At 35.8% G+C, this 115,343-nt stretch carries 102 protein-coding genes (2 of these 102 cut by a window edge); 44 read left to right on the plus strand and 58 right to left on the minus strand.

Annotated features, from left to right (window positions below):
* The 20 genes from IPI31_05305 to IPI31_05400 form a co-directional block, all read right to left on the minus strand.
* Positions 1 to 1,674, minus strand: partial view of an FG-GAP repeat protein gene (locus IPI31_05305; protein ID MBK7567225.1) — the 5' end (the start) only. 2,712 nt of this gene lie to the left of the window's left edge; only the first 1,674 of its 4,386 coding nucleotides appear in the window; its start codon is at positions 1,672 to 1,674; its stop codon lies off the left edge, out of view.
* Between the two features lie 55 nt (positions 1,675 to 1,729).
* Positions 1,730 to 2,383, minus strand: coding sequence for a hypothetical protein (locus tag IPI31_05310; protein ID MBK7567226.1), 654 nt, complete (start codon positions 2,381 to 2,383; stop codon positions 1,730 to 1,732).
* Between the two features lie 73 nt (positions 2,384 to 2,456).
* A complete protein-coding gene (locus tag IPI31_05315) occupies positions 2,457 to 3,014 on the minus strand; it encodes a YdeI/OmpD-associated family protein (protein ID MBK7567227.1) in 558 nt (185 codons plus the stop codon).
* 147 nt (positions 3,015 to 3,161) lie between these two features.
* A complete protein-coding gene (locus tag IPI31_05320; protein MBK7567228.1) occupies positions 3,162 to 3,956 on the minus strand; it encodes a hypothetical protein in 795 nt (264 codons plus the stop codon).
* A 288-nt stretch (positions 3,957 to 4,244) separates the two neighbouring features.
* Positions 4,245 to 4,697, minus strand: a complete 453-nt coding sequence (locus IPI31_05325) for a hypothetical protein (protein ID MBK7567229.1) — start codon at positions 4,695 to 4,697, stop codon at positions 4,245 to 4,247.
* A gap of 35 nt (positions 4,698 to 4,732) precedes the next feature.
* Complete coding sequence (locus IPI31_05330; protein ID MBK7567230.1) at positions 4,733 to 5,377, minus strand: metallophosphatase domain-containing protein; 645 nt, start codon at positions 5,375 to 5,377, stop codon at positions 4,733 to 4,735.
* Between the two features lie 68 nt (positions 5,378 to 5,445).
* Complete coding sequence (locus tag IPI31_05335; GenBank protein MBK7567231.1) at positions 5,446 to 5,721, minus strand: MerR family transcriptional regulator; 276 nt, start codon at positions 5,719 to 5,721, stop codon at positions 5,446 to 5,448.
* Positions 5,708 to 6,604, minus strand: a complete 897-nt coding sequence (locus IPI31_05340) for a J domain-containing protein (GenBank protein ID MBK7567232.1) — start codon at positions 6,602 to 6,604, stop codon at positions 5,708 to 5,710. Before IPI31_05340 ends, IPI31_05335 begins: the two co-directional genes overlap by 14 nt.
* A gap of 191 nt (positions 6,605 to 6,795) precedes the next feature.
* On the minus strand, positions 6,796 to 7,386 hold the full coding sequence (locus IPI31_05345; GenBank protein MBK7567233.1) for a hypothetical protein: 591 nt from the start codon (positions 7,384 to 7,386) through the stop codon (positions 6,796 to 6,798).
* Between the two features lie 699 nt (positions 7,387 to 8,085).
* Complete coding sequence (locus tag IPI31_05350; protein ID MBK7567234.1) at positions 8,086 to 8,832, minus strand: NADAR family protein; 747 nt, start codon at positions 8,830 to 8,832, stop codon at positions 8,086 to 8,088.
* Between the two features lie 211 nt (positions 8,833 to 9,043).
* The gene (locus IPI31_05355) at positions 9,044 to 9,739 is read right to left on the minus strand and encodes a hypothetical protein (GenBank protein MBK7567235.1); all 696 of its coding nucleotides are present in this window, start codon (positions 9,737 to 9,739) and stop codon (positions 9,044 to 9,046) included.
* 196 nt (positions 9,740 to 9,935) lie between these two features.
* A complete protein-coding gene (locus tag IPI31_05360) occupies positions 9,936 to 10,826 on the minus strand; it encodes a T9SS type A sorting domain-containing protein (protein ID MBK7567236.1) in 891 nt (296 codons plus the stop codon).
* Positions 10,827 to 10,828: 2 nt separating this feature from the next.
* Positions 10,829 to 13,426 (minus strand): T9SS type A sorting domain-containing protein, encoded by a 2,598-nt coding sequence (locus tag IPI31_05365; GenBank protein ID MBK7567237.1) that lies wholly within the window; start codon positions 13,424 to 13,426, stop codon positions 10,829 to 10,831.
* A gap of 269 nt (positions 13,427 to 13,695) precedes the next feature.
* Positions 13,696 to 16,128, minus strand: a complete 2,433-nt coding sequence (locus IPI31_05370; GenBank protein MBK7567238.1) for a thioredoxin family protein — start codon at positions 16,126 to 16,128, stop codon at positions 13,696 to 13,698.
* Positions 16,129 to 16,222: 94 nt separating this feature from the next.
* On the minus strand, positions 16,223 to 16,936 hold the full coding sequence (gene purQ, locus IPI31_05375) for a phosphoribosylformylglycinamidine synthase subunit PurQ (protein ID MBK7567239.1): 714 nt from the start codon (positions 16,934 to 16,936) through the stop codon (positions 16,223 to 16,225).
* Positions 16,937 to 16,947: 11 nt separating this feature from the next.
* On the minus strand, positions 16,948 to 17,943 hold the full coding sequence (locus IPI31_05380) for a hypothetical protein (GenBank protein MBK7567240.1): 996 nt from the start codon (positions 17,941 to 17,943) through the stop codon (positions 16,948 to 16,950).
* 9 nt (positions 17,944 to 17,952) lie between these two features.
* The gene (locus IPI31_05385; protein MBK7567241.1) at positions 17,953 to 19,425 is read right to left on the minus strand and encodes a hypothetical protein; all 1,473 of its coding nucleotides are present in this window, start codon (positions 19,423 to 19,425) and stop codon (positions 17,953 to 17,955) included.
* 127 nt (positions 19,426 to 19,552) lie between these two features.
* Positions 19,553 to 20,881, minus strand: a complete 1,329-nt coding sequence (locus IPI31_05390; protein ID MBK7567242.1) for an ABC transporter permease — start codon at positions 20,879 to 20,881, stop codon at positions 19,553 to 19,555.
* Positions 20,878 to 22,380 carry an ABC transporter permease gene (locus IPI31_05395; protein MBK7567243.1) on the minus strand — a complete coding sequence of 501 codons (1,503 nt, stop codon included), beginning with the start codon at positions 22,378 to 22,380 and terminating at the stop codon, positions 20,878 to 20,880. Before IPI31_05395 ends, IPI31_05390 begins: the two co-directional genes overlap by 4 nt.
* Positions 22,381 to 22,448: 68 nt before the next feature.
* Entirely contained in the window at positions 22,449 to 24,329 is a 1,881-nt protein-coding gene (locus tag IPI31_05400; GenBank protein ID MBK7567244.1) for a hypothetical protein, read from the minus strand.
* A 105-nt stretch (positions 24,330 to 24,434) separates the two neighbouring features.
* Between IPI31_05400 and IPI31_05405 the strand changes: the two genes are divergently transcribed.
* Positions 24,435 to 25,331, plus strand: a complete 897-nt coding sequence (locus tag IPI31_05405; protein MBK7567245.1) for a TIGR01777 family protein — start codon at positions 24,435 to 24,437, stop codon at positions 25,329 to 25,331.
* A 226-nt stretch (positions 25,332 to 25,557) separates the two neighbouring features.
* On the opposite strand, the gene IPI31_05410 is transcribed toward IPI31_05405, so the two are convergent.
* The 4 genes from IPI31_05410 to IPI31_05425 form a co-directional block, all read right to left on the minus strand.
* Positions 25,558 to 27,525, minus strand: coding sequence for a von Willebrand factor type A domain-containing protein (locus IPI31_05410; GenBank protein ID MBK7567246.1), 1,968 nt, complete (start codon positions 27,523 to 27,525; stop codon positions 25,558 to 25,560).
* 335 nt (positions 27,526 to 27,860) lie between these two features.
* The gene (locus IPI31_05415; protein ID MBK7567247.1) at positions 27,861 to 28,199 is read right to left on the minus strand and encodes a hypothetical protein; all 339 of its coding nucleotides are present in this window, start codon (positions 28,197 to 28,199) and stop codon (positions 27,861 to 27,863) included.
* A gap of 129 nt (positions 28,200 to 28,328) precedes the next feature.
* Positions 28,329 to 29,273 (minus strand): nitronate monooxygenase, encoded by a 945-nt coding sequence (locus IPI31_05420; GenBank protein MBK7567248.1) that lies wholly within the window; start codon positions 29,271 to 29,273, stop codon positions 28,329 to 28,331.
* Positions 29,274 to 29,558: 285 nt separating this feature from the next.
* Entirely contained in the window at positions 29,559 to 30,566 is a 1,008-nt protein-coding gene (locus tag IPI31_05425; protein ID MBK7567249.1) for an NTP transferase domain-containing protein, read from the minus strand.
* A 201-nt stretch (positions 30,567 to 30,767) separates the two neighbouring features.
* Between IPI31_05425 and IPI31_05430 the strand changes: the two genes are divergently transcribed.
* The 4 genes from IPI31_05430 (at position 30,768) to IPI31_05445 (ending at position 35,919) form a co-directional block, all read left to right on the plus strand.
* Positions 30,768 to 33,536, plus strand: a complete 2,769-nt coding sequence (locus IPI31_05430) for a CotH kinase family protein (GenBank protein MBK7567250.1) — start codon at positions 30,768 to 30,770, stop codon at positions 33,534 to 33,536.
* Between the two features lie 601 nt (positions 33,537 to 34,137).
* A complete protein-coding gene (locus IPI31_05435) occupies positions 34,138 to 34,761 on the plus strand; it encodes a hypothetical protein (GenBank protein MBK7567251.1) in 624 nt (207 codons plus the stop codon).
* A 125-nt stretch (positions 34,762 to 34,886) separates the two neighbouring features.
* Positions 34,887 to 35,255 carry a hypothetical protein gene (locus IPI31_05440; GenBank protein ID MBK7567252.1) on the plus strand — a complete coding sequence of 123 codons (369 nt, stop codon included), beginning with the start codon at positions 34,887 to 34,889 and terminating at the stop codon, positions 35,253 to 35,255.
* A gap of 121 nt (positions 35,256 to 35,376) precedes the next feature.
* Positions 35,377 to 35,919, plus strand: coding sequence for a hypothetical protein (locus IPI31_05445; protein ID MBK7567253.1), 543 nt, complete (start codon positions 35,377 to 35,379; stop codon positions 35,917 to 35,919).
* A gap of 15 nt (positions 35,920 to 35,934) precedes the next feature.
* Here IPI31_05445 and IPI31_05450 read toward each other — a convergent pair whose 3' ends face one another.
* On the minus strand, positions 35,935 to 36,753 hold the full coding sequence (locus IPI31_05450; protein MBK7567254.1) for an ion transporter: 819 nt from the start codon (positions 36,751 to 36,753) through the stop codon (positions 35,935 to 35,937).
* Positions 36,754 to 36,833: 80 nt separating this feature from the next.
* On the opposite strand from IPI31_05450, the gene IPI31_05455 reads away from it, so the two are divergent.
* The 8 genes from IPI31_05455 to IPI31_05490 all read left to right on the plus strand — a co-directional run bounded on the left by IPI31_05455 (position 36,834) and on the right by IPI31_05490 (position 43,489).
* Positions 36,834 to 37,736: a hypothetical protein gene (locus IPI31_05455; GenBank protein MBK7567255.1), complete on the plus strand. Its 903-nt coding sequence runs from the start codon at positions 36,834 to 36,836 to the stop codon at positions 37,734 to 37,736.
* Positions 37,737 to 37,767: 31 nt separating this feature from the next.
* Positions 37,768 to 38,235: a hypothetical protein gene (locus IPI31_05460; GenBank protein ID MBK7567256.1), complete on the plus strand. Its 468-nt coding sequence runs from the start codon at positions 37,768 to 37,770 to the stop codon at positions 38,233 to 38,235.
* A 12-nt stretch (positions 38,236 to 38,247) separates the two neighbouring features.
* Positions 38,248 to 38,802 (plus strand): RNA 2'-phosphotransferase, encoded by a 555-nt coding sequence (locus IPI31_05465; GenBank protein ID MBK7567257.1) that lies wholly within the window; start codon positions 38,248 to 38,250, stop codon positions 38,800 to 38,802.
* Positions 38,803 to 38,832: 30 nt separating this feature from the next.
* Positions 38,833 to 39,366, plus strand: a complete 534-nt coding sequence (locus IPI31_05470; GenBank protein ID MBK7567258.1) for a hypothetical protein — start codon at positions 38,833 to 38,835, stop codon at positions 39,364 to 39,366.
* 90 nt (positions 39,367 to 39,456) lie between these two features.
* On the plus strand, positions 39,457 to 40,929 hold the full coding sequence (locus tag IPI31_05475) for a hypothetical protein (protein ID MBK7567259.1): 1,473 nt from the start codon (positions 39,457 to 39,459) through the stop codon (positions 40,927 to 40,929).
* A 23-nt stretch (positions 40,930 to 40,952) separates the two neighbouring features.
* Complete coding sequence (locus tag IPI31_05480) at positions 40,953 to 41,243, plus strand: hypothetical protein (protein ID MBK7567260.1); 291 nt, start codon at positions 40,953 to 40,955, stop codon at positions 41,241 to 41,243.
* Positions 41,244 to 41,312: 69 nt separating this feature from the next.
* Entirely contained in the window at positions 41,313 to 42,587 is a 1,275-nt protein-coding gene (locus IPI31_05485; protein MBK7567261.1) for a serine hydroxymethyltransferase, read from the plus strand.
* A gap of 35 nt (positions 42,588 to 42,622) precedes the next feature.
* A complete protein-coding gene (locus IPI31_05490) occupies positions 42,623 to 43,489 on the plus strand; it encodes a phosphatidylinositol-4-phosphate 5-kinase (GenBank protein MBK7567262.1) in 867 nt (288 codons plus the stop codon).
* Positions 43,490 to 44,068: 579 nt separating this feature from the next.
* Here the strand turns inward: IPI31_05490 and hflX are convergent.
* Positions 44,069 to 45,253 (minus strand): GTPase HflX, encoded by a 1,185-nt coding sequence (gene hflX, locus IPI31_05495; protein MBK7567263.1) that lies wholly within the window; start codon positions 45,251 to 45,253, stop codon positions 44,069 to 44,071.
* 94 nt (positions 45,254 to 45,347) lie between these two features.
* Here hflX and IPI31_05500 point away from each other — a divergent pair, with 94 nt between their 5' ends.
* Positions 45,348 to 46,232: a hypothetical protein gene (locus IPI31_05500; GenBank protein MBK7567264.1), complete on the plus strand. Its 885-nt coding sequence runs from the start codon at positions 45,348 to 45,350 to the stop codon at positions 46,230 to 46,232.
* A 120-nt stretch (positions 46,233 to 46,352) separates the two neighbouring features.
* A complete protein-coding gene (locus tag IPI31_05505; protein ID MBK7567265.1) occupies positions 46,353 to 48,209 on the plus strand; it encodes a peptidase M61 in 1,857 nt (618 codons plus the stop codon).
* 424 nt (positions 48,210 to 48,633) lie between these two features.
* Here the strand turns inward: IPI31_05505 and mce are convergent, their stop codons facing one another.
* Positions 48,634 to 49,059 carry a methylmalonyl-CoA epimerase gene (gene mce / locus IPI31_05510; GenBank protein ID MBK7567266.1) on the minus strand — a complete coding sequence of 142 codons (426 nt, stop codon included), beginning with the start codon at positions 49,057 to 49,059 and terminating at the stop codon, positions 48,634 to 48,636.
* A gap of 113 nt (positions 49,060 to 49,172) precedes the next feature.
* Between mce and IPI31_05515 the strand changes: the two genes are divergently transcribed.
* From IPI31_05515 to IPI31_05535, 5 genes are all read left to right on the plus strand, one after another.
* Positions 49,173 to 50,390: an IscS subfamily cysteine desulfurase gene (locus IPI31_05515; protein ID MBK7567267.1), complete on the plus strand. Its 1,218-nt coding sequence runs from the start codon at positions 49,173 to 49,175 to the stop codon at positions 50,388 to 50,390.
* Positions 50,391 to 50,598: 208 nt separating this feature from the next.
* The gene (gene iscU, locus IPI31_05520; GenBank protein ID MBK7567268.1) at positions 50,599 to 51,018 is read left to right on the plus strand and encodes a Fe-S cluster assembly scaffold IscU; all 420 of its coding nucleotides are present in this window, start codon (positions 50,599 to 50,601) and stop codon (positions 51,016 to 51,018) included.
* Between the two features lie 107 nt (positions 51,019 to 51,125).
* Positions 51,126 to 51,452, plus strand: coding sequence for an iron-sulfur cluster assembly accessory protein (locus tag IPI31_05525; protein ID MBK7567269.1), 327 nt, complete (start codon positions 51,126 to 51,128; stop codon positions 51,450 to 51,452).
* 308 nt (positions 51,453 to 51,760) lie between these two features.
* Positions 51,761 to 54,916 (plus strand): SBBP repeat-containing protein, encoded by a 3,156-nt coding sequence (locus tag IPI31_05530; GenBank protein MBK7567270.1) that lies wholly within the window; start codon positions 51,761 to 51,763, stop codon positions 54,914 to 54,916.
* 36 nt (positions 54,917 to 54,952) lie between these two features.
* Positions 54,953 to 57,079: a gliding motility-associated C-terminal domain-containing protein gene (locus IPI31_05535; GenBank protein ID MBK7567271.1), complete on the plus strand. Its 2,127-nt coding sequence runs from the start codon at positions 54,953 to 54,955 to the stop codon at positions 57,077 to 57,079.
* Between the two features lie 63 nt (positions 57,080 to 57,142).
* Here the strand turns inward: IPI31_05535 and IPI31_05540 are convergent, their stop codons facing one another.
* From IPI31_05540 to IPI31_05590, 11 genes are all read right to left on the minus strand, one after another.
* Positions 57,143 to 58,039, minus strand: a complete 897-nt coding sequence (locus IPI31_05540; GenBank protein ID MBK7567272.1) for a hypothetical protein — start codon at positions 58,037 to 58,039, stop codon at positions 57,143 to 57,145.
* Positions 58,032 to 59,102 carry an isoaspartyl peptidase/L-asparaginase gene (locus IPI31_05545; protein ID MBK7567273.1) on the minus strand — a complete coding sequence of 357 codons (1,071 nt, stop codon included), beginning with the start codon at positions 59,100 to 59,102 and terminating at the stop codon, positions 58,032 to 58,034. The genes IPI31_05540 and IPI31_05545 overlap by 8 nt, the downstream gene beginning before the upstream one ends.
* 9 nt (positions 59,103 to 59,111) lie before the next feature.
* Complete coding sequence (locus tag IPI31_05550; GenBank protein ID MBK7567274.1) at positions 59,112 to 59,777, minus strand: DUF2490 domain-containing protein; 666 nt, start codon at positions 59,775 to 59,777, stop codon at positions 59,112 to 59,114.
* Between the two features lie 6 nt (positions 59,778 to 59,783).
* Positions 59,784 to 60,338 (minus strand): hypothetical protein, encoded by a 555-nt coding sequence (locus IPI31_05555; protein MBK7567275.1) that lies wholly within the window; start codon positions 60,336 to 60,338, stop codon positions 59,784 to 59,786.
* A gap of 9 nt (positions 60,339 to 60,347) precedes the next feature.
* A complete protein-coding gene (locus IPI31_05560) occupies positions 60,348 to 60,758 on the minus strand; it encodes a hypothetical protein (protein ID MBK7567276.1) in 411 nt (136 codons plus the stop codon).
* The gene (locus IPI31_05565) at positions 60,751 to 62,424 is read right to left on the minus strand and encodes an ABC transporter ATP-binding protein (GenBank protein ID MBK7567277.1); all 1,674 of its coding nucleotides are present in this window, start codon (positions 62,422 to 62,424) and stop codon (positions 60,751 to 60,753) included. The genes IPI31_05560 and IPI31_05565 overlap by 8 nt, the downstream gene beginning before the upstream one ends.
* Positions 62,417 to 63,463 carry a hypothetical protein gene (locus IPI31_05570; GenBank protein MBK7567278.1) on the minus strand — a complete coding sequence of 349 codons (1,047 nt, stop codon included), beginning with the start codon at positions 63,461 to 63,463 and terminating at the stop codon, positions 62,417 to 62,419. The genes IPI31_05565 and IPI31_05570 overlap by 8 nt, the downstream gene beginning before the upstream one ends.
* Before the next feature lie 27 nt (positions 63,464 to 63,490).
* Positions 63,491 to 66,517, minus strand: a complete 3,027-nt coding sequence (locus IPI31_05575) for a T9SS type A sorting domain-containing protein (protein ID MBK7567279.1) — start codon at positions 66,515 to 66,517, stop codon at positions 63,491 to 63,493.
* 253 nt (positions 66,518 to 66,770) lie between these two features.
* Positions 66,771 to 69,434 carry an AAA family ATPase gene (locus IPI31_05580; protein MBK7567280.1) on the minus strand — a complete coding sequence of 888 codons (2,664 nt, stop codon included), beginning with the start codon at positions 69,432 to 69,434 and terminating at the stop codon, positions 66,771 to 66,773.
* 185 nt (positions 69,435 to 69,619) lie between these two features.
* Positions 69,620 to 70,093 (minus strand): hypothetical protein, encoded by a 474-nt coding sequence (locus tag IPI31_05585; GenBank protein MBK7567281.1) that lies wholly within the window; start codon positions 70,091 to 70,093, stop codon positions 69,620 to 69,622.
* Between the two features lie 1,056 nt (positions 70,094 to 71,149).
* Positions 71,150 to 72,211, minus strand: coding sequence for a hypothetical protein (locus IPI31_05590; protein MBK7567282.1), 1,062 nt, complete (start codon positions 72,209 to 72,211; stop codon positions 71,150 to 71,152).
* A 51-nt stretch (positions 72,212 to 72,262) separates the two neighbouring features.
* Here IPI31_05590 and IPI31_05595 point away from each other — a divergent pair, with 51 nt between their 5' ends.
* The gene (locus IPI31_05595) at positions 72,263 to 73,342 is read left to right on the plus strand and encodes a molybdopterin-dependent oxidoreductase (protein ID MBK7567283.1); all 1,080 of its coding nucleotides are present in this window, start codon (positions 72,263 to 72,265) and stop codon (positions 73,340 to 73,342) included.
* Between the two features lie 424 nt (positions 73,343 to 73,766).
* On the opposite strand, the gene IPI31_05600 is transcribed toward IPI31_05595, so the two are convergent.
* Positions 73,767 to 74,309 carry a hypothetical protein gene (locus IPI31_05600; GenBank protein ID MBK7567284.1) on the minus strand — a complete coding sequence of 181 codons (543 nt, stop codon included), beginning with the start codon at positions 74,307 to 74,309 and terminating at the stop codon, positions 73,767 to 73,769.
* A gap of 160 nt (positions 74,310 to 74,469) precedes the next feature.
* On the opposite strand from IPI31_05600, the gene IPI31_05605 reads away from it, so the two are divergent.
* From IPI31_05605 to IPI31_05665, 13 genes are all read left to right on the plus strand, one after another.
* Complete coding sequence (locus tag IPI31_05605; GenBank protein ID MBK7567285.1) at positions 74,470 to 75,228, plus strand: polyphosphate kinase; 759 nt, start codon at positions 74,470 to 74,472, stop codon at positions 75,226 to 75,228.
* 256 nt (positions 75,229 to 75,484) lie between these two features.
* The gene (locus IPI31_05610) at positions 75,485 to 76,609 is read left to right on the plus strand and encodes a T9SS type A sorting domain-containing protein (protein ID MBK7567286.1); all 1,125 of its coding nucleotides are present in this window, start codon (positions 75,485 to 75,487) and stop codon (positions 76,607 to 76,609) included.
* 75 nt (positions 76,610 to 76,684) lie between these two features.
* Positions 76,685 to 77,233: a sigma-70 family RNA polymerase sigma factor gene (locus tag IPI31_05615; protein MBK7567287.1), complete on the plus strand. Its 549-nt coding sequence runs from the start codon at positions 76,685 to 76,687 to the stop codon at positions 77,231 to 77,233.
* A 12-nt stretch (positions 77,234 to 77,245) separates the two neighbouring features.
* Positions 77,246 to 78,049, plus strand: a complete 804-nt coding sequence (locus IPI31_05620; protein ID MBK7567288.1) for an anti-sigma factor — start codon at positions 77,246 to 77,248, stop codon at positions 78,047 to 78,049.
* Between the two features lie 146 nt (positions 78,050 to 78,195).
* Complete coding sequence (gene ndhC, locus IPI31_05625) at positions 78,196 to 78,576, plus strand: NADH-quinone oxidoreductase subunit A (GenBank protein ID MBK7567289.1); 381 nt, start codon at positions 78,196 to 78,198, stop codon at positions 78,574 to 78,576.
* A gap of 41 nt (positions 78,577 to 78,617) precedes the next feature.
* Positions 78,618 to 79,157, plus strand: a complete 540-nt coding sequence (locus IPI31_05630) for an NADH-quinone oxidoreductase subunit B (protein MBK7567290.1) — start codon at positions 78,618 to 78,620, stop codon at positions 79,155 to 79,157.
* A gap of 89 nt (positions 79,158 to 79,246) precedes the next feature.
* The gene (locus IPI31_05635; GenBank protein ID MBK7567291.1) at positions 79,247 to 79,756 is read left to right on the plus strand and encodes an NADH-quinone oxidoreductase subunit C; all 510 of its coding nucleotides are present in this window, start codon (positions 79,247 to 79,249) and stop codon (positions 79,754 to 79,756) included.
* Between the two features lie 46 nt (positions 79,757 to 79,802).
* Positions 79,803 to 81,029: an NADH-quinone oxidoreductase subunit D gene (locus IPI31_05640; GenBank protein ID MBK7567292.1), complete on the plus strand. Its 1,227-nt coding sequence runs from the start codon at positions 79,803 to 79,805 to the stop codon at positions 81,027 to 81,029.
* A gap of 75 nt (positions 81,030 to 81,104) precedes the next feature.
* Positions 81,105 to 82,862, plus strand: a complete 1,758-nt coding sequence (locus IPI31_05645; GenBank protein ID MBK7567293.1) for a DUF885 domain-containing protein — start codon at positions 81,105 to 81,107, stop codon at positions 82,860 to 82,862.
* A gap of 123 nt (positions 82,863 to 82,985) precedes the next feature.
* Positions 82,986 to 83,507 (plus strand): NADH-quinone oxidoreductase subunit NuoE, encoded by a 522-nt coding sequence (gene nuoE / locus IPI31_05650; GenBank protein ID MBK7567294.1) that lies wholly within the window; start codon positions 82,986 to 82,988, stop codon positions 83,505 to 83,507.
* 34 nt (positions 83,508 to 83,541) lie between these two features.
* Positions 83,542 to 84,888 (plus strand): NADH-quinone oxidoreductase subunit NuoF, encoded by a 1,347-nt coding sequence (nuoF, locus tag IPI31_05655; GenBank protein MBK7567295.1) that lies wholly within the window; start codon positions 83,542 to 83,544, stop codon positions 84,886 to 84,888.
* Positions 84,889 to 84,933: 45 nt separating this feature from the next.
* Positions 84,934 to 85,227, plus strand: coding sequence for a type II toxin-antitoxin system HigB family toxin (locus IPI31_05660; protein MBK7567296.1), 294 nt, complete (start codon positions 84,934 to 84,936; stop codon positions 85,225 to 85,227).
* Between the two features lie 5 nt (positions 85,228 to 85,232).
* A complete protein-coding gene (locus IPI31_05665) occupies positions 85,233 to 85,601 on the plus strand; it encodes a helix-turn-helix domain-containing protein (protein ID MBK7567297.1) in 369 nt (122 codons plus the stop codon).
* Between the two features lie 46 nt (positions 85,602 to 85,647).
* Here the strand turns inward: IPI31_05665 and IPI31_05670 are convergent, their stop codons facing one another.
* On the minus strand, positions 85,648 to 86,193 hold the full coding sequence (locus tag IPI31_05670; GenBank protein ID MBK7567298.1) for a DUF1415 domain-containing protein: 546 nt from the start codon (positions 86,191 to 86,193) through the stop codon (positions 85,648 to 85,650).
* 187 nt (positions 86,194 to 86,380) lie between these two features.
* Here IPI31_05670 and IPI31_05675 point away from each other — a divergent pair, with 187 nt between their 5' ends.
* From IPI31_05675 to IPI31_05685, 3 genes are all read left to right on the plus strand, one after another.
* Positions 86,381 to 87,046: an ABC transporter permease subunit gene (locus tag IPI31_05675; protein MBK7567299.1), complete on the plus strand. Its 666-nt coding sequence runs from the start codon at positions 86,381 to 86,383 to the stop codon at positions 87,044 to 87,046.
* A gap of 15 nt (positions 87,047 to 87,061) precedes the next feature.
* Positions 87,062 to 87,940: an ABC transporter ATP-binding protein gene (locus tag IPI31_05680; GenBank protein ID MBK7567300.1), complete on the plus strand. Its 879-nt coding sequence runs from the start codon at positions 87,062 to 87,064 to the stop codon at positions 87,938 to 87,940.
* A gap of 282 nt (positions 87,941 to 88,222) precedes the next feature.
* On the plus strand, positions 88,223 to 88,921 hold the full coding sequence (locus IPI31_05685; GenBank protein MBK7567301.1) for a ComF family protein: 699 nt from the start codon (positions 88,223 to 88,225) through the stop codon (positions 88,919 to 88,921).
* 18 nt (positions 88,922 to 88,939) lie between these two features.
* On the opposite strand, the gene IPI31_05690 is transcribed toward IPI31_05685, so the two are convergent.
* Positions 88,940 to 89,335: a hypothetical protein gene (locus tag IPI31_05690; protein ID MBK7567302.1), complete on the minus strand. Its 396-nt coding sequence runs from the start codon at positions 89,333 to 89,335 to the stop codon at positions 88,940 to 88,942.
* Between the two features lie 52 nt (positions 89,336 to 89,387).
* Positions 89,388 to 91,043 (minus strand): AMP-binding protein, encoded by a 1,656-nt coding sequence (locus IPI31_05695; protein MBK7567303.1) that lies wholly within the window; start codon positions 91,041 to 91,043, stop codon positions 89,388 to 89,390.
* Between the two features lie 128 nt (positions 91,044 to 91,171).
* On the opposite strand from IPI31_05695, the gene thiL reads away from it, so the two are divergent.
* On the plus strand, positions 91,172 to 92,209 hold the full coding sequence (gene thiL / locus IPI31_05700) for a thiamine-phosphate kinase (protein MBK7567304.1): 1,038 nt from the start codon (positions 91,172 to 91,174) through the stop codon (positions 92,207 to 92,209).
* 404 nt (positions 92,210 to 92,613) lie between these two features.
* Here thiL and IPI31_05705 read toward each other — a convergent pair whose 3' ends face one another.
* From IPI31_05705 to IPI31_05715, 3 genes are all read right to left on the minus strand, one after another.
* The gene (locus IPI31_05705; protein MBK7567305.1) at positions 92,614 to 93,954 is read right to left on the minus strand and encodes a T9SS type A sorting domain-containing protein; all 1,341 of its coding nucleotides are present in this window, start codon (positions 93,952 to 93,954) and stop codon (positions 92,614 to 92,616) included.
* Between the two features lies 1 nt (position 93,955).
* A complete protein-coding gene (locus tag IPI31_05710; protein ID MBK7567306.1) occupies positions 93,956 to 95,284 on the minus strand; it encodes a T9SS type A sorting domain-containing protein in 1,329 nt (442 codons plus the stop codon).
* Positions 95,285 to 95,374: 90 nt separating this feature from the next.
* Positions 95,375 to 96,691 (minus strand): T9SS type A sorting domain-containing protein, encoded by a 1,317-nt coding sequence (locus IPI31_05715; protein MBK7567307.1) that lies wholly within the window; start codon positions 96,689 to 96,691, stop codon positions 95,375 to 95,377.
* A gap of 184 nt (positions 96,692 to 96,875) precedes the next feature.
* On the opposite strand from IPI31_05715, the gene IPI31_05720 reads away from it, so the two are divergent.
* From IPI31_05720 to IPI31_05740, 5 genes are read left to right on the plus strand one after another with little or no spacing between them, the layout of a single operon-like run.
* Positions 96,876 to 97,511 (plus strand): hypothetical protein, encoded by a 636-nt coding sequence (locus tag IPI31_05720; GenBank protein ID MBK7567308.1) that lies wholly within the window; start codon positions 96,876 to 96,878, stop codon positions 97,509 to 97,511.
* On the plus strand, positions 97,508 to 97,807 hold the full coding sequence (locus IPI31_05725; GenBank protein ID MBK7567309.1) for a transcriptional regulator: 300 nt from the start codon (positions 97,508 to 97,510) through the stop codon (positions 97,805 to 97,807). Before IPI31_05720 ends, IPI31_05725 begins: the two co-directional genes overlap by 4 nt.
* Positions 97,808 to 97,861: 54 nt before the next feature.
* Positions 97,862 to 98,902, plus strand: coding sequence for an endonuclease/exonuclease/phosphatase family protein (locus IPI31_05730; protein MBK7567310.1), 1,041 nt, complete (start codon positions 97,862 to 97,864; stop codon positions 98,900 to 98,902).
* Entirely contained in the window at positions 98,899 to 99,249 is a 351-nt protein-coding gene (locus IPI31_05735) for a diacylglycerol kinase family protein (protein MBK7567311.1), read from the plus strand. Before IPI31_05730 ends, IPI31_05735 begins: the two co-directional genes overlap by 4 nt.
* Before the next feature lie 2 nt (positions 99,250 to 99,251).
* Complete coding sequence (locus IPI31_05740; protein ID MBK7567312.1) at positions 99,252 to 99,929, plus strand: DUF1361 domain-containing protein; 678 nt, start codon at positions 99,252 to 99,254, stop codon at positions 99,927 to 99,929.
* A gap of 868 nt (positions 99,930 to 100,797) precedes the next feature.
* Here the strand turns inward: IPI31_05740 and IPI31_05745 are convergent.
* The 5 genes from IPI31_05745 to IPI31_05765 form a co-directional block, all read right to left on the minus strand.
* A complete protein-coding gene (locus IPI31_05745; GenBank protein MBK7567313.1) occupies positions 100,798 to 101,940 on the minus strand; it encodes a PLP-dependent transferase in 1,143 nt (380 codons plus the stop codon).
* Positions 101,941 to 102,055: 115 nt separating this feature from the next.
* Positions 102,056 to 102,289, minus strand: a complete 234-nt coding sequence (locus tag IPI31_05750; GenBank protein ID MBK7567314.1) for a hypothetical protein — start codon at positions 102,287 to 102,289, stop codon at positions 102,056 to 102,058.
* Between the two features lie 602 nt (positions 102,290 to 102,891).
* On the minus strand, positions 102,892 to 103,887 hold the full coding sequence (gene meaB, locus IPI31_05755) for a methylmalonyl Co-A mutase-associated GTPase MeaB (protein ID MBK7567315.1): 996 nt from the start codon (positions 103,885 to 103,887) through the stop codon (positions 102,892 to 102,894).
* A gap of 76 nt (positions 103,888 to 103,963) precedes the next feature.
* Positions 103,964 to 104,677, minus strand: coding sequence for a PorT family protein (locus tag IPI31_05760; protein MBK7567316.1), 714 nt, complete (start codon positions 104,675 to 104,677; stop codon positions 103,964 to 103,966).
* A 138-nt stretch (positions 104,678 to 104,815) separates the two neighbouring features.
* The gene (locus tag IPI31_05765; protein MBK7567317.1) at positions 104,816 to 105,400 is read right to left on the minus strand and encodes a nitroreductase; all 585 of its coding nucleotides are present in this window, start codon (positions 105,398 to 105,400) and stop codon (positions 104,816 to 104,818) included.
* Between the two features lie 32 nt (positions 105,401 to 105,432).
* Between IPI31_05765 and IPI31_05770 the strand changes: the two genes are divergently transcribed.
* On the plus strand, positions 105,433 to 106,524 hold the full coding sequence (locus IPI31_05770) for a DUF3179 domain-containing protein (protein MBK7567318.1): 1,092 nt from the start codon (positions 105,433 to 105,435) through the stop codon (positions 106,522 to 106,524).
* A 208-nt stretch (positions 106,525 to 106,732) separates the two neighbouring features.
* On the opposite strand, the gene IPI31_05775 is transcribed toward IPI31_05770, so the two are convergent.
* From IPI31_05775 to IPI31_05810, 8 genes are all read right to left on the minus strand, one after another.
* Positions 106,733 to 107,266 (minus strand): hypothetical protein, encoded by a 534-nt coding sequence (locus IPI31_05775; protein MBK7567319.1) that lies wholly within the window; start codon positions 107,264 to 107,266, stop codon positions 106,733 to 106,735.
* 764 nt (positions 107,267 to 108,030) lie between these two features.
* Positions 108,031 to 109,617 (minus strand): FAD-dependent oxidoreductase, encoded by a 1,587-nt coding sequence (locus IPI31_05780; GenBank protein ID MBK7567320.1) that lies wholly within the window; start codon positions 109,615 to 109,617, stop codon positions 108,031 to 108,033.
* A gap of 36 nt (positions 109,618 to 109,653) precedes the next feature.
* Positions 109,654 to 111,111, minus strand: coding sequence for a TPM domain-containing protein (locus tag IPI31_05785; protein ID MBK7567321.1), 1,458 nt, complete (start codon positions 111,109 to 111,111; stop codon positions 109,654 to 109,656).
* Positions 111,112 to 111,146: 35 nt separating this feature from the next.
* Positions 111,147 to 112,718: a M28 family peptidase gene (locus IPI31_05790; GenBank protein ID MBK7567322.1), complete on the minus strand. Its 1,572-nt coding sequence runs from the start codon at positions 112,716 to 112,718 to the stop codon at positions 111,147 to 111,149.
* A gap of 11 nt (positions 112,719 to 112,729) precedes the next feature.
* Complete coding sequence (gene rpiB / locus IPI31_05795) at positions 112,730 to 113,170, minus strand: ribose 5-phosphate isomerase B (protein MBK7567323.1); 441 nt, start codon at positions 113,168 to 113,170, stop codon at positions 112,730 to 112,732.
* Positions 113,171 to 113,258: 88 nt separating this feature from the next.
* On the minus strand, positions 113,259 to 114,086 hold the full coding sequence (tatC, locus tag IPI31_05800) for a twin-arginine translocase subunit TatC (GenBank protein MBK7567324.1): 828 nt from the start codon (positions 114,084 to 114,086) through the stop codon (positions 113,259 to 113,261).
* A 40-nt stretch (positions 114,087 to 114,126) separates the two neighbouring features.
* Positions 114,127 to 115,128 (minus strand): OmpA family protein, encoded by a 1,002-nt coding sequence (locus IPI31_05805; GenBank protein MBK7567325.1) that lies wholly within the window; start codon positions 115,126 to 115,128, stop codon positions 114,127 to 114,129.
* Between the two features lie 60 nt (positions 115,129 to 115,188).
* A protein-coding gene (locus tag IPI31_05810; GenBank protein ID MBK7567326.1) for a DUF853 family protein crosses the window boundary here: on the minus strand, positions 115,189 to 115,343 show its end. 1,390 nt of this gene lie beyond the right edge of the window; 155 of the gene's 1,545 nt are visible here — the last part of the coding sequence; the start codon falls outside the window, past its right edge; it ends in the stop codon at positions 115,189 to 115,191.

A 115,343-nucleotide genomic window follows, 5' to 3' on the forward strand; every position in this document is an offset into this window, starting at 1 on the left:
ACTTAGTCCTGAAGAATACAGAAGATCCGAATATCCGTCACCATTAAAATCACCAGCATTAATAACGGTGGTGCCACTATGATTAAATAACCCTGTTTTGTTCCATGAAAGTACAGGGCCAGTAGGTCCTCCTAAATAATTTTTTACCATGCCCTTACACGAATTTGCCTCACCACCTTCACCGGGATTTCCTATTGTGAAGTCGGCAAACCCATCATTATTTACATCCATATCGCCAGCTATTGACCAACCCATACCTGCATGTTCGGTTTCGCCATAAAATGTATAGGAAGGAATGGTATCCGGAATTGTTGCCGTACCATAAAATAAATAGGCCGCTCCCTGATAATGCAATAAAGTATCTTCGTAATTATAATAAGGTGCACCAATAAAAAAGTCGTTAAACCCATCACCATTTATATCACCACCTTTACCAACTGATCGACCAGTACCACTGTATAAAATTCCGGTATATTTCCAAACCGGAATTGGATTTAAACCTGTTTCACTTCCATAATATAAATAACACCTACCTCGAGCTCCATCATATATTCCCGGATAATAATAAGAAGTGATAATTACATCTCCGTATCCATCACCATTTATATCGCCTAATCCATTTACATAAGATCCAAAATTTCCATTAAGATCATCTAGTGGTGGTAGTATTTCCAAAATGTTGTTGGAATCAATACCATAACTGCAACCATACATAATATAAGCGGCACCAGTTGCATTATAACCATACACTCCATCAGTATAATATTGATAAGGTGCTCCAGCAATTATATCTTCATATCCATCATCATTGATATCACCTGCGTTTGCAACTTTAGAACCAAGTCTTGAATCATTAATGCTTGATAATAATTTAAAATTTGGTTTTTCAGAAATCCCATATAGGTTTGTTAAATGAACAAATACTCCACCATCTCCCGTAATTCCTTTGTCGTAAAAAGGAGCACCTCCAATAACATCATCATATCCATCATCATTTACATCAGCTAAGGCAACGCTACTTCCAAACTGTGCGGATGCGTCATCTGAGTTAATAACGTTTAAAACCAGACTGCGAAACAATGGATCAATTATTAATGGGTAAACTGCATCGATATCCTCGATAATAAATTCAATTTTAATGTCATTGTTTTCGATATCAGAAATAATATTCGTTGAAAAACCAATTAAATTATTATTTGCATCCCAAACTTTGAAACCTGAATATTCAAAAACCTGATAATCATTTTTATCCGGCATAAAAAAATTAACTTGCTCGTTTGTGTTTTGAATTTCGAGATTAGTTTTTATGTTGATATGAAAAATAAGGGGTGAATTACCTTCAGGTTTTTTATTCAAAATATAATTAGTTCTTAATCCCTCCGGCTTTTTAAAATATTCTATTTCCAATAAATTTTCAAAATCGTATTTCACATATCCTTCATTTTTTATTGTAGGATATGAATGGTATTGGTTGATCAAATTCAGATTTCCTGTGCGGCCAAACTCGATCGCTTCAAGATTGAGATAGAGTTTTTCATCCTTTTGAAATTTTAGGTTAAATGCAGCCGGTTGAATTGAAACATCATACTTCGACTGTGCAATTAAGTCAGCAGAAAAAAATAGTGTTGAAATGGCAAAAAACACAAGCCCGGAAATGGTTAAGAATGGTCTCATAAGGTTTTTTTTGCAAATCTAGTGCATTTCACCCATTCTAGGATAGAATGGCTCCTCATTTAAGATAAACAAAGTCAGAATATTTGAACTTCTGAAACCCCTTAGGAATGGTATTGGTTGCGAATGTTTGATTTTTTATCCATAACTCAATTTCCGCTTTTAATTCCATATTGCACTTAAAATCAAAATCCATGTGAATATCAGTTCTTACGGTTGGAGACACCGAAACATCTTCACATTTACCCTCCTTATTGATCAATAATGTGTGAACGTATATTTGAATAACAGCACTATCCTCTTTATAATCACTTAGTTTTTTATTGAGGAGTTCAGCAAGACCCTGTGCTAAAGTTTTTCCGATTTGTAAATCGGGTAAAAGGTAACTTTCCGGATACTCAACCTTTTGATATTTCCGTTCGAGTGATTTTGGATTCCAAAATAATTTTTGATTTAATGTTTCAAATGCGTTTTGGTGATTTATAATTTCACCTGAAACAATATCAATTGTGATCAATTGATTGTCAGTGGTGATTAAATAAAGATTGGATCTCTCTTGAAAAATAGAATGCTGCGACATTTTTTTCATTAGTCTGTTTTTTATAGTTTCATTTGCGCTGTAATTCCAGGTGAAAGTACCTCTAAATTCGTTTACGATGTATGTAGAAGGATCAATTTGATGCGTCTTAAGGAATCCGATAAGCACCGTCAATTTCTTGCTATTTTTTATTTGTGAGTTCCATTTTATTTAATTTGACAGTCAAATAAATTTGTTGTTCCTCAAATTAAAGCATCCGTTTTTGTTCTCCACTTAATTTAATTGTTTTTTCAAGCCTTGATATTCTGGTCTTTTCCTGTTTCGCATTCATGATCCAATGAGTCATTACCTTTTTATATGATGGAGCTTGTTTATTAAAAAATTCCCAGGCAGTCTTATTCTTTTTGAATTGGTTTTCAAATTTTGAATCTAGAGTTCCCGGTATATTTTCGTATGAATAAATTCCGGATCTGTTTTCCAGCCTCCACTCAAAAGCCTTTTGTCCTTCCGGCATCATCAATCCGGCTTTAGTGAGTTCCTCAACTTTTTTGATATTGATCTCACTCCAGTTGCTATTCTTCCTTCGCGGGGTAAATCGGTTGCAGTAACTTTCTTTATCAACGGATCTTCTTACTCCATCTATCCAACCAAAGCACAGCGCCTGATCAACTGCTTCCGGCCAGGTTATAGAAGGTTTCCCCGTTCCAACTTTATAGAAACCAACGAATAACTCTGTTTCTTTTTTGTGATTTTTTTTTAACCACTTTCTGAAATCGGCAGGTGTTGGGAAAAATATTGGAGTCATTTTTATTTATTAATTTAAATTCCAATTTTGATTATAGGATTTTGTTTTTTGCAATTTTGATTACAAATATTTTGAAAAGTTACATTAGTAATAATATAAATTTGGATAACTTTCAAAATTCATGGAAATAAGAATGATTCAAAAAAATTAATTTTTCTTTGCATGTACCCAGTAATAACCACTATTGTTATGAAATACTGAACTCTTGTAATTTTTTGCATCAATAATGATGCGATCAAAATAAGTCCGATAATACCATACAAAAAATACTGCACCAAGTGTAGGTTCATCTACAAATGAATAATCAAGCCAAATTTCAGCTTTACGATCTGGTTTAAATCCTTTATACCCATAAGATTTTTCTGATTTCGACAATACATGATTCCCGCTTGCATCAAACAAATAATAGAATTCACCACCATAAACCGCCGTTCCGTTTTGAGTAAAAGCAGGCATATACCAAACAGAAATAGTAGAATCTTTGTTCCTTTGTATATAAGGGTTAAAATTCACATTTGCGCCATCTAGGTATTGTGAAAGAAGATCGCTGCCCTTAATTAACGATCTGCAAAACGAATTTGTAGTGAATGTATCTATTTCAATATGAATGCGTTTTATCCGGGCACTTGAATCAACTGTATAATGAAAAACTAAATCATATTGCCCATCTGTAAATTTTCCATATGCAGCATGCCATAAATCGTCTTGTTTAAAACAGAACCATTGAGGCCCCAGTTTTGCTTGCTCAGCTTCTGAAGAGGCAGAAACCTTGTCAGATGTCCACCATGCAATATTATCATATTCACATAACCAAAATACGGTATCCATTTTGCTGTTAAATCGGTTGATAAATTTATCAATTTCCAATTTACTCGTATCTTCTTGTGCTTGAAGATTACTGATTATTAAAAATAATAAAACTGCAATTATCGGATGTTTCATAATATGCTGATTAGCGTTTAACAGATTTCCGGATAGACAGCATAAAACTGTAAATCCATAATAAAATTACAAAAATTTATCTAATGGCAAATTATTTTGCGAATATCAATATCCGGTTATAATAACTGTCCTATTAAAGTTTATTTTGTACTGGTTTTTTTTGTCGGATATTGGAAGTATTTACTATTCAAATTATTATGATAGTAGGAGGTAAAAAGTTATTTTTAAATAGAAATACAAAATATATTAACCTTGAAATTATTTGTAAGGGCAGTTATCGTATTACAGTCATTCAATCTCCTCTTCTGTATTATCATTTGTTACTGCCTTGAAATTGTCAACAACCCATTGTTTCAATTCTGCATTTTTAAAGTCGAACCATTTTTGCCGGTAGTCCCCTGAGTTATCAATTACCCACTTAAATTCTCTGAAAGGTTTTCTTTTATTTAATGCCTTAAATAACTCAGATTTAAGTTCGTCGTTGCCTTCTAATTGATACGCGAAGTTTTCCATAATTTTAAAACTGTCGTTCGAATCCGGTTTGTCAATTTCGAAATAATCGTCAGGATTGTTATTTAATTTTTCGAGGTCTTCATCCTTTAGATCTTCATCAAAATCTGTATAGTCCTCATTATTAAGAATGAAAAGAAGTTCACCGGTATGTTTGTGCCAATAACTCCGAAATCCGCAGTCAAGCATTTCTGCTATTTCTTTAATTTGTTCTTCTGTTAGGGACGCCATACTAGGTATAATTAGTCTGAAGGCTAAATTATACATTATTTTTGGATTTCGCTTTTCATATCAAAAGTTATGGGTAAATTTTTGAGTCTATAATGTTCATCCAAAACGGATGCATTAATAAAATTCGTTTTTGACTCCGTAACTTGTCCATAAGCCTCATGTATATGCCCGCAAATATGAAACTTTGGGTTTATTTCCTGTACCTTTACTAATAGATCTTTGCAACCAACATTCTGCCCATCATTTGTTTTATCAAGTTTTCCAAAAACAGGTCCATGTGTGATCAATATGTCAATGTCTGCGGGAATTAAATCCCAATGTCTTTTAATTTGGTTACCCCGGGTTCGGTTAAAAGCCCAATCATAAAACCAGGGAGTAACGGGTGAACCCCAAATTTTTATATTTTCTATCGTTATACCGCTGTCGCACAAATAAATAATATTGTCGGGAATTATTTTCTTAAACTCTTCTTCGGATTTCCGCTCAAAATAAAAATCGTGATTGCCTGCAATGAATATTTTATATTTAAAGTCAAGGTTTGTAAACCATTCTAAAAATTCAATTACAGCACTTTCCTCACCGCGCCCACTTATATCTCCGGCATGGATAATTACGTCTCCTTGCGGGAGTTGTAATTTTTTATGCTGCCCGTGGGTGTCGGCGATTGTTATGAATTTCATTGTTGTTTGTATAGTAATGATTCTAAAGGTTTGGGCATTTATTATTTAAAATCATTAATATTGAAACTTCATTTATTTTTAACAACTGCTAATTCATTTTGCAGATTTTCAATTTTTTTCAATAAGTGAGCTATGGCATCTATTCCCTCAAGATTTATTTGAAGTTCAGTATGAAAATATATTAAACTTTCTAATGATTTTAAATGGTCTTCAATAATGTAAAAATCATTGCTTTCATCTATCAATTCTATGTGACCAAGCTCGTGAAGGGATTGAATGAAAGATACCTCCACATTAAAATGAGTACAAACCTGTTCGATATGAATTAACTTACTTTTTTTCATTGGTTCTTATTGTTTTTAATTTCGAAAACAATTCTTTTTCTTCTGTAGAAAGTTGGGTAGGTAGTTTAGTCTGATAAGTAATAAATAGATCTCCATAGGTATTTTCCTTTTTATATAGAGGGAAACCTTTTCCTTTTAACTTTACAGTTGTTCCTGGTTGGGTTTCCGGAGCCACTTTCAGTTTCACTTTTCCATCAAAAGTATTCACAACAATATCTCCTCCTAACAAAGCAGTATATAGATCTATTCCCTCATTTTTGTAAAGATTATTGCCTTCTCGTTTAAATTGCGAATCATTTTCAATTTTAAAGGTAATATACAAATCGCCATTTGGTCCCCCGTTAAAACCTGGTGAACCATGTCCTGAAATTTTTATAGTCTGTCCATTTTCAATGCCAGCAGGAATTGTAATTCGAATCTTTTTATTGTTTATGGTTAGTTCTTGTTTTTGGGTTTTATATACATCGGATAACTTGAAATGCAGTTCTGCATTTAAATCTTGGCCCCTGAATTTTGTTTGATTATATTGACTTTCTTGTCCCCCGAACATCGACTCAAAAAAGTCGGAAAAATTACCGGTATCATCATTTCGAAATTGCTGACCAGTATTCCGCCGGGATTGTTTCTGTTGTTTTTTTTCTGTCTCGAAAGCATCGGCGTGCTTCCAATCTTTACCATATTGATCATATTTCTTCCGATTTTCTGCATTACTTAAAACTTCATTGGCCTCATTTATTTCCTTAAATTTCTTTTCTGCCTCTTTGTTGTTTGGATTTAGGTCGGGGTGATACTTACGCGCGAGTTTTCGATACGCCTTTTTAATATCCTCCTGTGTGGCATTTTTATTTAGTTCTAATATTTTGTAATAATCTTTAAATTCCATTATTTATTTAATTAATTTATTATTCCCGACTAGTGTTTGATCTGTTTTTTAAAACACTAAGTTACTGCAAATGTTAGTATGTTGTTCCTATTTATTTTATTGTACAAGCATCTAAATATAAATGCCTTCCAATATTCCGAAACGTCCTGCAGTTGTCTTTTGTCAGGTCGTTACCGCATTTTAGTTTGTCATTAGTAAATGGGGTCAAAACGCACACTTTGATGTGATATTACTTTCCCAGTTTTTGCATCTATATTGACAATTTCACTTTCGCCATAATCATCATTAAGTTCATTCTTTTTAATCCATAGAGTTTGACTTACCTCCAAAGAAAATGTTTTTGTTTTTTTGTCATAATTTATTGTCGCTTTAAGCGTGTCAATAGCTGGCTTTAAGTTTTGTCGTTTAGCAATTGTTAACGCCTCGTCTCTGTTGGTTAGTTGGCAACTATCGTTAGTCCAATAAAAGTCAGGGATAAAGTCAAAGTTGGCCTTTAGTGTCGGTCGTAATAAACTATCAAGGACGAATGATGTATTGCCCTTTATAGAGTCATAAGCTGAACAAGTTGGATAAGGAATAATTACATTCCAACGTACATCTACTTTTACAAATTTGCCTTTTGTCTTTTTAAATCTATTTAATGTCTCCCAATGCGGTTTTCCAAAAATGTCTCTGTATTCATAATATGTGTTAGCATCATAAAAGCAATTATTTGAAAAAACAATGTCGCCAATGTAAGTAATTAAAATGCTATCTGATTTAGCTCTAATCTCCGCAGTCAAATATTTTTGTCCTCAGACTGTTGTCACTGTATAAAACGTCAAAAGAAAAAAAGTCAGTTGTTTCATAGTTGTTTGCAATTGCTTGTAACGTTCGTGTAGCAGATTTGCGATAGCGGGGAAGGTAATCGAAAATCTTTAATAAAAATACAAAATTTTAATTATTGAAAACTATTTTAAGGAGTGGTGGTATTTTCAGAACAATCGGACTTGTTGTATCAGCTATCGCCCTTCGTTCTCGCTACTATTTTTCTTCGTTTTATCAACTTATAAATTGGCACAAATACAAAAGCCTGTATGATAGTCATTAATGCAGCATACTCTAGCCATTCCACTAAAAGTTTCTGTTTGCCATGATTAGTATAGTGATGTATTGAGCCGACCTCACTAAAAAATTGGAAAATACCCCATCCAATAAGAAATACAGGGAATCCAACAATTAATGAGTTTACTACTTTAACGTCTACACCAATAATCCTCTTGTAGGTTTTGATAAAAAAATGGAATATGAAAAATAGCAAAATGAAATAAGTGAATATAGCCAAATAGCTAATGAGGTTTGCCAACAATATATTAAATGAAAGAGCAAGGCCACAAATGAGACCATATAGAATTATGAACTTTAGTGTTTTGTTGGTTTTAATTTTATTTTCGGTTGGCATAAATTTGAGCTAACATTGTGTCTTTTTCACCTGCAGATTACTAATCGTAAAAATTTTCCCAGTTATTAGGCGTAGGATCTGTTAGCTTAAAAATAGTTTTTTCTCTAGCGGTAAGTCCGCTATAATATTTATTAAACTGCAATAAATAATCAGCTCCTATCCTGGTTCGCCAAAACAAATCGTGTTTGTTATTGTGCGGGAACTTGTTCCAAGGTGTTTGATGTGTGTATTCAAGTGGTTTGAAATGTCCAAAATATTTTAGGAAATCTCGAACTTCCATAAGAACAAAACCGAGTAAATTAAGCCCGGGCCAAGCATAAATATTGTCAATATCCTTAATGTACTGAGAAAGTCCAATGCCCCATATATTGTCAACGGGACTTGCTTCAATTAATACTCTGTCACCTGTTTTTATTAAATAGTCAGCAAGTTTTGGATTTTGATTGAACTTGTGAATATTTCCAATCTTTACAATTTCAAATCGTTTGTTATTCCAGGTTTGTTCGTCAAAACCTAAAACTTGTCTGCCCAATTCTTTTGCTTCTCCGGGACTTTCAGCCGCCAAAATTTTTTCAAAGTTGGCCTTGTCGTCAAAGAGAAGTGCTTTTTGCGACATCATCCAATGCTCAGTAGTTTTATAAGTTCTGTTGTCAACTGTGAAGGGACTCTCAAACCATTGACTAAAACAAAATTTGCCGACATCAACATTCAATTTATTGGTATGTCCCCAAAAGTAAATATACTTCAAAGTGTCTCCTCTTTCAAAGCTGTCAATCAACCATTTTATGTTGTAGTGTTTTGTCAAGTTATAGATTTAATTTTGGATTGGGAGTGATGTAAAATAAAAGCCAATAATGCGCTACAGATTTGCAATTGAGGGGAAGGCAATCGAAAATCATTAATAAAAATACGAAGTTTTGGGTTACCGAAAATTATTCGGAGGTGGTCGTCGCCCCGATGGCGCAAATGTGCTGTTAGCAGTAGGCTGTTCAGATGGTTTAAAAATCATCCTTATTAAATGTCAAGTCGTTAATTGTTCTATTTTGTTCTGTTGAAAAGTAGCAATTTTTTCCGTTTTTATAAATTCCAAAGCATGAATTGTCGAGCCATTTACAATTCTTGGCATAATGATAATTGCTGTCAAACCAATACCAATTATTTTTTTCGAGAAGTACTTTTGTAATTGTCGAATCTCTTGTCTTTATTACTACAGATAATTTAGATTTTTCTTCGGTTTTTGCTAAAATTATTTGTCCTACGTGTTTTCTGTCTTTTGATTTTTTTTCGGGATAATGTTTTTCAAACTTAAAGTCGCTTTCGATAATATGTTTGTAGGCGGTATTAAAAGCAGATTTGTCCCAACTATAAATGTCTGCAATTTCTATAACTGTTGTATGTAAAATTTCTAGAATGTATTTATATTTTTCTTTTTTAGAAAGACTTAAATATTTATTTTCATCAATAACACTGCCGTAACTGCAAATTGAACCAAAGTAATTTGGTTTGGCCCAGTTGTTTGTAGCGCCAAGGTGAAAGCATATTCTTCCAGTCTTTGTAGGTTTAAAACCGTTTAAGCTATCGTGATAAAAGTCAGCGATGTAATTTACTTTTCGTCTAAAGTCCCAGTCTTGTGGGGCGTCCTTAATAACGGTTCCGTGGTAATAAATTGTTATGTCGTTAAGGGGTGCTCCCATGTCACGATTTGTTTTTTAAACTTACTGCTAACGTTTCGGGCTTTGCGAAGTGGCGGCATTCGAAGCGAAATCATTCATGATCACTAAAATCATCAAATGAAAATAAAAGTTTCAGGTTTACGATTCACCAAGCCATTTTGCAAAGCTTTTGTTAGCGGATGTGCTGACATGAGGTCGAATGTCCCAACCATCAGGTTCAATTTATAAATATTTTTTTTGTAAATTGTTTTTTGCCACCCATAATTTTCACAATATAATAGCCGAGTGAATAGTCCTCCAATGATACTTTATTTGTGGTTTCTATTAAAATATTGGTATAAATAATTTTACCATTTAAATCAGTGATGAACATTTCGTAATTATGCTTTAAAGTTTCTATATTAACAAACACGTCATTATTGAAACTATAAATATTTACACCTGCCAATGTATTCTCCATAATGTCAACCGTAATGGTATCACCGATTGTGTCACCTGCTAAAATTGCTACATCACATTTAGTTTCATACGCAAAATCCTTTATGATTAAAGTATCACCTTTACTTTTTACATCACAGCGAATCCATCCATAATGATTGCATCCTTTATCGTCGATAAATCGCACACCTATATAATGATCTATTTTTTGAGGATACCAAAAGCCTCTATCAATAATAGCTACACCATCTTCATTTAAGACCCTAGCTGCAAGCACCTGATAAAAATCATTTTGAAAATTTAATTCTTCATATACTAAATCATTAACTAAAAGAGCATAAGGGTAATATAAAGTAAATCCACCATATGAAGGATCAATTACTACACTTAATCCTGCAATGGCATTATTGGAAATTTGAGGGGATGCATGCATGTAAAAGAAGTACAAATACTCTTCACTCCAATAAGTATATCCGGTACCGGTAAATTTTAAGAATGCAAAATCATACGTTCCATTGTTATCCATGTCTAATCTAAAAACTTCAAGGTTGTCATTTACGACAGTATCCGGATCGATATTGGTGTAAACGGCTGCGGCATCAGCTTCCTTGAAAAAAAGGAAGCTGATTGCCATAGCTGAATATTGAACTAATTTATTCTCGGTTGCCATTTCTATTGTTTTACAAATTGTTTGTTCAAAATAAGGCCATTCGATAGCTCAATTGTGAGGGAATAAAACCCTGCACTCATTGCGGAAATATCAATTGCATCATTATTTTGCATACTGTTATTATAACATACCGAACCCATCATATTTATAATTTTCACGTTAAAGTTACTCATTTCCGTGAAATCTTTTCCATTTACAGTAATATGCAAGAAGGCGCTTGCTGGGTTTGGATACACATTTACACTAAATGCAGGTTTCTTTATTTTTTCATAGGGAGGGTAGTCGGCTTTGATAGGTACTTTTATATAACCGAAAGAATAGGGTGGAACCTCAATATGATACAATACATTATCTGTGCAACAATTTTGAATGGTGTCAATCGTTGTTATTTCAATCGGGTAGGGCACATCATTAACATTATTGTAACATTCATTTAGTGTGAAGAGCGTATTTTTACCTTTTCCGGCAGTGGAATAGGGTTTTAGTGCAGTTACACAATAAATAGTTGCAGTGTCTGAAACATATAACAAACCGTCCGGTGGGTAAATACCTGTTGTACCTGCAATATTCAAATTATGTTTTTGAGCGTCTTCTGTTACATTGGTAAAATAGATATAAAAATTTTCTTTTTCCGGGTCTATGAATACAGTTGGTTGCACATTCGGATTGTTTTTTGCAATTACAAAATTGCTCTGCAGATATTTTAAATCCTTTTTTGTTATTTCGCTTAGCAGTTGCATTACATAAAATGTTGAACGCTTCATATAATAATTACGAAAAGCTGCAGAATCCGGATCATTAATGCTATAAGGTGAAATATATTTCCCGAGCCAAACCAGTTCAGGGTCCGATGCAGGGCTCATGATTGGGTTACTGCCCCCACCGGCAAAATTGTGCAAATGCGCGTATTTGAAAAAATTGCTTCGGTAATTTCCATTAAAATTAATTTTTAAGTTTTTCAACCACCATTCTTGCAACATTGTACAATGGATAAAGGATTGTGCAAATACACCAATTTGATTTACTTTTGTTGAATTGTAATTTCCTTGATCTTTTAAATTATATTCAGAGGTAATTACATCCTTACCACCTTCAGCTAACGAAAGATTTAAACCTAAATGTGTTTTATGCTCATCCCACGATTCCAAATACCGGGATTTAATAAAATCTTTAAAGTTACGGGTGATACCGTCAAAGGTTGCTTCTAATCTTTCATCATAAATATCGTATCGCCAACCATCATTAGTTGAAATTGTATCACCTAAGTTGCAGGAGTAAGTTGTTTCTAAATGATCAAATGGTATGGAGTCATAATTATGTCCATCATAATACGGGTGAATTGCATAAGCATCGAAAGATTTCCGAAAATGGCCCGGCCATCCGGTAATTTCCACTTTTTCCATTCGTTTTGTAAATAAGCTGTCGTTCCAATCGGAATAATTTACAACACCTGCAATTTTACCGGCAGCTTGCAATGCAAAGGTTGTGTCATGAATATTTTCAGCAGGTAGTGCTATTTTACAGGAACCTGTCAATGGTTTTTTGAAAGCTGAAATATAATCATGGTCCAACCAAACATCGGTGCCAATTAAAACACTGTCGAGGCTATCGGTAATACCTCCGTTTATATAGATCCAATAATCTTCCAACGAATAAATACCGAGCATAGTTTCGGAAAACTCATAATACATTTCATTACCGAGTTCAACATAGGTCACATTTACATCGTGTATTGAATTTCCGTTTGCGAGTGGTGTACCTTTTAAATAATCAACGATCCGTTTGCATTCAGTTGCAGTTTCATTCATAATATTCAGGTCAACTACCACCTCTACACTTTGTCCTGAATTTTCTGTTTCAATCTTTTTTATCATTTCGATAAAATCATCAATATATCGGTGTGTGCTGTCCAGTAATTGTTGCTCAAGATAGCTGTTACCAAAACTTTTAAAGTCATCAATTTCTGTTGAATCCATCCATGCTTTATAGAAGTTTGCTGAAGCGTCAGCTTCCAAACTATCTATTATTACAATAAATTCAGGTGCATTATCACTGTAATCAGTCCTGTCATAAAATCGTATTATTTCTTCTAACACATATCCATAACCGGGGCCTTGCAATAAATGCATAAATTTACTGTCGGCGCCACCGGGAAAACGCAAACTTTTTGGTGCGAAATTGCTCATCCAATTCCATTGATCAAGTGCAGAGCTGTCGTTTGGAATTTGTTTTCTGCCAAAAATACCGGCAACATGAAAACCATTCAAACCTTGATTAACTGTTTTCTGAACGCTTCCAAAATTGATATAAATTGTAGAATCCCCTTTGATTTTTGCATATTGATTATTATTGTTTGAATAAGCATTATTATTAATTCCCGATATAGTTCTTAAATTAATTTCCGGTTCTGTTTCGGTGATACCATCCTCCCAGTACCAAACTGTATCCAATCCGTCGGCTAAAGTTTCTTCGATAATTCCAGTGGTGTCAAAAATTTCTTCATCAGGAAAATATTGTGCTTTCGTTTGAAGATGGGAAGTAAGGATTGCTATAAGTATAACAGCTGTCCGAACATTTTTTGGAGTAGTAATATTTTTCATTTTAACTAATTTGTGGTTAATTTATTCAATAGTAATGATGTAAGAAATGAGCGCATAGGTTTTTACACCTACGAACTATCAAAGAAGTCTATGGATAAGATATTTTTATGGTTGAAGTGTTCCGTAGGCATATACGCTAACTAGTTTATTGGAGAAGTTTCCTCCCAATAAACTTCTCCAACCCTTCCAAAATGGCAGGATAGGAGAATAACCAATATTCAAATCTACCTATTATTTCTAACTTTAAAATTAATGAAATCTTTCACTCATCACTTCTCCGCCACCACTCCAATACTATTAAAAGTCTCAATCCCGCACTCCAAAAATCCCTGATATTCATCTTCGTCCGGTGTATAACCGCGTGGTTGATTTAATACCTTGCCATCCGGGGCAATTAATACGTAGTAGGGTTGAGAGTTGGTATTAAATTCACGTGCCTGAAAGTCGCTCCATTTGTTTCCTATGCTGCGTACTTTATTTCCGGTATGTGCAGATATATATTGATCTTCTAAACGCAGCGCTTCTTTATCGTCAACGTATAAACTTACCAATACATATTCTTCGTTGATTAATTTATAAACTTCCTCATTTGGCCAAACATGTTCTTCCATTTTTCTGCAATTTACACACGCCCAGCCAGTGAAGTCAATCATGATAGGTTTGTTCACTTCCTTAGCATATGCAACTGCTTCGTCCATGTCGTGAAAACAATTTAATGCGAGTGGGCATTCGCTGTCGTAATGATAAATACTGTAAAACATCGGAGGTGTAAATCCGCTTATTAATGCTAAATTTTTTCCTTTTTGTATCCCACTGGCAAAATAAATGGTAAGCGCTAAAAAGGTTAATGAAAAAATTCCTCGTGCGATTCCGAATTTCACTTTTTTATCATCGTGCGGGAAACGGATAACACCTATAAGATATAAGAATGTGAGCAACGAAAATAAAGCCCATAATCCTAAAAATATTTCGCGTTTTAAAAATCCCCAGTGATAAGCAAGGTCTACATTCGATAAAAATTTGATGGCAAATGCGAGTTCGATAAATGCAAAAACAATTTTTACTTCGTTTAACCATCCACCGCTTTTTGGTAATTTATTTAAGAGTTGTGGAAATAACGCCAATAAAGTAAATGCCAAAGCAAACGCTGTCCCGAAACCAACCATACCGGCGCTTAATGCAGCTCCACCACCTTTTAAACTATTTGCAAGTAAGGACCCTAAAATTGGACCGGTGCAGGAAAAAGAAACAATACATAAAGTAACGGCCATGAAAAAAATACCGAGTAATCCACCTACATCTGATGCGCTGTCGGTTTTATTTGCCCATTTGGAGGGTAATTTAATTTCGAATAATCCGAATAATGAAAGAGCAAATAAAATGAACACAAAAAAGAAAACCATGTTCACCACATTATTTGTAGAGAAGGAGTTTAATGCATCGCCGGATAAACCAAATAATAAAAAGGGAAGTGAGACAAGAAAATAAACTAAAATAATACTGAAACCATAAAAAGATGCTTCAAAAATTCCCTTTTTTCTGTTGGTTGATCTTTTAGTAAAAAAGGAAATTGTAAAGGGTATCATCGGGAAAGTACAAGGCATTAATAATCCTATTAATCCTCCGATAAAACCTAAAATAAATGTGCTGAATAATCCTTTATTATTTGCATTGGTAATTTCCTGATCAATTTTGGGATCGCATTGTGCCTGCCGGGCATATCCTGTATCCACAGCAAATGTTCCGAATATATTTGCAGGAGCTGCAGAGGCACCAGTGTCCGTTTTAATGATCTCAATGATATCACCTCCACTCAATTTAAAGGTAAAATCTTTAATTCCAAATTTACATTGTATGGCATCACAAGTTTGAAAATCAATATATCCGCTGATGATTGCATTGGCAGAATCAACCTTAATTTTTTGACGAATTTCTAACTTATCGTGATAGAATTTTGTTATCTTATTTTGAAATAAAGGTTCCGGTTTATTTTCTGCATGCCCAAATTCGTCTGCCTTTCCAATTAGCTGATAATTTTTCCCGGCATTTTCAAAAACAACCTTCATAGGTTGAGCGCCGTCTTCCGGTGAGTCCTGAGAATATAATTTCCAGGTTGGCGCTACAGTAGCATTAAATTTTAACCAATATTCGGTATCGTTGATTTTTTCGCTGCTAATTTCCCAGGTTACAGGATATTTTATTTTAGAATAATCAGTGGTAAAATTACCGTTATAGGTATTTGCAATTGCAGTAAGATCAAAACTAAAGTCGTGTGAAAATGCCATGCATTGTTTATCATCACAACTCATAAAATCGATATACCCTTTAACCGTTACATTTTTGCTAACCTTAACCGTTTGTTTGAGTACGAGTTTTTTATGATAAAATTTTATCACCTGATTTTGGAAAAGTGGTTCTACTTCCTCCTCTTTTCTTCCCAGTTCCGTCATTTCACCGATCAATTCAACTCCTTCAGGTAAATCCTCAAAAATCAGAGATGTTGGTATTGGTCCGTCCTCCGGAACATCATGCGAATACAACTTCCAACCTTCATCAATAGCAGCTACAAAAATGAGAATGTATTCATTTGGCACACCACTGGCAGTTACCGATGTTTCCCATTTAACGGGTTTTAGTAGTTGGGCATGGGTTTGATTGATAAACAGGATCGCCAATAAAAACTGAAAAAACTTTTTTCCCATCAGGTCGGATTTTTTGCTGTGCAAATTTAACGAATTAGGCCTCACAGAGGTTCGTTAAAAGGTTGTGTGACATTATTTTTACTGTTAAAAGATCTTAAACCGATGCAGAGGAAACCACTTTGGCTAAAAATGACTCGAAGATCATCCTGCCATCGGTATTTCCTAAAATTTCCTCACTGGCTCTTTCCGGATGGGGCATCATACCGAAAACATTACGTTCCTTATTACAAATACCGGCAATATTAAACAACGAACCATTTGGATTTGACCCTTCCGTTACTTCTCCATGTTCATCACAATAACGAAAAATCACCTGATCGTTTGCAATAATTTCTTTCAAAACCTTGTCTTCCGCATAAAACCTTCCTTCGCCATGGGCAATAGGTATCTTGAGCGCATGATGCTGAGGCACATACCGGTTGATCCTGCTGGCAGTATTTTCTGCCGTGAGAAAAATATTTTTACAGATGAATTGCTGATTGTTGTTTTCCAATAAAACCCCGGGAAGTAGTCCAGCCTCACATAATATTTGAAAACCATTACAGATACCCCAGGCAAAACCTCCTGCCTCGCAATGTTTGATCACTGCCTGCATAATTGGGGAAAACCGTGCTATAGAACCCGTTCTGAGGGCATCTCCATAAGAAAAACCACCCGGTAGCATAACACAATCCTTTGTGGTGAGTCCACCCAGATCTTTTTGTTTGTGAAACAATTCTATTACTTCACAACCCATAACATTGCGTAAAACATGGATCAGATCCTGATCGCAATTGGAACCCGGAAAAGTAACAACGCCAAATCTCATTTTTTGTAGAGTTAAGCTGTAAAGTTAATATATTGAAACAGGATTGTGGCACCCAAAAGTGTAATATGTATTATTTCAGGTGTCATGCGGTTTTTGGAGTGGAAGAAATAGTAACTTATAAAAAACGAAGTTCCCATCATCAAAAAATAAAGTCCGCCAACATCGGCATTGGAATTGAACAAAAATGCCAATATCCCGAAAAGAAAAAAGGAAACAAATGAACCCAGATATTTTCTTACTTGAATGAGGTTGCTGGTAAATTTATTACTGTAAAAAATGAGTGAAATTATCAGCGCAATTCCGATTAATACCAATTTTACAATGACGATAGTGCTGAAAAAATTGGAAAGTTTTGTTAGATCCGGAACAAAGTGAAATTGTTTTTCCCAAAATTCAGGAAGCAGATCAAACCAGAAAAATGCGGTAGCTGCGAGAAAATAGATCACCATAAATCCGGAGAGAAATAAAACGAATTCCCGAAAAGTTATGCTTCTCATTCTTATGATGGCCAATAAACTGTAAAGGCTGAAGACCAAAGCGGGAAAAAATAAAAGTGAAACAAATCCATTCAGCAATCCTGTGTCAAAATAAATGGTATCTGCTTTTGGTTTATTATATGCGCTGAATATTTTAAACAATATCCAAATTAAAAAGAATCCGCTGAGTACTGCAGGAGTATTAAGCAACATATCCGGAAAAAAACTGCATAACAATATAAATACAAGTGCGGGTAGGAGAGAAGGTTTCGTATTTACTTTACTTCCCTGCATAAGCATACTAATAAGTACCGCTTGAGTTACAATACATGCCAGGTTAAAAAAAGGAACAACTGTTTGGGGTAATTTATTTAGCGGTATCCATTGATTAAATAATAAGTCGCCAATAAAATAATACGATGTTTCAGTAGTTGGTATTCCTCCTAAAAAAAATTTAAGATTTACCAATGCTGCATAAATTATGAGCAAAATAAGAGATACCGGATTAGAGGATTGGAAAAGCCGCAGCACTGAAATTAATTAAAGTTGTAATTTGACAAATGATAATGTTTTTTTATAAATACTGGGGATAATAATTTCATTAAAGGAGATCTGTTCTGCGGAAGAAGGTCGTAATTGCACTTCCTGCTGATTGGCATTAAAAATACTTTTTCTGTCCAATGCGCCGTCAGCCTCCATTTCGTATTGCAGCACATTGGAATTTTGTTCCACATCTTCATTAAAAATAAAGGTGATCTGTTGTTTGCTGTTAATTATTGCATACGACGAATTTACACCTCTGTCTTCGCGACTTATTTGTTTTTTTCTGATCACATTATTCCAAGAGGGAGTTCCATCAGGTTTAATGGAAAATAATAAAATATCATCATACTCATAAAATTCAACTTGTCGCGTGGAGGTTCTATAACCGTAATAGGGATCGTAATTTGTATACTCATAACTCTCCACAGTTTTATCGTAGTATTCTGCAACCAACAAAGCACCGCCATCCGCACGTGGTACAATATTCCCGATCTGATATACCGGTAAGTTTTTAATTGCTTTTTCCGTTGCAAGGCCTGCAATCTCATCTAACGTCTCTTGGGGAAAAATATAATTGTGTTTTAAATTTATGGAGGAAGAAGATGGATCAATTACCTGATAATTATATCCAACCATATATTCTTTACTATCTTCTTTTAAAAAACTAATCGCAATAATATTTCCGGAAGAATTATCAATTGCAAAATTCATTTCGTCCAGACAGAAATCGTTGCTGGTGATATCCGTATATAAAACAGCAGATCCTTGTTTCGGAAGTACAAAAGAATATTGAACTGCAGTTTTATCTTTTTTGCAATTAAACTCATCGTTCTCAAAAAGAAAAACAGGAATGCCCGAATCGGTTATTAATTCTTTTATCAGGATGGGACTATAATTGATATCAGGCAAATTAATATCGTTTTTTTGTAACAATGCAGCTTCACTGTTAATTACCAATGAAAACATTTTATCAATACGACCTGCACTGAATTCATATTTGTAAATAAGAAAATATGCATTATTCTTCGACTTGACTATTTTAAATTCCGAAAAATTTTCACCTATTTTCAAGGATGTTGAATCCAGAAGTATGGGCTCACCCTTTTTTTCCACGTCCTCATTAAATAACTGGACTGCGAGGTAATTATTCTTATTTTCTTTATATGTGTAAAAATGATAAATTTTTTCTCCGCTTTTATACACTTCCACCGATTCGTAATCCATGGTTTTTATGGTAATTTCTTTTTTGCGTTTAAAGGTCATTTGTTTGTCATAAATATCGATCTCGTCTTCAAAACGATATTTTTTATAGACTAAAACATCACCATTTTTATTTTTGCCTAATATATTATAGCCTACCAGTTCTGTGCTGATTTTCTGCGGATCAGAAATAAATATTTTTTGAGCCTGCATAATGGCAGGAAGGAACACAAACATAAAACAACAATACCATACCCTCGATTTATTCACAATGTCATATTTTTTTTGCCATATTTAGGGCAATTATTAATGTATCAAAATTACATAAAAAACGTTTAGGGTGCTGTTTTGTTGTGTGGGTTGTCCCATATGTAAATAATAAAGTTAAGTATCTATGCTACTTTTTTTGTTTGGGGTCCAATGCATCGCGCAGTCCTTCGCCAATGAGATTGTATACAGTCACCGTTATAAAAATTGCCATACCGGGAAAGAGCACAAGCCACCAGGCACTGAATTTTTCCCTCCCATCGCTTACGAGAGAACCCCAGGTAACCAGATCGGATGGTACGCCAATTCCGAGAAAAGATAAACTTGATTCTATCAAAATGGCAGAAGCTATTCCAAATGCAATGGATACCAATGCCGGAGCAATTCCATTTGGAAGGGCGTGTTTTACTATGATATTTAATTCTGAAAACCCAAGTGAACGCGCAGCTTGAATATATTCTAAATTCCGTATTCTCAAAAATTCCGCTCTGGTTAATCGGGCAATACCTGTCCATGAGGTTAAACCAATTATAACCATGAGATTTGTAATGGAAGGTCTCGCAATGGCAGCAATGGTAAGAATTAATATAAAAGTTGGCATTGCATAAAATATTTCAATGGTTCTTGAAATAAGTGTATCTGCAGGAATAAACATTCGTTTATTTAGATAAGGTAATTTACCCACCAGTTTTCCTACCAACATAAAAATAAAAATTATCCCTGCAAAAATGAATATACTCAGAATTAATTGCAGCAACATATTTAATCCTGAACTGTTTATTGCATCCTGTAAAATGAAATTTCTGGTTTGAAATGCATAGAACCAGGCAACAAAAACACCAATTACCACAGTCCAGAATTTACCTCTGGTGGTAACCAATCTATTATCGCCAAAATATCCCGCGATAGCACCTAATAATAATCCAATAATTGCAGCAATGGTCATGGAAATAAATCCAATTGTGAGGGAGATTCGCGCTCCGTGGATGAGACCTGCCATCAGATCGTCGCCCAGACTTCCCGTACCTAAAATATGTCTGAAACGTCTCGGCATCTCTACGATCTGACCATTTTTATCCTTAAATAATTGGGCATCTCCCGGACCTTTATATCCTGTATTCAACATGTCGGTTTTACCCGGAGAATACGGTACTGGTGCCCAAATCACCTTTTCCATATCCATTTGTTTCCAGTCGGCAATATCCAACTGAATATTTTCAATACTCCCATCACTTTTTGTGACGATATAATTATTTTTCCATGAAAATGCCGGGAAATAATTATTCCCTTCATATTTAACGAACAGTGGTTTCTGATTTGCAAGAATAGGTGCTAAAATTGCAATTATTGCAAGAAATAATAATATATACAATGAAATATACGCAGGTTTATTGTGCCTGAATTGTTTTCGCGCATGTGCACGGAAACTGAATTCGTTTTGCGTTTTATTTTTTTTCATTGATTGTTTGAATAAGAGATTCTTGGGTCAGCAATTGCATATAAAATATCAGCTATTAAATAGCCTACTAAAGTTAGAACTCCCGTTAATGTAAAAACATCAATTATAACCGGATAATCGTTTGTTTGTATTGCGTGAAATATTTGTTGCCCCATTCCCGGAATGGTAAAAATGGTTTCCAAAATAACAGAGCCACTGATTGCCAACGGAAATACATTGGAAAAAACCGTAATGATCGGTAAAAGTGTGTTTCTGAAAACATGTTTATATAAAACCTTCCCATCACTCAATCCTTTTGCTCTGGCAGTACGGATATAATCCTGCGAAATAACTTCTAATGCGGAAACTCTTGTTATCCTGCTTAAAAATGCAAGTTGTGAATAGGTATAAGCAATGGTTGGTAAAATCAAATAAGGCAAACGCAAACGTATCACTTCTAAAAAATTTGATCCTTCCGGAATTCCGGTTACGGGTTGAATTCCTGATGCAGGGAAAACAGAAAGTGCTTCTGTGTTGGCAAAACCCATCAACAATAATGTTGCAACCCAAAAAGTGGGCATAGAATATAAAACAAAAAGTATTACAGAAGATGTTCTGTCAAATAAGGAATTTTTATTGGCCGCAGCTTTTAATCCAATTGGAAGGCTGATCAAATATGCCAATAATATGGAGATCATGGTAAAAAACAACGACCATTTCATGCGTTCTGAAATGATATCGGATACTTTTAATTTGGTTTCATACGAATATCCGAAATCGCCCCGTATCAATCCTGCGCAATTAACATTTCCTTTGCCTGTTAGCCAGTTGCCATCCCCGAATATCCAGCGATGGTATTGATTGCTTTTATAAAAATTAATGGAGGGGATGTAATTTTTATATTTTGTGGAATGGGATTCCATCGCCAGATAATTGTCATTTGCCGATTTTATTTCATTCTGTATTGTATGGAGATAGGAAAGTTGTTCTGCATTTTGTTTTAAATAATTTAATTTCAATTGAATGAGTTTATCATTATAACTCACTTTCAAATTACTCACCTCTATTTTAAAGTTTGTGATACTGTCCTGAATGGCATTTTTTCCAAATTTATTTATATCAACGGAGTCAGGTGAAATTTTATTTATAGCCAGTTCCAGATCTTTTACCGATCGATACCATGCAGCAATTTGAGGCCAGTTTCCATAGGTATTCAAAAGGCGCTTCAAAGCATCGCGTTCATTTTCATCGTATATTTTATACAAAGTATCGGGTGTTGCAAGGGTGGTAATACTAAAATAAAACACCGGCAGATCAAGACCTAATTTTTTGCGCCATCTATCTTCTTCCTTTTGGGTGTTGTTTTGTTGAACTCCCATCTCTCCACCCGATTCCCTGGCTGAAACCATACGATCCAACGGGTCGCCAGGCGCATTAATACTAATTACAAATGCCAGTAATGAAATTATAATAAGTGTGGGAATAAAAAACAAAATTCGTTTGAGAATATATTTACCCATCACTAAGTTGGTTGAAACTGCAGTAAAAATACATTAACTGTTGCACATAAAATGGAACTGCAGTGAGATTACATGTCAGTATTATTTTTAACTACTCCCGTTTTCATTCCGTATAATGACAATAATCTCATATTATTTAAAATAACACCCGGTCTGTCGAAAACCATGTATTGATTTCCAAATCTTTTATGTAAAATATTTTTTTTGGATGTAGAATATAAAATTACATACGGTTGCTCTTCATAAATTATTCTTTGCAATTCCTTTTCCATCGGAATACGTTTTGAATCGTCCAGAGTATATTTAATAGAATCAATCAGAGCATCCGTTTCTGCGTTTCCAAATCCCACATAATTAGATCCGCCTGAAATATAAGAGGAGGTATGCCATATCTGAGTATAATCTTCCGGAAATGAACCCGAAGCCCAGGCACTTGCATACATATCAAAATCATGTTTTCTTAATTGTTCTTTCAATGTATTTGCTTCCACTCCTATAGGAATTAATACAACTCCGGCCTTATAAGCAGCTTCCACAACCATATTTATCATATCCACAACAAATTTTTGTCCCGATTGATATTTAAATTCAATTTCCATTTGAATTTTTTCTCCGTCCACTTCCTTGTCCCGGATATTATTGCCATCGGTGTCTTTCCAACCGGCCTCATCCAATAATTTTTTAGCTGCTTCCACATCAAACGGAATTAAAGGCAAGTCATTATTGTATTCTTTTTTTAATGGCGAAATAGTTCCATTTTGTCGTTTGGCATATCCGTAAGAAACTACACGAATTATTTCTTCAACCGGAACTAAATAAGCCATTGCTCTTCGCACCTTAGCATCTGTGAAATATTTTTTATGTGTGGTTCCATCCGGTTTCAAATTCATCCCGATATAATTAAAACTGAAATTATCGGTAAACTGAATATTATAATTTTTATTAAAATCAGGTTCCTGCATTAATTCCAGAACCGATGCAGTTGGGAGCCAGGTAGTCGCGTCAAAGGTTTGTGCTCTTATTTCAAGTTTTTGAGAATTTGGATCCTTGTCCAGTTTAAATATTATTTTTTCCGGGAAGGATGTTTCATATGCTGTTGGATCAGTGAGTTTTTGTGTCCAGTGATTTTTTTTGCGTTCCAGCGTTAATGTTTGTCCGGGAGTCCACTCCACAACTTTATATGGTCCTGAACCATTTAAAAAATTAACGTCACTTCCGTATTTCGGATCATTAAAGTTATTTGCCCAGGCAGCTAATTTTTGTTCGCCATCAGCATTAAATGTACTGTCGTTAAACTGTTCAAAACTATATTGCGCAAGAATATTTTGGGGATCATAATAACTGCGTTGAATTATCGGAAAATCAGTTAGAAATGCAACATTCAGAATATATTCTTTTTTCATTACAATGGTGAAAGAGAATTTATCGTTAGGATCAGCAACCACATTTTTGATATTTTCAAAATAGGATTTTAAGGAGGGATTATTTGTGAGCGGACACTTATTTGCTTTAAGCATAAATATGGCATCTTCTGCAGTTATTTGCTCACCGTTGTCCCAGGTAGCATCTTTTCTAAGAGTGTAGGAATAACTCAAATTATCTGCGGAAATTTTCGGCATGGAAACAGCAAGATCAGGACAAATTCCAAGATTTATTATATCATTTCTCAAAATAAAGTTACTGGTATATTGTAATACCCAACTGCGGGATGCTGTTCCTCCATTGGTTGGATGCAGGTTATCCGGATCGCCAACCCAGTGATTCACCACTACATTTTCTTTGCTCCATTCCGGCAAAATGCTGTCGGCATCAGGAAGTAAAATATATTTAACATTTTCGGTGATGCCCACAGTTTCAGTATCTCCGCCATTTTTGTTGTTACCACAGGAGTTAAAGACCGCAACTGTGAAAATTATAAAACTGATCCGGGAAAGGGTAACTATTTTCATGATATAATTTTTACTTGAACCACCAAAGTAAATGAATTTGGTTCATTTTTTAAACCTTAACACTATTAAATTGTATTATTACTTTTACTTGACAATAGATTTAACATGCAAAAGATTCTGATAACAGGTGGTTCGGGTTTGATAGGACGGCGTTTGACCGAAATTTTAGTGGCGGGAGGTTACCACATAAATTGGTTGAGCAGAAGTAAAAAAACGATACCCGGTGTTACTGTTTTTTTGTGGGATATTGATAAGGGATTTTTGGAAGAAAGTGCTTTTAGTGGGGTGGATGTTATTATTCATTTGGCCGGAGAGGGAATTGCCGACGAAAGATGGACAACATCCCGAAAAAAAATGATCATTGAAAGCAGAACAAAAAGTACGGATCTCCTGATAAAAAAACTACGTGAAATTCCCAATCAGATAAAAACCGTTATTTGCGCATCTGCGATCGGGTTTTATGAAACTAATGCCAATTCCATAATAAATGAAGAAAATAAGTCGGGAACAGGGTTTCTCAGCGAATCGGTTTCTATATGGGAAAGCAGCACTAAAAATTTTGAAACTCTACCAATAAAACTCGCCACTATTCGAATTGGAATTGTTTTATCAAAAAAAGGTGGCGCCTATAAAGAATTGATCCAAACAAAGCCCATGGGAATATTACCCCTTATGGGAAATGGCAAACAAATTTATTCGTGGATTCATATTGACGATGTTTGTGGTATTTTTTTATTCGTTTTGGAAAATAAACTTCATGGAATATTTAATGCAGTTGCCCCTAATCAGGTCTCCCAAAAAACAATAATGCAAACAGTAAAAAAGTATTCCAAAGGATTTCAAATAATTGTTCCGGTTCCTGCTTTTGGATTAAAATTGATTTTAGGCGAAATGAGCAATGCAGTTTTAAATTCTCAAAAAATAAGCGGCGATAAAATAATTAACGCAGGTTATAAATTTAAATTCCCGAACATCGAAGATGCGATCAATGATCTGGAATGAGTAATGAGTTATGCCCGCCCGAAAGACCCGGTCGGACGGGAGTATTGAGTTTGTTCCTACTCGGATTAAAACCCAGAACCCAGAACCCAGAACCCAGAACTCAGAACCCAGAACCCAGAACTCAGAACCCAGAACTCAGAACCCAGAACCCAGAACCCAGAACCCAGAACTCAGAACCCAGAACCCAGAACCCAGAACTCAGAACTCAGAACTCAGAACCCCGAACTCATTTATTCGCCGCAAGCCCTGTGCAAGTTTTCAGCATATTGATAAAATCTTCGCGATAACCGTAGGTATCTAAACCTCTGGCTGAATTTGCCAATTTAATTGCCTCTTCATAGGTAGCATCTCCTTTATATTCGCTGTCTCTTAATATCATTCCAAATTCAATTACTGCACTCGCAAAACGGAAATTATCACTTGTGGATGCCAATGGAATAGCTTTAGAGGAAAGTGATTTTTCTATTAATTTACTTGTTTCACTATTAGGTGCCTTGAATCTCAATTTTAATGTCATGATCTCATCGGTGTTGTATGCATTTTTGTTTACTTCGGTGGTTTGATATTTTAAAGTTTCACCAGATGGTTTTTCATTGGAACCACTTGGTTGATATTGATTTGCACGTAATTTAATTTCATACATTGCGGTAACGCGATGTCCTGCACCGAGTTCACCGGCATCTTTTGCATCGTTATCAAAATCTTCATTATTTAAAGTTCTGTTCTCATAACCGATCAAACGATATTCTTCAACCAAAGCAGGATTAAATTCGATCTGAATTTTTACATCTTTTGCAATGGTAAATAGGGTTCCGCGCATATCGGTAGTAAATACTTTTTTTGCTTCTTTTTCATCGTCGATATAATAGTAGGCGCCATTTCCATTATCAGCAATGGATTCCATTTTACTGTCTTTATAATTTCCTAAACCGAATCCACATATCGTTAAAAATACCCCGGTTTTTCTTTTTTCTTCTACAAGGCGTGTCATTTCCGCATCGCTGCTTGTGCCAACATTAAAATCGCCATCTGAACATAAAATAACTCTGTTATTTCCTTCCGGTATTAAATTTTTTACTGCTATATCATAAGCGAGTTTTATACCTGCACCACCTGCGGTACTTCCACCGGCTTCGAGATTATTTATTGCGTCTTTTATTTTCTGTTTATTTGAGCAAGTTGTGGATGGTAAAACTTCTCCTGCGGCACCTGCATATACTACAATTGCAACTCTGTCTTTTTCATTTAAATTATCTATCAATGAAATTAAAGAATGTTTAACGAGTGGTAATTTATTGGGATCCTGCATACTGCCACTTACATCAATTAAAAAAACAAGATTGGATGCATCGGCTTCAGAATAATCAATTTCCTTTCCCTGTAATCCAACCATAATTAATTTTGTTGATTTATTCCAGGGACATTCACTCATTTCATAATTAATGGAAAATGGATCATTGCCTTTTGGTTTGTTATAGGTGTAATCAAAATAATTCACCATTTCTTCAATACGCACAGCATCTTTTGGAGGAACTTGTCCGTTATTAATAAATCTGCGGATATTAGAATAGGATGCATTGTCAACATCAATGGAAAATGTAGATAAGGGATTGCCGATCACCTTTTTAAAAATATTTTCATTTATGGCATTATAGGATTCTGTATTAAAATCGGGCCCATAATCGGCTTCAATTCCCTCATAAGTGGCATCAGCCATATAGATTTGGCCAGAATAACTTTGATTTGCTTCTACTTTTTTGTAGCTTTTATCTTCTCTTTTTTGCGGTGAAATTCCTGTTTCCGAATCCTCTTTTTCCCTGATTACCATTTCCTCTATTATGATCTCCGTTTGTAATTTAACATCCAATTTTAATTGATCATTATTTTTTAATTCTATTTTTTTCTCTACCAAAACATAATTTTCTTTAAAGAATGTTATTTGATATTTATCCGCTTCCAGATTTGAGAAAATATAATTTCCCAAAGAATCGCTTGTAGTTTCCGTTTTTCCCTTTTCGGATTTTATTTCAATAGTTGCATTGGCGATAGGATTGCCAAAATCAACATCCGTAATTACACCACTAATGGTTGCAGTACCCGTCAATGGCAATGAATTGTTTTTTTTGCCTCCGGCGATAATTATTCCGGTGAGCAATAAAATTGTAACTCCCGAAAAAAGAATGATCCTTTTCATAATTAAATATTTTATGGTTATTAAATTGTTTCGGGAGGGAGATGCGAGAGAAATAAAAATTCCATAAGATCGGGAATTGTGAGGCGTGAATCCCTTTCATGGAGGCAGAATATTTTTAATCCAGGCTAGTGACTTGTGACCTTGGGTGAATAGTGAATAGAAGTGAGTATGATCCTCTAAGCATTGAAGCTATGGATATAGGCTCTAAACTTTTTTTCCGAGTCGAAGTATACTCACCACTCACTACTCACCACTTACCACTCCCCACCTCACGATTTCGGTGCTCAAAAAAAAAGACCCTTTCGGGCCTTTCTAAAATATTATTCTTTAATTAATCAATCCAAAAGCATATCAATAAATACCAGATCGCCACCAACGTCTTTGGCTTTGCGAACGGTGTCCCCTTCGTGGGAAACAACAATTCTGATTACAATATCGTCGCTACCTCTTGCCATTAAATACATAGGCTCGCCTATCGTAGCAAAAACATCTTGTTTCCAAGAGCCTTTTTGGGCATAAACGGTCTCTGGAGTTCCGTCAGCTCTTAAAAAAGTTACATCAAATTCATCACCGGTTACACGGTAAGTGATCTTTTTTGTGTCTGGTAATACTTCTTCATTACAAGCCTGGAATAGAAAAAAACTAGCTATCAAACACAGAATTAAATTCTTCATACCTTCTTAGTTTTAATTGGAGGACTAAGATACCACAATCAGAATGTGAATTGTATTAGCAATGGGACAGTGAATGTGACATGGTATTTGGGGAGTATTTTGCACACTTTAAAACTAAAAATGTCCGTTTTATGGCGTTTTTGACATTTTTTCAAAGGTAGAATCATATTCTTTCATCAAATTTTGTATGATTTCTGACGCGGGTAAAATCTCTTTAATTGTTGCACTTATCTGTCCTATCTCCAATTCTCCTTCCTCTAATTCTCCCAGAAACATGCCCTTCTTAGCGCGACCTCTTCCTAATAACATTTTCAGTTCCTCCACAGTGGCTTTATTTATATACGCTTTTTCCACTTGGGCATAAAACTCATTTTTTATCATCCGAACCGGTGTTATCTCCTTTAAGGTAAGCACCGTAGAACCCTCATCGGTATTGATTATCCTTTGTTTAAAATTTTCGTGGGCTGAACTTTCCAGACTTGCCGCAAATCTGCTTCCTACCTGAACTCCCTCGGCACCAAGTGCCATACATGCAAACATTGCCCGTCCATCTGCAATTCCTCCTGCTGCAATAACCGGAATATCCAAAGCATCGCTCACCATGGGAATCAGACATAAGGTAGTGGTCTCCTCACGTCCATTGTGACCTCCCGCTTCAAATCCCTCGGCAACAACGGCATCACATCCGGCCTCCTGACTTTTCAAGGCGAATTTTTTACTGCTCACCACATGAACCACAGTAATTCCGTTATCTTTTAACTTTTGGGTCCATGTTTTAGGATTTCCTGCGCTGGTAAAAACAATTTTTACTTCCTCCTCTATAATAATATTTATATGTTTATCAATATCAGGATATAATAATGGAACATTCACACCAAATGGTTTTTTTGTTGCAGCCTTACATTTTTGAATATGTTCTCTCAAAACCTCCGGATACATACTTCCACTTCCTATCAACCCCAATCCCCCCGCTTCACTCACCGCACTCGCCAATCTCCACCCACTACACCAGATCATGCCCGCCTGCACAATGGGATATTTGATATTAAATAATTCTGTTATTCTGGTTTTCATTTGTAATTGTTAGGACGTAGGACATAGGACGTAGGACGTAGGACATAGGACATAGGACATAGGACATAGGACATAGGACATAGGACTATTTTAATTTAAGAGGTAAAATTAATTCCAATTCCAGATTTCAAATAGGAAATAAATTCTTTAATTAATAATGAAGCCCCCTTTTTTTAACCTTACACACCTTCCTTCCTTTTTTATTCCTTAGATCCTTAACCTTCGATTCTTCGAATCTTCTCCCTTCGAATCTTCAAAGGCTTCTCCCTTCGAATCTTCAATTCTTCAATCGTAACTCTGACTCAAATCAATCTCCGTATTATCACCAATATTTAAACTCTGACTTAAACCTTTAATAAAAGTATCGCTTCCAATTACAGAATCGTGTAAAACCACATCATCAATTGTTGCATCATTTCCAATAATTGAATTGCGTACTATCGAATAATTTACGATCGTATTTTCACCTAAAGTTACATTAGGTCCTATGATAGAATTTTTAATATCACAATTTGCTGCAATGCTTACCGGCTCAATGATAATGGTGTTTTGGTAAGGCCAGATAATGTTTTGCGGGGGATGTAATTTCTTTAATAAAATGGCATTTGTTTCTAATAAAATATCTTTTTTTCCGCAATCGTACCAATTCTGAATTTTAAATCCTTTGAAAATAATTCCCTGCTGAATCATTAACATTAATGCATCTGTTAAATGATATTCTCCTTGTGTTTTAAATGCGTGTTTTATTATTTGTTCCAGTGCAATAAATAATTGTTCACTTTCTTTTATTTTGTATAATCCTACCAAAGCTAAATTAGATTTTGGTATGGATGGTTTTTCAATTACGCGTAAAATATTAAAATCTTCATCCACTTCCGCAACTCCAAATTCTCTGGGATCATCCACCTTTTTTAATCCGAGTGCAGAAGTTGATAATTGCATTACCGATTCTATATCTGCTTCGAAAATAGTATCTCCTAAAACAATAAATAATTCCTCTTCCGGTTTAATAAATTCCCGTGTTAAATAAATTGCATGTCCTAACCCTTCACGTTTATTTTGAATTACAAAATGTGTAGATAAGTGAGGATAATTTTCCTTAACAAAAGACTCAATTTTTTCTCCTAAATACCCAATAACAAATATGAATTCCGTAAATCCAGCCTTCACCATACGGTCGATAATAAAACCAAGTATCGGTTTCCCGGCCACAGGTATCAATGGTTTTGGTTGTGAGTATGTGTGCGGTCTTAGTCGGGTTCCAACACCGGCAACGGGTATAATGGCCTTCATTTTTTTAATTGAGCGGCTAAGTTAGCCGTTACTTTTTAATAGTAAAACGAATTTATGTGACAGTTTTTGCCTATTTGTGATGAAATTTTTACATTAATATTAAATTTGTGGTGCGAAAATCAAGCCGATAATAAAAAACTATCGTAAATTTATCAGTTCAAATCTTTTGCCCCTAAAACACCTAAACTAACAGCTAGGATCATGAAGAAAAAATTACTCCTCCTTACCCCCCTATTTTTATTAACTATTATCACAGTTTCCAGCCAGGTTGTGATCAATGAATATTCCGCTGCAAACTACACCGATGTTGTAGATAATTATGGCGAATATGAAGACTGGATTGAATTATACAATGCAGGTGTCGCATCCGTCGATCTTTCGGGTTACTACCTGAGCGATCGGGAAGATGAACCTACAAAATACAGCATTCCTGCCGGTGTAACCATTACTGCCGGGGGTTTTGTGCGTTTTTGGTGTTCTTCCAGAAATCTTTTTGCAGGAACAAATTACCATACCAATTTCAAATTAACGCAAACCACCGGTGCCGAAGCAGTTGTTTTTGCAGATGCCACCGGTACTATAATTGATATTCAGCAACTCGACAATCCGAATCAGACGGATCACAGTTGGGGGAGAATGCCTAATGGCGGTGCAGATTGGAGAATTTATACAAGTCCAACACCAAATGCATCCAATACCGGAACAGTTAAAATTGCCTATGCCGATAAACCGGATATGGAGCCAAATGCCGGTAATTATGCAGGTTCTGTTACGGTTTCCATAGCTGTTTCGGAGCCGAATATGACTATCAGATATTCTTTGGATGGCAGTTTTCCCACAGCCGCAGCAGCTGTTTACACCGGCGCTATCACCATTGATGAAACAACTGTTTTAAGAACCGTTGCTTATCCAACCTCATCTGATACCTTTCCAAGTCTCTGTTCAACTAATACCTATTTTATTGATGAAACAACTCAAGTTCCAATTATTTCACTCGCAGGAGAACAAATCGACGACCTTTTAAATGGCGGCGGATGGGGATCTGTTCCGGTTGGATCTTTCGAATTATTTGATAAAGATTTTAATCTAATTGATGAGGCAGTTGGTGAATTTAACGAACATGGCAACGACTCCTGGGCATACGATCAAAGAGGATATGATTATATAGTAAGAGATCAGTTCGGATATGACAATGATATTGACCATGAATTTTTTGGGGATGTTACCGACAGAACGGCTTATCAGCGATTAATATCCAAGGCAGGTGCAAACGATAATTATCCCTCTTCCGATGGTGGAGCTCACGTTCGTGATGCCTTTGTGCATCATATCGCAGAATTGGATCATTTAGAATTGGATGAACGTTCTTCCTTCTTTAACATCATGTTTCTCAACGGCGAATATTGGGGAGTTTACGATACCCGTCAAAAGGCAGATGATGCCGATTACACGGATTATTATTACGATCAGAGCGAATATGAAATGGATTATATCAAATGCTGGGGCGGTACCTGGGCCGAATATGGAACCATGGCTCCCTGGGGTCCCTTTGTGACATTTGTGACCACTAATGATATGACCATTGCGGCAAACTACGATTATGTGACTGATAATTTTAATACACTAAGTCTTATTGATTATATACTGGTGAATACATTTTCAGTTTGTACCGACTGGTTGAACTGGAATACAGCCTGGTGGCGTGGATACGACCCTACCGGCGGTGCAAAAACATGGAGATATGTTTTGTGGGATGAGGATGCCACTTTCGGACATTATATTAATTATACCGGAGTACCTGATGATTCGCCAACAGCTGATCCTTGCGACCCGCTTAGCTTAGGTGGTGTTGACCCTAACGGACATATTGATATTGCAAATGCATTAATGGATAATGAAGATTTTCTTTCTGATTATATCAATCGTTTTGCAGATATGATCAACACTACTTTCGATTGTGAAATTATTTTGGGAAGATTGGATAGTATGCGTGCAGTTATTGATCCTGAAATGGAACGCCATACCGATCAGTGGGGTGGTTCATATGCCGGATGGAGTTCAAATTTTGATGAACTCCGCGCATTTATTGAAGAGCGCTGTGCGTTTTTACCAAGTGGGGTGGAAGATTGTTTTGATGTAACTGCATATCCGCTTGTAGTGCAAATTGAACCAGTAGGAAGTCCTAACGATGTGCAGGTAAATACCTTGGTTCCAACTTATTATCCATATCCCGCAACTTATTTCAGCGGAACTACATTAGGATTTAAAGCTATTACCGATCCGGGATATACTTTCGATCACTGGGAATTTTTAAATCATACACCAACTCCAGGAATTACGGAAGATTCGGTAACCGTTTCTTTAACATCTACAGATACAATTACTGCATGGTTTATTACTACGGAATTACCCATGTATAATTTCACTTTAAATGTGGAACCTGCGGGTGCAGGAACAGCAGTAGTGGAAGGTTTGGTACCGGGTGGATATCCATATTCAACTACATTTATAAGTGGAACAATGGTTGATGTGGAAGCAACTGCAAATGCAGGTTACGCATTCGATTATTGGGAATTGGAAAATCACACTGCAAATCCTGACCCCTTCACTTTAGATATTTATTTTGCCTTGGCCGATTTCGAAAATGCAACTGCTCATTTCCGTTTTATGAATGGAATTGAAGAAGAAGAAGCCAGTATTGCATTAAATGTTGTGCCATCTGTAACTAACGGTGCAATTACCGTTAATTATCAATTAAGCGAACCACAAAATGAAATTCTTCTCGAAATATTTTCTGTAACCGGACAACTCATTGCACAAATAAATAAAGAGCAAGTAATTTCCGGAGCACAAGGTCAACATTCTGTAGAAATAGATCTTAACAGTTATCAAATTGCCAATGGCATGTATTTCATCAAAATGACAAGCGGAAGCCAGTCGATGAATGAGAGAGTTGTTTACAATAAATAAAATTTAATTAAGGGAAAATAAAAAGGGCTGCCGGTGGCAGCCTTTTTTTATGTACCGATGAACAGCAGGAAAAAATGTACCAATGAACAGCCGGCGTTAACCAATTATAAAATGAACTAGCCTTCGACCTACAAGGTTTTTTTTTAACCTGGTAGGTCTGAAGGAGGGGGAAGAATAAATATCAATAATGAATCAGCCTTCGACCTACCAGGTTTTTTTTTAACCTGTGAGGTCTGAAGGAAGGGGAAGAATAAATATCAATAATGAATCAGCCTTCGACCTACCAGGTTTTTTTTTAACCTGTGAGGTCTGAAGGAGGGGAAGAATAAATATCAATAATGAATCAACCTTCGACCTACCAGGTTTTTTTTTAACCTGTGAGGTCTGAAGGAGGGGAAGAATAAATATCAATAATGAATCAGCCTTCGACCTACCAGGTTTTTTTTAACCTGTGAGGTCCGAAGGAGGGGAAAGAAAATGATCCCATTATCCAATAAAAACGGATTTATAAAATATATTCTCGAATTTATTTGATATCGAATTTCAACCCAAATTATTTTCAAAAAAAAATATGTAAATTCGTAGAGAATTAATTAATTACATGCCTAAATTTTTTATCTCCCTTATTTTTATAGTTCAATTTTACTCAATTTCCTATTCTTGTACATGCGGATCAAAACCCAACATAAAGGATAGCTGGGAAACTGCCAGTCAGGTTTTTGTTGGGGAAGTAATTAGTATGGACACTTCCGACAATATATATTCTTCTTATGGATCAAAGGTTCAACTATACACCGTACGAGTATTAGAAAGTTATAAATATGGTTTCAATACGGAAAATAATATAAGAACTTTTACTAATACCGGTGGAGGTTCCTGTGATAGGAATTTTGAGGTGGGAAAAACATATTTGATCTATGCTGATACCAGGCATTTCGCAACCTTTCTTTCGGCATCAGAATGTTCTCGTACAGATTTACTTCAAAACATTAGTGAAAAAGAAATAGAGAAATTGGAAGAATTACACGAAGAATGGAAAGATAGTAAAAACAAATCATCTCATTTATTGTCAAAACAGGAAATTGATCGCGATAATGGTTTATTAATTGCCACAAACGATAGATTAAACAAGGAAAACAGAATCATCATAATTATATCTTCTATCGTTATTGTCATCTTATTAACCTCACTTATCATTTTATGGCGGAAAAAATTTGTTAAATAATCCATTTAACCCTAATTTGGCATACAAAATTTGTAGAAATTGGTCAATTGTTTGCAAAATTTGCAATTATTAGTCCCTTACAAGAACCAATTCTGAAAAAAATGAATATCGATAAAATTTATGTTATGAAAACTTTTACTTCCGCCTTTTTAGCAATTCTTACGGTTGTTTTACTCACATCTTCATTTACCAACGAGCAATATCCGGATAAAATGGTTCCCGGCATTTATGGCATTTGCAATATGGAAAATGGTGCAGGTGCTAAGATCGAACTGTCTGTAAATGATGATCATACTTTTCATTACTACAATAGTTTTGATAAGACCAAAATTATTGATGTAAAAGGTAAATGGACTTTAAACGGAAATACAATTCTGTTAAGTGACTTCGAATCTGAATTTGCCATTCACGATAAATGGTCCATCGACACAAAATATCAATGTATTAAATCCCGAAAAGGATTAGAGTGGACCAGACTTTGTCATTTGAATTGATACGGTACTCTGCAACTATTTTAAGCAGGTCATTATTTTTATTTATATCATTATAAGGGTATTAAGTTCATACACAAATTATTATTTTAAAATAGAAAAAATATAATTTAGTTTATTCGGAATGCCAGGAAAAAAGTTTAAAAACATATTTTATCTCCTTTTGGTAATTTGTTTAATAACAATCGTTTCTTCATTTTATGCATTTGACTTTATTGAATTAGATCCTGCGGTAAACTGGACCATGAAATATTTCGCATTGCCCATTTTAATTCTTATGATACCTTTAAGTTATATCATTTACCAAAAATTTATTCGACAAAACGAGAAAAAAAGATACTTATCAGGCATATTCGTATTTTTCAGAGTTTTTATTTTAACAATTGGTCTATCTATAGTTTTAATAGGTACTACACTTAGTTTAATAATATTAAGTAATGGGTATTTAGGTGCATCCCAATCTATAACAATAAATACTACTGTAATTGAATATGAAATTACCGGAGAAGGAATTAGAAAGGGACCTACAAAACACTATATTAAAATAAATGTTCCGCAGGTGGATAGATTAGTGGAATTAAAAGTGGACAGAGCATATAAAATAGGTGAACCTTTTATTAAAACAATGAATATCGGGAAATGGGGATTACTTTATTCTAATGATTAAATATATTGTGACAATTTAAATCAACTCCCCACACCTCTTACAATATTTTGCATCCTTATCATGTCCTTCCTTTCCACATCTCGGACAAACCTCATTTTTTTGTTCATTTTTTCTTGCTGCCAGAGCCATTTCTGTTGTAACAATACCTGTGGGAACAGCGATAATAGCATAACCCATAAGCATGATAATACTTGCTACAAATTTGCCCAATGGTGTTACAGGTGAAATATCGCCATAACCTACCGTAGTAATGGTAACTATAGCCCAATAAATACAATCAGGAATGCTTGCAAATCCATTTTCTCCGTTTTCAACAAGGTACATTATAGAACCAAGAATTACCACAAGCATTAAAACGATGAGCATGAAAATACTGATCTTCCTCAAGCTTCCTTTTATGGCTTCTCCCAGAAATTGCATCTCCGTTAGAAAATGAGTTAATTTAAAAATGCGGAATATTCGCAGTAATCGCAATGCACGTAACACAAGCAACGATTGCGCACCAATAAAAAATATACTTAAATAACTGGGAATAATTGCAAGGAGATCAATAACTCCTAAAAAACTAAATACATAACTCAAAGGCCTTTTTATACTAACCAGACGCAAAATATATTCGATTGTAAAAATAATGGTGAATATCCATTCCAGTATAAAAAATAATCGCCCAAATGATGCATGCCAACTCTCCACACTATCGAAGATCACAATTAAAATACTCCATATGATCAAAATCAACAGCGAAACATCAAAAGCTTTTCCGGCAGGAGTGTTCGATTCGTAAATTATTTCCTGTAACCTATTGCGTATTTTATCCTTTTTTTGTTTCAACATACACAGATCCCTGAATTTTAAAAATCGATTAAAGATAATAAGGAATTAATCAGTAAATTTACTTTTAAAACTTTGTTTTTATGAAATACGTTTTTTGTTTCGCCTTTATAACATGCTCATTTATTGCCCAAGCACAGAATGTTGTTACTTCAGGTAATCTGGTGATAGCAGATCCACTCAAAAAGACCTATACTGTAGAAGCCTCTTGTGGGCAATGCAATTTCTCTCTGCCTGGAAAGGGCTGCGATCTTGCAATTAGAATGGATGGTAAAGCATATTATGTAAGCGGAACTGACATAGATTCGCATGGTGATTCACATGCCCGTGATGGTTTTTGTGAAACGATCAGAACCGCAGAAGTTCAGGGTGAAGTGGTGAACGATAAATTTGAAGTTTCTTATTTTAAGTTGAATGAAGAACCAATGGAAAATGTTTTTGATGCGATTGAAAATACAGAAAAGGAAATCAGCACAGTTACAATAAATGGAAATATTTTGCAATATGGTGAATCAGAACTCTTACTTTCCAGAGGCGAAATTTCAATAGAGTTTGATATTTTTCCATATAATTCTGACAATTTGCAATGGCACGCTGCTAAAATTGCAGCAACAATAGACAAATCGGATTTAAAGTACTTTGAGGAAGGAATAATTACCAATTCTAATCCTTTTTATTCCTATACAGGGACTGGAATTGCAGCAGAGCAGAATAAACCCTATGAATGTATGTATGTGGACAGTACAGGACATCACTTTATTTATTATGAATCGGATACTGATAAAAGAGCTGATGTGATTGCTAAAATGAGTGATGGTAAAGTAAGGTTGAGGTGGAAGACTGATTGTTTTACTATATATAAAAATGAGGTTAAAATTAAAAATTCTGAAATAAAGGAACTTTATTTAATGATATTCATCGACGAAAACCTGAATAAGACCATCGAAGAAAATGAGTACAACAGAGTAACAATTAAATTTGAGTGAATTCACAATACTTAAAAAAATAGTAATTTACATGAAGTTAAGATTGGTTATGGCGCTGTTTTTTTTCGCAACCAATTTTGTCATTGGATTTTGCCAGAATCAAGACACGCTATTAAAGTATCAAGATTATGTTTCTCTGGTTGACAAGAGTAAATTTGAAATAATTATTAAATGTGATTCCGCAAATCTAATAGGCTGGACATTTAAGGAAATTGATGATACAATTTGTGTCAACTACTCAATTAACCCGGAAACGAAAGAAATTAGTAAAATAGAAATGATAGGGCATGGAACGGCACAGAGTTACTCCACCTACTATTTTAGAGGTCATAAATTGATCATGATCAGAGAACTCATGTATAGTTGTGGCATTAAGAATTGGGATAGTTATATTTACTATTATAATGATGAGGAATTTCATCAGGATTATTTTGGAAGCGAATTAAATGGAAAAGCATTTGTTAAAGATGCTTACGAATTACTTAACTTTTACAAATAGAAATTCCCCCTAATGCCTAACCAAAAAGAAATTACACAGATCAGCAAATTTTTAAGCTTGGTATTGCGCCATAAACCTGAAACAATTGGAATAGATCTAGATGTGAATGGTTGGACAGATACTGACATACTACTGACAAAATTAAATCAAAATGGTTGGAGCATTGATTTCAAAACTTTAAAATCTGTTGTTGAAACCAACGCTAAACAAAGGTTTGCTTTTAATTCCACCCTTACCAAAATAAGGGCAAATCAAGGACATTCCATTGAAGTTGACTTAAACATTAAATCGCAAAAACCGCCGGAAATTTTATTTCATGGTACTGGTTCAAATTCTGTTTTGTTCATCTTGGAAACAGGCCTTGAAAAAAAAGGAAGAAACCATGTTCATCTCAGTAGTGATATTGAAACTGCCATCAAGGTGGGTCAGCGTCATGGAAAACCATTTGTTTTCGAAATATTGGCGCAGGAAATGCACAACGATAATTTTGAATTTTATTTATCGGAAAATGGCGTATGGCTTACAGATCATGTTCCTGTTAAATATTTGAGAGACCATGCACTTTAAACAAATTACTTTTATTAAATAGTTATATTAATGTTCTTTATTACTTTACTTTTTATTTTTATATTAGCTCCAATTTCCATTCTTCTTGCCTTGATTTGGCTTTTCTCTGGCAAAAAATTATTTGGAAAGATATTGGGAGGATTTTGGCTGCTTATTTTTTTGTTGATTGTAACCGGTAGAATAATTGATTATTTTACAACACCAATAAACCTTGAACGTGAAGATATTTACGGCGAATATGTAATTGATAGAAACAAATATCCCGGTTTTCAGGCTGACTGGCAGTACGACCATTTTCGGTTTGAGATCACAAAAAATGACAGCATCTATTTTTATGTTACAGAGGGAAAGGCCATTGTTAAAACATATAGCGGTACCATAAGTTTTCATCATGCCTATAAACGACCTAGATTAATAATTAATATCAATGCACCTCGCCATCATATCATAGAAGATAACCCTACATTATTCAGAGTTCCCCGCGATTTTTATTATGTGTTTAATTCATCGAAATTCGGTAATGTATTTTTTACAAAAGGTAGGTGGAAAGAAATTACCAATTGATTTATTGCGATTAAGTTGTGCTTTAATTTTATATTTGGTACACTTTACGCCGAAGCCACTCTTAAATGAAGGCGCACAAGTGATACATGCATGAAAATAACAAAATTAATTGGTGACATACGATATCAATGGATTCTGGTTCTTGTTTTTATATCAGGAATCGGATTTTTTTCAGTTTACACTGCCTCTCCAGGACATGTTTGGGGAGATGATTTTGCCATGTATTTATCACATGCAAGAAACATTTCAGAGGGCAGGGCATATGATGATACCGGATTAATTTTACACGAGTTTGCACCAACCTATTCACCTCAAAATTATCCGCCCGGTTTTCCATTGGTTCTGGCACCTGTATACAGTATTACAGGACTCGACTTTTATAAATTAAAAATATTTATTATATGTTGGTTCTTATTGTTATTATGGTTGATATGGGTATATTTTAAAGATAAGATCCCATTTTCATGGTTAATTGTTATTTTGTTGATCGTGGGGTTGAGCCCTTTTTTTAGAGATCAAAAGGAGAATATTTTGGCAGATTTTCCCGCTGCATGTTTTATTTTACTTGTTTTTATAATGGATGAAAAACGACGACTTACTCCGGGAAGATATTTTCGTCTGTTATTATTTGCGTTGGTTATTTGGTTTGGCTCAGCTATCAGGGTAACGGGGTTTTTGGTATTACCTGCAATTCTGCTTTTTGAATTGATACAATTTAAAAGGATATCCCGAGATACTATACTTGTTACTTGTATGGTTGTTGGATTAATGATAATTCAAAATCTGATAATGCCTTCAAGTAATTATCTGAATATTCTTTTTTCTGAACTTGGAAAACATAGTCCGAATGTAATTGCCGATAATGCTTTTGGCAGAGCTAATAATTATATTCGTTCTTTTACGAATGTTACCCATTTAACCTTTATAACCCGATTGAACACAAATTTAAACGAACTTGTCTTTTGGATATTTCATGTAACAGCAGCGGCAGGATTTTATAAGAAAGTAAGCAATAAATTTTCCCCTGTGGATTTATTTGTTGTATTTTATATGCTGCTTATTTTTGTATTTCCCGGTTACCAGGGAACACGCTATTTAATTCCAATAATTCCTTTATTTTTTTATTATAGCATGTATTGTTTGCAAGGTATGAAAGTAAAATGGGTTTCCAGGTCATTAATTGGGGTTTCACTCATTTGTTTAACTTTTATTTATATTGATGATCATAATCGAATGTCAAGGCAGGAAATACCTTTTGGAGTGCAGTCGAATGAGGCAAATGAAACTTTTCAATTTATACGGGAAAATTCGCCGAAAGATGCAGTGGTGATGTGCACAAAACCAAGGGCTTTTTGTTTATTTACAGATAGAAATGGTGTCGTTTTTCCTGATGCGGAATTTAAGGATCAAATGTTAAATTTAATAAAGAGGGAAAACGTATTTTATGTAGTAACTGGACGGTTCGATTATTATGGATATATTAAGGAAGAAATCAATGCTAATCCTGAAATGTTTCAACAAATGTTAAGTAACGATCTTTATACCATTTACCAGGTAAAATAATTTCTGAAAGTATTACATCAGGTATGGAAACAAAAACAACATCTTCTTTTAAAATAATTCTTTTTGGTCAATTGATGGTTAATTTACCTGTTTCAGTTATCATAGCTTTGGTTATTATCGTGAGTCTGAATTTGGGATTGGGTTTAACAATATCCATGGTTATCGGTTCCGGAGTTGGTTGGTTTGTTTGGGGAAGATTTTTAACTCAATGGAAAAATTGGGTATTGGCTAAGGGAGTTGACAGAGAAAGATTATTTAAATTATCTAAATACGGCTTGATAAATTTTTACCGATACAGAATTTTTGATGAATAATTAAAAGTGCTGATTTTTACTGCTCCATACTGACAATTTTTCCCATATATTTGCCTTGAATTCCAACTTATGCAAAGAGATAATCAGATATTCGATATTATTCAAAAAGAACTCCATCGCCAGACAGAAGGCATTGAATTGATCGCCAGCGAAAATTTTGTCAGCACTCAGGTGATGGAAGCTATGGGAAGCTGCCTTACAAACAAATATGCCGAAGGTTACCCGGGAAAAAGATATTACGGTGGATGTGAATTTGTGGATGAGGCAGAACAACTTGCCATCGACAGAGCCAAACAATTGTTTGGTGCCGATTATGCAAATGTGCAACCTCACAGCGGAGCTCAGGCTAATGCTGCTGTTATGCTCGGATGTATTAATGCCGGAGATACCTTGCTTGGATTTAATTTATCGCACGGTGGACATTTAACACACGGAAGTCCGGTTAATTTTTCCGGTAAATTATACAAACCTGTTTTTTATTCCGTAGAAGAGGAAACAGGTTTAATTGATATGAATAAAGTGGAGGAGATCGCACACCGCGAAAAACCAAAACTCATAATTGCAGGCGCAAGTGCTTATGCCCGCGATTGGGATTATGCAAGGTTTCGCGCCATTGCAGATAGTGTCGGCGCAATTTTAATGGCAGATATTTCTCATCCCGCAGGTCTCATCGCAACAAAATTGTTGAATGATCCGATGCCGCATTGTCATATTGTTACTACAACAACACATAAAACATTGCGTGGCCCCCGCGGAGGAATGATCATGATAGGTAAAGATTTTGAAAATCCATGGGGACAAAAAACTCCAAAAGGTGAAACAAAAATGATGAGCACAATAATGGATAGTGCAGTTTTTCCGGGAACACAGGGAGGACCTTTGGAACATGTAATCGCAGCAAAGGCAATTGCCTTTGGGGAAGACCTTACCGCGGATTATAAAAATTATTGTAAACAGGTAATTGCAAATGCTCAGGCAATGGCGAATGCATTTGTTGGTCGCGGATACAAAATTATTTCCGGTGGAACAGATAACCATTTAATGTTGATTGACCTTCGCAGCAAAAATATTTCCGGAAAAAAAGCGGAAGCTGTTTTAGGAGAGGCAAATATCACTGTAAATAAGAACATGGTTCCATTTGATGATAAATCACCCTTTGTTACTTCGGGAATTCGTATTGGAACACCCGCGGTAACCACTCGTGGGATGAAAGAAAAGGATATGGAACAATTTGTTGACTGGATTGATCAGATAATTATGAATTCCGATGATATGGATTTAAAATTGCGCATTAAAAAAGAGATCAATACTTTTGCATCTGCATTTTCTTTATTCGCTTATTAACTAATTAAAAAATTTATAAAATAAAAATACACTATATGAAAAATCTTAAAAACATTGTAACCGCAGTATTATTTCTTCTAACCGCATTTACCTTAAATGCTCAAACAGGTTGTATTTCCGGCGATTGTCAAAAAGGTACCGGCACATATAAATGGGAAGACGGAAGTACCTATTCAGGTAAATATAAAAAAGGATTGCGCACGGGCAGTGGAGTTTACACTTTTGCAAGCGGCGAAAAATATACCGGTAAATTTAAAAATGATTATTATGAAGGAAAGGGAACCTTGGTTTATGCCGATGGTGCATCTTATGTTGGCGAATTCAGCGCTGGTAAATTGGAAGGAAAAGGAGTTTATAAAGATGCAAATGGTGATTCTTATACAGGAGCTTTCGTAAATAATAACAAAGAAGGAAAAGGTGTTTACACTTTTGCAAATGGAAGTAAATACACCGGCGAATTTAAAAATGATAAATACAATGGCAAAGGAGTTTTAATTTATAATACAGGAGAAAAATATACCGGCGAATTTGTTGATAATAGTTTCCATGGTTCCGGTGTTTATACAATGCCTTCAGGTGATAATTATACCGGTGATTTTAAAAATGGAATGTATGAAGGCAGAGGAACTTATATTTATAAAACAGGAGATAAATATGTTGGTGATTATATTGCCAATAATATGAATGGAAAAGGAGTATTCACTTTTGCCAACGGTACAACCTACACCGGCGATTTTAAAGATGGCGCCTACAATGGATATGGAATAATGATCACTGCCGCCGGCGATAAATACGAAGGAGAATACAAAAACAATAAAAGAGAAGGCCAAGGTACCTATTATTTCAGCAATGGAACAATCCAGAAGGGTAAGTGGAAGAATGATAATTATTTGGGAGAGTGAGGAAGATTCGAAAGGAAGGATCTAAGGGTTAAAGGAAGGAAGGGTGTGGAAAGTGAAAAAAAGGGGGCGTCGGTTTAGGATTGAAAATATTTTGACCAACTGATAACTTCTATTATGGAATAAGATATTTCGATTTAAATCTAAGTCCTGTGTTTTGTGTCCTGACTCCTGCGTCCATATTTGTTCGGTTTTCGAGGATTAAAATTTTTGCTCCTTTTTTTATCCTTTTTTTTCCGCCCGATCCGCGTCATCCGCGTTCCCTTTTTCACGATTCACGATTTTCCTTCGCCCTTCAGTGGTTGGTGAAAAACACACAACCACGGCATACATGACGGACTCACGATTCACGTTTGACGATTCACGAAATTTGTCAAGAGTCATTAGTCAGGTGTAAAATCATTCGGCTAACGAGGATCAATCTCACTACTCCCTACTCACCACTCACCCAAAGTCAGGTGTAAAATCATTCGGCTAACGAGGATCAATCTCACTACTCCCTACTCACCACTCACCCAAAGTCAGGAGTAAAATCATTCGGCTAACGAGGATCACCCTCATTACTCATCACTCATTTCTCATTCAAAAGAACTCCGTCTTATACGGATACCTAATCTGATACTGCTCCTTCACCAAATCAGTTAACAACACCCTCAGTTCTCCGACATTATTTTTTTCGGTAGCAGAAATAAACACACAATGATAATTCGATTTACTCATCCACGATTTTTTAAGGTCGTTTAGGATGTCTAGTTTAATATCGCTTTGCAAATATTTATCGAAATTATTTTTTTCGTAAAGATCCATTTTGTTAAAAATTAAAATACTCGGTTTTTCAGAGGCATTTAATTCTTTCAGTGTTTCATTTACTACTTTTATTTGATCTTCAAAAGCCGGATGCGAAATATCAACTACATGTAATAAAATATCACTCTCACGCACTTCATCTAAAGTTGATTTAAAACTTTCAATTAAATGATGGGGAAGTTTCCTTATAAACCCAACAGTATCACTTAATAAAAAAGGAGTTCTATCGAGCACAATTTTTCTTACTGTGGTATCCAATGTTGCAAATAATTTATTTTCTGCGAACACTTCACTTTTACTCAGTAAATTCATGATGGTGGATTTACCAACGTTGGTATATCCCACCAAAGCAACACGGATTAAGTCACCGCGATTTTTTCTTTGCGTTTCGTTTTGTAATCCTATTTTTAAAAGTTTCTCTTTAAGTAATGCGATCTTTTGTTGGGCAACACGTCTGTCGGTCTCAATTTCTTTTTCCCCCGAACCACGCATTCCGATACCACCTTTTATTCTGTCCAAATGCGACCATAATCCTTTTAATCGCGGTAACATATATTGCGTTTGTGCGAGTTCAACCTGAGTTTTTGCCTGAACCGTTTGTGCGCGTGTGGCAAAAATGTCGAGAATGAGCATACTGCGATCCACAACTTTAATTTTTACCTCCGCTTCTATATTGCGCAATTGGGACGGTGAAATTTCATCATCCAAAATCACAAGATCAATTTCATTTGCCGTTACAAAATCCACAATTTCCTGAAGCTTACCCTTACCAACATAGGTTTTCATGTCGGGATGTGGCAATTTTTGATAAAACTTTTCAATCGTTTCTGCGCCGGCGGTTTCGGCAAGAAATTCCAATTCGTCAAAATACTCATTCAGTTGTTCCAAAGTTTGATTTTGGGTAACAAGACCAATAAGTATCGCCCTTTCTTTTTTATTGTTTTCTATAATATGCAGCATCTGATTGCAAATTTAACACCGTTATTCGATGAAATTGACATTGTAATGAATTACAGATGCTGTTAAAGACCATATATTTGCCAAAACAACCGCATTGATACACTATATACGCCATAAGGATTTGGATCAAATAAAATGGGACAGGTGTATCGAAAACTCGCTGAATGGCTTGCCTTATGCCTATTTTCGGTATTTAAATATTGCTTCGGATGAAAATTGGGATGCATTGATACTAGATGACTATGAAGCTGTTTTTCCGCTCCCTTTTAAAAATCGTGTAGTATTTAAACAAATTTATCAGCCATTTTTTGTGCAACAATTGGGTTTGTTTTTTGCAAAACCGGACCAGGAAAATCAACTACATTATTTTATCAATGCGATACCATCTCATTTTCGAAAAATAAATTTACACCTCAATACTAAAAATCCTGCGCTGGAATCGTTTTTAAAGGTAAAACACAAAGTAACTCATCATATCAATCTGAATAAAACCTATACCGAATTATCGCAGAAATACTCAACAAATACAAAACGAAATTTAAAAAAAGCTTTAAGCAGTAATTTGAAAATTGTACAGAATATTATGCCTGCCGAATTAATATCCTATAGAAAGAAATATTTAGGCAAAGAATTAAGAGGCACACAAAGTGATAGTGATCAAAATCGTTTGCAAAAATTAATGGAAATGCTTTTGAGTATCAATAAAGGATATATCACAGGTGTTTCAGATGAAAATAACGAATTGCTTTCACTTGCATTTTTTATCAAAAGCAACGGGCATCTTATATTTTTATCTGCTGTTTCGAGCGATATCGGTAAAGAAAAACAGGCCATGACATTTCTCCTAGACCATAATTTAAAAACCAATGCCGGAACAGATATTACCTTCGATTTTGAAGGATCCATGATTCCGGGTTTGGCGAGATACTACAAAGGGTTTGGGGGGATTGAAAAGGAGTTTCCGATAGTTTATAAGTGATAGCTCTAATACCTCATCAAGACAAAGTTAAATTTTCAATTACGATGTTAATCTCTCTTAACTTTAACATCTGTTAAGTAACATTCCCACTTATTTTGCGATATACCTAAAAATGTAGATATGAAAAATATGTTTGTTGCCATACTAATGGCTTTAACAAGTTCTGTATTTGCGGAAGAAATACCCCAAAATAACACTAATTATATAGCCACCATCGACCTTACCAAGGTGGAAAATGATCGTGTAAAAGTAACTATTGATGTGCCGGAGGTTTCGTCTGAAACAATTGTGTATTGTCTCCCGAAAATAGTTCCCGGAACCTATTCCATTTACGATTTCGGTAGATTTATATTTGAATTTAATGCATTTGATAAAAAAGGCAATAAATTAAAATTTGAACCTGTTGATGTTAATCAATATAAAATATTTAATGCCACGCAATTGGATAAAATTGAATATTGGGTAGACGATTCCTACGACATGACGATGGAAAATGTTGTTTTTGAACCTGCAGGAACTAATATTTACGACAATAATTTTATGATCAATACTTTCGGATTCATCGGATATATGGAAGGCATGAAAGAAAATGATTATGAACTCATCATTAAAAAACCGGAATCATTTTATGGTGCAACTCCTTTAAAAACGGAAAAAAATGATCAATGGTCGGATACTTATCATTTAAACAATTATGATCATCTCGCAGATTCGCCAATTTTATATGCAGTTGCAGATACTGCGATGAAAATGGTTGGGGGTGCGGAAGTTTTAATTGGTGTTTATTCTCCCAATAAAATAATTACTGCACAACAAATCATGGATAATGTTAGTGAAATACTGGAAGCGCAAGGAAAATATCTGGGAGGGAAATTACCGGTAGATAAATACGCATTTTTATTTTATTTTACCGATACTGCTAGTGTGAGCGGTAGTATGGGCGCCCTGGAACACAAAAATTCCAGTGTTTATTTTTTGCCTGAAATGCCCATTCAAGATATTGCAGAAACATTGAGAGATGTTTGTGCTCATGAATTTTTTCATATTGTAACTCCATTAAATATTCATTCCGGAGAAATTGCTGATTTCAATTTTATTGAACCGAATATGAGTAAACATTTGTGGTTGTATGAAGGGCAAACGGAATACGCTGCACATCATGCACAGGTTCAGGCCGGGCTGATCTCCAAGGAAGAATTTTTATTGAGAATGCAAGGTAAAATTGAAAATTCTAGTGCTTATTATAACGATACACTTGCCTTTACAACTATGAGTAAAAATTGCCTTGAACAATATAAAGAGGAATACGGCAACGTATATCAAAAAGGTGCCCTGATAAATATGTGCCTCGATATAGAATTGCGTCGTTTGAGCAACGGCAAATATGGCACACAGGAACTCATGCGTGATCTTGGAAAAGAATATGGAATTAATAAAGCATTTGTAGATGATGAATTATTTGATAAAATTACGGCAATGACCTACCCGGAGATTGGAAAATTTTTCACAAATTATGTGGAAGGAAATAAATCAATTCCCTATGATAAGTATTTTGCCTATGCAGGAATAATTACTTCACCTGTAGAATATATGAAAATTATAACATTGGGAAATGTTTCCTTGAATTATGATATCACCGATGAAGAAAGTACAATAGTTATTAACGACCTCGAAGGGTCTAATGCTTTTGCGAAAGACATGGGTTATCAGGTTGGCGATCGTTTATTAAGTATAAATGGTATGTCGTTAACAGCAGGAAATGGCAACAACACGATCGACCTCTGGAAATCGCAAACAAAACCCGGAGATAAAGTAATAATAATTGCCCAACGCAAAATGAAAAACGGCAAACTCAAAAAAGTAAAATTAAAAGGAAATGCAATGGAGGTAGAAGTTGAAAAACCACGCGTATTAATGATAAATGAAAATGCAACACCTGAACAAATTAATTTGAGAAATGCATGGTTAAACGGTTAATAGGGACACGGGACACAGGACACGGGACACAGGACACAGGACACGGGACACGGGATTTGACAAAGGACAAGGTAAGGTGGATAAAGGACTTAGTTCGATTTAAATTGTAAATTTTATTTTCTCTTTCAAAATCGAAGTAATTTGATAGTAATTATACTTTTGGAGGAAAACAAACGATTTTATATACTGAAAATTCGAAAGAAATTGTGAGGCTCTCACTCTTCGCGAGGGTCTCACTTACAGTAAACCAAAAAATTTCGCAAGAAATTTAAACTCCTTTATATGGTATCAAGAATCAGGTATCAAGTATCAGGAAAACAAATGGGTGCGATTTACCTTAAATTCGGAGGAGGTGAGGCTTTCGCTCTTCGCGAAGGTCTCACTAATGTTAAACCTAAAAAATTTCGCAAGAAATTTAAACTCCTCACTCCTCTCTCCTTTCTCCTTTCTCCTCCCTCTCCATGCACAACTCCACCAAAATCCCCCCGGTACTTTTCGGATGCAAAAAACAAATCAATTTATTATCCGCACCCGGTAAAGGTTCTTTGTTTAATAAAATAAATCCTTCCGCTTCCATGCGTTTCATTTCTGCATAAATATCGTCAACGGCAAATGCGATGTGGTGAATTCCTTCGCCGCGTTTTTCAATAAATTTTTCTATTGCTGATTCATCATTTGTTGCTTGCAATAATTCTACTTTTGTTTCGCCCATCATAAAAAAAGAGGTTTGCACACCTTCTCTTTCTACACCCTCAATTTTATAATGTTGTTTGCCAAATAATTTTGCGAATAAAATATTGGCAGCTTCCAGATTTTTAACTGCAATTCCGATGTGTTCTATCTTTTTCATATCTCAAAAGTAGGAGGTACCATGCACTCAATATGCATTTCTGCCTAAAAAATTTACCAAAACCCGAACTTTTGATATAGCTTTGTGTTTTAGAATTAGTCTAAATAACAATTATGCTCAAACTACCTATATATCTGGATAATAGCGCCACCACGCCTGCCGACCCTCGTGTTGTTGATACCATGGTGCCTTACTTTTACGAACATTTTGGCAATGCGGCAAGCAGAAACCATCCTTTTGGCTGGGAAGCCGAAGGTGCGGTAGACAAAGCCCGTGAACAAATTGCAAAACTTATAAATGCTTCCGATAAGGAGATCATCCTTACTTCCGGTGCTACAGAGGCTGATAATCTCGCTATTAAAGGGGTTTTCGATATGTATTCCAGGAAGGGTAACCATATAGTTACAGTTACCACGGAGCATAAAGCAGTTTTGGATACTTGCAAACACCTCGAAAAACAAGGAGCTGAAGTTACTTATCTCAAAACCGACAACGAAGGAAATATCGATCTTAACGAACTGGAAAGTGTAATTACCGATAAAACCATTTTGGTGGCTGTAATGTATGCCAACAATGAGATCGGCACCATCCACCCCATTAAAAAAATTGCTGAAATTGCCCATAAAAAGGGTGCTTTATTGTTTACGGATGCAACACAGGCTGCAGGTAAAATTTCTATAGATGTGGAGCGCGACGGTATCGACCTTATGGCCTTTACCGCTCACAAAATGTATGGTCCGAAGGGTGTTGGAGCCTTGTACGTGCGCAGAAAGAACCCTAGGGTAAAAGTTACTGCCCAAATGGACGGCGGAGGTCACGAACGCGGAATGCGCAGCGGTACATTAAATGTACCCGGTATTGTTGGTTTTGGCAAAGCTGCCGAACTTGCTATGCTCGAAATGGACGCAGATGCTGCAAGACTAAGCAAAATGCGCGATCGTCTGGAAACAGAACTTATGAAAATTGAAGAGTCGTATGTGAATGGAAACCGCGAAAGCCGTTTGCCACATATTTCCAATATTTCCTTCAAATATGTTGAAGGAGAGGGATTAATGATGGCATTCAACCAAAATATTGCCGTAAGCAGTGGATCTGCCTGCACAAGTGCTTCATTAGAACCAAGTTATGTGTTAAAAGCACTCGGTTTAGGTGATGACCTTGCACATTCCAGTATTCGTTTTTCACTCGGCAGATTTACAACCGACGAACAAATTGATTATACCATAGAACACGTTAGAACAGCAGTGCTAAAATTGAGAGAAATGAGTCCACTTTGGGAAATGTTTAAAGATGGAATTGATCTCAGCACGATCGAATGGGCAGCGCATTGATCAGCCGCGGCTGATTAGCAAATGTGAAGGTTTTATGAATTATTGAACGAAAAATTTGTTAAGATGATAAATGAGTAATGAATTTTAACCCAAGTAGGATTAAACTCACGAATCACGCCTCATGATTCACGAAAAAACGAAAAGTAAAAACATAAATCCGAGTAGTTTGGTAAATTAATATTCCCTCACTACTCACTAAATTAAAGTTATGGCATATTCAAAAAAAGTATTGGATCACTACGAGAATCCTCAAAATGTGGGAACGCTCGACAATAAGAAAAAAGAAGTGGGCACCGGATTAGTTGGAGCTCCTGAGTGTGGTGATGTTATGCGTTTACAGATCGAGGTTGATCCTGAAACACAAAAGATCGTTGACGCTAAATTTAAAACCTTTGGTTGCGGAAGTGCAATTGCTTCTTCCTCATTAGCTACAGAATGGCTAAAAGGAAAAACAATTGATGAGGCTTTAACAATTGATAATATGGATATAGTGGAAGAGCTGGCTTTGCCTCCGGTTAAAATTCACTGTTCCGTATTAGCCGAAGACGCTATCAAAGCAGCAATTCAGGACTACCGTATTAAGAACGGTCTTGAGGCGTTGGTTTTGGAAGATAAAATTGTTCATTAATACAATAATATTTATTGGTGATTTTTATTCTCAAGAATGATTTTATCGCATTGCGATAATTTTCTTGCGAAGGATATCTAACTACTAAATACTAACTACTAAATACTATGATATTCATCAGCGAACTTGCAAAAGAAAAAGTAGAAGACCTAAAATCCCAGGCGGGATTAGGACAAGACTTCTTTATTCGCATTAGCGTTGTAGGAGGTGGTTGCAGTGGATTGAGTTATAAAATGGATTTTGATAACGAAGAAAAACCGGGCGATCAGTTATTTGAGGACAGAGGCGAAAAATTAGTTACCGACCTCAAAAGTTTCCTCTATTTATGTGATACAACTTTAGATTATTCCGACGGACTAAATGGAAAAGGCTTTCAATTTATCAACCCAAATGCAGGAAGAACTTGCGGATGTGGAGAAAGTTTTGCAGTTTAGTATCTCTTTTCTATTCATACTTGAACTTTAACCTCTTTGGCAGGCAGCCTGAGAGGTTTTTTATGTTATAATTGTTGAAAAAGGAGTTATAATGTCCTCCATATTATGACCTGAAATGCTTGCTGCTACTGCTTTTTGGTAATAAAATCCAACCCAGATCCTCTTATCGGCCAACTTTTTGACCCATTTTACATCGGAAATTATCAAAAACTGTGTTTTCACAGCCTTTGGGCGCGATGCATCTTTACGTTGGATGTATAAACATATATCCGTTTAAACCAATGTTAAAATTCAATTAATAACTATTTATGCGCGCAAACTTCTTACTCAACAAGGTAAAAACACCCATTTTCCTGTTAGTGATCTTAACCCTGACCACTTTAGAAACATCTGCTCAAACAGCTTTATGGAAAAACCGTTTAAATGGTGCCGGTGATAATTCTGACCGCTATAATAACGCGATTACCGATGCCCTCGGCAATTTTTACCTTACTGGTTACACAGTAAATCCGGGAACAGGAAAAGATTTTTTAACCGCGAAACTTAATGCTTCCGGAGATACATTATGGACCAGAAAATATAATTATTTATCCAACTTGGACGATGAAGCTAATTTCATTGCAATTGATGCTGCCGGAAATATTACGGTTACCGGATATTCCGATGGTGGTTCTACCTCCACAAAAAATGATATTCTAACAATTCAATATAATTCGTCAGGAACACTTTTGTGGTCAGCCCGATATAATTATGCAACTGCAAATGAAGATGAATTTCCTGCTGCTATGTCGATTGATGCTTCCAATAATATTTTTATTTCCGGAAGAAGTGATCACGATGCCGCAAATATTGATGATATCATTACATTAAAATATAATTCGGCCGGTGTGCAGCAATGGGCTGTTCGTTATGATGCAGGTCTAACCGACAGAGCTGCAGGAACTGTTGCTGATAATAGTGGTGGATGTATCATAACCGGAAGAACGGATAATGGATTAAATGAAGATATTATTACAATAAGTTATTCAACTTTAGGAACAATAAACTGGACTAAGGTTTATTCGGGTCCCGGTGGTGACGATAGAGGTCAGGCAATTGTAAGAGATGCATCAGGAAATATTTATGTTGGTGGAATTCGATTTAATGGAAGTGATGATGATTATGTAACACTAAAATATAATAGCACCGGAGTTCAACAATGGGCAAAAATATTTGATGGCGGGGATAATGATAGAATCTCTACAATTAAAGCAGATGCCTCCGCGAATATTTATGTAACAGGCCAAAGCGATATTATTGGCGGAGGTTCTACTGATTATAATTTCAGAACAATAAAATATAATTCCGCTGGTGTTCAACAATGGAATACTGTAACAGGTAATCCTGTGTTACAGGAAGATGTTCCATCTGATATTTTTATCGACGCTTCCGCAAATGTTTATGTAACTGGAAAAAGTGACGCAGCTGCAGGTGGAACTCTAAATTATGAATTTATGACCGTTAAATATAATTCGTTGGGTGCGCAGCAATGGATAAAATATTATGACGGAACAATTGCAAATTCTGAGGATATCCCATCCAATATTTTAGTTGATGCAACAGGAAATGTATGGATAAGCGGAGGGGTTAATTTTACTGCTACTCAAAAAGATGCAACCTTAATTAAATATAATAGTACAGGAGTATTTCAGTTTGCAAAAACATTTAATGGAAAAGGTGATTTTACCGATAAAGCAAATGCTATAGCAACAGATGCTTCCAATAATTTATATATTACAGGATATACCATTTCAGCCGGAGCACAACGAGATATTTTAGTACAAAAAGTAAGTCCGGCAGGAGTAACACTATGGTCGCGCACATTTAATGGTACCGACGAAAACGACGAGGGACTCGCAATTACAACCGATATTTCAGGAAATGTTTATGTAGCAGGTTATAGTAATGGCGCCGGTACATTTGACGATTGTATCGTTTTAAAATATAATACTTCCGGTGTATTACAGTGGTCGGCAATTTATAATTATGCGGCAAATCAATTGGATAAACTTGTTTCAATTGGAGTTTCCGCAATAGGTGATATTTATGTTACCGGTTATAGTGATGGAGATCCTTCTCCTTTAATTACAAATTACGATTATATCACAATGAAATATAATGCACTGGGTTTACAACAATGGGTTAGCAGATTTAATGGAGTTGGAAATGCCAACGATAAACCAAATAAATTGGTATTATCCGGAAATAAAATATTTATTACCGGCGAAAGTTTTAACGGCACGAATAATGACATCGTAACAATAAAATACGACAATTTCGGAGCCTCGGTTGCTCAGGCGACATTCGCAGGAACAAGTGGTGGAAATGATGCAGGAGAAAGCATGTTCGCAATTGGTTCCTCCATTTATGTAACAGGATCTGAATTTGTAAGCGGGAATTTTGATGATTATGTTACTTTGAAATATGATACTATGCTTACGCAGTTGTGGAAAAAAACATACAACGGAACAGGAGATGCAATTGATATCGCGTTTGGAATTTCTGCAACAGCAACAGATGTTTATGTAACGGGCAGCAGTGCAGGAACCACATCATTAAATGATATTGCTTTAATCAGATACAATGCTGCAACAGGAACGCAAAACTGGGCAAAAAGATATACCAGTGGCGGCGCATTTAACGATGAAGGATACAGTGTTGTAACGGATGCTTCCGGAAATATTTATACGGCAGGTAAAACCGGAAATGCAACAAATATTTCAGATTATTTAGCAATGAATTATAATACAATTGGAACAAAATTGTTAACATTAAAATATAACGGAACAGGTTTAGGTGAAGATGTTGGAAAACAAGCTATTTTGGATAATAATGGTTATCTATATATAACCGGATATAGTAAAGGAACAGGAAATACAAATTTTGATTTTACAACAGTTAAATATTGTACTCCTCTACCTGAAGCTGTTGTTGTTGCCGGTGGAGCGACAACTATTTGTACTGGCGACAGTGTAGCATTAAATGCAAATACAGGCGCTGGACTTACTTACCAATGGAAAAAAGGAAAACCGAATATTGTAGGTGCAACATCAGCAACATATTATGCAAAATCTTCAGGCGCATATAAAGTTGTAGTTACAAATGCAAACGGTTGTACAAAAACTTCCAATGTTATTAACGTTACCGCAATCACTTGTAAACAAGATGGAAGCCCGGAAATTGGAATGAATCTGGAAGCAATGCCAAATCCATTTTCCGAAACTACAATGTTGAATTTTGTAAATATTACTGAAGAAGCCATTTTAAATATTTATGATATTACCGGAAAACATATATTATCACAAAATATTTTGCCTGGAACGGAATCTATTTCAATAGGAGAAGAATTAATTCCCGGAATATATACAGCTCATCTATCAAATAATTCATTTTCAAAAACACTTCAATTAATTAAAGTGGAGTGATAAATAGTATACTTGAACATCATTTAATTAAATAATATGGAACGCAAACTTTTAATATTCCCTTTTTTACTATTCGCTTATTCTTTTTTAATTGCCCAGGCACCTACAGAAAAAGAATTCGACTATAGGTATGGAGGTGATGAGTATGAAGAGCTGCATAAAATGTATCAATATCCTTCTGGTGAGATAATATTATTTGGTGAATCGAGTTCGGATGCGGAAGGAGATAAATCTCAAGACGCGTATGAAGCATTTCCCGGTATAAATTCCGGTGATTTCTGGATCATGAAGCTGGATGAATTTGGTGTAAAAATTTGGGATTACAGATACGGCGGTGCACAGCAAGAAATTGGAATAGATATGATTCCACTTGCAGATGGCAGCATAATTCTGGCAGGTGTTTCCAGTTCCGGAATTTCAGGTGAGCGCTCTCAGGCATGTTGGGGATATCTTGATTATTGGATGATTAAAATTGATGCTGCAGGTAATAAATTATGGGATAAAAGGTTTGGAACTAATTCGGCCGATTATTTTACAGAAATAATTCAAACACAAGATGGAGGATTTGTTTTAGGAGGTTATACGGAAGGTGGAATTAGTGGTGATAAAACAGAAACGGCATGGGATATTGGTGCATATGAATATGATTATTGGATCGTAAAAACAGATGCTTCCGGAAATAAATTATGGGATAAAAGATATGGCGGAACGGAATTGGATCAAATGGATGGACTTGTAGAATTAAACGATGGCTCCCTTATGCTTGGCGGACATTCCGGATCAGGAATTAGCGGAGATAAAACAGCTCCTCAAATAGGACTTGGTGACTATTGGGTGGTTAAAACTGATGCAAACGGAAATTATATCTGGGATAAAAAATACGGTGGAAACCTGGAGGAAAAATTTTATGATATGATCGTGGATTCTGATAATAATGTTTTACTTGGAGGATATTCCAGATCAGATGATGGTGGTGATAAAACAGATGATGCATATAACGATGTTACTTATGGAAATACCTCCGATTTCTGGATAGTAAAAATTAATGCCGATGGAAATATATTGTGGGATAATGTTTATGGTGGGATAAATTTTGAAGATGAATTCGGAAATATTCTCCAAACTTCTGATGGCGGATATTTATTTACCGGTAATTCCTATTCACCAATCAGCGGAGAAAAATCGGAAAATAATTTAGGGGAAGAACAAATGTGGACTATAAAAACAGATATCAATGGTGTAGTGTTGTGGGATAAAACTTTATTAAATGGAGGACATGATGAGATCGGTTTAGGATTGGAGCTCAACGACGGTTGTTATTTATTTGGTACACAAACATATTCTCCGGCGGTAGGATATAAATCACAGCCTGCCTACGAATTTTTAACCGATGATCTTTGGATAGTAAAATTTTGTGATACCACCGCATTGGGACCAATTGCGGAATTTACTATAGAAGAGGATACTATTTGTGCTGAAACTTGTATCCCGTTTGTGTATGCAGGCACCGGAGCAACAAGTTATAGCTGGAGTTTTGATGGAGGAACACCAAGTACTTCCACCGATGCAGAACCAATAATTTGTTATAATGCAGAAGGAAGTTTTAATGTGACATTAATTGTTACAAACGATGTTGGATCTGATACAATAAGTATGGATGATCTTATCACAGTTTTACCATCGGCACAACAGGTTAATTTGCCTCCAACAGCAATTTTATGTTCAGGAGAGGAATTATTTCTTGATTCAGGCAATGAAAATGCGATATGGAATGATGGAACAATTGGAAACACATTGATTGTTACTATACCGGGAGCTTATTGGGCTATTGACAGTAATAGTTGCGGGATTTTTTCAGATACTACCTTTGTAACTGAACAACAATGTAATTGTAATATAATTGCTCCCAATGCTTTTTCGCCAAATGAAGATGGAATAAATGATAAATTCCGGTTAATTGCTACTTGTGATATTGAATTAACACTGTTTCAAATTTATAATCGCTGGGGACAATTAGTTTACGAAACCAATGATATTGATGCACCCTGGGATGGTACTTTTGGCAATAAAATGCAACCTGTTGGAACTTACGTTTATACAGTAAAATATGGTAATATGAACGGTGATCAATTTGAAGATGGAAATATTACGCTGATCCGATGACTTTATATTTATAAATGTATAGAAAGGTGTAATTTTTATTTAACAAATTTTTGCAAAAAATGATCATTTATATTCATATCTATAGCTTAATCCATCACTATTTTGCTCTTCAATTAACCTGTTTTTCTTATCATATACATACAATGTGATAAAAGTTGAATTTTGATTTGATCTGTTTCTATCTAAAAAATAGGATTTTTTAGATAGCACGAATCCTTTTTCCTTATATTCATATTGTATGCTGTCAGGATCATCCTTATTTGAATTAAAGGAATAATTTTGGGTGATCAAATTTCCTAAACTATCATACTTGAAAGATGTGATATAAAGCGTATCCGTTATTTCATAATAACCAAATAATTTTGTTGCAACTACCTTTACCAAACGATTAGAACTTGTGTCATAAGTATTTATATAGGATGTCATTTCGTAGCGCCCAATAACGATCATTGTACTATCTTCATAGATCTGATCATATGTGGTTTCGGGATTGCCTTTGATGTCATAATTTCTGATATTGATAACAGGTGTAATTGTTTCTTGCGGATATAATGTTATTTCCCGTTTAATATTTCCATTGTCGTAATAGGAATAATTTTGTATTAACATGGTGTCTTCATGTCTTATTACAATTTTTTGACTTAGGTTAGTATTATCATAATGGTGAATAGTTGTTTGTTGAATTTCACCGTTACGATTTTTTTCTATACTTTGAAGCAACAATGTAACCGCATAGGAGTTCTCCACTATGCTTACGGTATCGCCGGAGTTGCTGCCATAATAAATTTCTTTAATGCAATTTCCGAGCGAATCAAAATATTCTTCCTTGTGTTTTATTTCGTTATCTGATCTTACTATATAAGTTGTTTTTATTTCTGCAACTAAAATTGGATCTTCCGTTTTAGTTTTACAAGAATTCAAAACAAATAGTAGAATAACTATTAAAGGTACTTTATTCATTATAAATATATGTTTCTATTTTGCCTTCATTATCTACCCTCGCTCTGAACATTCCATCAGTATTATATTGAAAAGAAGTATTGCCATTTTTATCAATAGCGATCATTCCGCCATCTCCGGTAATTTCTTTAAATCTCACATGTATCATTTCATTTGTTGCCTCATCAAGTGTCAAACCTTTGAACTCCATCATATCTGCAACCGTTTTTGCTGCAACTGTTTTAATAAAATCTTCACCGGTGCCAGTACAGCTTATTGCACAGGTTCTGTTATCAGCATAAGTGCCGGCTCCTACAACAGGAGAATCGCCAATACGGTTGTATTTTTTATTCATCAATCCGCCAGTGGAAGTTCCTGCAGCGAGATTACCGTATTTATCTTTAACCACACAACCTACAGTTCCATATTTTTCTTCAATATTATTTAATACAACGGGAATTTTTTGTAGTGCCATTACCGAATCAACATATTTGATATATTTCGTTTCGGTACTGTCTTTCATTCCTTTCCATCTTGTATATTGATGTTGCGTATAGAAATAAGAAACATCCACTAATTCAAGACCATGAACCTCGGCAAAACGCTCGGCACCCGCACTGCTGAACATAATATATTTCGATGAATCCATTATCATGCGCGCTGCTTTTATAGGATTTTTTATATGCTGAACATTATTTACCGAACCTGCATCCAAAGTTCGTCCATTCATAACACAGGCATCCATTTTTATTTTACCATTATTGGTAAATACTGAGCCCTGTCCCGAATTAAATAATGGCGAATCCTCCAAAATACAAATTACTGCTTCTACAACATCCATCGCACTATCACCTCTGGCAAGCATATCGTATCCGGTTTGTGCTGCCTCTTTTAATTTTGCATTAAAAGCTGCTTCCTGCTCAGGAGTATAACTTCCTTTTGGCATAGGCCCGGCTCCACCATGAATAGCGAGTGCAAATTCTTTCACCTTGGTTTCGTGTTGTATGGAGCTATTTTTATCCTTACAGCTTACCATAAATAACAATCCTAACGCAATGAATGCGGTAAATAATTTCTGTTTCATAACACAAATTTAGAATTTATAATAATAAGTGAGGCCTGTGGTGTAATTTCTGTCAGGAGACTTTTTGTTTACTTGCTGAGATATAGAGTAACTGAGTTGCAACCTGTTACGGGTATTGATGCGATAATTTAATCCTCCTGCATATCGCCATTGTTCAGTTTTGTAAAGATGGTCGAGTCTGTAAATTTGTTCAGTGGAAACAAAAACCGAATACGTGTAATTCAATTCGTATTTTAATAAAACTTTGTTACGTAAGTAATGTTTATTTACCCTGAAATTTTCATTTTCCATAAAATGTGTTCCATAATATTTTGTAAGATATCTGCTTCGGATATTGAGGCTAAAATCACCCTTGTTTTTTGACCAGGCTATGTCGCCATATAAAAACTGGCGCTGATCGTAATTATTTTCCAGATTCCGCAATGATAGGATCCTATAATTTATACCTACAGTGAAATTTGAATTCAAACGATAATTTAAGCCCAGATCAAAAAGAGCATATCCGACTTCAGAATAATTTTCATTAAATGCATATTGATTATAAAATGAAGCAGAAAAAGAAGGAGTGATCTTTTTTTCCAATTGAATTGCCAATGAACCTACAGCGTCGTTCTGCTGTGCTGAAACAGTAGTTAGAAATAAAGAAAATAATAAATAAAAGGAAATTGTTTTCATTTCAGCTCAATAGGTATAAACATATTTTTTGATCGCGATAATGGTATTTGATTCATTGTAAGTAGAGCGCTCAGTTAAGGATCCTTTTTTGTCGTAAACGTAGGTGATCCTTCTAACTTGTGATCCAGTTGCATTTGTAGTTCTCTCTTCTGTTTTTCGTCCAAAAAGATCATAGGTGAATAATGTCTTTTCCATTAAGGTGTTTTCAGAGCCGAATACCACTATTTCCTTTTTATCATTAAATTTATTGTAATCTGTAATGGATCTTGATATCAATGTGCCGGAGCCATCATACTTGCTGTTTTCCACCACTTCACCCTTTTTGTTGTAGGTAAATGTTTCTTTTGATTTTATTGTACTATCCGAATTCAATAGAATTTCCATCAGCAAGTTTCCTTTTTTATCAAATTCCTGATAAATACGTTTTGTTGTTTGAAGTGTATCGTTTTTAAGTTCATACACTTCCTGGTATTGCGTACGCGCACCTCTGTCGACACCTGTTTGTGCATTACACAAATTACCTAAACTAACAACATATAATAGGAGAATGAAAGTTTTCATGTTCTTTTATTATTGGTAAATGAGAAGATCTCCTAATTCTGTTTCGCTCTTTTTCTCTTCAATAAAAACCTGCTGTATAACTGCCATATTGGGAGGATCTACCGCAAAATTTACTATTGCCGCAGAATCGATCGAATAGGTGTAAATGGTATAGTCTCCGGGATAGAGATAATTAAATTCAAATTCACCATTATAATTTGTTTTGATCCTTGTTCCATAATTGATATCATCACCATAAACGAGATAAACATATGTATCCGGCACGTAATATTCACTTAATAATACTGTAAATGTTGAATTGTAATGCCGCGCAAATACTTTTCCATAAATGGTTGCTTCACCGCCTATTCCGGGATCTTTGCTGCATGCGGAAAACATCAGCAAAATGGATGAAATAATGGCAGCACCTTTTTTAAACATGCTGGGGATGTAAAATAATTTGCTGGTCATAATCGCTAAATGTTTTATTTTGTTCTATTATCACAATAGTGTGATCCTTTCTCAATTTATAAATAAGTGATTTTACTTTCTCCTTGTACTCCGGATCTAAATCATTAAATGGTTCATCAAGCAGTAGTATTTTTTTGTTGGTTAAAAATGCCCTTGCCAACATAAGCAGTTTGCGCTGCCCCGCAGATAGATTTTTTCCTCCTTCTTTAACGGAATGATCCAATATTTCTGATCCTCCATTCTTAATAAATCCAAGGTCAGACAAAATTTCAAAAGCAACTTTTCTTTTTTTCTCTTTTCTGCTATAGGAAACTACTTCAAAAATTGTAGAGCCCAATAAAGGAATAGAATCAGAAACTATGGTTATGTTTTTTCTTAAATGTTGGTGGGGGATGTTTTTGATATTTGTATCATCTACATATATGGATCCACTTTCAATATCATATAACCCTGTAATTAATTTAAAGATGGTTGATTTGCCACTTCCTTGCGGACCTGTAATACAAGTGGTGGAATTACCTTTTATTTCGAACGAAAGATCTTCAAAAATTTGTTTGCCATTAAATCCGAAATTTACCTTACTAAAGCGAATTTCACCGGAAGATATAGTAGTTTCATCCCCTGTAACATTATTAATCTCTTCTTTTGCATTTAAGATCACTAGAATTTTGTTAAAGGATACATTTCCTGATATCCAGATCATGTTTACTTTTAATATGCGTTTGTATACCGGAATTATACTTAACACCAACATAATAAAAGTAATAAGCGCGGGCCCATCTAAAGAACCCTGTGTGCTATTGAATTGAAAGTAAACAAACCACAACATCATAACAAGTGTCGCATATAACAATAATGGATATAAGGCCTGCATTAATGCGGATAAAAAATGATATTTTTTTCCAATTTGATATAATCTTTCTGATCTGTTGTTAAATTTATCAGCCTCAATAGATTCTCTGTTAAACAATTTTACTGTAGTAATTGCCTTTAGCCTTGTGGTTACAAAAGCGAGGTTTCTTGATCTTAAATTTCTTCTTTTTTGGGTTATCGAACGCATATTGTTATTAAGGATGAAATTTATGAGGAATAACATTGGTAATGCACCAACTAAAAACATTGTTAGTTGCCATTCAAGCATCATCAATAATGTTATTGCTGCAATCATAAAAATGCAATCGTATAAAAATTGAATAACGCCTTTGGTCAGGTAATCCTGCGCCGCTTTCATATCGCCACTATATCTTAATAAATATGATCCGGAATCACGTGCTTCGAATATTTGAAGATCTGTGCGAATTTGTTTATTAAATAATTTTTTTCTCAGATAATTGGAAAACGCCTCTCCTGACACTCCTACATAATATTTTTCTAATAAATTGAAAACAAAACGAAGAATTAAAAGGCCGGAAAAAAGTATAAAGAAATAGTTTATTGAATTGATATGGCCAAAAATGCTTTCGAACAAATGTCCTCTTGCTGAATTAGTTTGCAGAACCAATTGATAGAATTCACCGATAAAAAGAGGGATTAAAACTGTACACCCAATACTCAGCAAACCGAATAAAAACGCGACAGTAATAATCCTCTTATTTTCAACCGCAAACACCTTCAATATGCCATACTTTTTAAGCATGGTGTACAAATACTTTTTGTTTGTCGAATAAATGAACAAATTCGCCACCCGCAAGTTGATCAATATCAAGAGTTGGAATGGATATTTTGGCTTTTACTTCTCTGATAAGTAGCGGACTCATTGTAAAACGACCACATATTACAGCGGGTGTAACGCCAAATTGTTCCAATAACTGTAACCCGTAAAATACGCCAAGACTATCTCCGCAGGAAAATATCATACTATGTATCGTTTGCATAAATGCAGTATCGCGTAGTAAAAAATCAGTTTCGCGCTCTAACAAACCATCTGCAATTTCCATTACAATATAATCGGGGTTTTCAAGTTCCAACATATTTAATAATGTTTGATACAGGTCAAGAATTTCTTCTTTACTACACATATAAGTGGATGGATATCCGCCATCGGTAAAATCTAAAGTAATATCTGCTCCACAATCAAAAACAAAATCTTTATCTTTTGTATAACAAGTACCGGTTAATTTAATAAAAGCAACTTTTTTACCAGTAGTTTTTAATCCGCGCGCAAGATATGCCGCGGAGGTTGTTTTGCCGCTATCCATGGACGAACCCACAGATAGGATCACCTTTGCATTATTAGGAACATAGCCTCTGAAAGGGATGCGATTTGTGTGATAAAATTTTGTATTAATTACTTTTCCATCTGCAGCAGTTAAATAACCAACCAATCGTACTTTTGTTGGTTCGATATATTCAAAAGAAGCATTTTTTGATTTTACGATGCCTATCGCTCCTCCGGCACCTAATATATCAAGAATTTCTGTTGGTTGTTCCGGAATGTAACCTTCAAATTGGGAAGTTGCATAACGGTTTGCAAATGCAGCCATAATAATATCACCTTCAAATATTGCCGCTATCCGTTTTGTTTCCGATTGTATGGAAGTGTGTTTACCAATTATCAACACTTCAAATAAGGCAACATCACCATCGGTTGGTACATAAGAATTATTAATGGTGTTATCTACATTGTAATTCGTGATTTCCTTGCAGATGATGGATTTTTTAATGCGATTGTTCATACGTTTAAATTTTTATGGTTTAAAAAATTAATTGAATATTATGGTAGCATGTGCTATTACAGAATCTGCAGATGTAATATTTATTAAATATGCCCCGGCAGGTATTGTTCCACGGTTTAATAAAATATTTTGGTTGTATTGCGAAGTAACAGTCCTTACCAGCCTTCCGCTCAGATCCGTAATTAATATGTTTATAGCAGACCCAGTTAAAAAATCATTTTGGGGAAACTGTAATGTAAAGTTTGTTTGTACTGGATTTGGAAATACTGTAATGTTTGAGTTTTCATTATCAAAAAAATGAATATCCTGAGGAGTGGTTCCGTAAAGTATTGTTACAATGTCTCTTTGGCTTGTTTCGCCATAACTTCCCCCTGCAACATAAAATCCATTTTCTTTTGCCAGTAAGGTATTTGGCACATCTGATGCGTGGCCCGTTCCATCGTAAACTTGTTCATCGGTTAAAATGCCATCGGGAGAATAACTAAGTGTTACGTAATTATAATCAATATTTCCACCTGAACCATTGTCGGTCTGTCCGGTAATAAATATATTGTTTTCAGAATCAACAACTGCTTCACTGGCGTCATCATTTAATTCATTTATATAAGTCTCTTCCCATATAAGTGATCCATCTCCTGAAAATTTCAAGAGTGTTATATCTCCATTCAATGTTGCACTTGCTGTATCCGGTGAGGTGGTTGCGGCTATAATAATATTTCCATTCGAATCGAGGCAAATACTTTTTGCTTCATCGTTTCCATTTTCAATGCCATCATATTGTTGCGACCAAAGTAATGAGCCTGCAGAAGAATAATGAAGTAATATAATATCTTTATTTGCATCTGAATTAAATGATTCTCCTACAACAAAAATATTTTCTTCTGAATCAATTGTCATTGCAATTCCTTCATCATCGCCAAAGGAACCATTAAAAGTTTTTACCCATTGTTGAACGCCACTGGCATTGTATTTAATTAATACTATATCCAAGTCTGAACCGGAAAAACTTTTTCCTACAACATAAATATTACCTGCAGAGGAAACTTTTATTGATTTTACATTGTCAATGCCATTCCCAATTCCATTAAAGCGGTTTGTCCATTCCATAATACCGGCATATGAATATTTTATTGTAACAATATCATCATTGGAAATTATTCCGGCATCCTGATCACTTCTACCGGTAATGTAAATTTTATTATCGTTGCTGATTGCAATTCCTATTGCTTTATCTGTTTCGTTTGCAATGCCATAGTTATACTGTTGTGCCCAAATGGAATCGCCTGTTGCACTATACTTCACCAACATCATATCATAACCTGTCCCACTGTTTTTTACATATCCCGTTGCGTAAATATTCCCGCTATTATCTGTAGCCATAGCAAGTGCATCATCCGTGCTTTGTGTATTGCTGCTGCCATTTATTTCATTTTTCCATAATATATTTCCGGTGGCACCTAACTTCATCACCATAAAATTGCGATCACTTTCATAACCGAATGTATATCCTGCCAAATACATGCTATTGGAAACATCGTATAAAATTGCATGTACATTGTCGGCATTATCTCCAATTCCATTATAGGAATTATCCCATTCAACATTCCCCGTATTATTTATTTTGATGGTTAATGCATTTTTATCAGGAACTACTTCAGAATAACCACTTATGAATATGTTACCGGTTCCATCACTTCCAATAGATCTTGCGATATTATTATTTAATGCTCCTGCAGAAAAATTTGTTGACCATTGAAGTGTTCCTGTATTATTATAACGCAAAACAACAAGATCATTTTTAATTTGAGTTGAAGGATCTGTATCCGTTGATCCTGCTATAGAAATATTGCCTGCATTATCAACTATCATTGCAGATGGAATATCATCGTTCGCGGCATCGCCACTAAAAGTTTGTGCGAATTGTTGAATACCTGAACTGTTATATTTAACTGTAAGTATATCATAATCAACCGCAATAGCAGCAGCATTTACATCACTTTGTCCGGTAACATAAATATTTCCCGAAGCGTCAATTCCAATATTGGTGGCGCGATCATCATTTACATAATCAAAAATTGCCTGCCAGAGTTCGGTGCCGTCAGTATCGTAACATATTGTTGCATAATCATAATTATCACCATTATTACTCCTGCCGGTAATATAAATTTTACCGTTTACATTATTGCATACCATACTTGTGGCGCGATCGTGATGGGTGCGATCAAAATATTTTCTCCATAATTCATTTCCCGTTGAAACATCGTATTTAATTGTCATATAATCATCGTCGTCACCATTGGAAGATCTTCCGGTTACCACTAAATCGCCATCAGAAGTAATTACCATTGCTGTTGGACGATCAGTTGCATTACCAAAACCATTACTTCGTTTTGTCCATTGCTGAATTCCGGCACTATTATATTTAATGATCAAAAAATCATCGTTATTATTTAAAGACGCATCCTTATCACTTTGTCCCGCAACATAAATATTACCTGATGCATCTGTAGTAATTGCATTGCCCTGGTCGAATTCGTTGGAGGTGTAATTATAAATTGATGTCCAGAGTATATTTCCGTTGGCATCAAATTTAATTGTTGCAATATCGTATCCGGTACCACTTCCTTTTAAATAACCTGTTATAAGAATATTACCAGCATTATCTAATGCAATAGCGGTTGCTTCATCTGGGCCGTTACCGGCACCATTTATTATCCTTGTCCAAATGGTATCACCGGAAGAATTTAGTTTAGCCAAAAGTATATCCTTGCTTGTTTCCGGATTTATGGTATATCCCGCCTGATAACTAATACCTGATGTATTTGTAATTATGGCGTTGTACACATCACTAAAATCGCCCTGACCATTAAATCTGCTGGTCCATTGTGCATTTATATTACTTAAGAGAAAGAAAATGCTGAAGATTGAAATACTTAATTTTTTCATGACTTGTTTGCGGTTATTGTTTGTTTGCAAGTCAAAAGTATTCTGTGTATTTACATATAAAAAAGACAAAAACACAATGCTTCCATTATCCAATGTGATGATTATCACATAGTTTAACTATGGGTATTGAAATAATGGAGTGGAATTTCGCTCTGCCGTAGGGGCCCGGGCGCAAAAAATGTAGACATAAATTACCTAAATTCAGAAAAATGTCTGTTTTATTTAGACAAAAATCTGCTTAATTACAGAAATATTCGATGGGAATATAGAAAATACCACCCTTGTTAGTGAGGTTGAGTAAAATGAATAGAAATCCAGATCACATAGGAAATGTTAAAATGGTGTTCAGCAACAGATATATTTATCTGTTTTGTTCATTCGCTTCTCCCTTGTTTGCATTTCCGCTGTTGAACTTGAATCCGATCTGCTCACGGAGGTTGGTTTTTCCTTCTATATCCAGACTGAAATTTTTCACATCGTCTAAAGCAATGGATTTAATCATTTCTGGGGTTCGTTGAGCAGCAGGAATTCCCGCCATACGTAAATTTTGATGGTGAACAATGTCCGCCACAATTTTTCGCATTGTTCTCGCATTGCCGAAAAACTTATTGCGGTTGGCAGTTAATTGGGTAATATATCCTTTTAAATGTGATGCGGCTTCTTCTGTTAAGAATAAATATTCTTTTTTAAGCATATTTTCCCCGATCACAAATAATTCTTCTTCCGTGTAATCCTCAAAATGAATAAATTTATCAAAACGCGATTTAAGTCCCGGATTGGATTCGAGAAATATTGCCATATTATCAGTGTATCCCGCAACAATAACTATAAATTCGCCGCGGTGATCTTCCATGCGCTTTAATAATGTTTCAATTGCCTCACGTCCGAAATCATTTTCGCCACCCTGACTTAAAGAATATGCTTCATCAATAAATAAACCACCACCCATTGCAGCTTCAATCATGCCATCGGCCTTAATTGCAGTTTGTCCAACATAACCCGCAACCATTCCCTCGCGATCTGTTTCCACTAAATGTCCGCGCTCTAAAATTCCCAGTGCTTTAAATATTTTCACCAAAATTCTGGCAACAGTTGTTTTTCCTGTCCCGGGATTTCCGGTAAATACGGTATGTAGTGAAAATGATTTTTTTACATCGCGACCAATTTCTTTATAATATCGAACAAGTTTTACAGTCTCTTCAATTTCATTTTTCACCTTCGCCATACCGGTTAATTCTTTTAACTCATTCATGGCATCCTGTAATAAAACTTCATCAACCGGAAGCTCTACTTTTTTTGAACTTCCAAATCCGAAAATAATTTCTACATCCTGTAAGATAATGGTACTTAGATCTTCGTTTGTAAGTTCTTCCGGCTTTTCCTGTTTCATTAATCGAAGAGCCATATTTTGTTTCGCTTCCTCTATAATGGAATTTACATAACGTGCATTACCGAATTTATTGTCGCGGTTGCGATAGGCTTCCACCACTTTCATGTAAATTAAATTCTTAGCTTCTTCACTTATGGTAACTCCGCGTTTTTTGGAGTCGTATTCCGATATTGCCATTAATTCATCGGGATTATAATCAGGAAAATTAATTACCTGAGAAACACGGGAACTTAAACCCGGATTTGAATTTAAAAAGTCGCGCATTTCTTTCGGATATCCTGCATAAATAATTGCAGTATCTCCGGGTCCATCACTCATCTCTTTAATTAAAACTTCTATTACTTCTTTTCCAAAATCTTTTCCGTCGTCGCCTCTGTCGCTTAATGCATACGCTTCATCGATAAATAAAATTCCCCCGCGCGCGCGATCAATTGCTGCTTTTGTTTTAGGTGCGGTTTGACCAATATATTCTGCAACGAGATCCACTCTTCCAACTTCAGTTACATCGGCACGTTTCAATAATCCCATGGCTTTGTAAATTTTACCAAGCATACGCGCAACAGTGGTTTTTCCGGTGCCTGGATTTCCGGTGAATACCATGTTGAGGTTCATCTTATTTTTTTCCTCAAATCCTTTATCCTGACGAATTTTTAGAAATTTTAAATAAGTGGTTAATTCGTTAATTTCTTTTTTAACAGTTTCTAAACCTATAAGATCATCCAGTTCTTTTTTTGCTGTTTCATATGTTTCTGCATCGGTTACAATCGTGGCAGTTTTTAATGTCGCAGTTGCACCTTCAACACCGGTAAGCCAAACTGGATCGCCTGTGAGTTCAACATCTGCAGTGCCCACTTCAAATGGAACAACAGCAATTATATTATCCATAAAAACCACTTCGCAAGTATATTTATCGGGATACCAAAATCCCGCTGCATCACTTCCATAACCAACATCCATTACAATATTTTTCCGGCTGTCGTTCACATGCTCAAACCAATAGGATGCTCCTTTTAATTGATGCACATCATTGTAGAAATAAAAATTAAATTCCAGAGGAAAATATTTTTCATGTGATATTTTATTCGTAAGATCCAATTCAATGGAAATATATTGCGCAGTATCCTTATTAAATGTAGTTAGATATTTTCTGTTCTCACGCGCAACATTTGCCTTGGGAGCATTAAATAATTTTATAGAGTTAAAATCGAAATAGGGATTATTTCCTGCAGAAACTAAACCGTTGTTGGTGATATAAAAGTAATTAGTTCCTACTAAAACCTCATCAATCCAAATTTCCCATTTGTAGGTGCCCTTTTTCCACCAACCCGGAGTAGCGGTTCCCCAACCTTCACGAACGAAAATGATATTCTGGTCGGTGGTAACCACGATATCTTTTTCTAGTTTACACATCTCCTTGTTCTCGTAATATTCTGTTGCTTTTATCACAACCTTTGCCTTCCACTCCTCCTCGTCGAACAGGAGATTGAACAATTGTAACTCCACATTTACGTAACAAACTTCCGTTTCATCAAAAACGATCCTGTAGTTCTTGGTGTTGCCGAAAAAATTCTCCAGCGAACCATAAACCTTCATTTCCTTGAACTTATACCGTTTTTTCTCTTCTTTCTTGGCCATAACTGTCTTTAAATACTTTTGTAAAAGGGTGGTAAAAATAGGGAATTCCTGATTTTGTTTGGTTTTTTGTTTGCGGCAAAACTATTAACATAAAAAGATAAAAAACATTATAATACATTGATTATCAGCGAAATACAAAATATTATAAATTTGGGAACTTTTTATCGTAAAATTTTGTTACTACGTCATTCACCCGGAAAAGTGAACATTTCGAAATTAGTCGCTATTCCAAAATAACTGACCACTTCCTCCACCAAACTTTCCCGAACCACAATAATCACCTTAAAGGAATCATCTTTTGAATTAAGCAACTCTTTGAGTTCCACTTCAAAACCTTCCCCTTTCAATTCCAATGGTCCAACTTCATCAATAATTATCCAGCCATTTTTTCTATTCGTAGCATTCTTCAGGATATTTTTTGCGCGAACAAAACCAGAAACACTAAAAATGTATTTTCCTATACTTAAAACGTTTTCCTCATGTTCTAAAGCTTCCATTTCAAATTGATCTCCGGTAGCAACATCTACAAAAACTCTTTTTCCATTTATTTTAGGCGTAAGAATTCCGTAAACGTCGTTTCTGTTTTTGCACCATTCTGTTAGCCGGGTGGTTTTGCCTGAATTAATCGGTCCGGTTACGATGAGAGCTTTTTTGGGCATTTTTGGTTTATTTTAAAATTAATTCTTTTCCCGGTTAACTAGTCAACAGTCAACAGTGGGCAGTGGGCAGTTTGTAACATTGATGGTTGTCGCTTCGAATTAAAATTTTACTACGATTAAATACTTCACGATTAATCAATATGAAATTAATTTTTTAATTTAAAGTCAATCCAATCCCGTGTCTCCTTTCCGGTACCGATAGTGAGACCCTCGCTAAGAGCGAGAGCCTCACTTGCTCCGAATTAATGCAAATCCCACCCTTTGTTTTCCTGTGTCCCATTTACAATGTCCCATGTCAAGTCCCGTGTCCCGTGTCCTGTGTCCTTTTTTCGATTGCCGATAGTGAGACCCTCGCTAAGAGCGAGAGCCTCACTCGCTCCGACAAGATGGTTGATCTCTGCATGATTAGAAAATACCTTAATCACGTTATTATTTAAATCTATATTATCTAATTTTTTTATCTATTTTCATCCGCCAAATCCGCGTCATCCGTGTTCCCATTTTTTTTCACCCTTTGTACCGGCTTCCAAATCCATAACTCGCTCCGAATTAATGCAAATCCCACCCTTTGTTTTCCTGTGTCCCATTTACCTTGTCCCATGTCAAGTCCCGTGTCCCGTGTCCTGTGTCCTGTGTCCTTTTTTCGATTGCCGATAGTGAGACCCTCGCTACAAGCGAGAGCCTCACTCGCTCTGACAAGATGGTTCAACTTTGCATGATTAGAAAATACCTTAATCACATTATTATTTAAATCTATATAATCTAATTTTTTTTTATCCTTTTTTCATCCGCCAAATCCGCGTCATCCGCGTTCCCCTTTTTTTCCACCCTTTGTTTTCCTGTGTCCCATTTACAATGTCCCATGTCAAGTCCCGTGTCCCGTGTCCTGTGTCCCGTGTCCTTTTTTCGATTGCCGATAGTGAGACCCTCGCTAAGAGCGAGAGCCTCACTCGCTCCGAATTAATGCAAATCCCACCCTTTGTTTTCCTGATACATGATACCTGATTCCCAACACGCGCGCAGCGCTGTCCTATGTCCACTTTCCCTTGTCCCATGTCAAGTCCCGTGTCCTGTGTCCTGTGTCCCGTGTCCCCCCAAGGGTAGCAACGCATTCACCATCACCACTTTAAAAAAAATATTAAGTCTTCGAATTCCTTTCCTACCGGAAGTGTAATTCCAACTCTGTTCTACAAGTCCATTCGTGGATGGAATTAATAAAAGAATTTCACTGATGCTATTTTGATATTTTGATTGTTGTTTTTCAAGCCACCTTTTTAATAATTTTAATAATAGTGGTCCCACCAAAAAATACCAGGTTAAAATAATTAAGAAGGATCGCATTAAAATATGCCCTACTTCATCCGGAATTAATAGTGGTTCTCCTATATGCAAAATTCCCTGTAACCATAATAAACTGAGTATAATCCAAATAATAAATAAACCGGATCTGAATAAACGTTTTTTGTGCCCTGTTTTGATGGGTAATTCTGTGTTATTTGATGATGAGTTTGTATTTTTTATTGATGTATCATTTAATGTAAAATCATTTTTCCATTTCGGCACTGAAGTCGGAATGCGCGAGGCAATAATACCGATGCAAACTCCTACTACAATATGTAAAAACAAATATCCCACTCCGATATACAAACTGTAATTGGTTACATTTTCCTGATTGGTGAGATTGGAAATAAATTTATTTACCGCCTTCCAAAAATCAATTCCATAAATTAATGTTGGGACGATTATTCCCTGCGCTCCTGATTCGGCAAGTGCGAGGGTTGCGAAAATGATACAGGAAGTTTTGTAATATTTTTTATTGTAGAAAAAAAGTTCGCCTAAAACACCTTGAAATAATACTGCATAATATGCTCCAATTGGGCTGTGCGGACTCAACATCAATTTAAAAATACACACAAGGATAGTTGCTCTTAAGATAGCTCCTTTTTCAGGGACATAAAATCCGATCAGACAAATAATAATAACGGCACTGCTTCCTACAATTAATCCGGTGATGGGCAATTGAAATCCGTGGATAATGCCGCCTAGAGTACCTTCACAAACGGCCCATAATGCGATCAGCCGATAATAAAATTGTGTGTTTGCTATTTGTAACGCCATAAAATTGAAAGATAAAATATTATTTTAAATTTGTGTTACAATATTTTCAAAATGGATAAAGATCCTAAGCTGATAGTGCATACCACCGAACCTTTTAATGCCGAACCACCGGTAGAAGAATTGCGGGAAAATTTTATCACACCGCAACCTTTATATTATGTGCGTAATCACGGCGAGGTGCCCGTTATTGATGAAAATACTTTTCGCCTTACTGTAAATGGCTTGGTAAATAAAGTGCTTTCTTTAAGCATGCAGGAATTAAAAAATAATTTTTCTAAACGCACTGTAATGGCAACCTTGCAATGTGCCGGTAACAGAAGAAATCAATTAATTGAATTTGCGGAAGTGCCGGGTGAAGTTCCCTGGCAAGAAGGAGCGATAAGCAACGCAACTTGGACAGGCGCTCCGCTAAAAGAAATATTAGAACTTGCAGGTGTAAATACAGCATGTTTATTTGTTGAATTTATGGGTGCCGATGATGTTTTTCGTCACGGTGAAAATGTTGGGTTCGGCGCATCTATTCCGATAGATAAAGCAATTACTGAAGATGTACTTTTAGCATACGAAATGAATGATCTTCCTTTGGAACCAACACATGGTTTTCCATTGCGCGTTGTTGTTCCGGGATATATTGGCGCAAGAAGTGTAAAATGGGTAACACATATCACTTTACTTGATCATCCCTCCAAAAATTATTTTCAGGATCACGCATATCGATTATTTCCCCCTCAGGCAAAACCGGATACTATTGTCTGGGATACCGGATTGCAATTGAGTGAACTTGCAGTAAATTGTGCTATTACTTTTCCAAAAACAAATACCATTATTGATGCAGGAAAAATAACCGTAAAGGGATATGCAATGAGTGGGGGAGGAAGAATAATTACCCGCGTTGATATTTCCACCGATGGAGGAGAAACATGGATTACCGCAAAAATTACAGAAGGAAATCATAAATGGGCCTGGGTATTTTGGGAACTGGAATTAGAATTCACAAAAGGAAAACACGAAATTATTACACGCGCCTTCGACTCCGCTGCAAACACACAACCGGAAGAAGCTAAACATGTTTGGAATTTTAAGGGGTATATGAATAATGCGTGGCATAGGGTTTATGTCCAGGTAAAATGAAGGAGTGAAGAAATGAAGGAGTGAAGGAATGAAGGAATGAACAGCCGGGCTACGATCAATTATCAAATTACCAGATTACCCAATTAATAAATGCTACGGCCGGGCTACGATCAATTATCAAATTACCAGATTACCCAATTAATAAATGCTACGGCCGGGCTACGATCAATTATCAAATTACCAGATTACCCAATTAATAAATGCTGCGGCCGGGCATCGATTAATTAGCAAATTAGCAAATGAAACAGCCGGCTTCGATTTAGGATCAAATTTTGAGACTATCAAATTAGTAAATGAATCATCAGGCCTATATTCAATCCGCCGCGGCGGATCAAATTACTAGACTTATTAATTAGTAAATGAACCATCCGGCCTGGATTAAATTAACAAATTAACAAATTAACAAACTAATAAATTACCAGGTCTACTTTTCCGGAAATCTGAATCCGTTTAAATATAAACTTTGAAAATTATAATTCATTTCTTCCATAGAGGATACATATAGAACTGCAATAAAATTTTCATCCACCCAACCTTTTATTGCATATTGTTTTTTATCTGCATCTTCGCCATACATTAAAATGCCTCGGGCAGCCGGATGCGATTCTAAGGTATGTCCGTAACCGGGTTCCATAACATTGGTTAGCATAAATGCAGAGCTGCTTAAAAATTCCATGTAACTCAATAATAATTCTTCCCATGCAATAGTGTCACTTCCAAGTGCTTCTTTAATTTTTACAATAATAGCTCCATATTGAGCATTTCCAAAATCCACCTGACAAGTATAAACTTCACTGCTGTCTTCAGAATAACTTTTATCAAATGTGGGTTCCGAAGGCATATATATTAAAGTTCCTGATTCCATTACCGGATATTTTACAAAACGTGGAGTTTGTGCTTTGGTCGCAGAATTAAATCCCGCAATGATCAAACAAAAAATTAAAATTTTGAGACGGAAATTTCGCATAAGAACTTAACTATTTTAATTCAAAATTAATAAAGTATGTCAGGATTGAAAATTTTATTAAAGGAAATATCTTTCCTTTAATATAAACTATTTGTTTACGCTCTGAAATGAATTGCAATTAATTTTAAATGTTCCCTTAATTTTGCTTAAAAACAAGATTATGGCAAACATTATATTATCCGCAATAGATACCGCACCAACTAAAAAATTTGAAAAAGAGCCAATTAAGGCAAAAACCAAAGATTATATCGACCAATTAAGTGAATTACAAAATCTGCTTTTCGCACAATCCAAACATAGTCTGCTCATTATTTTACAGGGAATGGATGCAAGTGGTAAGGATGGTGTAATTAAGGAAGTGTTTTCAGGAACAAATCCGATGGGTTGCAGGGTAAATGGTTTTAAGAAGCCATCAGAAGAAGAAATGGGACACGAATTTTTATGGCGTATTCATAAAAATGTCCCGCCAAAAGGGATGATCCATATTTTTAATCGCTCTCATTATGAAGACGTGGTGATACAAAGAGTGCATAAATGGGTGGATATGCCTACTATAAAACGCAGATATGAACATATCAATGCATTTGAACAACTGATTCAGGAAAATAATACCATCATCCTCAAATTTTATCTCCACGTTTCACAAAAAGAACAAATGGAAAGGTTGAAGGAAAGACTCTCTGACCCTAGAAAAATGTGGAAATATAATCCTAACGACCTCGCAGAAAGCAAACGTTGGAATGAATATATGTCAGCATATGAAGATGCCTTCAACGCTTGCGGACCAAAAATCCCCTGGATAATTGTTCCCTCCGATAAAAACTGGTATAAGGAATATATTGTTGCAAAAACCATAGTGGAGGTACTGTCAAACCTAAAGATGGAATATCCGGGATTACCGGGAGTTAAGGGTAGCTGATTATGACATTACTCGAGCATAAACTGTCAAAAATTGATTTCTTGTTAAACCAGCTTTTGTAGTGATTTCTGATCAAAAACAGATTGACGATGCCCTTTATCACTTGGTTGCACCCCAAAAATAAAGCTGTTTTGACTTGCAAATAATTTAAAAGTGATGTAATCTTGTAATTGACAAAGTGGGAGTCCCTTAAATCAATGTTTCTTTAGTCACATCTATGACAGGCTATTTTCGATATTTTTGTGTTATTACAATTATGCTGTTCACATTAACAGTTAAACCACTTTTTGCTCAAGTAGTGAGTGATTTTTCAGTGGATGTGGAGGATTGGAACACCTATGGCGATTTTGGAGGTTCGGGTCCAGGTGAGCCAGAATATCAATCTACTGGAGGTAATCCAGGTGGCTGTATCAAACAAACTGATGGCTCTACAGGTGTGTGGTATTGGTATGGTCCAGCTAAGTTCAGAGGAGATCTTTCAGATTACTACGATTGCGAACTCAAATTTGATTTAAAACAAAACCAAATTGTATTTCCAGTGACTGAATATGATGTAATGTTCTTTAATAATAGTGGTGATACAATGGTTTTTAATATTGTGGACCCTGACTCATTAAATACGTGGGAGTCCTATGCTGTGCCTTTAAAGGTTGGGGTGGGTTGGAAATATGGATCATCTATTGGTGGTGGTGCTCCTGTAATTACTGCTGCGCAGCTTTCCGCCATTTTGAGCGATGTTAAGAGAATTCGTATACGCGCTGAATATACAGGGTTGGGATACGAAACTGATTATTTGGACAATGTTATATTAACCTGCACTGATTTAGCTCTTCCAGTAGAATTAAGTCAGTTTTCTGCCACTGAAGTTGGTATTCATACCGCTAAATTAAGTTGGTCTACACATTCAGAACTCAATAATGCTGGTTTTCAGGTTGAAAAAAGTATTAATGGCTCCGATTTTGATTCAATTGGGTTTGTGGAAGGAAACGGGACATCCACATTTTCGCACGATTACCTATTCTATGATGAAAATTTTGTTTATACGAGTTATTACAGGCTTAAACAATTGGATTTTACCGGAAAGACCGGATACTCCAATATAGTTTCGCTCGAAAATAAACATCCAAACCAATCAGTCATATCTTTATTCCCAAATCCTGCAATAAATACAATAACGCTCTCCTCTATCGGCAGCGATCCACTTATCTCCTTTGAAATAAAAGATATTACAGGTAGAATTTTGTTCCGCAAAGAGGCGGAAACCAATGCAGGCGTTTATAATACCACCATTCCTATTCAATTTTTAGATGCGGGAATTTACTTTCTAACCTGCTATAAATTGGGTGGCAGGGAAACTCATAAGTTCGAGAAGGTCCGATAATTACAAAATATTTTCAGAGATTTAAAACTGTGTAAACAATTATACCGTAAGTTTGTTAATTCGTTTAAAATAAGGGTGCAGAACACTTCAGACATACAAGCAAACGAAGATTTACTCGTTAATGGTTTACAGGCAAGGAACACAACTGTACTGAAAACCGTTTATGAAAAGTATTCTTCAGCACTATTTGGTGTTATCACACGTATTGTGAACGACGACCATCTGGCAGAGGATATTTTACAGGAGGCGTTCTTAAAAATTTGGAATAACGCAGAGAGTTATGAAGCTTCAAAAGGAAGACTTTTTACCTGGATGATGAATATATGCCGCAATGCCGCTATCGATAAGATGCGCAGTAAGGGATATAAAACCGGAAAAAAAACCACCAGCGATGAAACTGTTCTCTACGAAAATCCAACAAAAATTTACGACGATATTAAACCCGATACAATAGGAATTAAGGATATTGTAAATAAATTGAAACCGGAATGGAAAGAATTGGTAGATCTCATTTATTTTAAGGGATATACACATCAGGAGGTTGCGGATGAGTTAAATATGCCACTTGGGACCGTTAAAACCAGGTTGAGAAGTGCGATCACATTGTTAAGACAAAAAATATAAATTACCGATCAATTGAATGTTAAAGATTACATAGAATCAGGATCATTGGAACTTTATGCTTCCGGCGCCCTCAACGAAGAGGAGCGGAAAGAAGCAGAAGTAATGATAGCGCAGTATCCGGAGGTTAAGGCGGAACTCGAAGCCATTGAAAAGGCGCTTGAAGACTATGCTTTTGCCCATGCCGTAAATACTCCTCCGGCAGTTCTGACCAATATTCTGACCAAAATTAAAGCGGAAGCTCCTGTAGTAAATCCCGGGAAAGTGATAAACATGAAACCGTCACAATCCTCACAAAATAATTGGGTTCGATACCTCGCATATGCTGCTTCTATTCTTTTATTTATCAGCGTAGCTACAAACGTTTATTATTATAACAGCTTTAAAAAGGCTGAAGACCAATTGGCTGAGCTAGAGGATGCAAATACCTTCCTCACCGAACGTGTGGATGTAGTGAAGGCTCAAAATCTGGCAATGGAATCAGAGATCAATGTGATGAAAAACCCTGCAGCCATCGCAATTACCATGAAGGGGCAGGTAATCAGTCCAAACTCAACTTCCGTCGTTTTTTGGGATAAGTCATCAGGCAATGTTTACCTCAGCGCGTTAAATCTTCCTATTCCCGAAGCAGGGAAACAATATCAGCTTTGGGCTTTAAAAGACGGTAAACCTATTGATGCCGGAGTTTTTGATATCAATGGTAAACTTCAAAAAATGAACAATATCGAAGGTGCCGATGCCTTTGCTGTAACCCTGGAACCTGCAGGTGGAAGTGTAGGGCCTACCATGGACCAACTTTATCTGGTTGGAGTTATATAACAGATTGTTTTTCATAACTGGAAAGCAAATTTCACCAGCTTATATTGCAGCTAAATTGTAATGCCTGAAACGTGCATTTTTACAATTCGAATTCCTACCTTTGTGGTGTAAAAAAATCGTCTCATCACAATTTTTAAAAAGGGAAGATGGATCAACTGATAACGGACAATCAATTATTAGATTATACTGCAATATTTATTCAGTTCATAGTAGCAGCCGGGTTCGTGCTAACTACCATTTTTGCATCACAACGCTTTGGTCCAAAACGCAACTCCGGTAAAAAACTGGAAAGTTTTGAGTGTGGTATCGAAAACATTGGAAATGCGCGTTTGCCTTTTTCTGTAAAATATTTTTTAATTGCTATCCTATTCGTATTGTTTGATGTGGAAGTGATATTTTTTTACCCCTGGGCGGTTAATTTTAGAGAGTTAGGCCAATTGGGATTCCTTAAAATGTTAGTATTCATTGCACCTCTTCTTTTAGGATATTTTTATATCATTAAAAAAGGGGCACTAAAATGGGATTAAACCTGTTATTTAAAATTATTGATCGATAAGTAAATACGTAAATTTTGCTCACAAAAACAGAAGCACCCGAAAGTTATACCGGTGAAGGATTTGCCCTCACAAGGCTCGAAAAAGTGGTGGGACTAGCACGCGCAAATTCAATTTGGCCTTTGCCTTTTGCTACCTCTTGTTGCGGAATTGAATTTATGGCAACCATGGCCTCCACCTACGATCTTGGAAGATTTGGAGCCGAACGTTTAAGTTTTTCACCCCGTCAGGCCGACCTTTTAATGGTAATGGGTACCATAGCAAAAAAAATGGGTCCGGTTTTAAAACAAGTTTATATCCAAATGGCGGAACCTAAATGGGTAATTGCTGTAGGAGCCTGCGCTTCCAGCGGCGGAATTTTCGACACTTATTCTGTTTTACAGGGAATAGATAAAATTATTCCGGTAGATGTTTACGTTCCGGGTTGTCCCCCACCACCCGAAGCAATTTTAGACGGAATTTTAAAAATTCAGGAATTAATTAAACACGAAGGATTCAGAAGAAGAGAATCGCAGGAATATAAAATGCTTTTAAGTGGTTATGGCATAGAATGAAAGAATTAACACCCTCGACCTACCAGGTTTTTTTTAACCTGTGATGTCTGAGGGACGGAAATATTAAATATTAATCAAGTAAAAAATAAATGGAAACTCAAGTTGATAACGGTACGGTTGAAAGTCTCTTAAGGGAACAATTTCCTGAGGAGATAAGAAGTGTGGAAGAATCGTACGGAACTTTAGATATTGTTGTAAAAAGGGAAAAAATAATTGAAATATTAGGTTGGCTGAGGGATAGTAATTTATTACAATTTAATTTTCTTACCAGTATGTGTGGAGTGCATTTTCCACATAACAAGGGAGAAGAATTGAGTATGGTTTATCACTTGCACAGCTTTACAAATAATATCAGAATACGTTTACATATATTTTTTGGGGAAAAAGATGCAATTGTTCCCACTGCAACAAATTTATTTAAATGCGCTAACTGGATGGAACGCGAAACTTTCGATTTTTACGGAATTCGTTTTACAGGGCATCCCGATTTGCGCAGAATATTAAATATGGATGATATGCAATATTTCCCATTATTAAAGCAATATCCATTAGAAGACGGAACAAGAACTGATAAGGATGATAAATATTTTGGAAGATAATTAAAATTAAAGACCTTCATTTTTAAACAGGATTAATAATAATACATTGGCAGAAAATAAAACCATAAATACAGTAATAAACGGAGTGGTTCAAACGGACGAGGAATTAAAACAATTTAATTATCTCAATCTTGGTCCTACCCATCCCGCAACACATGGAATATTCCAGAATGTATTAAAAATGGATGGCGAAATTATTGTTGATGCTCAGCCAACAATAGGATATATTCACCGCGCTTTTGAAAAATTGGCGGAACACCGACCATATTATCAGGTAACACCAATTACCGACAGATTAAATTATTGTTCTTCCCCGATTAATAATATCGGATGGTATCTCACCGTGGAAAAATTATTAAAGGTGGAAATGCCAAAACGCGTTGATTATATGCGTGTTGTTATTATGGAACTTGCGCGTATTGCCGATCATATTGTTTGTAATTCTGTTATTGCAGTTGATACCGGAGCACTTACAGGATTTTTATATGTATTTCAATGGAGAGAAAAAATATATGAAATATATGAACAGATCTGCGGCGCACGATTAACTACAAATATTGGAAGAATTGGCGGATTTGAACGCGATTTTACCGATGATGTGAACAGAAGAATAAATGAATTTATAGAAGAATTTCCGGCTGCATTAAAAGAGTTTGAAAAAATGGTATTGCGCAATCGCATTTTCATGGACAGAACAATTAATGTTGGAAGTATCAGTGCAGAAAAAGCGTTGGACTATGGATTTACAGGTCCAAATTTACGTGCTGCCGGTGTTGATTATGATGTGCGTGTAATGTCTCCTTATTGCAGTTATAACGATTTTGATTTTGTGATCCCTGTTGGAACTCAGGGTGATACTTACGATAGATTTTGTGTGCGTCAGGAAGAAATGTGGCAGAGTTTGAGTATAATTAAACAAGCCATGCAAAAAATGCCGAAAGGAAATTATTTTGCTGATGTTCCCGAATTTTATTTGCCTCCGAAAGATGCGGTGTATAATACGATGGAAGGATTAATTTGGCATTTTAAAATTGTGATGGGAGAGGTAGATGTTCCTAAAGGTCAAGTGTATCATAGTGTAGAAGGTGGAAACGGTGAACTAGGATTTTATCTTGTAAGCGACGGTGGACGTCAGCCTTACCGTTTACATTTCCGCAGGCCATGTTTTATTTATTATCAGGCATATACCGAAATGATAAAAGGTGCAATGTTGAGTGATGCTATTATTACGCTGAGTAGTTTAAATGTGATAGCAGGTGAGCTCGATGCTTAATAATTGATAATTGACAATTGATAATTGACAATTGAGCCCAATTTTAATTTGTCGATTAATATTAATTTTATAAGTATGAAATGCAAATTCATATTTCTTTATTTCTCCATAATCATTATAAATATTTCCTGTACCCCGTCAGGATCCAAGCCGCGTCAAGATCAGAATTTACTGTTTGATGCATTTACCGAAAGATTTATGGATGCATTTATGAAGCAGCATCCGGGGTATGCCATATTTGAGGCCTATCCTTTATATAACGATACATTAATAATTCCTACCGAAAAATCTTTTAATTCAGAAATAATCTGGCTGAACAATTATCTCGATTCACTTGATACCTATTCATTCGATCAACTGAATATGCAGAATAAGATTTCCTATCGAGTGCTGGAAAATGAATTAAAAAAACAGAAATGGCAAATCGATACTTTTAAAGATTACGAATGGGATCCGTCACAATATAATATTGGATGGGATGTTTATGATCTGCTGACAAGAACATCACTTACCTTAGATGCAAGATTAAAAATATTGTCAAAATACCTGGTAAATGCTGCGGAATTTTATGATGCAACCATTAATGTATTACATAATCCTGTAAAGGAGCATACTTTGATAGGATTGCAACAAAATGAAGGTAGTATTGAAATATTTGAATTCATGTTAAATGATTCCATTCAGAAAAGCACTTTGCCATCTGCGGAAAAAGAGGTGCTATTAAAAAGGTCGGGGGAATCGGTGGCAGCTATAAAAAAGTATATCAGTTATTTGCATTCAATGCTTGATGATAGCAGTTTTGTTTTTCGAAGTTATAGAATTGGAGAAGAATTATTTGATCAAAAATTTTCCTATGAGGTAAATTCTGAATTATCTGCAAAAGAAATTTATAATAAAGCTGAAGCGGCAAGATTAAGTTATTACGAAAAAATGTATTCCCTTACCCAAAAACTTTGGCCAAAATATTTTAACAATAATTTAATTCCTTCAGATACTTTAATGGCGATAAAACAAATGATAGATGCGGTATCTCTGCAACATGCAAAACCGGAAGATCTTATTGATACCTTGCATCAACATATTAAAAACCTTAAAGCTTTTATAGTTAATAAAAATTTATTTGATTTTGATATTAATGCACAAGTGAATGTACGGGTAATGCCTGCTTTTGCTTCCGGAGTAACCATTGCATCTGCAAGTTTTCCGCCTGTGTTTGAAAAAGATGGCATTGCGTATTATAATATTTCTGATATCTCAAAATTACCGAAGGAGGAAACCGAAAGTATATTAAAAGAATATAATAACTATTCTCTGCAGATACTTTCCATTCATGAAGGAATTCCGGGGCATTGTCTTCAGGGTATTTATAATAAAAAACATTCCTCTGAAATATTAATTTCTGTTTTTGGAAACGGAGCCATGATAGAAGGTTGGGCAAATTATTGTCACCGCATGATGCTCGAAAACGGATGGGGAAATAATTCGGATGAGATGTGGCTTATGTTCTATAAATCCGCTTTACGTGAATGTTCCAATGTGTTAATTGATTATGGTATTCACTGCCTTCAGTTTTCAGAAGAAGATGTATACGACCTGCTTGTGCATAAAGCCTTTCAGGAAGAAGCGCAGGTGAAGGAAAAATACAATAGAGCCAAAGTAACGCAGGTGCAACTTTATACCTATTTTACCGGTGTAACTGAGATAGAGTCGCTGCTTGCTGAATATAAACATCAGGAGGGCGATAATTTTCAGTTAAAAAATTTTCATGAGCAATTTCTAAGTTACGGAAGTGCTCCGGTAAAATTTATCAGGGAAATAATGTTGAATGAATAAGTATTGCAGTTTGACTCATTCTGTATTCCTTCATTCTTTCATTCTTTAATTCCTTCATTCATTTATCTCACTGGTTTTGCTTAATTTTGTGCTACATTTTATGACTTTTTTACCGCAATCGTTATGACCGATTTACAGCACCCTGAGTTCTCCATTACATCCATGCAGGAAGTTTCCCGCATTCTGAGTCATTATCCGGAGGATAAACAAAAATCCGCTTTGCTTCCAATTTTACATATTGCCCAAAAAGAATTTGGCGGATGGCTGAGCTCTGAAACGATGGATTACGTTGCGCGTTTATTGCATATTCAACCGATAGAAGTGTATGAAGTAGCAACTTTTTACAGCATGTATAATATGCAACCTGTTGGAAAGATCTTAATTGAAGTTTGCCAAACAGGACCATGTTGTTTGAATGGTGCAGAAAAAATGATTTCCTACCTGGAAAAGAAATTAAGGATCAAAGTTGGAGAAACAACTCCCGATAAAATGTTTACCATTAAAACAGTGGAATGTTTAGGTGCCTGCGGATATGCACCGATGTTTCAAATAGGCGAAACCTATTATGAACATTTAACAGAAGAAAAGATCGATACGATTTTAGAGCGTTTAAAAAATGAAAAAAACGCGGAGACGCAAAATTGAAAAATTAAATATCTCAATCGGTAATAAATAAACCATGAGCAGAAAATTATTATTAGAACATCTCGACAAACCGAATATTAATACCATCGATGGTTATATTCAGCATGGTGGATACAGGTCATTGGAAAAAGCAATAAAAAAAATGACTCCGGATGAAGTTACCGAGGAAGTAAAAAAATCGGGACTACGTGGTCGTGGAGGAGCGGGATTTGCAACAGGATTAAAGTGGAGTTTTTTGGATAAATCAACCGATAAACCTCGATACTTATTATGTAACGCAGATGAAAGTGAACCGGGAACTTTTAAAGACAGATTATTAATGGAAAAAATTCCTCATTTATTAATTGAGGGAATGATAGTTTCCAGTTATGCATTGGGTTGCAGAACGAGTTACATTTATATACGCGGTGAATATATGTTCATTTTGCGCATTTTAGAAAAGGCAATTGCAGAAGCATATGCAAAAGGTTTTTTAGGAAATAATATTTTGGGTTCAGGGTATTCACTCGATCTATATGTTCACCCGGGAGCAGGAGCATATATCTGCGGAGAAGAAACCGCATTGATAGAATCGCTGGAAGGTAAAAGAGGAAATCCGAGAATTAAACCTCCGTTCCCTGCAATTTCGGGTTTATGGAATTGCCCAACAATTGTAAATAACGTAGAGAGTATTGCAGCAGTTGTTCCAATTATTAATGATGGAGGCGATGAATATGCAAAGATCGGAATAGGAAAATCAACCGGAACAAAATTGATTTCTGCATCAGGTAATATTAATAAACCCGGAGTATTTGAAATTGATCTCGGTTTACCTGTGGAAGAATTTATTTACAGCGATGAATATTGTGGGGGAATAAAAAATAATCTCGAATTAAAAGCATGTGTTCCCGGCGGATCTTCAGTGCCAATTTTGCCTAAACATTTATTATTAAAAATGAGTGATGGAAACCCTCGTTTAATGACCTATGAAAGTTTAAGTGAAGGAGGATTTGCTACAGGATCCATGTTGGGCTCCGGCGGATTTATTGTTTATGATGAAAAACAATGTATCGTTCGCAACACCTGGAATTTTACGCGTTTTTATCACCACGAAAGTTGCGGACAATGTTCACCTTGCCGAGAAGGAACGGGTTGGATGGAACGTGTGCTGCACAATATTGAATATGGTCACGGTAAAATGGAAGACATAGATCTTTTATGGGATATACAGCGCAAAATTGAAGGAAATACTATTTGTCCTTTAGGTGACGCCGCCGCTTGGCCGGTAGCTGCAGCCATTCGCCATTTCCGCCACGAATTTGAATACCATGTTAAATATCCGAACCGCGTTATGGATGAGGATCATGTGTATCAACCGGAGATGAAAATGCAGTCTGTTTAGATTTTTGTTACCAATTTGGTAACTATTTGCTATATTTACACTCAATTGAGAATATTTTCAAGAAGTACATTAAGGGATTTTTGGGAGACACATCCTGATAGTCAGATTGCTTTAGCTGATTGGTTCAATCAGGTGAAGAATGCGGAATGGAATAATCTTAATGAAATAATTCATCAATTTTCAAATGTAAGTCTCTTAAAGAACAATCGGGTTGTTTTTAATATAAAAGGTAATAAATATCGTTTAATAGTTTGGGTTGAATTAGAGAGAAAACATGTATTTGTTAAATTTATCGGCACACATGCAGATTATGATAAAATTGACGCAAACAAAATTTAATTATCATGAACATTAAAGCAATTAAAACAAAAAAGGATTATGAAGAAGCTCTGAAGAGGTTGGAGGAAATATTTTTTGCAAAACCAGGAACCAAAGATGGAGATGAAGCAGAAGTTTTGGGGATATTAATTGATAATTATGAAGAACTACATTTTCCAATTGATGTTCCGGACCCAATTGAAGTGATCAAACTAAGAATGTTGGAAAAGGGAATGAACCAAAATGATCTTGCTGAAATAATAGGACATAAAACCAGAGTCAGTGAGATCTTAAATAAAAAAAGAAAATTAAATTTGGATATGATTCGAAATCTGCATGAAAAATTAAATATTTCTTATGAAACACTTTTAAAAGAGTATAAATTAAATATATAGTTTAGTATAACTTTTTCACCAGTAATTTTTCTGTGTGAAATATTTTTTATCGTATACACCCTTTCCGCAACATCTGCATATACAACAATCCCTTCTGTTCAGCGAAATAAATATTGTTCTGAGGAATTTTTTCGGGGGATGGAAAATTCTCCAACGCAGCGGTGATGCTTTCCTCCCGCAATAAATGCAACATAGGGAAAATGGAACGATTTGTATAGTTGGCAGGGTCATTTTCATCTGATCCGGCAAAACAATAATCGGGATGAAAACTTGCCAATTGATAAATGCCGTCGTATCCTGTTTTCGATAGTAATTGTTCGGCTTTATCTACCAGCAATAAATATTCACTAAAACTTGTGAAATTGTTTGCGAAAATAATAAAACTCGTTTCGCTTTCCGGTTCATCATCCAGTAATAACATTTCTTTTGCAACTTGTTCCAAACTTTCCTGAATATTTACGGATGTAAGTACTGTATATCGAATATTATGTTTCAACATCGCTTTAGCGGCAAAAGGACAAAAATTGCATCCTATCACAACTTCTTTGATCCAGTTTTGCGTTTGTTGAATGATCAATTCGTCGGTCAAAATTATTTTTTTGTGAGTGCTTTCGAAATAATTAAATAGAAAAAATTAAAAGTTAAATACACAACTCTATTTTGAACCTCCATGGTTTCAATACAAAAATACCCAAAAAAAACTAAAGAAATAAAGCTGATCACATTTTTTAATCGTATATATATCAATGCAATTTCTTCTGCTTTATATATTATTGCAAATGAATACGAATCCGGCAAAAGATAAAACAATACTTTGTTTGGGCGATTCATATACCATAGGCCAATCTGTTAAAACAGAGGAAAGATTTCCGGAACAAACAGTAAAATTTCTTCAGCAAAAAAAGCTCGAATTCGACAAACCTGAAATAGTGGCAAAAACGGGTTGGACATCTATAGATCTTATTAATGCCATCCATCAAAATTTATTGAGCAACGATTTTGAATTATTATATACAAACACAGCGGAAGAATATAAAACCTCTTTATTGATATTTGGAATATTACCCTATTTTGTAACAGGAATGGCGAGTGAAGTGGATTCCATGGAATGGCAAAAATATAGTTATGCCCGAACCTTGCGTATGAGTAACTGGCAAGCCTTATATCATGTTGTAATAAGAGGAATGTTACACAGAGCATTGGAAATACTTCGTCAAAATTTTGCCATTGCATGGATGATGATAACGATGGTGGAAAGTGCAAACAGAGAAAACGGGGGCATTGGAGCTTTATTGGTGGATCAAAACAGATTTGCAGGAAATTTTAATGGAGTATTTGCCATTCAATTTGCCATTCTTTTAATGGGTATTCTTATACACGTTTTAATTGGTGTTATCAGCAGGAAATTATTTCCATATGCATACATGAAATTGAATAAAAAATAATATCTATCTAAATATATGTTCGAAAATAGAGTGATACAAAAAACAATACTTCGTATTAAAGATGTTTCTAAATCTTTTGGTTTAAATACGGTATTAAAAAATATTAATGGTGAAATTTATGATGTTCGCAGACCAGGTCAGGTGCAAGGGCAAATATGTTCTATTTTGGGACCATCGGGTATTGGCAAAACAACGTTATTTGAAATTATTTCCGGAGTAATTAAACCCGATTCCGGCCAGGTATTCGTAGCAAATGAAAAACTCATCGAAACTGAACCTGATCCCGAAAAATATTTAATGCCAAACAGAGCAGGAACAATCGGAGTTGTATATCAAAATTATCCGTTGTTCGAACATTTAAGTGTATATGATAATTTACATTTAGGTGCAAAACAAGGGGGAATAAAAGGAAAAGAAATAGAAACAAAAATTCTTTCCTATCTGGATAAATTCGGTTTGCGTGAGCATGCGAGAAAATATCCGGTGCAATTATCAGGTGGGCAACGTCAGCGCGTTGCCATTGCCCAACAATTATTATGCAGTACGAGCATATTATTAATGGATGAGCCATTCTCAGGACTCGATCCAAAAGCAAAGGCTGAAGTGTGTAACAGCATAATTGAACTTGCAGCTTCCGACGAATATATCACCATTATTGTAGTAACCCATGATATAATTTCCGCTGCAGCAATTTCGGATAGTATTTGGCTGATGGGTAAAAACCGCGATAATAAAGGAGAACTCAGCGGTGGAGCGAGTATTCAACATTTTTATAATCTTGTGGAACTCGGCCTTGCATGGCGACCTGACATCAGACAAGATAAAGCCTTTCATGAATTTGTTGAATCTATGGAAAAACTTTTTCCTGTACTTGCAGGAGATAAGATACAATAAGATTTTTGAATTAATTTTATTTCAGGATTTTATAATGTAGATCAACTTCTACCCGTGTATTATTTTCACACGGATAAATTTTCGCGAATTTATTTGGAAATAAGGATTTAGATATTATTTTTAGGATGTTTATTTCCTTAAAAAACAAAAAATTAGTCAGACTCTATGTATCGATAAAGAAATTAAATTTTTACTTTTTTTTTCTCCTCCTGTTTGTTAAACCATTCTTTGGTTTATAACTTCTTCAAAACAATCGTTTATGTAACCAAATAATCTCTCCATATGTTTCCCTTAAAAATGTTTAACGAAATGTGCGACGTTATTTATCCCAACTTATGTCTAGCCTGTAGTGCGCCGCTCAATAAAAATGAAAAAATAATTTGTATTAAATGCCAGATCAGTTTGCCCAAAACCGACCATGCGGAATACGCTGATAATCCAATTGCAAAAAAGTTTTGGGGGAAGGTTCCTGTGGAAAGGGCGATGGCGTTATACCATTTTCATAAATCAGGTCGCATTCAGCATTTAATGCACGCCTTAAAATACAAGGGTAGAAAAGATGTTGGTTTGCGTTTGGGTAATTTATTGGGATACCAGATAAAACAATTTCATTTATTTCCGGATGTTGATTGTATTACTGCCGTTCCTTTGCATAAGGATAAGGAAAAAAAACGCGGATATAATCAAAGTGCCGTTATTGGCGAAGGATTAAGCGAAGTTTTATCTATCCCTTTTAATCCTGAAATTTTACAGCGAAATATTTATACCGATACCCAAACAAAAAAGTCGCGACTCGAACGTTGGGAAAATGTAAGATCAATTTTCGAACCCGGAGATATTGAGCTTATTCGAAATAAACATATTTTAATTGTTGACGATGTTATTACAACAGGTTCAACCTTGGAGTCATGCGCAGTATCTCTCACCAATATTGAAGGAGTTAAAGTGAGTATTGCGGCAATAGCGCACGCTGAAATGTAGTAGCTGATATAACCAAGTTCAATCTATCCCGCTGTATCCGAAAAATCCGAGATATCCTACTAACAGTCCCCCAAAAAAAGTGAGCAAAATGGAGATCGCCAAACCCATTGCAAAAAATACAGGTCCGATATATTTTATCTGTGTATCAAAATTATTTGCCTTGCGAAGTAAATATTCCGCTATCCAACTACTTGTATAAATAATATTTGCAGCAATGCCGTATGTAAAGGCAATGATACACAACTTGATGATGTCTATTTCAAATCCGGCTATCCAGCAAATGAATATACTCAATAATCCTGAAGTCCCGATCACAAGATTAAATGCCAAACGGCGTTCGCCCCACCAATAAATAATTTCTTTAAAAGTAGTGGGTTGTTTTTCCTGTAGAAATAATTTGTAAAAAAATTGCATACATTTAAATTTAAAGGTGAATTTAAACTTTTGTATTATTCTAAGGGAAATATTATTGCCATATTACATCCGTTTTTATTTCAAACCATTTTTCATAATCAGTCTGAAATAACTTTTCTACTTCATTGCGTTTAATTTTCATGGAAGGCGTTAAAAGGTCGTTCAAAATTGTCCATTCCTCTTTTATCACCACAACCTTTTCAATTTTTTCAAATGAATCTAAAGTATTGTTGATCTCTCGCATAGAATTCAATAAACTTTTTTCAATTTCCTCTTTCGTTTTTTTTCTGCCAAGTTCTGAAAGTGTAACTAAAACAATTGGCTGTGGCAAAGCATATCCTACTACCAGTGCCTGACCAATATCGGTATTGGAAGAAAACTTCATCTCTATAGGCATTGGTGCAACATACTTGCCTTTACTTGTTTTAAACAATTCTTTTACTCTTCCGGTTATAGTTAAAAATCCTTCATTATCCACTGCACCTTTATCACCTGTTTTAAAATAACCGTCTTCGTTAAATGCTTCTTTTGATAATTGATCCTCTTTATAATAACCCAACATTAAGCCTGCATGTTTTATTAAAATTTCTCCCTGTTCACTGAATTTAATATCAACACCCGGAAAACGCAATCCTACCGTGCCGATCTTGTTTTTATCTTTCAAATTGGTGTGACTATAACAACAATCTTCCGTCATTGCATAAGCTTGTTGAATTTTAATATCCAATTTCCAGAACCAATTAATAAGATCTACCGGAATTGGTGCCGCACCGGAAAAACATTGGTCAGCTTTTGTAAGTCCGAGGGCAGCTTTGATTTTCTTTTTTACAATATTTTTTAAAATCGGTATTTTCAAATAGAGATCCAGTTTTTTCTGTGGCATTTTATCGAGTATCTTTTCCTGAAACTTAGCCCAAATTCTCGGAACTGCTAAAAAAAGAGTAGGGGAGGTTTCCTGTAAATTTTTGGGGAAGGTTTCTAAACTTTCGGCAAAAGAAACCTGACCTCCCGTATATAAACTACCGATCTCAATTAATAATCGCTCCGCAATATGACACATGGGCAAATAGGAAAAGAAGGAAGCGGTATTATCCACTCCTAAAGTTGGAAATGCATTTTCTGCAGCAAATGCAAAATTGTAAAATGAATGCATTACACCTTTTGGAACTCCGGTGGTGCCACTGGTGTACATAATGGAACATAGGTTTTCAATCGGATATGTTGGATTATCAGAAACAGGCACCTGGGAGGCTATAATATCATCCCAATTTTTAAACTCGGTGATTCCATAAAATGGATATGCAATACAAGGCAAATTTTCTGGTATTCCCAGTTTTAAATAGGCCCAGTCATCGAGTTTCCCTACAAACAACAATTTACTTTCACTGTGCAATAATATCTGTTTAACAGTGTTGGGCGACATATTAGGATACATCGGAACCGACACATATCCTGCCATCCAGATCGCATAATCGCTGAGCATCCAATGCACACAATTTTTTGAAAGAATTGCGATACGGGTTCCGGGTTCGTAATTCAGCGATTTTAAGTAGGAAGCCATTCTTCTGATCTGATCGCCGCATAGAGCCCAGGTGTAGTTGTGCCAAACACCATTAATGGGTTGACGGAGGTATAATTTTTCAGGCTGTGCTTTTTCCCATTTATAAAAGGTTTCCAATGGGGCATTTATCTTCATGTCTGCTTTCATACTTCGTCGTTTGCTTTTGCTGTGGTGCCAAACCGGCCTCAAAACACTAAGATAATACGAAGAATAACATTTTGTTAAATCTTTATGCAATTTTGCATGGCAGATCGGCTTAAACCGACCTTTTTATTATGGACGAACAAAAAGACAGAACCGAAATATCCAGCTTAGGCGAATTTAAACTTATAGATCACCTGACCAAAAATTTTGAGATAAATAATATTTCCACCGTAAAGGGAATTGGTGATGATGCAGCAATAATTGACAATGCAGGAAAATTAACCGTGGTTACTACCGATATGTTGGTAGAAGGAGTGCATTTTGATATGATGTACACTCCACTTTTACATCTCGGATATAAATGCATAGCCGTAAATGTTAGTGATATTTATGCAATGAACGCAACACCAAATCAGGTTACGGTTTCTATTGCAATTTCTAACAGATTTTCAGTAGAGGCTTTGGAAGAATTATACGAAGGAATTTTCCATGCCTGCGAATATTATGGAGTTGATCTTGTTGGTGGCGATACAACAACAAGTATTAAAGGATTAATTATTTCAGTTACCGCAATAGGAGATGCTAATGAGGGAGAAATTGTTTATAGAAGTGGTGCAAAAGAAGAAGATCTTATTTGCGTGAGCGGAGACCTCGGTGCTGCATATTTAGGATTACAAATGTTGGAAAGGGAGAAAAAAATATACCTCGAAAATCCGAATATCCAACCAGATCTTGAAAATAAAAAACATCTAATCGGTAAATTTTTAAAACCCGAAGCACGAAAAGATATTATTCAATACTTTAAGGAAAATGATATAACGCCAACGGCAATGATAGATGTATCAGATGGTTTATCCTCTGAAATATTACATATTTGCGATAAAAGTGATTGTGGTGCAATTATTTATGAAAATCAGATCCCCATGTCTGATGAATCAATAGAACAAGCATCAAAATTTAATCTCGACCCAACCATCTGTGCATTAAATGGCGGAGAGGATTATGAATTATTATTTACCATAAATGCAAAAGACGCCGAAAAAATTGCCTCAAATAATAATATTTCCATTATCGGAAAAATTGTCCCAAAACAAAACGGAACTTTTATTAAAACTAAAAATGATAATTTATTTAAGCTAAAGGCGCAGGGGTGGGATAGTTTTAGTTGAAGTGGTTGGCAGTGAGGAGTAAAAATATGCGGCTTTCAAAAGGCGGATTTACACTTCACGGAAAGGAGTTATGAGTAATGAGTAATGAGTGCGTCCCATTTAACATTTACGATCAATAATAATTAAATATTCTATTTTAATTCCGCAGTATGCCGGACTCCGATTCACGATTGTCAATAGTCATTAGTCAGGAGTAAATGCATCCGGCAATCGAGTATCGGATTCACGCCTCACGATTCACGCCTCACGATTGTCAATAGTCATTAGTCAGGAGTAAACTCATTCGGCTCACGAGAATCAATCTCACCACTCACTACTCACCATTCCAGTGAGACCCCCACTGAAAAAGTGGGAGCCTCACTTTTGATCGGAGAAAACTCATTACTCATAACTCATTACTCTTTTCAAGGGCTCAAATAAAACGGCAAATTATACACCTTCCCCCCAACAAACACAGAAAGAAAATACACCCCACTCGGATGATCGGTAAGTTTTATGTCGAAAATTTTTTCCGGTTCAATTTTGGATAAAGTTCCTTCCACAACTTGTTGCCCTAGTGCATTAAAAATAAATACCGAAGCCTTTTCATTTGTTTCCAGATCGATAATAAATTTAATTACCCCTTTTACAGGATTTTGTGTGATGTAAACAACCTCATCATGTGGTATCTCAGCAATTACAGAATCTTCAATATCAACTTCGGTAAAACAATCGTATGGCAATCCAAATATCCAGGGAGTTGTGGTTGCATCTGTTGTAAAAAATTCAAACAATCTGTCTGCTACTTTTTGAGTTCCTGTTCCGGCTAAAATAATTCCGTTATTACTTACATCATAATCGCCCGGGCATAACCATCTCAGCTCATCATAATCTCTCAGATTTCTTCCATCGGCCCAAAAGTTTGGTCCCCATGCAACCCAAGCAGCAGGAGCATCCACACCGGAATAATTTAAAAGTGTATCGCCGGTTATTTGTGCAGTAATTGCAGCTTTAATTGCAAAATCGTTGTAATAAGGAGCTGGTTCAGCAAATGCATTAATATGATCCGCAGAAAGATCAACGTATCCTCCATATTGTAATCCCGATAAATAAATTAATTTGAGATTACTGAATTGTTCTTTTAATTCTCTAATCAGATCAATATATTTATCAGTAAGAGAATCAATATATGCGGGCATAGTAATTATGCTGTCTTCAAAGGAGGTTGTCATCACCCAAACTACACGCACCTGTTTTTTTTTCAGATCAGCAGTCTGTAAAAAAACATTTATATCTTTCCAATATGTATCATCTGCATCTTCATCTATCATCTGTTCTAAACCAAAAGCATCGATACAACCATTAATAATGCGTACACAGGAATCAACATAACCTGCATCATTATATTGTGTTATAAATTTATTAAAAGATTTTCCCGCAGATACAGAACCCAACCCAAGCATAACCGTTTTTCCATAAATGGTATCCTCTTCTCCATCAAAATTAATTGGGATCAACGATTGTGCAATTGCAATTCCGGAATCAGCATGTGATGCGGGCATTTCATTAAATCCACCCGGATATAAACCACCCTGATAACCCAAATAAAAATCGCTTTGCAGATCAACTAAAGGCTTTAGCAAAGTAGTATCATTTTCACAGTTAATTTGTGCAGAAACCGTAAAATTAAAAAGGATAAATGCGATAACACTTATCCTTTTTAACGATTGATATTTTAGCACAGGTTTTTGTCCTGTTTTATTCATTTTATTTATTCAAAATAACAGGTTGTGTAAATATTTGATCGTTTATCACAACTTCAAAATAATAAATTCCATTTGGTTTTCCTGAAAGATCAAATTGATATCCGGAATAAGGAGTAGCAGAATGATAATTATCAAAATAAACTACCTGACCAATATTGTTCAACACCTTTATATTAATACCTGAAGTTAAAACTTCTTCAAAATCAACATAAAATTCGCCGGACGAAGGATTTGGATAAATAGTAACGGCATCTTTATCAATAATTAAATCCTTTGGAGTTATAATACTTCCATCGGCATTTCTACCCGGACCACATGCAGCCCATTTTGGTCCGTTTAAATACCAACTTTTTCCGAGTGTATCTGTTTTGAAAAAGTCGATTAAAATTTCTCCCACTTTATCTTTTCCAAGATTCGTCATATGGTAGCCGCCGCCATCAATAGCAAATTCAGTTTCACAATTCCATGATAATCCTGAGTATTCATTTGGAATTTCACCATCAGCCCATAAAGGTGGACCCCATGCTAAAAATGGAGCAACTTTACCCGGTTCTAAATATCGTAGTGATGGATCACCTGCTATTTGATCTTTTATTACCTGTTTGGTAGCAAAATTGTGGTTATAACTTGCAGGTTCTGCAATTACATGATACAATACTTTCATTGGATCGGCATAACCACCATAAGGGAATCCACTGAGGAATACTACCTTAAGATTAGGATACATTACCTGCATTGACTGTAAGGCAATTTTAAGGCGCATTACGAGTGAATCGATATATGGACCCGTATCAGCCGAATTGGAATCAATTCTTGAACTGTGCATCAACCAGGCAACCTGAACTTGATTTGGTCTTAAACCCTTAGCAGCAAGTTTATAGATTCTGATATATTCCCAATAATCAGAATTCTCGACAGTTAATGACTCCAAACCATCAGAACCATTTGCTGCGTTTACGATCTGTAAACATGGATTAAGTGTGATATCGTCATTTACAAGTTGAATCATGTGGTTAAATGGCCCACCAACTGTTGAGGCTCCGAATCCTGCAAGTACCACCTTGCCGGTTTCGTAATTAACAAGTCCTAAAGTATCTAATGGTTTTAATTTCTTAACGATACTAAGTCCTTTTTTTAAATGACCGGTAGGTGGAACATTCGAACCGCCGGGATACATTCCACCCTGATAAGTTCCTAAATAAAAACCTGTTCCAAGATCCTGAATCGGGATCAAACCTGTTGAATCGTTCGCGCAATTTAGCTGAGCTGCTATTTTGTTTGAAGCTGATAAGCAAATTAAAATGAAAATAAAAGAGATTATTTTTCTCATGGTTTTTTTTTTAAAGTTAATTACTTGTCAAAGATAATGCATTCGAAAAATTTCACATAGTTAAAGATAAATTGAGAAGAGATCATTTTTTTATTGAATTATGAATGACAGTGAATTTTCTCTATTATCGGAGTTTATTATAAGGTTATACATACCCGCTGGAAGACCTTTAAGTTGTAATTCTTGTAAATAATAATTTTCGGTAACCAGGTTTAACCTCTGAAAAACAACTTCACCTAAGGCATTAACTATTCGTATGTATAGTTCACCCGGTGAAATTTCATTGATCTCCAAATATCCATCACCGTTATTTGGATTTGGGAATAATTTTATTTCCGGTTTATGTGGCAAATCCAATCCTGAGGTTCTGAGCTCCGGATCACAGGATACCCATCTTGAGTTATATCTAAACCAATCGGCTGCAACGGTCGAAGTTTTAAAGAAATTATAGATTAATTCGCCGGCTTTATCTTTTCCTTCATTGGAAAGGTGATAACCGCCTCCATCAGGTTTATAGTCAACGGCACAATACCAATACAAACCATCCACAACATTCTTCCTGATACCATCTGCCCATATATGTGGCCCCCAACCTATCCAGGGCGATTTGCGATCCGGGGAAGTATACTTAAGGTCTGGATCACCATCTATTTGTCGTTCCACTAAAAATTTTATACTCCAATTGTTCCAATAAGATGCTGGTTCCACAATCATTTCGTAAAACTCCTTTGTAGGATCTGCATATCCGCCATATCCGAAACCGCTGGCATAAACTTGTTTGAGATTTGGAAATTTGGCAAGCAGAATAGGCATTAGGGCCTCAAATTTATCTGTTACCTGTCTTGGTTGATAGGGCCATAACATTAAAGTATCCACCCTTGAAGTTACCATGATCCAGATTACCTGAACCTGGTACCGCGAAATATTTGCATCCTCAATATCTACCATCACATTATCATCCCAATACCAGGAATTAACAACGGTATCCAGCATAACCTCCAACCCTTTGGCACCTAATGCAGCATTTACAAAACGCAAACAGGGATTTACCGTTGGATCGGCTTCAGCCACTGATTTAAAATGGTTGAAGGCATTTCCCGCAGTGGATGCGCCCAAACAAATTAATCCGGCCTTGCCATCCAAAAGATCCAGATTGCCTAATGTATCAAGGGGAAGCACTTGCCGGCTGATATTCATTCCTGCTGCAAAGTGAGGATATGGCATTGTATTATAACCATCGGGATACAAACCACCCTGAAAACCTAAATAAGTTCCGAATTGAAGATCAATTAAAGATTTTAAGTAAGACGTATCATTATCACATTGCAATTGTGCAAGGTTTATTTTGCTGCAAAAAAGCAGTAGAAACGCTACTGTAATATTCCGAAAAGAGGAGTTTAAATGCATTTTTTAGTATTTTTTATGGAGGTTCAAATTTAATATAAAAATTTATTTGAAAATGTACTGATTTTCAATGGGTTGAGAAGATAGCTTGCTGAATTTGGCCCTACCTGACCTAAATATCCTGTTTTCACCTCTATTAAAATAAATGAAAATAATGGTCTAACTTTGTATATCAAAGCGCTTTATTATGTCTGAAAAACAAAACGAAACCTATATAGATGATCTGAAAGAAATCAGGTCGATGATGGAAAAGTCGTCGCGGTTTATTTCTCTTAGTGGTTTATCGGGTGTGAGTGCCGGTATAATTGCACTGGCAGGAGCTGTTATGGCATGGTGGTATATCCATAATAATTTGGAAACATCGATGTACACTATGAACAATATCACCACTATAGAGCTTAAAGACCTTCTGTTTTTGTTGCTTGATGCCGGTATCGTGTTGGTGTTGGCAATAGCAAGCGCCACCTATTTTGCAATGCGTAAAGCACGTATTCAGGGTCTCCCGGTATGGAACAAAGCTGCGGAGTTAACATTTATAAATTTGATAATTCCGCTCGCAGCAGGTGGTATTTTTTGCCTTTTTCTCTTTTATTACGATTTGTATTTGTTAATTGCACCTTCTACTCTGGTTTTTTATGGACTGGCGCTTTTAAATTCAAGTAAATTCACCCTGCAGGAGATCAGGTATCTGGGAATTACCGAAATAATTTTAGGGTTGATCGCAATGGCAATACCTGGTTATTCACTCATTTTCTGGTCGTTGGGATTTGGTATTTTACATATAGTTTATGGAGCGGCGATGTATTTCCGCTATGAAAGATGAAAGAAATAATAGCCAATTTAAATAAGGAGTTTGAGAACAGGATACGGCTCGGTATAATGAGTATTCTGGTTGTAAACGAGTGGGTGGAGTTCAATACTCTTAAAACTCTGCTCGACCTTACTGATGGTAATCTAGCAAGTCATATTTCCGCATTGGAAAAAACGGCCTTTCTGGAGGTTAAGAAAGAATTTGTAGGTAAAAAGCCCAGAACCACCTATAAAGTGACCGCGGAGGGAAAAAAGGCCTTTGAAAGCCATCTGAATGCTCTGGAAGAGCTCCTCCGAAAAAGAATTTGAGAATGTTCATACTTACTTTGTAATTCAAAGTTCTTTTATATACCTTTGCATATTATGGGTTTCTCCGAAAAAATATCTTCTTTTTTTGCCTTGCTGCGGCGTTTTGTCGACAGATATACCTGGCGACTTGTTCTTGGGGGAGTGCTCATTATTGGCAGTATAGTATTGGTAACTGAACCTGCCTGGTTTATTGCGGCACTTGATTCTCTTCGGATTCCATATGCAGTTTTTTTAGTTGTATTCATTACTATATTTTTTATCAGGGGAAATAACTTTCTTGTTTCTTCGGGTGTAATTGCGTTGCTCATTTTGGCTCCCGGAATATGGCCATATTTTAAAACGGCAGAAAAAACTCCTTTGGAAGAAAATCTGGAAAACAATCAGGTTTCGGAATCTGACTTTTCTGTTTTGCATTTTAATGTGAAAGAAAATAACAAACGTATTACCTCCGTTGCAGAGGCCGCACTAAATTCGAATGCCGACATTGTATCTATGCAGGAATTAAAAGAAAATTCGCTGCAGGTTATAGATACTTTAATGCGAACAAAATATCCTTACTGTTTAAGTGACCTTAGTATTAAAGGATTTGGACTTGCGTTGTATTCAAAATATCCGATCGACAGCGGACAAGTAATTATTGCACATGAATTTCCAATGTTGGTGGGAAGAATTAATATAAAGGGTAATGAATTTAATTTTATCTCCGCAACAACCAGCACTCCTACAAATGAAAAAGATTTTCAAAAGCAGATCAAACAATTTAAATTTATAACCGAGTATGCAAATAAAATTAATGGTCCGCTCATTTTAATGGGCGATATGAATTCCGCTCCCTGGAGCAATCAGATAGAAAGTTTATTAAAGGAAACTAATTTAAAAGACAGCAGAAAAGATCTTTCTGCCACTTATCCTGCACAATCGCCGGTTCAAATACCCATCGATTATATATTCCATTCGCAACAATTATTTTGCGAAAAGTTTAATACACTGGAACAAACTTCTTCCAATCACTTGGGAATAATGGGATATTATACTTTTAAAGAACCGAAGAAAAATACAGATACCTTATCTAATAAAATTAAAGGTAGATCATGATCAGGAAAGAAATAAAAAGTTTCGGTGATGCAATTCGCGGATTGGTCATTTTTTTCGCCAAAGAACGACATGCAAAAGTGCACCTAGGCATCATGCTTTTGGTTGTTTTTGCGGGATTTTATTTTAAGGTATCCGATATCGAATGGATCTCTTTATGCATCGCATTTGCATTGGTGATAGGCTCAGAAGCATTAAACACCGGTATCGAAAAACTGAGTGATATTGTTCAACCGGAAAAACATGCCGGAATTCGCGATGTAAAGGATATTGCAGCCGGAGCGGTGTTTTTTTGTGTGATAATTGCAATAATTATTGGCGCCATTATTTTTATTCCAAAAATATTTTAAATATGAAAATTGTTCATCTTTCTCAAAAAGTGATCTTAAGTGAAGAAAAATTATATCTTCCTTTGCTTTCTCTATTTTGTTTTGCCGTGCTTATTGTGCGCATGGTTTACACAGGTACCTTTGAATATCGTTTCATGGGAATTAATTTGATTCTTGCATGGTTGCCTTATATTTTTGCACACTACCTGGTAAAAATTCCAAAAAAGAAAAATACCATTGGTAAGATGATACTATTTTTCCTATGGCTGATTTTTTTTCCAAATGCAGCATATATGATCACTGATATTTATCATCTTTCAGAATTCCCTTCCATGCCCATGTGGTACGATCTCATTATGTTGCTCTCTTTTGCCTGGTGTGGATTATTGTTGTGTTTTTATTCCTTAAAGAAAATGCACACACGATTTGCTTTCCGAAAGAATCCCGTAGTGAATATATTTATACTTTTCTCCACATTTTTTGTTGGAGGAATAGGAATTTATTTCGGGAGATATGCGCGCTGGAACAGTTGGGAAATAGTTACTCAACCCGGTAACCTGTTTAAAGAATTCATCAATATTATTTCGAATACCAATAATGTAATGCAAATGTTTTCAGTAGCAATCTTATTTGCCGCGTTTTTGACAATTGTTTATTTGAAGATGTTTTCTTTTGGGAGGGTTACTTCACAGAAGGATTAATTTTAAATTTAAACAAAATAATCAAAACACCAATTTAATTCCATTATGATTTGGAAGCCATTAAGTTCTCCATAAAGGTAAAAACCCAAAATAAAACCTTGCTCAGATCCAGAGCCTCCGTCGCTCCGTTTTTTTCGGGGTATCACTGGAAAATATTGAGGCTTTCGCTCCCAGCGAAGGTCTCAATAAAGGTAAAAATCCACAAAAAAACCTCGCTCGAAATGAGAGCCTTAGTCCCTCCGTTTTTTTCGTGATACCATTACTGAGACCCTCGCTGGGAGCGAGAGCCTCAGTCGCTTCGGGTGGGGAATTACCACTACTTAGACCCTCGCTGGGAGCGATAGCCTCCGTCGCTCCGGGTGGGGAATTACCACTACTGAGACCCTCGCTGGGAGCGAGAGCCTCCGTCGCTCCTGGTGGGGAATTACCACTACTTAGACCCTCTCTGGGAGCGAGAGCCTCCGTCGCTCCGGGTGGGGAATTACCATTACTGAGACCATCGCTGGGAGCGAGAGCCTCAGTCGCTTCGGGTGGGGAATTACCACTACTGAGACCCTCGCTGGGAGCGAGAGCCTCAGTCGCTCCGTATTAAAACCCATATCAAAAATATCGAATAACGAACAAGGAATATAGAACACTGATCGGATAGTCTACCCAGGAAATATTGCTCAGAATTAAACAAGGAATAATAATGAAAAATAATCGGAGTAAAGCCTGAAGATATCGCTCCGAATTAACTGTGATGAATAATAAATAACAATCAAAAAATAAAAAAGTCAATCGGAACTCTCACCCGAATGATTTTCCTCCGCACTAAACCTTTGCAACCTTGATAACCCTGTAAACCTTGCTAACCCTGCCAACCCTTTCAAACCCCCTCCAACGCCTGTTCAATATCCTCGATCAAAACCTCCACCTCTTCCAATCCTGTATAAAATCTCACAAAATTTACAGGGTAAGTTCCACCTTCTTTTATGCATGCAGGAAACACAAGCGATTCGTATCCGCCCCAGCTTACTGCAAGTAAAAAGCGTTTTAAATTATCACAAAAGGATTCTATTTTTTGTTTGTCCTGGGTTTTTAATAATACTGCGAATAATCCACCACCGCGTTTCATTTGCTTTTTTGCGAGTTCAAATTGTGGATGGGAATTGTGAAAAGGATAAATAATTTTTTCAATTTTAGGATGTTTTTCCAACCAGCTGATTAATTTTTCTGCATTGGAAACACTTTTTTCTAAACGCAATGGCAAGGTTCTTAATCCTCGCAGAAATAACCATGCATCGTTCGGAGAAAGCACTGCTCCGTAAGTCATATATTCATTTTTAAAAATACTGTTTATATGTTCCTGATTTGCACAAATTACGCCTGCAAGAACATCGCTGTGTCCGGATAAATATTTTGTTGCGGTGTGACAAATAATATCCACTCCCAATAAATGCGATTGCTGATATAATGGCGTGCAATAACTATTATCAATTGCAGTTATAATATTTTTTGATCGGGCAATATCACAAATGGCTTTGAGATCTTGCAAGTCGAACCAAAATGTATTCGGACTCTCGAGAAAAATTAATTTTGTATTTGGTTGAATTGCTTTGGTAATTTCTTCTGTATTTTTTCCATCAACAAAGGTTGACGTAATTCCGTATCCGGGTAAAATGTTTTTGAGTAAATATTCGGTCCAGCTGTAGGGACTTTCGATACAAATAATATGATCACCTGCTTTAACGCAGTGAAATATTGTTGCAGAAATTGCAGCTACTCCGCTTGAAAATAAAAGACAATCATCAGTGCCTTCTAAAGCAGCAATTTTTTTTCGGACTATTTCTGTGGTTGGATTATTTCCTCGGGTATATAAATGACTTATTAATTCATTTTTTGTGGCAAGTCGGAAATCAGCTACTGTTTTAAAGGCGAAATTGCTGGTTTGAAAAATGGGTGGAGCAACGGCATTGGAATACTGTTCTCTATCCTCCCCCAAAATATTGAGTATGTATGAAATATCCATAATTGGAGGTAAAGTAAGGTAAAATTGTACAAAAAAATAATCCGCCGGATGGCGGATTATTTATTCAGGCATACTCAAAGAAAAGACAACCATAACGGTCATCAATAATTTTTTATTAATGCGCCGTTTTGTGTTGTAAAAACGTATTATCTTTTGAAGAGGTTTTTTCTCTTTTAGCAGTAAAATAGGCTTTAACCGGGCACCATCCCAAAATGGCTGTTAAAAAAATGGCCATTACAGGCATTACAAACCAGTAGTTGTGCAACATGCCACCTATAATTCCAAGCACTATCATAATGCCGTATCTGACAATTATTTCGTCGAATTTTAAATTTGGATTGAAGTTCATAGTTTTTTGTTGTTTGTTGATGTAAAAGTGCGGTGATTTAAAAGCTCAAGTACTGACCTAAATCAAACAAAATGGTGATTTTCGTCAATCTCCTGCAGAGGTCAGAATGGTGAAGGGTTTCACGCAGAGTTCGCAGAAGTGCAGAGGACGCAGAGTTTGTGAGGTGAAAAAATCTCTGAAGAGATTTTGTTGTGGTATTTAATGGAAAAAAATTTCCCGCAGAGGTCGCAGAGGGGCAGGGGATGCAGAGTTTGTGGGGTGAAAAAATTTCTGAAGAGATTTTGTTGTGATATTTAATGGGAAAAAATTTCCCGCAGAGAGGGCAGAGGTGCAGGGGTCGCAGAGTTTGTGGGATGATAAAATCTCTTGAGAGATTTTGAAGATTTATTTTTTAAAAGTTATTGGTTAAAAAAAAATCAGATTGATTTAAGAGGAAATAAATGGAAAGAAACAAAATAATAATAAGACCAAAGTTTAAAATCCCATCACAAAAACTTTTTTCCCGGCAGGGAAAATATAGCTCTGCAAACTCTGCCCCTCTGCACCCTCTGCGGGAAACAAACACATCCTATAGAAAAAACAACTCTGCGAGAAACAACTTTTTATAACTTGGTTAGAAACTGTTGTAACAACAATTGCACTGCTTTTGGAGGTAAAATTTCTCCATTTTCAATTTTAATTTCCTGCTCTGCGAGAAGTGTGCGGAAGGATGGGTTTTGGTGAAAATGTTGAAGCAGTTTATTATTCAGATCTTCATTGAACCACTGCTTGAATTGTTGTTTCCTGCGTGTTTTAAAATATCCGTTTTGAGTAACGGTTTTAATATACGAATCGATCAAATTTTTAATTGTTTCGAGATTTAATCCGGAAACGGCAGAACATATCTCCGTAGTAGTTTGCCAACCAGAATCCTTAGGTTGATATAAATGAATTGCACGCTCAACATCAGCTCTGGCAATTTTTGCTTTTTCCATATTATCTCCATCACTTTTATTGATGAGAATAATATCTGCCATTTCCATAATTCCTCTTTTAATTCCCTGTAATTCATCACCGGCGCCGGCAAGTAAAAGCAGAATAAAAACATCGGTGATATCATAAACTGCCGTTTCACTTTGTCCTACACCCACAGTTTCCACCATAATTATTTCATAACCCGCGGCTTCCAGAATTATCATACATTCTCTGGTGGAAGAAGCAACTCCTCCTATTGTAGTTCCTGCAGGAGTTGGGCGAATAAAAACGTTTTCATGTTTCGACAATTCCTGCATCCGGGTTTTGTCGCCTAAAATGCTGCCCTTACTTTTTTTGCTGGAAGGATCAATTGCCAGCACTGCAAGTTTTTTATTTTCCTGCAAAAATTGATTTCCTAAAGCCTCAATAAAGGTACTTTTTCCTACACCTGGCGACCCTGTTATTCCAATTCGAATGGAATTACCTGAATGTGGCAAACAGAGTTCCATAATTTCAAGTGCTTTATTTCTTTGATTTGGAGCATTACTCTCTAATAAAGTGATGGCTCGGGCAATAATAACTTTGTCGCCGGACAAGATTCCGGTCACAAATTCATTAGCACTTAATTGATCAAGTTCTTTCAAGAAAGGTAAATATGCTATAAAAATAAAATCCTCCCACCGAATAAGGGGGAGGATTTATAAACAAATATTATTTTTATCAGAAGGGATTAAACGAAATGCCCACTGTAAGCGGGTTTCCTGCCGGACCTTTCCCATCAGAAAATATAGGTGCCAAACCGTAATAAGCCTCAATATTCACCTTTGAATATCCCAGTCGCAGTGTTGGACCATATTGTAAATTAGATAGATTTTTTACACGGTATTGTTTGTATTTAATCTCATCGTCGCTTGGAGAAACCCAGTCGTCGCCAACAAATTTGGTGTGATTTGTTAAAACATAACCGGCCTTAAATCCGATCGCCGCCTTAAAACGGTTTCCGTTCTTTTCATTGGTTCTGAACCTGAATTCCAAAGGAACCTCAAAATAATTGATCACGAACTTATTTCTTTTCCAGGTTATGGTATCATCAAATTTAATTGGATAGGTATTTCCGGCAGTATCATAATCAAAACGGGAATTGTTAAAATAATTTGACCAGCTGAAACCGGCACCCACTGCAAAACTCACATTATCGCTACCTAAAGGGATATCGTAAAAGAAATGAAAACCTACTCCGCTCGACAATCCTTTCACATTAAAGGAGTCAGGGGCACCTAACCAACCGTCCCAATGCACATTCATGATGATACGGTCTCTGGATGGATCATCATCCTCTAACTCAGTAGTTGGAGCAACAACCGTAGTATCCGTTTGCCCAAAAAGGGAATTTATAGTTAATAACAAAAATAAAGGCAGTATGATCTTTTTCATGAATTTTATTTTATCAGCACAAATATCAATAATGGGTGTAAAAGTAAAGAATTAATCGGTTATGGCGACCTGCATTCACAACTCAGATGTGAAAAACGATAAAGTATCCCTTTTCATTTTCCGAGTTGTGATATTTTTTCATCCCACCCAGACCGTTTTATTTTCAACCGAAATTCTTGTTGCCGGCATTACTTCTTCGGTGAAATTTCCTACATATACCATTCCAAGGCAGAGATCATTATCTCCCAATTGTAAAAAGCCACGCATGGCGTCCTTGTAAGTCATACCACCTGTGCTCCAGTAGGCACCTATATTATTTGCAGTAGCAGTGAGCAACATATTTTGAACAGCACATGCAACGGCGCAAATTTCTTCGTTCAATGGAATTTTACCACTTTCCTGACGTGTCATCACTATCATTATTATATGAGAACACAATAGCGGAACAGATAAAAATTTCTGGTATTTTGCTTCAATGAACTGATCGGGAGGGGTGATGTTTTTGTAGGTTGTTGCCTGAAATTCAGCAAATTCCTGTAACCCATTATTGGTGAATACCACAAATTTCCAGGGTTCGGTTTTGCCGTGATTTGGTGCCCAGCTCGCATTTTCGATCATTTTTTTGATGATTTCATCCTGCACTCTTTCGCCGGTATATTTTTCCGGTTTTATGGATCTTCTGTTTCTTATGAGATGGTCGATCTCGCTTGTATTATAGTTCATATTATTTTTGATCTTAATTTTACGGCACAAATATGCAACAGAAATTTACAATAAATCTCCGGTCCATTTTATGGTTTGTAACAATACCATTGTTTTTATTTTTTAATTCCTGTAAAAGTGAAAAAAATACAACTGGGGATGAAAAGATAGAATCTACAGAAAAAAAAGTGTACGACACCTGGCGCATCGACCTCGAATTAGTGGAATCCGGTTGCGAGCGATTGGATTGTATTCGGTCCATTGATGATCCGAAATTTATTGATGTGGATGCAGTTGATTTTCTTTCGGATGAAGACCTGGTGATAGGATTAAAAATAGGGAATGAGATAAAATGTTATCCTCACGCAATTTTAAATTGGCACGAGATCGTAAATGATGAACTGGATGGAAAAAAGATCGCCATTAATTATTGTCCCCTAACCGGGTCCGGCATGGCATGGAATCGTGAAATAAATGGTAAACTCACCGATTTTGGTGTTTCGGGAATGTTGTTCAACAGCAATATAATTCCCTACGACAGAACAACCCGTTCCGCTTGGTGTCAGATGAAACAATTATGCGTGAATGGTGAATTAATGGATAGTACTGCAGAAACATTTCCTGTGATAGAAACAAGTTGGGAAACCTGGAAAAAATTATATCCTACCAGTAAAGTACTTTCCACCGAAACCGGAATGTCGCGCAATTATTTGGAATATCCTTATGATGCTTATAGGGAAAATGAAAATATTTATTTTGAGGTGCAATACGAAAGTGATACCTTATTTCAGAAAGAAAGGTTATTCGGAATTATAGAAGGTAAAAAAGCAAAATGTTATCGCTTTAATAATTTTAAAGGTGGAGTTAGAATTTTAAATGATACCATATTTAATAAAAATATTATTGTGGTAGGAAGCGAACGCGATAATTTTATGAATGCATTTGAAAATAAAGAAAATATAAAATATTCTTCAATAAATAATAAACTACCCGGCGTATTTAAAGACGACTCCGGAAATATTTACGATGCTTTTGGAAATTGTGTTGAAGGAGATAAAAAAGGAAATCAATTAACTGTATTGAATGGATTTACTGCTTATTGGTTTGCTTGGTATGCGTTTTATCCGGAAGTGGGGTTTGAGTGACGGGTTCTGAGTTCAGTGTTCTGGGTTCTGAGTTCAGTGTTCTGGGTTCTGAGTTCATCGTTAAAAAATGTTCAAATTGTAGAGACGCAATGCATTGCATCTCTACAATTTGAACATTTTTTAAAAGCAACTGTGAGTTATCATCTAAGATTAAACAAACTCATTATTCCCGTCCGACCGGGTCATCCGGGCGGGCATAACTCATCACTCATTCAATCGTTCTTCCACCTGCCGTTTTACTTTCAACCGAAGTATTATCAATTTTTTTCATATTCACGCTGAGATAAGCATAAATACTTTCTGAGGTAGATTTATATTCTTTGCCTGCGTATTCTATAATTCCAGTTCTGCCCTCCCAACTTTTTGCCATCATGGTATAACGACCGGAATAATCGCTGTTAGCACCAAAACGGAGATAACTTCCATCGGTATCGAAACTGATAAGAAAAACGTCCTTACTTTCGGCCTTAACAACAACTCCCGGAGTTCCGGTTGCAATTACGATCTGCTCTACTTTTTTTCCGTTAACTATTTGAATTTCTCCGGAGGTGATCTCTGTTTCAGATGTTCCTAATTCTCTGTAAAGAGTTATTGTTCCTTCCAAATAAAACTGCACCTTCTTTAATTGATCCTCATTAAAATTCGTTTTTGCCTGCGTGGAGGAAGTATAAGGACTCAGATTGATCGTGCAAGATGTCAGAAAAAGGGATAATACGATCGAAAAAGTAGTAATGGCTTTCATAATTATATTTTTTGGCTCAAAAACAAGAATAATGCCACGGGTTGGGTGGGCGTTATTTTGTGGTGGTAAAAATACGATAGTAAGTGGAGTTATTAGTAGCAGTGGCAGTCTCAGTAAACAGTAAACAGTGGGCAGTGGGCAGTTTGTAACATTGGAGATTATTGCTTCGAATTGAAGATGTATTTTTATTCGAACGAAATCGAAAACTCCCCTATGGGGTTGGGGGCCTGTGGCAGTAAACAGTGGGCAGTGGGCAGTTTGTAACATTGGAGATTATTGCTTCGAATTGAAGATGTATTTTTATTCGAACGAAATCGAAAACTCCCCTATGGGGTTGGGGGCCTGTGGCAGTCAACAGTGGGCAGTGGGCAGTTTGTAACATTGGAGATTATTGCTTCGAATTGAAGATGTATTTTTATTCGAACGAAATCGAAAACTCCCCTATGGGGTTGGGGGCCTGTCGCAGTCACAGTCGCAGTTTGTAACATTGGTGATTTTCGCTTCGAATTGAAAATTTAATTTAAAACCGAACGAAATCGAACGCTCCCATTTGCTGTTTTTGATTTGAGTTGAACTCTCCGGTTAAAACCAACCAAAAAGTCCCGAAGGGACGAAACATTTTGTAACAACGGACTTTAGTCCGTGGAGCATGATGCGAAGATAAACACTTGACTCCTGACTAATGACCATTTGGAGAGTGGTGAGTGGTCAGTGGTGAGTAAGCCAGAACTCAGAACCCAGAACTCAGAACCCAGAACTCTGAACTACGTTAACTTTTTCAAAATCCCCTCCGCCGCAATTCTCCCCGTCATCGCCGCTCCATTCATAAATCCTTGAAAATCGAAGCTGCAATGTTCACCAGCGAAATAAATATTGCCATTGGGTTCCGATTGTGCTCCTTCTATGGTGGTGTATTGGCCGGGTTTGAAACAGGTATAACTGGCTTTGGAATAATTGTAGGTGGGCCAGTGAAATTTTGCAGAGGTATTATTATAAAATGATTTTACATCGGGAAAGAATTGATTTATCCCTTGTAAAAAACGATCGGCGTGTTCTTTATCAGTTCCGGTTAACAGAATATCACTTTCTTTTCCACCGGTAAAAATGGTATAACCTGCTCTTTCCGATTTTTGTAGCTGACTATTATCCCAGCCACATTGAATTGCTTCATCACCAAATGCAAAACCTGTAAAACCTTGTTCGCGCCAAATTCTTTTTTCAAACCCCAAAAAGAATTTTGCATTTTTTCCATAACCCATTTCATTAATTGCTTTTATTTTTGGGGGAGATAAGGGATAGTCTATTTTAATGTTTTTTAGTATTGTAAATGGCACTGTAATAATTGCAAAATCCGCAGTTACACTTTCAGTAGCTCCACCTGCTTTAATAAAATCCAATACAATTTTATCTCCTTCATTTTTAGTATGAATTGCCTCCAAAGCATAACCCATATTTAATTGATATTGCAAGGTCCGGGTTAAATTATCGGTAATTAATTGATTGCCTCCGGAAATTTTATATCGTTCATCGCTATATCCTGAATAATAGAATTCTTCCTTCATTCCCGGATCCATCAATAATAAAAAGTTGATCGCAGATTGTTCTGCAATGTCTAATCCATATTCTGTGGTATATGCAACATCCAATAATTTATATAATAATCCGGAAATACCAATTCCTGTTAGATAATCAGCGATGGAAAGCTGATCCAAACGGAGATCATTTTCATTATATGTTTTATAGGAAATAACATTACTCAAAGAATCAATATCCTTTTGTATCTGATCGGTAAAGGGAAAAAATAATTGAAGGATATCTTCATCTTTAATTATTTGTCCGTCGAAATAATAACAGGCATGCGTCAAATTTTTTTCTGATTCAACAAAGGTATCAATTAAAGGAAGGTCAAATTGTTTAATTAAAGCGAAAATATCATCGTGCGTGGAGTCGATAAACTCTCCTCCTAGTTCTGTTGTCAATCCCGGAGCAAGCATATCAACTGCAGTATAGATTCTTCCTCCGGTTCTGGGGGATGCTTCGTAAATTTTGGGGAGATAACCTGCTTTTTTTAATGTGTGTGCTGCATTTAATCCCGCAATACCTGCTCCTACAATTACTATTTCGGGTTTATTTTTTGATGTACATGCTTGCAAAAATGCAGAAGCTCCAATTGTTGTTAATAAGGCTGCTTTCCCTGTTGTTTCAATAAATTTCCTTCGTGATATCTTTTGTGTCTCCCTGATCTCATCAACAGGAATATCTTGTCGTGCACTTTGTGCATTAAGATGAAAGGCTTTTTGTAAAGTATTTAATAAATTCGTTTTCGCAATTCTGCGTTTTTTTGAATGCATACAATTATTTTAGAATAAAAAGCAGTATTTAATATATCACCAACTGCTTCCGCCACCGCCGCCGCCTGAACTTCCTCCACCGAAACTACCACCACCTCCTCCTCCCGAACTGCCACTTCCCGATGAACTTGAACGTGTGCGTTTTGGAATGGTATAAGTACTTTTGGTTGTGTAACTACAAGATGAACAAACATATGTTTTTTGTCCAGTTCCCGTTGATTCGTAGGTTGGAGAGGATAAGGTTTCGTTTTTTGTCATGAGATATGCCTTGGCAGTGCATTTCGGACAGGCGCTGTATTTGCTGAAATAATTTTCGTAACGAAATATTTTTATTTCATTCGTAATTGGATGTTTCCAAACATCATAATCAACTGATCTTAATTTCTCTTCTGTTAATTGAAATGCCTCTAAAAAACCATCATCTGCAATTTCATTTAATTTATTCAGGTTAGCCGTTCCATCTGCACTTAATGGAGGAGTGTTGCGCAGTTCTTTCATTCTATTTCTGTTGAACAAACTATAAAAAATAAAAGGTAAAGGAAATAATATCGTACTTGCCAGCCAACCTTTGCTATGCGATTTAGCTAATAAATTATAGGTCTCCTGTGGTAATTTGTTTGCTGTTTCTTTAAAAATATATTTATTTACACGAAATCTTTTTTCCACCAGTAACACCATAATAAATCCATAAATAAATATTGCCGCCTCAAATATTCGCACAGAACCGGCAATTTCCTGCCAGGCTAAAAAGGCGCCAGGTACACCTATATTTAAAGCTAAAAATTTCGTTTTAAGATAATTTTCATCCGCATTGTTTTTAACATATGCGGGAGCCGATTTTAGTCGTTTTTTTTGACCTGCAAATCCGCCAATTGCACCAATTAAATACAAGGCTCCGAATATAAATAATCCTACTATGCTTGCATTTTCCCTCCACCAGGGCTTATATCCGTATTCATTTAAACTTTCGGCCAAAACATCTTCGCGATAAATAGGATCGGATAAAATTTTAATTACTTCATTAACACCTGCAAGCACACAATCGTCGAATCGGCCTTCTTTAGCAAGAGGTACCATGTATTCTTCCTGAATTCGTTTGCAGACAGCATCCGTTAAAATTCCTTCTAGACCATACCCAACTTCAAATTCCATTCTGCGCTGATCCATTACCAATAATATCAGTAAACCATTATTATTTTCCTGTTGCCCTATCCCCCAATATCTGAATAATTGAGTTCTGAAATCACCCGGCACCTTATCACCGATGGAATTTACAACCGCAACAGCAACCTGTGCAGTGGTAGAGTCCTCCAAAGCAAGTAGTAATTGATTTATAGTGGATACCGCTGAGGCGCTTAAAACGTTATCCGGATTACTTACAAGCCCTCCATAGGAAGTTTTAGGGTTGGGGATAGATTCAACAGTATGGACGGTTTGCGCAAATAAATTAACCGTAAAAAATATCAGAAACAGGCAAAGTGTGCTCCTTATCATTGTGTTGATTTAAGGGCATTAAAATACGATTTTTTTTATTCCTGTAGTACATCCACTTTTATTCTCACATCCTGATTGGCCAGAATCCATAATGTATAGAATACTAATTTTGTTCTTTCTGCCAACAGGTCGAAATTTATCTTTTCAATATCGTCGCTTGGTTTATGGTAGTCGGCATGCGTTCCATTAAAATAAAATATAACCGGTACATTGTTTTTTGCAAAATTGTAATGGTCGCTTCTGTAATAAAAACGATTTGGGTCTTCAGTATTGTTATATGTGTAATCTAAAGTAAGATTTGTATACGTTTTTGCCGCTGCCTCGTTGATACTGTGTAAACCAGTGCTTAAAAAATCGGAACCGATTATGTATACATAATTAGAATCATTTTTATGTTTTTCATCTACGCGACCAATCATATCAATGTTGAGATCGGCGACAGTATTTTCCATTGGAAAAACCGGATTTTCAGCATAGGCCTTTGACCCCAACAATCCTTTTTCTTCTCCGGAAAATGCAATAAATAATATACTTCTGCGCGGGCCTTCGTCATTTATTTTTGCACTCATCATTGCCTCGGCAATTTCCATAATTCCAACTGTTCCGGAGCCATCATCATCTGCCCCGTTGTAAATAATATCTCCCTGTTTTCCTAAATGATCGTAGTGGGCAGATATTACAAGCACTTCTTCTTTAAGATCTGTTCCTTCTATATACCCTATCACATTATCAGCAAACACAATGCGTTCTGCTTTAACAAGATTAAATATTATTGTTGTATTGTAACTAAAACTTTCAGGTTGCCCGGTCTCATTTATTTTATCTATAGATTTTTGTAACGATTTCTTTTTCTTTCCCAATAACTTTTCCGCCATAGCTTGCGAAATAAAAAGATTATTTACATAATCCGCCTGTTTGTATTCCGATTTCAATTTTAATAAACTTCCCTCTAAAAAGTTGCGCCATTGAGGATCAGAAACAATTTCGGCAAAATTCGGGTCTATCATTAAAATACATTTTGCTCCGTGTTTTGTTGCTGCATTTACTTTTTTCCTCCAATCTTTTGTCCAGGATGAAAGCGTATCAGAACCGGTGATCAATGATTTGCCGTTTTTAAATGGTTCTCCGTAAGCTACTAAAATTATTTTGTCTTTAGCATTAAAATCTTTGTAATCGCTGTAAAGAGAATCGTCTATTCCATAACCCAAAAAAACGATCTCTTCCGCTGTGAATGATAATGAATTATTTGATGTTATATATCCATAAAAATCATTCATTAAACCAAATAAATTATTTTTATCGGCAATTGTGGATGTTTCCCAACCATATTCCATTATTGGATAGTCCTGATAATAGCCACCAATTTTTTTTAGAGGAGGTATACCTGATTTTTGTAATTGACCTGAAATATATTCCGCAGCCATAACCAATCCTTTTGTTCCGGTTTCCCGTCCTTCAAAATAATCGCCGGCTAATACTGAAAGGTGTTCTTTTAATTCAGAAGAAGTAATGGTGTTTGCATACTTAACTCCAAGATCTTCTGTTTGGGCAAAAATATTTATTGCAAATAAAATGCAGGAGATCAACAATAAAGAAATACTTTTCATACAAGGAGATATCACAGATCAGAAATTTTATCCACCCGTTTTTGATGTCTTCCTCCTTCAAATTCGGTGGTTAGAAAAACAGAGATAAATTGAATTGCTTCCTCCAGCGAAATAAATCTGGCAGGAATACAAATAACATTTGCATTGTTGTGTTGGCGTGCAAGTGCAGAAACATCTTCCCGCCAAACCATTGCAGCTCTTATTTTTGCATGTTTATTTGCAGTTATACAAACGCCATTACCACTTCCGCAAATTACAATTCCCATATCAGATTCTCCCGCTTCAATACTTTTTGCAAGAGGATGAACAAAGTCGGGATAATCAACAGAGTCGAGAGAATGCGTTCCGAAATCGACAACGCGATATCCTTGCGCTTTTAAATAATTGATCACAGCTTCCTTATATGGAAAACCTGCATGGTCGCAGCCGATTGCGATGATTTTGGGTTGCATGCAACAAAGTTAACAGAAGTATCGAAAAGATTTAAAGTCTTACACATATTAACAAAGTACGCAAACTAAAATATGTCACATTTTAGTTTTAAGCATTGTCCAGCGCCTTTTTTCTTTTCCGCTCCACCACCATAACAACCACTATGCTTACCTCGTATAACACCCACAGTGGAGTAGCTACTAAAAACAAACTGAAAGCATCGCCTGAAGGTGTAATTATTGCTGCTAAAACTAGAGAAATAATGAATGCATATTTTCTGTTATTAGCCAGAAATTCTCTTCCCAATAATCCCAATTTCGCAAGAAAATATGCGATCATCGGAATTTCGAAAATAAGTCCGGTCCATAATATCATCCCTGTTAAAATACCGAGGTATGAATCGAAGGTGAACTGATTTTCAATTTGATCGCTCAAAGTAAATGTTGCGAGAAAATTGATGGAAAAGGGTGCTAATAAAAAATATCCGAAAAACGCACCTATATAAAATAATAGTGTTGCAATAAATACTGCACCACCTAAATTCATTTTTTCGTGACTCAATAAAGCAGGTTTCACAAATCTCCATATCTCCCACAAAATATAAGGGAAGGCGAAAATCACCCCTCCCATAAAGGCAATTTTAATATATAAGAAAAATGGGGAGGATAAATTCAGATAAAACAATTTATAATCTAAAGTGGTATAACACAATCCATCTATATTAAAACGATCGCCGACATTACAAAATATCTTATAAGTGATAAAATCCGGATTTTTAGGAGCCAGAATAATTTTATCAAAAATAAATTCGGGATAAATTAAAAATACTATTGATAATAGTACAATAACCACTACTATACGCACTATATGCCACCGGAGATCCTCCAGGTGTTCCATAAACGACATCTCGTCTTTCTTAACTTTTATAGCGGCCATTCAAATATCGGAGATGAGCGTTAAATTATATTTTAATAAATTATTTACTGTTGATCAGATTGTACAATGCATCCAAATTAGGACTCAGGATAATTTCTGTACGGCGATTTTTTGCTTTGCCTTCTGTTGTTGAATTATCAGCAACAGGAAAAAATTCTCCGCGTCCTTCTGCAATTACTCTTTTTGCATCCAGACCATTTTCTGTTGTTAGAATTTTAACAATACTGGTTGCGCGCAATACACTGAGATCCCAATTGTCTTTCGGAAAACTTGCACTTTTCATTGGAACATTATCAGTGTGACCTTCAATTTCTATCGAAATATCGCCATTCGCTTTTAATACATCAGCCAACTTTTTCAAGGCATCTTTACCCTTAGGGTCAACCACTGTGCTTCCCGATGCAAATAATAACTTTTCACTTAGCGAAACATATACTTTTCCGTTTTTGCGTTCCACGGTAAGGTCGCTGGAACTAAATCCTGCCAATGCCTTATCAATAGTATTTTTGAGGTCAGTAACCGTTTGTTCCTGTTTATTTAAAATATCTTCCAATTCTTTCACCCTTTTTGAACGTGCATCCAGATCGGCAGTGAGCTGTTCTATACTTTTTTGTTGGTCGGATAAGGTTTTTTCCTTATTGTTCAATTCTTTTTCTTTCGCAATAAGTTCATCACTTTTTAGCTGCAGGTCTTCACGCAATTCCTGATTTTCGGAAGATGATAGGGCTAATAACTGATTGATACGGTTATTCAATTGATCTTCGATCTGGCGCAATTGTTCATTTGCTTTAACCATATTGTCGTAACGCGAATGCACATCTACGGAATCCTTTTGCATGAATTTGATCTGCGCTTCATAGTTTTTTACCATTTTGGTAAGTTCCGCATTTTCAGCTGATTTTGCGCGCAATTGACTGTGCAACACTGCTGTATCCTGATAACATTTATCGCGGGCAGCAACAGCATCCTGAAATTTAATTGCAGGTACGCAGGAAGAAAGGTAGAATGCCGCAGCAATGAGTATGATCGAAAGTTGTTTCATAGTTTAAATTTTTTGTTTTGCAAAATAATTTGTTTTTCTTGAATATTTTAAACCTTGTTATTAACGTCTCTTTAATAAACCGAGTATTCCACGCTCCAAAACATTGATCACTGTTCGGGTGATCTGATGTTGGGTTGTTTTATCTATGAGTGGTGGTTGTTTCTTTTCCTTCACTTTTTTTTCACGCTCCTCCTGTTTAATTTTTTTCTCCTCTT

This window comes from Bacteroidota bacterium, assembly GCA_016706865.1.
In the GTDB taxonomy this organism is placed as follows: domain Bacteria; phylum Bacteroidota; class Bacteroidia; order Chitinophagales; family BACL12; genus UBA7236.

Coding starts and splice junctions, on each gene's coding strand:
- IPI31_05315 (MBK7567227.1), bottom strand. CDS start 3,014: ATGACTCCAATATTTTTCCCAACACCTGCCGATTTCAGAAAGTGGTTA.
- IPI31_05320 (MBK7567228.1), bottom strand. CDS start 3,956: ATGAAACATCCGATAATTGCAGTTTTATTATTTTTAATAATCAGTAAT.
- IPI31_05325 (MBK7567229.1), bottom strand. CDS start 4,697: ATGGCGTCCCTAACAGAAGAACAAATTAAAGAAATAGCAGAAATGCTT.
- IPI31_05330 (MBK7567230.1), bottom strand. CDS start 5,377: ATGAAATTCATAACAATCGCCGACACCCACGGGCAGCATAAAAAATTA.
- IPI31_05335 (MBK7567231.1), bottom strand. CDS start 5,721: ATGAAAAAAAGTAAGTTAATTCATATCGAACAGGTTTGTACTCATTTT.
- IPI31_05340 (MBK7567232.1), bottom strand. CDS start 6,604: ATGGAATTTAAAGATTATTACAAAATATTAGAACTAAATAAAAATGCC.
- IPI31_05355 (MBK7567235.1), bottom strand. CDS start 9,739: ATGGGAGCACCCCTTAACGACATAACAATTTATTACCACGGAACCGTT.
- IPI31_05360 (MBK7567236.1), bottom strand. CDS start 10,826: ATGGCAACCGAGAATAAATTAGTTCAATATTCAGCTATGGCAATCAGC.
- IPI31_05365 (MBK7567237.1), bottom strand. CDS start 13,426: ATGAAAAATATTACTACTCCAAAAAATGTTCGGACAGCTGTTATACTT.
- IPI31_05370 (MBK7567238.1), bottom strand. CDS start 16,128: ATGGGAAAAAAGTTTTTTCAGTTTTTATTGGCGATCCTGTTTATCAAT.
- purQ (MBK7567239.1), bottom strand. CDS start 16,936: ATGAGATTTGGCGTTGTTACTTTTCCGGGTTCCAATTGCGATCAGGAT.
- IPI31_05390 (MBK7567242.1), bottom strand. CDS start 20,881: ATGAAAAAAAATAAAACGCAAAACGAATTCAGTTTCCGTGCACATGCG.
- IPI31_05395 (MBK7567243.1), bottom strand. CDS start 22,380: ATGGGTAAATATATTCTCAAACGAATTTTGTTTTTTATTCCCACACTT.
- IPI31_05400 (MBK7567244.1), bottom strand. CDS start 24,329: ATGAAAATAGTTACCCTTTCCCGGATCAGTTTTATAATTTTCACAGTT.
- IPI31_05405 (MBK7567245.1), top strand. CDS start 24,435: ATGCAAAAGATTCTGATAACAGGTGGTTCGGGTTTGATAGGACGGCGT.
- IPI31_05410 (MBK7567246.1), bottom strand. CDS start 27,525: ATGAAAAGGATCATTCTTTTTTCGGGAGTTACAATTTTATTGCTCACC.
- IPI31_05415 (MBK7567247.1), bottom strand. CDS start 28,199: ATGAAGAATTTAATTCTGTGTTTGATAGCTAGTTTTTTTCTATTCCAG.
- IPI31_05420 (MBK7567248.1), bottom strand. CDS start 29,273: ATGAAAACCAGAATAACAGAATTATTTAATATCAAATATCCCATTGTG.
- IPI31_05425 (MBK7567249.1), bottom strand. CDS start 30,566: ATGAAGGCCATTATACCCGTTGCCGGTGTTGGAACCCGACTAAGACCG.
- IPI31_05430 (MBK7567250.1), top strand. CDS start 30,768: ATGAAGAAAAAATTACTCCTCCTTACCCCCCTATTTTTATTAACTATT.
- IPI31_05435 (MBK7567251.1), top strand. CDS start 34,138: ATGCCTAAATTTTTTATCTCCCTTATTTTTATAGTTCAATTTTACTCA.
- IPI31_05440 (MBK7567252.1), top strand. CDS start 34,887: ATGAAAACTTTTACTTCCGCCTTTTTAGCAATTCTTACGGTTGTTTTA.
- IPI31_05445 (MBK7567253.1), top strand. CDS start 35,377: ATGCCAGGAAAAAAGTTTAAAAACATATTTTATCTCCTTTTGGTAATT.
- IPI31_05450 (MBK7567254.1), bottom strand. CDS start 36,753: ATGTTGAAACAAAAAAAGGATAAAATACGCAATAGGTTACAGGAAATA.
- IPI31_05455 (MBK7567255.1), top strand. CDS start 36,834: ATGAAATACGTTTTTTGTTTCGCCTTTATAACATGCTCATTTATTGCC.
- IPI31_05460 (MBK7567256.1), top strand. CDS start 37,768: ATGAAGTTAAGATTGGTTATGGCGCTGTTTTTTTTCGCAACCAATTTT.
- IPI31_05465 (MBK7567257.1), top strand. CDS start 38,248: ATGCCTAACCAAAAAGAAATTACACAGATCAGCAAATTTTTAAGCTTG.
- IPI31_05470 (MBK7567258.1), top strand. CDS start 38,833: ATGTTCTTTATTACTTTACTTTTTATTTTTATATTAGCTCCAATTTCC.
- IPI31_05475 (MBK7567259.1), top strand. CDS start 39,457: ATGAAAATAACAAAATTAATTGGTGACATACGATATCAATGGATTCTG.
- IPI31_05480 (MBK7567260.1), top strand. CDS start 40,953: ATGGAAACAAAAACAACATCTTCTTTTAAAATAATTCTTTTTGGTCAA.
- IPI31_05485 (MBK7567261.1), top strand. CDS start 41,313: ATGCAAAGAGATAATCAGATATTCGATATTATTCAAAAAGAACTCCAT.
- IPI31_05490 (MBK7567262.1), top strand. CDS start 42,623: ATGAAAAATCTTAAAAACATTGTAACCGCAGTATTATTTCTTCTAACC.
- hflX (MBK7567263.1), bottom strand. CDS start 45,253: ATGCTGCATATTATAGAAAACAATAAAAAAGAAAGGGCGATACTTATT.
- IPI31_05505 (MBK7567265.1), top strand. CDS start 46,353: ATGAAAAATATGTTTGTTGCCATACTAATGGCTTTAACAAGTTCTGTA.
- mce (MBK7567266.1), bottom strand. CDS start 49,059: ATGAAAAAGATAGAACACATCGGAATTGCAGTTAAAAATCTGGAAGCT.
- IPI31_05515 (MBK7567267.1), top strand. CDS start 49,173: ATGCTCAAACTACCTATATATCTGGATAATAGCGCCACCACGCCTGCC.
- iscU (MBK7567268.1), top strand. CDS start 50,599: ATGGCATATTCAAAAAAAGTATTGGATCACTACGAGAATCCTCAAAAT.
- IPI31_05525 (MBK7567269.1), top strand. CDS start 51,126: ATGATATTCATCAGCGAACTTGCAAAAGAAAAAGTAGAAGACCTAAAA.
- IPI31_05530 (MBK7567270.1), top strand. CDS start 51,761: ATGCGCGCAAACTTCTTACTCAACAAGGTAAAAACACCCATTTTCCTG.
- IPI31_05535 (MBK7567271.1), top strand. CDS start 54,953: ATGGAACGCAAACTTTTAATATTCCCTTTTTTACTATTCGCTTATTCT.
- IPI31_05540 (MBK7567272.1), bottom strand. CDS start 58,039: ATGAATAAAGTACCTTTAATAGTTATTCTACTATTTGTTTTGAATTCT.
- IPI31_05545 (MBK7567273.1), bottom strand. CDS start 59,102: ATGAAACAGAAATTATTTACCGCATTCATTGCGTTAGGATTGTTATTT.
- IPI31_05550 (MBK7567274.1), bottom strand. CDS start 59,777: ATGAAAACAATTTCCTTTTATTTATTATTTTCTTTATTTCTAACTACT.
- IPI31_05555 (MBK7567275.1), bottom strand. CDS start 60,338: ATGAAAACTTTCATTCTCCTATTATATGTTGTTAGTTTAGGTAATTTG.
- IPI31_05560 (MBK7567276.1), bottom strand. CDS start 60,758: ATGTTTAAAAAAGGTGCTGCCATTATTTCATCCATTTTGCTGATGTTT.
- IPI31_05565 (MBK7567277.1), bottom strand. CDS start 62,424: ATGCTTAAAAAGTATGGCATATTGAAGGTGTTTGCGGTTGAAAATAAG.
- IPI31_05570 (MBK7567278.1), bottom strand. CDS start 63,463: ATGAACAATCGCATTAAAAAATCCATCATCTGCAAGGAAATCACGAAT.
- IPI31_05580 (MBK7567280.1), bottom strand. CDS start 69,434: ATGGCCAAGAAAGAAGAGAAAAAACGGTATAAGTTCAAGGAAATGAAG.
- IPI31_05585 (MBK7567281.1), bottom strand. CDS start 70,093: ATGCCCAAAAAAGCTCTCATCGTAACCGGACCGATTAATTCAGGCAAA.
- IPI31_05590 (MBK7567282.1), bottom strand. CDS start 72,211: ATGGCGTTACAAATAGCAAACACACAATTTTATTATCGGCTGATCGCA.
- IPI31_05595 (MBK7567283.1), top strand. CDS start 72,263: ATGGATAAAGATCCTAAGCTGATAGTGCATACCACCGAACCTTTTAAT.
- IPI31_05600 (MBK7567284.1), bottom strand. CDS start 74,309: ATGCGAAATTTCCGTCTCAAAATTTTAATTTTTTGTTTGATCATTGCG.
- IPI31_05605 (MBK7567285.1), top strand. CDS start 74,470: ATGGCAAACATTATATTATCCGCAATAGATACCGCACCAACTAAAAAA.
- IPI31_05610 (MBK7567286.1), top strand. CDS start 75,485: ATGCTGTTCACATTAACAGTTAAACCACTTTTTGCTCAAGTAGTGAGT.
- ndhC (MBK7567289.1), top strand. CDS start 78,196: ATGGATCAACTGATAACGGACAATCAATTATTAGATTATACTGCAATA.
- IPI31_05635 (MBK7567291.1), top strand. CDS start 79,247: ATGGAAACTCAAGTTGATAACGGTACGGTTGAAAGTCTCTTAAGGGAA.
- IPI31_05645 (MBK7567293.1), top strand. CDS start 81,105: ATGAAATGCAAATTCATATTTCTTTATTTCTCCATAATCATTATAAAT.
- nuoE (MBK7567294.1), top strand. CDS start 82,986: ATGACCGATTTACAGCACCCTGAGTTCTCCATTACATCCATGCAGGAA.
- nuoF (MBK7567295.1), top strand. CDS start 83,542: ATGAGCAGAAAATTATTATTAGAACATCTCGACAAACCGAATATTAAT.
- IPI31_05665 (MBK7567297.1), top strand. CDS start 85,233: ATGAACATTAAAGCAATTAAAACAAAAAAGGATTATGAAGAAGCTCTG.
- IPI31_05675 (MBK7567299.1), top strand. CDS start 86,381: ATGAATACGAATCCGGCAAAAGATAAAACAATACTTTGTTTGGGCGAT.
- IPI31_05680 (MBK7567300.1), top strand. CDS start 87,062: ATGTTCGAAAATAGAGTGATACAAAAAACAATACTTCGTATTAAAGAT.
- IPI31_05685 (MBK7567301.1), top strand. CDS start 88,223: ATGTTTCCCTTAAAAATGTTTAACGAAATGTGCGACGTTATTTATCCC.
- IPI31_05690 (MBK7567302.1), bottom strand. CDS start 89,335: ATGCAATTTTTTTACAAATTATTTCTACAGGAAAAACAACCCACTACT.
- IPI31_05695 (MBK7567303.1), bottom strand. CDS start 91,043: ATGAAAGCAGACATGAAGATAAATGCCCCATTGGAAACCTTTTATAAA.
- thiL (MBK7567304.1), top strand. CDS start 91,172: ATGGACGAACAAAAAGACAGAACCGAAATATCCAGCTTAGGCGAATTT.
- IPI31_05705 (MBK7567305.1), bottom strand. CDS start 93,954: ATGAATAAAACAGGACAAAAACCTGTGCTAAAATATCAATCGTTAAAA.
- IPI31_05710 (MBK7567306.1), bottom strand. CDS start 95,284: ATGAGAAAAATAATCTCTTTTATTTTCATTTTAATTTGCTTATCAGCT.
- IPI31_05715 (MBK7567307.1), bottom strand. CDS start 96,691: ATGCATTTAAACTCCTCTTTTCGGAATATTACAGTAGCGTTTCTACTG.
- IPI31_05720 (MBK7567308.1), top strand. CDS start 96,876: ATGTCTGAAAAACAAAACGAAACCTATATAGATGATCTGAAAGAAATC.
- IPI31_05725 (MBK7567309.1), top strand. CDS start 97,508: ATGAAAGAAATAATAGCCAATTTAAATAAGGAGTTTGAGAACAGGATA.
- IPI31_05730 (MBK7567310.1), top strand. CDS start 97,862: ATGGGTTTCTCCGAAAAAATATCTTCTTTTTTTGCCTTGCTGCGGCGT.
- IPI31_05735 (MBK7567311.1), top strand. CDS start 98,899: ATGATCAGGAAAGAAATAAAAAGTTTCGGTGATGCAATTCGCGGATTG.
- IPI31_05740 (MBK7567312.1), top strand. CDS start 99,252: ATGAAAATTGTTCATCTTTCTCAAAAAGTGATCTTAAGTGAAGAAAAA.
- IPI31_05745 (MBK7567313.1), bottom strand. CDS start 101,940: ATGGATATTTCATACATACTCAATATTTTGGGGGAGGATAGAGAACAG.
- IPI31_05750 (MBK7567314.1), bottom strand. CDS start 102,289: ATGAACTTCAATCCAAATTTAAAATTCGACGAAATAATTGTCAGATAC.
- IPI31_05760 (MBK7567316.1), bottom strand. CDS start 104,677: ATGAAAAAGATCATACTGCCTTTATTTTTGTTATTAACTATAAATTCC.
- IPI31_05765 (MBK7567317.1), bottom strand. CDS start 105,400: ATGAACTATAATACAAGCGAGATCGACCATCTCATAAGAAACAGAAGA.
- IPI31_05770 (MBK7567318.1), top strand. CDS start 105,433: ATGCAACAGAAATTTACAATAAATCTCCGGTCCATTTTATGGTTTGTA.
- IPI31_05775 (MBK7567319.1), bottom strand. CDS start 107,266: ATGAAAGCCATTACTACTTTTTCGATCGTATTATCCCTTTTTCTGACA.
- IPI31_05780 (MBK7567320.1), bottom strand. CDS start 109,617: ATGCATTCAAAAAAACGCAGAATTGCGAAAACGAATTTATTAAATACT.
- IPI31_05785 (MBK7567321.1), bottom strand. CDS start 111,111: ATGATAAGGAGCACACTTTGCCTGTTTCTGATATTTTTTACGGTTAAT.
- IPI31_05790 (MBK7567322.1), bottom strand. CDS start 112,718: ATGAAAAGTATTTCTTTATTGTTGATCTCCTGCATTTTATTTGCAATA.
- rpiB (MBK7567323.1), bottom strand. CDS start 113,170: ATGCAACCCAAAATCATCGCAATCGGCTGCGACCATGCAGGTTTTCCA.
- tatC (MBK7567324.1), bottom strand. CDS start 114,086: ATGGCCGCTATAAAAGTTAAGAAAGACGAGATGTCGTTTATGGAACAC.
- IPI31_05805 (MBK7567325.1), bottom strand. CDS start 115,128: ATGAAACAACTTTCGATCATACTCATTGCTGCGGCATTCTACCTTTCT.